Origin of the sequence: Specibacter sp. NPDC078709, assembly GCF_040686795.1 — a bacterium.
Lineage (GTDB): Bacteria > Actinomycetota > Actinomycetes > Actinomycetales > Micrococcaceae > Specibacter.
In genome coordinates this window covers 1-83,163 of record NZ_JBFBLU010000011.1, presented here as the reverse complement: position 1 = coordinate 83,163, position 83,163 = coordinate 1, and the positions used below count along the sequence as shown (strand labels likewise).

Annotated in this window: 88 protein-coding genes, 1 pseudogene and 2 riboswitches; of the genes and pseudogenes, 55 read left to right on the top strand and 34 right to left on the bottom strand. The window is 60.0% G+C overall.

Features of this window, described 5'->3' with window-relative positions:
- Window positions 1-114: 114 nt before the first annotated feature.
- On the bottom strand, window positions 115-1,338 hold the full coding sequence (locus tag AB0P14_RS16595; protein ID WP_363844775.1) for a DNA recombination protein RmuC: 1,224 nt from the start codon (window positions 1,336-1,338) through the stop codon (window positions 115-117).
- Between the two features lie 150 nt (window positions 1,339-1,488).
- Between AB0P14_RS16595 and ychF the strand changes: the two genes are divergently transcribed.
- The 13 genes from ychF to AB0P14_RS16530 all read left to right on the top strand — a co-directional run bounded on the left by ychF (window position 1,489) and on the right by AB0P14_RS16530 (window position 8,215).
- The gene (gene ychF, locus AB0P14_RS16590) at window positions 1,489-2,574 is read left to right on the top strand and encodes a redox-regulated ATPase YchF (protein ID WP_363844772.1); all 1,086 of its coding nucleotides are present in this window, start codon (window positions 1,489-1,491) and stop codon (window positions 2,572-2,574) included.
- Window positions 2,575-2,722: 148 nt separating this feature from the next.
- The gene (locus AB0P14_RS16585) at window positions 2,723-3,166 is read left to right on the top strand and encodes a helix-turn-helix domain-containing protein (RefSeq protein ID WP_363844770.1); all 444 of its coding nucleotides are present in this window, start codon (window positions 2,723-2,725) and stop codon (window positions 3,164-3,166) included.
- Window positions 3,163-3,501, top strand: coding sequence for a HepT-like ribonuclease domain-containing protein (locus tag AB0P14_RS16580; protein ID WP_363844767.1), 339 nt, complete (start codon window positions 3,163-3,165; stop codon window positions 3,499-3,501). The genes AB0P14_RS16585 and AB0P14_RS16580 overlap by 4 nt, the downstream gene beginning before the upstream one ends.
- A gap of 198 nt (window positions 3,502-3,699) precedes the next feature.
- Window positions 3,700-4,188 carry an HXXEE domain-containing protein gene (locus AB0P14_RS16575; RefSeq protein ID WP_363844764.1) on the top strand — a complete coding sequence of 163 codons (489 nt, stop codon included), beginning with the start codon at window positions 3,700-3,702 and terminating at the stop codon, window positions 4,186-4,188.
- Between the two features lie 307 nt (window positions 4,189-4,495).
- On the top strand, window positions 4,496-4,747 hold the full coding sequence (locus tag AB0P14_RS16570; RefSeq protein ID WP_363844761.1) for a type II toxin-antitoxin system prevent-host-death family antitoxin: 252 nt from the start codon (window positions 4,496-4,498) through the stop codon (window positions 4,745-4,747).
- Complete coding sequence (locus tag AB0P14_RS16565) at window positions 4,748-5,002, top strand: Txe/YoeB family addiction module toxin (RefSeq protein ID WP_363844758.1); 255 nt, start codon at window positions 4,748-4,750, stop codon at window positions 5,000-5,002.
- A 154-nt stretch (window positions 5,003-5,156) separates the two neighbouring features.
- A complete protein-coding gene (locus tag AB0P14_RS16560; RefSeq protein WP_363844755.1) occupies window positions 5,157-5,630 on the top strand; it encodes a hypothetical protein in 474 nt (157 codons plus the stop codon).
- Window positions 5,631-5,872: 242 nt separating this feature from the next.
- Window positions 5,873-6,106, top strand: a complete 234-nt coding sequence (locus AB0P14_RS16555; protein ID WP_363844796.1) for a helix-turn-helix domain-containing protein — start codon at window positions 5,873-5,875, stop codon at window positions 6,104-6,106.
- Window positions 6,081-6,389, top strand: coding sequence for a HigA family addiction module antitoxin (locus AB0P14_RS16550; RefSeq protein ID WP_363844752.1), 309 nt, complete (start codon window positions 6,081-6,083; stop codon window positions 6,387-6,389). The genes AB0P14_RS16555 and AB0P14_RS16550 overlap by 26 nt, the downstream gene beginning before the upstream one ends.
- On the top strand, window positions 6,386-6,886 hold the full coding sequence (locus AB0P14_RS16545; protein WP_363844749.1) for a GNAT family N-acetyltransferase: 501 nt from the start codon (window positions 6,386-6,388) through the stop codon (window positions 6,884-6,886). Before AB0P14_RS16550 ends, AB0P14_RS16545 begins: the two co-directional genes overlap by 4 nt.
- 252 nt (window positions 6,887-7,138) lie before the next feature.
- The gene (locus AB0P14_RS16540) at window positions 7,139-7,372 is read left to right on the top strand and encodes a type II toxin-antitoxin system ParD family antitoxin (protein ID WP_363844746.1); all 234 of its coding nucleotides are present in this window, start codon (window positions 7,139-7,141) and stop codon (window positions 7,370-7,372) included.
- Entirely contained in the window at window positions 7,369-7,659 is a 291-nt protein-coding gene (locus tag AB0P14_RS16535) for a type II toxin-antitoxin system RelE/ParE family toxin (protein ID WP_363844743.1), read from the top strand. Before AB0P14_RS16540 ends, AB0P14_RS16535 begins: the two co-directional genes overlap by 4 nt.
- Window positions 7,660-7,729: 70 nt before the next feature.
- A complete protein-coding gene (locus AB0P14_RS16530) occupies window positions 7,730-8,215 on the top strand; it encodes a peptide-methionine (S)-S-oxide reductase (RefSeq protein WP_363844740.1) in 486 nt (161 codons plus the stop codon).
- 120 nt (window positions 8,216-8,335) lie between these two features.
- Here the strand turns inward: AB0P14_RS16530 and AB0P14_RS16525 are convergent, their stop codons facing one another.
- The 4 genes from AB0P14_RS16525 to AB0P14_RS16510 all read right to left on the bottom strand — a co-directional run bounded on the left by AB0P14_RS16525 (window position 8,336) and on the right by AB0P14_RS16510 (window position 10,864).
- Complete coding sequence (locus tag AB0P14_RS16525) at window positions 8,336-9,106, bottom strand: SCO1664 family protein (protein WP_363844737.1); 771 nt, start codon at window positions 9,104-9,106, stop codon at window positions 8,336-8,338.
- Window positions 9,106-9,672, bottom strand: coding sequence for a DUF3090 domain-containing protein (locus AB0P14_RS16520; protein WP_363844734.1), 567 nt, complete (start codon window positions 9,670-9,672; stop codon window positions 9,106-9,108). Before AB0P14_RS16520 ends, AB0P14_RS16525 begins: the two co-directional genes overlap by 1 nt.
- A 24-nt stretch (window positions 9,673-9,696) precedes the next feature.
- Window positions 9,697-10,389 (bottom strand): histidine phosphatase family protein, encoded by a 693-nt coding sequence (locus tag AB0P14_RS16515; protein WP_363844731.1) that lies wholly within the window; start codon window positions 10,387-10,389, stop codon window positions 9,697-9,699.
- A gap of 85 nt (window positions 10,390-10,474) precedes the next feature.
- Window positions 10,475-10,864 (bottom strand): ribonuclease inhibitor, encoded by a 390-nt coding sequence (locus AB0P14_RS16510; RefSeq protein ID WP_363844728.1) that lies wholly within the window; start codon window positions 10,862-10,864, stop codon window positions 10,475-10,477.
- A gap of 540 nt (window positions 10,865-11,404) precedes the next feature.
- On the opposite strand from AB0P14_RS16510, the gene AB0P14_RS16505 reads away from it, so the two are divergent.
- On the top strand, window positions 11,405-12,100 hold the full coding sequence (locus AB0P14_RS16505) for an alpha/beta hydrolase fold domain-containing protein (protein ID WP_363844725.1): 696 nt from the start codon (window positions 11,405-11,407) through the stop codon (window positions 12,098-12,100).
- A 32-nt stretch (window positions 12,101-12,132) separates the two neighbouring features.
- On the opposite strand, the gene AB0P14_RS16500 is transcribed toward AB0P14_RS16505, so the two are convergent.
- The 6 genes from AB0P14_RS16500 to AB0P14_RS16475 all read right to left on the bottom strand — a co-directional run bounded on the left by AB0P14_RS16500 (window position 12,133) and on the right by AB0P14_RS16475 (window position 15,905).
- Complete coding sequence (locus AB0P14_RS16500) at window positions 12,133-13,182, bottom strand: LLM class flavin-dependent oxidoreductase (protein WP_363844722.1); 1,050 nt, start codon at window positions 13,180-13,182, stop codon at window positions 12,133-12,135.
- 131 nt (window positions 13,183-13,313) lie between these two features.
- Complete coding sequence (locus AB0P14_RS16495; protein WP_363844719.1) at window positions 13,314-13,898, bottom strand: DapH/DapD/GlmU-related protein; 585 nt, start codon at window positions 13,896-13,898, stop codon at window positions 13,314-13,316.
- A gap of 87 nt (window positions 13,899-13,985) precedes the next feature.
- Window positions 13,986-14,582 carry an NAD-binding protein gene (locus AB0P14_RS16490; protein ID WP_363844716.1) on the bottom strand — a complete coding sequence of 199 codons (597 nt, stop codon included), beginning with the start codon at window positions 14,580-14,582 and terminating at the stop codon, window positions 13,986-13,988.
- On the bottom strand, window positions 14,566-14,655 hold the full coding sequence (locus AB0P14_RS16485; RefSeq protein WP_363844713.1) for a hypothetical protein: 90 nt from the start codon (window positions 14,653-14,655) through the stop codon (window positions 14,566-14,568). Before AB0P14_RS16485 ends, AB0P14_RS16490 begins: the two co-directional genes overlap by 17 nt.
- A 146-nt stretch (window positions 14,656-14,801) precedes the next feature.
- Window positions 14,802-15,413, bottom strand: coding sequence for an NAD(P)H-binding protein (locus AB0P14_RS16480; protein ID WP_363844710.1), 612 nt, complete (start codon window positions 15,411-15,413; stop codon window positions 14,802-14,804).
- Between the two features lie 102 nt (window positions 15,414-15,515).
- Window positions 15,516-15,905: a VOC family protein gene (locus tag AB0P14_RS16475; protein ID WP_363844707.1), complete on the bottom strand. Its 390-nt coding sequence runs from the start codon at window positions 15,903-15,905 to the stop codon at window positions 15,516-15,518.
- A gap of 87 nt (window positions 15,906-15,992) precedes the next feature.
- On the opposite strand from AB0P14_RS16475, the gene AB0P14_RS16470 reads away from it, so the two are divergent.
- Window positions 15,993-16,538 carry a DinB family protein gene (locus tag AB0P14_RS16470; RefSeq protein ID WP_363844704.1) on the top strand — a complete coding sequence of 182 codons (546 nt, stop codon included), beginning with the start codon at window positions 15,993-15,995 and terminating at the stop codon, window positions 16,536-16,538.
- 204 nt (window positions 16,539-16,742) lie between these two features.
- Entirely contained in the window at window positions 16,743-18,581 is a 1,839-nt protein-coding gene (locus AB0P14_RS16465; RefSeq protein WP_363844701.1) for an ABC transporter family substrate-binding protein, read from the top strand.
- Here the strand turns inward: AB0P14_RS16465 and AB0P14_RS16460 are convergent.
- Window positions 18,574-18,963, bottom strand: a complete 390-nt coding sequence (locus tag AB0P14_RS16460) for a hypothetical protein (protein ID WP_363844698.1) — start codon at window positions 18,961-18,963, stop codon at window positions 18,574-18,576. The two genes, AB0P14_RS16465 and AB0P14_RS16460, sit on opposite strands and share 8 nt — an antisense overlap.
- 269 nt (window positions 18,964-19,232) lie before the next feature.
- Here AB0P14_RS16460 and AB0P14_RS16455 point away from each other — a divergent pair, with 269 nt between their 5' ends.
- The 11 genes from AB0P14_RS16455 (at window position 19,233) to AB0P14_RS16405 (ending at window position 32,304) form a co-directional block, all read left to right on the top strand.
- Window positions 19,233-20,186 carry an ABC transporter ATP-binding protein gene (locus AB0P14_RS16455; RefSeq protein WP_363844695.1) on the top strand — a complete coding sequence of 318 codons (954 nt, stop codon included), beginning with the start codon at window positions 19,233-19,235 and terminating at the stop codon, window positions 20,184-20,186.
- The gene (locus AB0P14_RS16450) at window positions 20,183-20,938 is read left to right on the top strand and encodes an ABC transporter permease (RefSeq protein WP_363844692.1); all 756 of its coding nucleotides are present in this window, start codon (window positions 20,183-20,185) and stop codon (window positions 20,936-20,938) included. Before AB0P14_RS16455 ends, AB0P14_RS16450 begins: the two co-directional genes overlap by 4 nt.
- Window positions 20,875-22,041: a histidine kinase gene (locus AB0P14_RS16445; protein WP_363844689.1), complete on the top strand. Its 1,167-nt coding sequence runs from the start codon at window positions 20,875-20,877 to the stop codon at window positions 22,039-22,041. The genes AB0P14_RS16450 and AB0P14_RS16445 overlap by 64 nt, the downstream gene beginning before the upstream one ends.
- A complete protein-coding gene (locus tag AB0P14_RS16440) occupies window positions 22,035-22,667 on the top strand; it encodes a response regulator transcription factor (protein WP_363844687.1) in 633 nt (210 codons plus the stop codon). The genes AB0P14_RS16445 and AB0P14_RS16440 overlap by 7 nt, the downstream gene beginning before the upstream one ends.
- 312 nt (window positions 22,668-22,979) lie before the next feature.
- Entirely contained in the window at window positions 22,980-24,896 is a 1,917-nt protein-coding gene (gene typA / locus AB0P14_RS16435; RefSeq protein ID WP_363844684.1) for a translational GTPase TypA, read from the top strand.
- 288 nt (window positions 24,897-25,184) lie between these two features.
- Window positions 25,185-26,825 carry an ABC transporter substrate-binding protein gene (locus tag AB0P14_RS16430; RefSeq protein ID WP_363844681.1) on the top strand — a complete coding sequence of 547 codons (1,641 nt, stop codon included), beginning with the start codon at window positions 25,185-25,187 and terminating at the stop codon, window positions 26,823-26,825.
- Between the two features lie 232 nt (window positions 26,826-27,057).
- Window positions 27,058-27,984 carry an ABC transporter permease gene (locus tag AB0P14_RS16425; protein WP_363844678.1) on the top strand — a complete coding sequence of 309 codons (927 nt, stop codon included), beginning with the start codon at window positions 27,058-27,060 and terminating at the stop codon, window positions 27,982-27,984.
- Window positions 27,977-28,984, top strand: a complete 1,008-nt coding sequence (locus AB0P14_RS16420; protein ID WP_363844675.1) for an ABC transporter permease — start codon at window positions 27,977-27,979, stop codon at window positions 28,982-28,984. Before AB0P14_RS16425 ends, AB0P14_RS16420 begins: the two co-directional genes overlap by 8 nt.
- Window positions 28,985-28,991: 7 nt before the next feature.
- The gene (locus tag AB0P14_RS16415) at window positions 28,992-30,806 is read left to right on the top strand and encodes an ABC transporter ATP-binding protein (protein ID WP_363844672.1); all 1,815 of its coding nucleotides are present in this window, start codon (window positions 28,992-28,994) and stop codon (window positions 30,804-30,806) included.
- Window positions 30,807-30,946: 140 nt separating this feature from the next.
- Window positions 30,947-31,876 (top strand): PIG-L family deacetylase, encoded by a 930-nt coding sequence (locus tag AB0P14_RS16410; protein WP_363844670.1) that lies wholly within the window; start codon window positions 30,947-30,949, stop codon window positions 31,874-31,876.
- Between the two features lie 77 nt (window positions 31,877-31,953).
- Entirely contained in the window at window positions 31,954-32,304 is a 351-nt protein-coding gene (locus AB0P14_RS16405; RefSeq protein ID WP_363844667.1) for a hypothetical protein, read from the top strand.
- Between the two features lie 151 nt (window positions 32,305-32,455).
- On the opposite strand, the gene AB0P14_RS16400 is transcribed toward AB0P14_RS16405, so the two are convergent.
- Window positions 32,456-32,689, bottom strand: coding sequence for a hypothetical protein (locus AB0P14_RS16400; protein WP_363844664.1), 234 nt, complete (start codon window positions 32,687-32,689; stop codon window positions 32,456-32,458).
- Window positions 32,690-32,798: 109 nt separating this feature from the next.
- Between AB0P14_RS16400 and fdxA the strand changes: the two genes are divergently transcribed.
- The 6 genes from fdxA (at window position 32,799) to AB0P14_RS16370 (ending at window position 37,637) form a co-directional block, all read left to right on the top strand.
- Window positions 32,799-33,122 carry a ferredoxin gene (gene fdxA / locus AB0P14_RS16395; RefSeq protein ID WP_203313656.1) on the top strand — a complete coding sequence of 108 codons (324 nt, stop codon included), beginning with the start codon at window positions 32,799-32,801 and terminating at the stop codon, window positions 33,120-33,122.
- 62 nt (window positions 33,123-33,184) lie between these two features.
- Window positions 33,185-34,324 carry a succinyldiaminopimelate transaminase gene (gene dapC / locus AB0P14_RS16390; protein ID WP_363844661.1) on the top strand — a complete coding sequence of 380 codons (1,140 nt, stop codon included), beginning with the start codon at window positions 33,185-33,187 and terminating at the stop codon, window positions 34,322-34,324.
- A gap of 219 nt (window positions 34,325-34,543) precedes the next feature.
- Window positions 34,544-35,827, top strand: a complete 1,284-nt coding sequence (locus AB0P14_RS16385) for a citrate synthase (RefSeq protein ID WP_363844658.1) — start codon at window positions 34,544-34,546, stop codon at window positions 35,825-35,827.
- Between the two features lie 192 nt (window positions 35,828-36,019).
- Complete coding sequence (locus AB0P14_RS16380; protein ID WP_363844655.1) at window positions 36,020-36,205, top strand: hypothetical protein; 186 nt, start codon at window positions 36,020-36,022, stop codon at window positions 36,203-36,205.
- A gap of 56 nt (window positions 36,206-36,261) precedes the next feature.
- On the top strand, window positions 36,262-36,885 hold the full coding sequence (locus tag AB0P14_RS16375; RefSeq protein ID WP_363844652.1) for a TetR family transcriptional regulator C-terminal domain-containing protein: 624 nt from the start codon (window positions 36,262-36,264) through the stop codon (window positions 36,883-36,885).
- A gap of 140 nt (window positions 36,886-37,025) precedes the next feature.
- A complete protein-coding gene (locus tag AB0P14_RS16370) occupies window positions 37,026-37,637 on the top strand; it encodes a hypothetical protein (RefSeq protein ID WP_363844793.1) in 612 nt (203 codons plus the stop codon).
- Window positions 37,638-37,659: 22 nt separating this feature from the next.
- On the opposite strand, the gene AB0P14_RS16365 is transcribed toward AB0P14_RS16370, so the two are convergent.
- The 6 genes from AB0P14_RS16365 to AB0P14_RS16340 form a co-directional block, all read right to left on the bottom strand.
- Complete coding sequence (locus tag AB0P14_RS16365) at window positions 37,660-38,529, bottom strand: hypothetical protein (protein WP_363844649.1); 870 nt, start codon at window positions 38,527-38,529, stop codon at window positions 37,660-37,662.
- Window positions 38,530-38,592: 63 nt separating this feature from the next.
- The gene (gene dapD / locus AB0P14_RS16360; RefSeq protein WP_363844647.1) at window positions 38,593-39,585 is read right to left on the bottom strand and encodes a 2,3,4,5-tetrahydropyridine-2,6-dicarboxylate N-succinyltransferase; all 993 of its coding nucleotides are present in this window, start codon (window positions 39,583-39,585) and stop codon (window positions 38,593-38,595) included.
- Window positions 39,586-39,659: 74 nt separating this feature from the next.
- Complete coding sequence (locus AB0P14_RS16355; protein ID WP_363844644.1) at window positions 39,660-41,243, bottom strand: molybdopterin-dependent oxidoreductase; 1,584 nt, start codon at window positions 41,241-41,243, stop codon at window positions 39,660-39,662.
- A gap of 107 nt (window positions 41,244-41,350) precedes the next feature.
- Complete coding sequence (locus AB0P14_RS16350) at window positions 41,351-42,133, bottom strand: anti-sigma factor (RefSeq protein ID WP_363844641.1); 783 nt, start codon at window positions 42,131-42,133, stop codon at window positions 41,351-41,353.
- Complete coding sequence (sigK, locus tag AB0P14_RS16345) at window positions 42,133-42,714, bottom strand: ECF RNA polymerase sigma factor SigK (RefSeq protein WP_363844790.1); 582 nt, start codon at window positions 42,712-42,714, stop codon at window positions 42,133-42,135. Before sigK ends, AB0P14_RS16350 begins: the two co-directional genes overlap by 1 nt.
- 76 nt (window positions 42,715-42,790) lie before the next feature.
- Window positions 42,791-43,477: a fasciclin domain-containing protein gene (locus tag AB0P14_RS16340; RefSeq protein WP_363844638.1), complete on the bottom strand. Its 687-nt coding sequence runs from the start codon at window positions 43,475-43,477 to the stop codon at window positions 42,791-42,793.
- A gap of 198 nt (window positions 43,478-43,675) precedes the next feature.
- Between AB0P14_RS16340 and dapE the strand changes: the two genes are divergently transcribed.
- Entirely contained in the window at window positions 43,676-44,860 is a 1,185-nt protein-coding gene (dapE, locus tag AB0P14_RS16335; protein ID WP_363844635.1) for a succinyl-diaminopimelate desuccinylase, read from the top strand.
- A 102-nt stretch (window positions 44,861-44,962) separates the two neighbouring features.
- Here the strand turns inward: dapE and AB0P14_RS16330 are convergent, their stop codons facing one another.
- From AB0P14_RS16330 to AB0P14_RS16315, 4 genes are all read right to left on the bottom strand, one after another.
- Window positions 44,963-45,805, bottom strand: a complete 843-nt coding sequence (locus tag AB0P14_RS16330) for an amino acid ABC transporter permease (RefSeq protein ID WP_363844632.1) — start codon at window positions 45,803-45,805, stop codon at window positions 44,963-44,965.
- The gene (locus AB0P14_RS16325) at window positions 45,802-46,452 is read right to left on the bottom strand and encodes an amino acid ABC transporter permease (protein WP_363844629.1); all 651 of its coding nucleotides are present in this window, start codon (window positions 46,450-46,452) and stop codon (window positions 45,802-45,804) included. The genes AB0P14_RS16330 and AB0P14_RS16325 overlap by 4 nt, the downstream gene beginning before the upstream one ends.
- Window positions 46,453-46,544: 92 nt before the next feature.
- Window positions 46,545-47,393 carry a glutamate ABC transporter substrate-binding protein gene (locus AB0P14_RS16320; RefSeq protein WP_363844787.1) on the bottom strand — a complete coding sequence of 283 codons (849 nt, stop codon included), beginning with the start codon at window positions 47,391-47,393 and terminating at the stop codon, window positions 46,545-46,547.
- A gap of 155 nt (window positions 47,394-47,548) precedes the next feature.
- The gene (locus AB0P14_RS16315) at window positions 47,549-48,307 is read right to left on the bottom strand and encodes an amino acid ABC transporter ATP-binding protein (protein ID WP_363844626.1); all 759 of its coding nucleotides are present in this window, start codon (window positions 48,305-48,307) and stop codon (window positions 47,549-47,551) included.
- A gap of 120 nt (window positions 48,308-48,427) precedes the next feature.
- Between AB0P14_RS16315 and AB0P14_RS16310 the strand changes: the two genes are divergently transcribed.
- From AB0P14_RS16310 to AB0P14_RS16290, 5 genes are all read left to right on the top strand, one after another.
- Window positions 48,428-49,201 carry a TIGR00730 family Rossman fold protein gene (locus tag AB0P14_RS16310; RefSeq protein ID WP_363844623.1) on the top strand — a complete coding sequence of 258 codons (774 nt, stop codon included), beginning with the start codon at window positions 48,428-48,430 and terminating at the stop codon, window positions 49,199-49,201.
- A gap of 57 nt (window positions 49,202-49,258) precedes the next feature.
- Window positions 49,259-49,768 (top strand): DivIVA domain-containing protein, encoded by a 510-nt coding sequence (locus tag AB0P14_RS16305; RefSeq protein ID WP_363844620.1) that lies wholly within the window; start codon window positions 49,259-49,261, stop codon window positions 49,766-49,768.
- The gene (locus AB0P14_RS16300) at window positions 49,768-50,379 is read left to right on the top strand and encodes a DNA-3-methyladenine glycosylase I (protein ID WP_363844617.1); all 612 of its coding nucleotides are present in this window, start codon (window positions 49,768-49,770) and stop codon (window positions 50,377-50,379) included. Before AB0P14_RS16305 ends, AB0P14_RS16300 begins: the two co-directional genes overlap by 1 nt.
- Window positions 50,380-50,421: 42 nt before the next feature.
- Window positions 50,422-51,666 carry a hypothetical protein gene (locus tag AB0P14_RS16295; protein WP_363844614.1) on the top strand — a complete coding sequence of 415 codons (1,245 nt, stop codon included), beginning with the start codon at window positions 50,422-50,424 and terminating at the stop codon, window positions 51,664-51,666.
- 152 nt (window positions 51,667-51,818) lie between these two features.
- Window positions 51,819-51,986, top strand: coding sequence for a DUF3117 domain-containing protein (locus tag AB0P14_RS16290; protein ID WP_082634113.1), 168 nt, complete (start codon window positions 51,819-51,821; stop codon window positions 51,984-51,986).
- Between the two features lie 71 nt (window positions 51,987-52,057).
- Here the strand turns inward: AB0P14_RS16290 and AB0P14_RS16285 are convergent, their stop codons facing one another.
- The gene (locus AB0P14_RS16285; protein WP_363844610.1) at window positions 52,058-52,690 is read right to left on the bottom strand and encodes an O-methyltransferase; all 633 of its coding nucleotides are present in this window, start codon (window positions 52,688-52,690) and stop codon (window positions 52,058-52,060) included.
- Window positions 52,691-52,888: 198 nt separating this feature from the next.
- Between AB0P14_RS16285 and sigE the strand changes: the two genes are divergently transcribed.
- Both sigE and AB0P14_RS16275 read left to right on the top strand, forming a co-directional pair.
- Window positions 52,889-53,536 carry an RNA polymerase sigma factor SigE gene (gene sigE, locus AB0P14_RS16280; protein ID WP_363844607.1) on the top strand — a complete coding sequence of 216 codons (648 nt, stop codon included), beginning with the start codon at window positions 52,889-52,891 and terminating at the stop codon, window positions 53,534-53,536.
- A 110-nt stretch (window positions 53,537-53,646) separates the two neighbouring features.
- The gene (locus AB0P14_RS16275) at window positions 53,647-54,078 is read left to right on the top strand and encodes a Sec-independent protein translocase TatB (RefSeq protein ID WP_363844604.1); all 432 of its coding nucleotides are present in this window, start codon (window positions 53,647-53,649) and stop codon (window positions 54,076-54,078) included.
- Window positions 54,079-54,202: 124 nt separating this feature from the next.
- Here AB0P14_RS16275 and AB0P14_RS16270 read toward each other — a convergent pair whose 3' ends face one another.
- The 3 genes from AB0P14_RS16270 to AB0P14_RS16260 are packed head-to-tail and all read right to left on the bottom strand — an operon-like array spanning window position 54,203 to window position 57,263.
- A complete protein-coding gene (locus AB0P14_RS16270; protein WP_363844601.1) occupies window positions 54,203-55,330 on the bottom strand; it encodes a P-loop NTPase in 1,128 nt (375 codons plus the stop codon).
- Between the two features lie 12 nt (window positions 55,331-55,342).
- Complete coding sequence (locus tag AB0P14_RS16265) at window positions 55,343-55,942, bottom strand: DUF1003 domain-containing protein (protein ID WP_363844784.1); 600 nt, start codon at window positions 55,940-55,942, stop codon at window positions 55,343-55,345.
- Window positions 55,943-55,979: 37 nt separating this feature from the next.
- Entirely contained in the window at window positions 55,980-57,263 is a 1,284-nt protein-coding gene (locus AB0P14_RS16260) for a CBS domain-containing protein (RefSeq protein WP_363844598.1), read from the bottom strand.
- Between the two features lie 255 nt (window positions 57,264-57,518).
- On the opposite strand from AB0P14_RS16260, the gene AB0P14_RS16255 reads away from it, so the two are divergent.
- From AB0P14_RS16255 to AB0P14_RS16245, 3 genes are all read left to right on the top strand, one after another.
- Window positions 57,519-58,442, top strand: coding sequence for a general stress protein (locus tag AB0P14_RS16255; protein ID WP_363844595.1), 924 nt, complete (start codon window positions 57,519-57,521; stop codon window positions 58,440-58,442).
- 210 nt (window positions 58,443-58,652) lie between these two features.
- A complete protein-coding gene (locus AB0P14_RS16250) occupies window positions 58,653-59,144 on the top strand; it encodes a hypothetical protein (protein WP_363844592.1) in 492 nt (163 codons plus the stop codon).
- Entirely contained in the window at window positions 59,141-59,428 is a 288-nt protein-coding gene (locus AB0P14_RS16245; RefSeq protein WP_363844590.1) for a transcriptional regulator, read from the top strand. The genes AB0P14_RS16250 and AB0P14_RS16245 overlap by 4 nt, the downstream gene beginning before the upstream one ends.
- A 114-nt stretch (window positions 59,429-59,542) precedes the next feature.
- Here the strand turns inward: AB0P14_RS16245 and AB0P14_RS16240 are convergent, their stop codons facing one another.
- Window positions 59,543-61,117: an aminopeptidase P family protein gene (locus tag AB0P14_RS16240; protein WP_363844587.1), complete on the bottom strand. Its 1,575-nt coding sequence runs from the start codon at window positions 61,115-61,117 to the stop codon at window positions 59,543-59,545.
- A 159-nt stretch (window positions 61,118-61,276) separates the two neighbouring features.
- Here AB0P14_RS16240 and AB0P14_RS16235 point away from each other — a divergent pair, with 159 nt between their 5' ends.
- From AB0P14_RS16235 to AB0P14_RS16225, 3 genes are all read left to right on the top strand, one after another.
- Window positions 61,277-62,125 carry a PHP domain-containing protein gene (locus AB0P14_RS16235; RefSeq protein WP_363844584.1) on the top strand — a complete coding sequence of 283 codons (849 nt, stop codon included), beginning with the start codon at window positions 61,277-61,279 and terminating at the stop codon, window positions 62,123-62,125.
- Between the two features lie 433 nt (window positions 62,126-62,558).
- Window positions 62,559-64,250, top strand: coding sequence for a sodium:solute symporter family protein (locus tag AB0P14_RS16230; RefSeq protein ID WP_363844581.1), 1,692 nt, complete (start codon window positions 62,559-62,561; stop codon window positions 64,248-64,250).
- A 9-nt stretch (window positions 64,251-64,259) separates the two neighbouring features.
- Window positions 64,260-64,391, top strand: coding sequence for a putative transporter small subunit (locus AB0P14_RS16225; RefSeq protein WP_363844578.1), 132 nt, complete (start codon window positions 64,260-64,262; stop codon window positions 64,389-64,391).
- A gap of 112 nt (window positions 64,392-64,503) precedes the next feature.
- Here AB0P14_RS16225 and AB0P14_RS16220 read toward each other — a convergent pair whose 3' ends face one another.
- Both AB0P14_RS16220 and AB0P14_RS16215 read right to left on the bottom strand, forming a co-directional pair.
- Entirely contained in the window at window positions 64,504-66,171 is a 1,668-nt protein-coding gene (locus AB0P14_RS16220; protein ID WP_363844781.1) for a DEAD/DEAH box helicase, read from the bottom strand.
- Window positions 66,172-66,601: 430 nt separating this feature from the next.
- Window positions 66,602-68,065, bottom strand: coding sequence for an RNB domain-containing ribonuclease (locus tag AB0P14_RS16215; RefSeq protein WP_363844575.1), 1,464 nt, complete (start codon window positions 68,063-68,065; stop codon window positions 66,602-66,604).
- Window positions 68,066-68,130: 65 nt separating this feature from the next.
- Here AB0P14_RS16215 and AB0P14_RS16210 point away from each other — a divergent pair, with 65 nt between their 5' ends.
- On the top strand, window positions 68,131-68,835 hold the full coding sequence (locus tag AB0P14_RS16210; protein WP_363844572.1) for a ferritin-like fold-containing protein: 705 nt from the start codon (window positions 68,131-68,133) through the stop codon (window positions 68,833-68,835).
- Window positions 68,836-68,901: 66 nt separating this feature from the next.
- On the opposite strand, the gene AB0P14_RS16205 is transcribed toward AB0P14_RS16210, so the two are convergent.
- Window positions 68,902-69,396 (bottom strand): AAA family ATPase, encoded by a 495-nt coding sequence (locus AB0P14_RS16205; protein WP_363844569.1) that lies wholly within the window; start codon window positions 69,394-69,396, stop codon window positions 68,902-68,904.
- A gap of 136 nt (window positions 69,397-69,532) precedes the next feature.
- Here AB0P14_RS16205 and AB0P14_RS16200 point away from each other — a divergent pair, with 136 nt between their 5' ends.
- Window positions 69,533-70,945 (top strand): MFS transporter, encoded by a 1,413-nt coding sequence (locus AB0P14_RS16200; RefSeq protein ID WP_363844566.1) that lies wholly within the window; start codon window positions 69,533-69,535, stop codon window positions 70,943-70,945.
- A 16-nt stretch (window positions 70,946-70,961) separates the two neighbouring features.
- Here AB0P14_RS16200 and AB0P14_RS16195 read toward each other — a convergent pair whose 3' ends face one another.
- The 3 genes from AB0P14_RS16195 to AB0P14_RS16185 all read right to left on the bottom strand — a co-directional run bounded on the left by AB0P14_RS16195 (window position 70,962) and on the right by AB0P14_RS16185 (window position 74,752).
- Window positions 70,962-72,221 carry an MFS transporter gene (locus AB0P14_RS16195; RefSeq protein WP_363844563.1) on the bottom strand — a complete coding sequence of 420 codons (1,260 nt, stop codon included), beginning with the start codon at window positions 72,219-72,221 and terminating at the stop codon, window positions 70,962-70,964.
- 147 nt (window positions 72,222-72,368) lie between these two features.
- Window positions 72,369-73,274: a formyltetrahydrofolate deformylase gene (gene purU / locus AB0P14_RS16190; RefSeq protein WP_363844560.1), complete on the bottom strand. Its 906-nt coding sequence runs from the start codon at window positions 73,272-73,274 to the stop codon at window positions 72,369-72,371.
- Window positions 73,271-74,752: an amino acid permease gene (locus tag AB0P14_RS16185; protein ID WP_363844557.1), complete on the bottom strand. Its 1,482-nt coding sequence runs from the start codon at window positions 74,750-74,752 to the stop codon at window positions 73,271-73,273. Before AB0P14_RS16185 ends, purU begins: the two co-directional genes overlap by 4 nt.
- Before the next feature lie 149 nt (window positions 74,753-74,901).
- Window positions 74,902-74,999: riboswitch (glycine riboswitch) on the bottom strand.
- A 278-nt stretch (window positions 75,000-75,277) separates the two neighbouring features.
- A riboswitch (glycine riboswitch) is annotated at window positions 75,278-75,374 on the top strand.
- A gap of 147 nt (window positions 75,375-75,521) precedes the next feature.
- Here AB0P14_RS16185 and gcvP point away from each other — a divergent pair.
- The 6 genes and pseudogenes from gcvP to AB0P14_RS16155 form a co-directional block, all read left to right on the top strand.
- On the top strand, window positions 75,522-78,392 hold the full coding sequence (gene gcvP / locus AB0P14_RS16180) for an aminomethyl-transferring glycine dehydrogenase (protein ID WP_363844778.1): 2,871 nt from the start codon (window positions 75,522-75,524) through the stop codon (window positions 78,390-78,392).
- A 22-nt stretch (window positions 78,393-78,414) separates the two neighbouring features.
- A complete protein-coding gene (gene gcvT, locus AB0P14_RS16175; protein WP_363844553.1) occupies window positions 78,415-79,536 on the top strand; it encodes a glycine cleavage system aminomethyltransferase GcvT in 1,122 nt (373 codons plus the stop codon).
- A 44-nt stretch (window positions 79,537-79,580) separates the two neighbouring features.
- Complete coding sequence (gene gcvH / locus AB0P14_RS16170; protein ID WP_363844550.1) at window positions 79,581-79,964, top strand: glycine cleavage system protein GcvH; 384 nt, start codon at window positions 79,581-79,583, stop codon at window positions 79,962-79,964.
- Window positions 79,961-81,283 carry a serine hydroxymethyltransferase gene (gene glyA, locus AB0P14_RS16165; RefSeq protein ID WP_363844547.1) on the top strand — a complete coding sequence of 441 codons (1,323 nt, stop codon included), beginning with the start codon at window positions 79,961-79,963 and terminating at the stop codon, window positions 81,281-81,283. The genes gcvH and glyA overlap by 4 nt, the downstream gene beginning before the upstream one ends.
- A 153-nt stretch (window positions 81,284-81,436) precedes the next feature.
- Window positions 81,437-82,834: an L-serine ammonia-lyase gene (locus AB0P14_RS16160; protein ID WP_363844544.1), complete on the top strand. Its 1,398-nt coding sequence runs from the start codon at window positions 81,437-81,439 to the stop codon at window positions 82,832-82,834.
- Window positions 82,835-83,044: 210 nt separating this feature from the next.
- Window positions 83,045-83,163 (top strand): annotated as a pseudogene (locus AB0P14_RS16155) (lipoyl synthase); the annotation flags it as partial.

Here is an 83,163-nt window from a genome sequence, read left to right as displayed (position 1 = left end):
GGCATCGCTTCCGGAGTGCAAAGAGCTGCTGACCAGCTAGGCGGTTCAACCGGGATAGCAATCTATCTCGGGATCGGCCAATTGGTTCGGGCCACGCCGCTTTGGCTTATGAACTCAGCTGGCTCTCTCGATGTCAGCTGCACGGATATCTGCGGGGTGACTTTCTGTGGTGTGGAACTCCGGCGCGGTCAGCATGCGCGGGGTGTTTTCCACCTGAGCAGGGGATTCCAAAGTCTTGGGATCCAGCGCATTGAGCTTTCGTGCTGTGGGCAGGACTCGGGCTTCCAGTGTGCCCACGAGTTTGTTGTACCGGTCAACGCTGGTCTTCAGAGAAACCCCGACAGCGGAAACGGCCTCACCCATGGTGCCCAGACGCGTGTAGAGCTGGGCCGAAAGCTCAAAGAGTTCCTTGGCACTTTCCGTCAGGACGTCTTGGCGCCAGCTAAAAGCTACGGCCTTCAGAATGGCCATGAGGGAAATGGGAGACGCCAAGACGACGTTCTTGCTCATGGCGTAATCAAGAAGTTCCGGATCTGCGTTCAAGGCTGCAGAGAGAATTGATTCCACGGGGACAAAGCAAATCACCAACTCGGGTGAGTTCAACGCAGAAGTCCAGTACTGCTTACCAGCGAGAGCATCGATATGAGCCTTCACCGCCTTCGCATGGCGAGCCAAATGTTGTGCAGATGCGGCGCTGTCTGTTGTGCCGGCGTCGTGCGCAGTGAGGAAGGCAGTCAACGGAACCTTGGCGTCCAAGACCAGTTCTTTGCCTCCGGGCAGACGCACCACCATGTCGGGACGGTGCACGCCGTCGTCAGTTGAAGTGTGAACCTGCTCCGAAAAATCGACATGGGCCAGCATGCCAGCGGACTCAACCACGCGTCTCAGCTGGACTTCGCCCCACTTGCCACGTGCACTGTTGGAGCGCAGGGCGGCTTCCAGCGAGGACGTGGTGGCCAGCAACTTGGCATCCGCATCGCGGGCATCACGGAGTTGCTCAGCGAGCTGGCCGTACTGCTCAACGCGGTCGCGCTCCAGCAAGGACACCTGTCGCTGGACCGCATTGAGCTTCTCCGAGACCGGGCCTAGGGCCTGCAAGACGTGCGAATCCGATCCCTGCTGGGCCGTTAATGCATGGTTCTGCGAGGCGAGCAGCCTGCGCTCGGCATCAGCTGCCGCGAAATTCGCTGTGAGTGCGGAGGCCCGGTCGTGGGCGGCATCGGCTTCCTCATTCGCAGCACGGAGGCGCGCCAGCAGCACCCACGCCACAGCCGCAGCACCAAGTACTGCACCAACAACCAACATTAAAACTGCTACAAGCCAGCCGAATCCATTCATGAATACACCTTCGCACGAGGCACTGACATTCAGAGATTGGCCGCTGACGGGCAAAGAAGCTTAAAACTCTGGCAACCGGTAGAACGCTTCCCGGCCACCCTGATTTCGCCGCAGGCGGCAAAATCGGGACCCTGCCGGTAAGCTTGTCCCGTGGCTCTTACTATTGGCATCGTCGGACTGCCCAACGTCGGCAAATCAACCCTTTTCAACGCACTGACACGCAACAACGTGCTCGCAGCGAACTACCCGTTCGCCACGATCGAGCCCAATGTTGGTGTTGTCAGCCTGCCCGATCCCCGCTTGGCAAAGCTCGCCGAAGTCTTCGGATCTCAACGACTGCTGCCTGCTGTGGTGTCCTTCGTGGACATTGCCGGCATCGTCAAGGGCGCCTCGGAAGGTGAAGGTCTGGGCAACAAGTTCCTGGCCAACATCCGCGAAGCTGAGGCGATCGCTCAGGTCATCCGCGTCTTTGATGACCCCGATGTGATCCACGTAGACGGCAAGGTTGATCCGAGCTCCGATATGGAGACCATTAACACTGAGCTGATTCTGGCTGACATGCAGACCATCGAGAAGGCCCTCCCGCGCATTGAGAAGGCTGTTAAGCTCAAGCAGCGCGAAGCCGCTGAGCTGAACGCCATCAAGGCCGCTCAGGTTGTTCTTGAACGCGGCGACACCATTTTCTCATCCATCAAGAGTGACAAGTTGGAGATGGAGCACCTGAAGGAACTGGGCTTGCTGACAGCTAAGCCGTTCATCTACGTTTTCAACGTCGATGACGCAGTCCTAGGTAACCCGGAGCGTCAGGCTGAGCTGAGCGCTCTTGTGGCTCCCGCTGAAGCGATCTTCTTGGATGCCAAGTTGGAATCTGACCTTGTCGAACTCGACGAAGAAGAAGCCCGCGAAATGCTGGAGATGAGCGGACAGGAAGAGTCCGGTCTGGATCAGCTGGCTCGCGTTGGCTTCCACACCCTCGGCCTGCAGACCTACCTTACGGCTGGCCCCAAGGAAACACGCGCCTGGACCATCCACCAGGGCGATACCGCTCCCATGGCCGCCGGCGTTATTCACACCGACTTCCAGCGTGGCTTCATCAAGGCCGAAGTGGTTCACTTCGATGACCTGATGGAAGCCGGTTCCATGGCCGAGGCGAAGGCCAAGGGCAAGGTCCGCATTGAAGGCAAGGAATACGTCATGCACGACGGCGACGTGGTGGAGTTCCGCTTCAACGTCTAAAACGCCTAGAAAACGCTCTTCGGATCTCTATCCGAGGAGCGTTTTCTCGTGTCCCTGGTGATGCTGCCGCCCTTGCTTGCGGTCGCCCCAGACACCCTGGAAATATGGTGACTGTCCCTAGGGTGATATCACGCGATATAATTAGGCCATGGTGAATCCAGTTCGAGCGCTTCGAGAGGAAGCCGGCTTGAGCCAAGCAGAGCTCGCCCGGCGGTCAGGGGTTGCTCAGCCGAATATTGCCGCCTATGAAGCTGGGCGGCGCAGCGTCTCAGCCGCGATGCTTGAGCGCCTGCGGATGGCCGCGCGGCCGCTGCCTCGTGATGCGCTCGCTGCGCGCCGTGCCGACCTTGTGAGTCTTGCTGGCCGGTATGGCTTCGACAACGTCCGGGTATTTGGCTCGGCGGCCCGCGGTACAGATGGCCCTGGTAGTGATCTGGACATCTTGGTCACCCGATCGCCCGGCACCGGGTTGCTAACGGTCGCGGCGTTCGCTGCTGACGCGAGCGTTTTACTCGGTGTCGAGGTTGATGTGGTGACCGACGGCGGCTTGAGTGCCGGTCATGAGATCTTGGCGACGGCGCTCGCGGTATGAACATGCGGGATGAGGCGGCTCTGACGGAGATCGTGCGGCTATGCGGCGTCGGCGCGAACCTCGTGGCACGAGGCGACGAGTGGTATCTGGGGGACCCTGACAACGTTCCGGGTCTCGCGGCAGAATCACTGATCGTCAAGATTGGCGAGAATGTGGCTCGATTGAGCGACGCCACGACCGACCGGCATCCCCAAGTGCCATGGTCATTGGTCAAACGGATGCGGGACCGAATGGCGCATCATTACGAGGGCACCGACTATGGTGCGGTCTGGGATACGCTGATCGTCGACCTGCCGGTGATCAGCGGATACATCCAGTCGCTCTCAGCAGAGTGAGACCGCTAGGCCATTCGAAGGAAAGGGTGCTACGTACCCGAACGTGGTGGAGTTTAGATTTAACGTCTAATCGAGTTCCGGTTCAACCTCTCGATCGCATGGCCTCAAACACTGTGTCGGCTGTGAAATGATGCTGGTAGGCGTGTGCGTCTGCCAGCAGATTCATCCGGATTGGATGCGTGAGGGGAAGGCTGAATTGTGAGTTGGAAGGGGCCGACTGCACTTTTTGCGGCGTGGATAGTCCACGACATCGAGGAGGCGTTCGCGTTTCCTGCATCCTGCGATCGGCTCGTGGATCGCACCGGTATAGAACAGCTCAGGATCACGCCGCAGCAATCGTGGACCGCAGTGGGTCTGATGGGAATTCTGGTGGCGGTCGCGTGTGGCCGCGGCGTGCGATCTTCCGGTAAGTCGGCGATCTATCGGGCAGTCGTTGCTGGGCTGGAAGCCCACGTCGTGACTCACCTCGGCGCTTCAGCCGCGCAGCGTGGTTACACCGCCGGTGTTGCGACGGCTTTGCCGATCATGCTTCCCGGGGCGCTCATAGCGCGTCGAGAACTCCAGCGGGACGGGTGCGAGCTGCGGTTTCGTGACACGGTCAACGGCGTCGCAATTCTCCTGCCCGCTGCCCTGGTATGCCAGATGGTCGCACGACTGATCCGTCGGGTGTCCGCGGCCAAGAACTGACCGGAAAACAAAAACGGCATGTCGCGTGAGGTTGGTATGTGCGGTGACGTCGTGGAGTTTAGATTCAATGTCTAGCATTCCCCGCTGAGCAGGGTTTATTCCGATTCAGGACAGAGGGTTTCGATCCAACTTCTGAACTCGGCTGATCGTTAGTTCTATGCCTAGTGGCATTCCAAACGCTCCACGGAACCCAGTTCTGTGGAGCGTTTGGCGTTGAGGGTTGGCAGGGATCGCAAGCACTGGGCAGTCCTACCGTCGAGTGGTACCTTTAAGTGGTACGAGTTGAGCGAGTAAGGGGAGCAGCCACATGTCCATCAGCGCCAGTGAAGCCCGAAAGACGTTGTTCCCACTCATCGAGCGGGTCAACGACGACCATATTGCCGTCGAGATTGTTTCCCGCAAGGGCAACGCCGTCCTGATGCCGGCCGACGAATATGCGGCATGGCAGGAGACTGCCTACCTGTTCCGCTCGCCCGCCAACGGCCGGCGGCTGCTCGATGCCTACGAGCGGGCCACTGCAGGTAGAACTGAGTCGCACGAACTTGATCGTGAGGAGTGAGTGCACCTGGTTTGGGATGAGTCTGCTTGGGAGGACTATAAATACTGGCAGACGGCTGATCGACGGATCCTTAAACGGATCAATACGCTCCTAGACGCGAGCCTTCGCGATCCTTTCGCTGGCATTGGTAAGCCTGAGCAGCTTAAGTACGGCGCTCAAGGATCGTGGTCCAGGCGGATCACCGAGGAACATCGGCTCGTCTACCTGATCGACGGTGATGATTTGGTAGTTCTTCAGGCGCGTTACCACTACTGAATTCACGCTCCCTTGGTGCCGCGCAGGGAATGGTTCATTGTATGGACGTAGTCGTAGCCGTAGCCGGTGTGAAGGAGATGAAATGCTGCTTGTCAGGCAAAACGCGGTGAAGGCGTTTGCGCAGGTCTGGCCTAGCTAAGACACAGGAAAGTGGGTGATCCGTCCCGGAACAGTTGGTCGCGCAGGGAAGCACACTGAGACCGGCCTTGACCCGGCGACGACTAACATCGGTAACGTCATCGGGCAACTACTGAACGACGGGTACGAGGAAGTCCTGGAGTATCAGTTCTGGGTGGTGATCCAGTTTCCTTCTAAAACCAAGGCTGCTGACTTCAGGCTAATTGAGCACGCCGAGGTGTGGCTGGCCGCGACTCTTGATGAGCGGGGCTTGGGCTACGTCGACGGTCACGATCGGGGCAAACACTCGGGCACCGGAAAGATCGTCGTCAACGTGTATCTGCGGGCCATCGACGCTGAGTTGGGGTGTCTGGCGGCCATGTCCGCGCTTCGTTCCGGTCGTGCAGATCCTCAGCGCGCCACCATTGCATACCGGGCTACCTTGTCTGAAATATGGACCGTGCGTTACGAGCGAACCTCGGGGAAGTTCCCTAGAGAGTTTGGCATTTAGTCGCGTCTGAGTGAACGCGAGCGATCAGCGCTGCGACTGCTTCCGCTGCGGGGCTTGGAAGCGCTAGTACACGGAGAATATCCTCTTGGCCGACGACGTGTTCGACTACCATCTGAGCAGACTGTGGGGAGAGTGACGGCAATGGCAAGGACACTGAAAGACTTCATCGCGGAGCACCCTGTCGACCGAGAGCGTGTCGAGGTGCACAAGGTGCGGATGCTCGCGGAGTTCGCACCTATCGCCTGCGTGAACTGCGTGAACTGCGGGAGCAGGCCGGACTCGCGCAAGCGCAACTGGCAGAGCGTATCGGTGTCGGGCAGCGACAGGTTTCGAAGATCGAACCCGGAGATCTCGACAGTGCGAAGGTCGGCGCCGTCCGCAACTACCTCGAGACCCGGGTGAATACGCGGTGGCGTATATGCTTCGTCTGGAGAGAAGGAGAAGCGGAGGATGTTGAACTCGTCGACTACCACTGAGACTGACCTGATTGAGCCGATCCATCCGGGAGAGAACCTCATGGAGGGCTTCGGGATCACGCAGAACAAGCTTGCGGTCTCGATCGGTGTGCCGCCGCGCCGGATCAACGAGATCGTGCATGGCAGGCGGGGAATTACGGATGGCACGGCCATCCGTCTGGCGCGGTACTTCGGGACGTCCGAGGAGTTCTGGATGAACTTGCAGTCCAACTACGAGTTGCGACTCGAGCGGCACGCGTTGAGGGACAAGGTTGCGGCCATCACCCCGCTGAAGATCGCATGAGAGTGCGAGGCGATACTGGGGCATTGTCGGTCCGTCCGGCGACCCTCGATGACGTTTCCGCTCTGGTCGCCCTGCGAGCAGAGATGTTTCGCGCGATGGGCGCAGGAGATGTGGACTCTCGTCCGTGGCAAGATTCCGCGTGCACCTGGTTCGCGGTGCGTGTTGAGGATCCTGACTACGGCATCTTCGTCGTCGACGTGGGTGGTGATGTCGTGGCGGCAGCGGTCGGAGCAATCCGAGATTCCGCTCCTTCGCCCACATGCCCCGCCGGTCGAGATGTGTTGATCAGCAACGTGTGCACTTTGCCCGAGCACCGAGGAGCGGGACATGGAAGTGCCGCTTTCGCCGCCGTCATGGCTTGGGCGCGCAAGGCGGGTGTCGGCAGGGCCGAACTGATGGCGACTGACGGCGGGCGGCGCATTTATGAGCGAGAAGGATTCGAGCTGAATCGATTCCCGGCCATGCGAGCGACGCTGAAGCGCACGCGGACCGTGTGAAAGGTTGCTCTGTGCTTGAATTCCGCTTCAACGTCTAATCACTGGCGTTTCTGATCCGGCCCCGCTTGCTTTGGCAACCGGGGCCGTAACAGCGCGACAGGGATAGAGCAGCGAACGGCATTAGTTGTCTATCTGGCTGCGACATACGTGTCTGCTAGCGGCAAACGCTACCGAGCGAACAACGCGTAGAAGTCTCGACGATTGCGACTACTACTCTCGCCTGCAGTTACCAATCTTTGGTAGCATGTAAGTATGGCTCAGAACACATCAATCAGTCTTGACGACCACTTCGTGGGCTTCCTGTCGCGTGAAGTCGAAGCCGGGCGGTACCGATCTGCCAGCGAAGTAGTCCGTGCTGGACTTCGACTCTTGGAAGACCAAGAGACGCATATGGCAGCGCTGAGGGCCGCGCTCATTGCGGGCGAAGAGAGCGGCCAGCCGGAGGACTTCGACTTCGAAACCTTCATCGAGTCGAAGAGGTCATGAAAAGCATTCGCCTCACACCGGCTGCGCAGCAAGACCTGTCATCGATCTGGGACTTCAGTCAGCAGCGATGGGATGAGAAGCAGGCTGAGATCTACATATCCGAGATGAGGGCGGCGATCGAGCGCATCGCTGCTGACCCTCATCGGGGACGGGCCTGCGACGAGATTCGTGAGGGATACCGTCGCTACGGCATCGGGAGCCATTTGATCTTCTATATCGAGAAGAACGACAGCGTGGATGTGATTCGCATCCTGCATCAACGTATGGATCTGACACGGCACTTGTAGGTGGTTCCGGTAGCTGGCTGAGAGGTTGCTATGTGCCGGAACGTCGCGCAGTCACCAGTAGGATCGGAATATGGATGCGGCGCGCGAGGTTGAGGAGCTTTATCTCGCGGGCGGCTGCCTCTGGGGTGTGCAGGCTTTCATCGCGACGCTGACCGGGGTGACGTTCACAGAGGCTGGAAGGGCCAACGGCTCCAGCCATCGTCTCGACAGCGACTACGACGGGTATTCGGAATGCGTGCGAACACGGTTCGATCCGACGGTTGTTAGTGTCGGGCAGCTGATGGAGTACTTCTTTGAAATCATCGATCCACACAGCGTGAACAAGCAGGGACCAGACCTCGGTCAGAAGTATCGCACTGGTGTGTACTCCAACAAGCTGAGCCACCTGGAAGATGCTCGGGCCTTCATCGCAGCGAGGGATGACGCTGACCGCATTGCCGTCGAGGTAGTGCCACTGGCCAACTATGTACGAAGCGCCGAAGAACATCAGCATCGGCTCGCACGTTTCCCTGAGGACTCCTGTCACCTTCCCGCGGAACTGCTGACTAAGTACTAGGGCGAGGTAGATTTTCGTGGCTGCCCGTGGCAATCATCTATAAGCTGTCCGGTGCCGGAGTTCGGTGGAGTTCAGGTTTAGTGTGTGGGTTCTGACCTCCTGAGATCTTCTGTAATCGCCTTAGAAAAGCGGCCAAGGCACCGCTGACATTTCACCGCTCGGAGCCGGAAACCGCCCTGCCAAGCGCAAGCGGTCGCAGCGATCAGCAAGGGATGCGATTTCTTCAGCGCTGAGCAATTCCGCCAGATTTTGGCCCAGCCCGCCTTGCAACCCTTCGCTGACCCGATCTATGCCGGCTTTTTCCTCCGCGTTTAGAGCGTCTCCCAACCACCCCCACAGCACCGTGCGCAGCTTGTTGTCACTGTGAAAGGTGAGTCCGTGGTCCACCCCATACCGGTGGCCGTTAGTCATGGCGAGGATGTGGTTGCCTTTGCGGTCGGCGTTGTTGACGATCATGTCGAACACCGCCATGCGCCGAAGCGCTGGCGAATCCTCGTGAACGAGGGCAACTATCTCCCCGTTCTCATCTTGTCCCTTGAGGACTTGTTTCCAACCCGTCTGCGGCACATGGTCCGCCGCGATCAAGTCCACGGCGTTTTGGGCGGGATCTTGCTCTTGCCAGAGCTGCACCATTCCTTCGCCCAATGGACCATCACGCAGCCAAGTTTGGGGCACCACGTCCCAGCCGATGGCCTGCGAGACCAGATAGGCGGCCACCTCCCGGTGGGCTAGCGTTCCGTGAGGAAAGTCCCACAGCGGACTTTCTCCTGCTATCGGCTTATAGACCACCTCCACGTCGCCGATGCTGCCAAGAAATGTAGCGTTTGATGCCGTCGTGATACGGCCGGTGAGTGTCAATTCGGCGGTCAGAAGGTCAGGCAGCACGAGCATCAGACCTCGGGAAGGGTACAGATGTGTCCGTCAGCGTCCATGGGATAACCGCAGAGCGGGCACGCCGGACGCCCAGCACCCACAATCTCGCGGGTTCGCTTGGCGAATGCGCGGGCAGTGCCGACCGGCATACGCACACGCAGCATTTCGGGCTCGTCAGCCTCGTCCTCATGAAGCAATCCGTCGTTGTCATCAGCATCAGCGTCAAAATCGTCTTCGGTGAGAGGATGAGCCTCAACGATGATCTGGGCTGTGGTTGGGTCCCACCCTAAGGTCATGGCCCCAGTGCGAAACTGCTCTTGGACGGCCTCGAGCGGGTCATTGTCCACAAGCTCAATGGGAGTGCCCGTGGGAACACTGAAGGGGTTGCCCTTGACGGTGATGAGTTGGTCGAGAGCTTCCTCGATCTTCTCCGCGAGCAGGGCTGACTGCTGCTTCTCCATGGCAACACTCACTATTTGCTTCCCTGAGCGCACCTGCAAATAGAACGTACGCGCACCCGGAATGCCAAGGGTGCCAATGACGACCCGATCAGGCCAAGAAAAATCGTGAACACGTGTAGACATGTCAGTATTCTAGGCCCATGAGGTTCACGGCGTCTGTTGCCCCGCACCGCCGCCCACCGGCGCATCGCCAGCGTGGATACCTTTCGAGAGCCACGACAGATCACCCCCATCGGTGTTCATCCCGTGGACGCTTGGCCGGCCAGCGCCGTAGCTTATGATCGAAATAGAGGCGGGTCCCACATTGATTCGCTGAAAAAGGTCAAGGTGCATGCCGAGGGCGTCAGCGAGGATTGACTTGATGATGTCACCGTGGCTCACTGCCGCCCACACAGCCTCTGGACCGTGTTCGGCTTCGAATGCTGCATCGTGGCGTCGAATTGCTGCCACTGACCTAGCCTGCATCGCAGCCATGGATTCACCACCAGGAAATACGACGGCGGACGGTTGGGACTGCACGACTGGCCACAAATCCTCGGTCGAGAGATCACTGAGCATGCGGCCTTGCCACTGGCCGTAATCGCACTCGGTGAGATCGGGCTCAACTGGCGCGTAGGGCGAGCCAGTTTGGCGAGCCAAGATGAACTGGGCGGTCTGCTGGCAACGCTCGAGAGGGCTCGACACCACCCCGACGAGGGGCACGGGCGCGAGTCGATCCCCGGTCAGGGCCGCCTGGTCCCGCCCAACCTGGTCCAAGCTGATGCCAGCAGCCCGGCCAGCCAGCAGACCAGTGACATTGGCTGTGGAGCGGCCGTGCCGCACGAGAATAACTGTTGCCATTGCGCCAGCCTAGCCACCCGCCGTCGACAATCCCAGCCCAGAGGCCGAATGTCACGAACGGGATTGCCAAGCACAGCCACTCGGTTCAGCGTAGTTGGAGCTCGATGAGCGGGTGATCCGCGAAGATCTCGAGTATGAGCTCGAAGTACGTCTTCCCGAGTCCGTTCCGCAGATCGTCAAGATCAGACTGGATACGTTGCTGGTTGAAGGAATCCGGTTTTGACAACTTGTTGTGCAGCCACCGCTGTGTTTCTTCAAACCCGAGCACTTCACGGCTATGGGCGTGGTCAATCCAGATGAATGTAGCAGGCTCGCCCTCGCGGATCTCGCCATCTACCCGGTAGAGAACGTCGTTGAAGCCGTCCAGGCTATCGCCGAGGCGCCAGTCTTGGTCATTCATCAGCTCGCGGTTGAATTGCTCATAGAGGTCCGAGATACCCTGCACCTCGGCGCCGTCGATTCGATACTGCTTCATTGATTGGAGTCCTTCCCCTTATCTGTTCACGAGAATAGACCACGATTTGTGCCGCAGCGACGTGGTTGAATCTAAGTCCAACGCTTGATTCCAGATCCCCATCACTCAAGGAGATGCCATGGCCCGGGCGAGAGTACACAATTTGTTGGTTTCTTCGGACGGGTTTGCCGCAGGAGATTAGGTGACTCTGGAAAAGCCCATCGGCATTTGGGGCGCTGTATCCTGACCACAATGCACTGCCGAACGACCGGAAGGAACCAGTTGCCCATTAGCCTGCCAGACTCCCTTATCCCGTTACTTCTTAAAGCCAGGCATGCGAATCGGCCATTCGTCACTGAAGCTGGGGCACACGATCGAATTCGCGAGCGCTTCTTGCGTCCCGTGTCCTATGGACCGCCAGCACGTTTGAAAGGTGTGCGGGTCGAGCGCAGATTGTCTGACCCGACCGGTTGGCCCGTCTATGACGTGGAGCCCGTCAGCGCAGCACGGAAGCATGGAGCAGTACGGAAGCATAGAGCAAAAGGGTCAGTTGTAATCTATGTGCATGGCGGCGGATGGGTCAACGAGATTACAGCTCATCATTGGCGCCTGATCGCCCGCATCGCCCGGGATACGGGCCAGCGCGTTTTAGTGCCCATCCATCCACTGCTTCCGCTGGGCGCCGCGCGGCAGGTGCGCGATGGCATTGTCGGACTGGTTCAAGCTGAACGGGAGGCTGGCCATGAGGTGCGGTTGGCCGGTGACTCTTCCGGCGGTCAGATTGCGCTCTCGGTCGCCTTGGAGCTACGCGACCTAGGGGTGGTGCTTCCTGCCACCACGCTGTTATCACCCGCCTTGGATCTGACCTGGAAGAACCCGAGGATCGACGCCGTGCAGCCTAGCGATCCGTGGCTGGGGCGTCCTGGAGGACGTGTTCTTGCCCAGGCTTGGCGGGGTGCGGACCCCATCGAGGACCCCGTGGTCAGTCCGTTGTTCGGTGACATGTCCGGGCTTGGGCCGCTAACAGTTCTCGTCGGAACGCGCGACGTCCTGAACCCCGACGCGCACCTGTTGCGGGACAAGGCGCAAGCAGCAGGGGTGTCGGTGGCATGGCACGAGGCAGCGGAACAGCTCCATGTTTACGCGCTCCTGCCCACCAAGGCTGGCGAAGACGGTACTCGGGTGATTGTGGATAGCCTGCGACCTGCCGCTGGTGTCGAAGTGACGTCGACACACGCTGCCACTGCTGCACAGTAGCCACAACTCCAGCGAGGTGGATCGATAGCTCTCTATTTTGCGTCTGCCGCCGGAGTCCAACCCAGTGCTGGGCCCAGTGTGGTGGCAATGTCCGTCAGGATCTGGACATAGTCTTCGTTTGCAAAGCTGAACGGCAAGGCAAACGCCGCTTCGTCGACCTCTTGGAACCCGGCGTGCGCATGCAGCTGCTCGGCAATCTGTTCGCTGCTGCCGATGAGATCCGGGGCAAACAGCATCCCTTTTGGCCCTTGCGGTGTCAGGGTTCGCGGCGTCCGTTCATCGACGTAGCGCTGATATTTTTCGCGCTGCTGCGCCGTAGCCGAATCGGTGGGAATCACCACCAGACCCTGTGAAACCCTGGCCGGGAGGCGCGTTCCCGTCGACGCCTCGGCAGCCTCGCGGAAGGCCCGGATCTGCGATCGCTGGACGTCGGCAAACGACGGCGCCTCATCAGATTCGGCGAACATCACGCTGCTAGTCAGCAGATTAAACCCATTTGCACCAGCCCACACGGCCGATTTCCTGCTCGCCGCCCCATACCAAAGACGATCCCTGAGCCCGGCAGAATGTGGCTCGACACGGTTGGAAAATTCTTCGACCACACCCTGCCTGCCGGAAAATTCACGGACAGGTTCCCCGGCGATCAAGCGGGCAAGCCGGTCAACCCGGGCATAGCTGAAGTCTTCCTGCTTGGCAGTATCCGGGTACAGCTCATGCTTAACGGTGTCGTAGTGCATTGGCTGGCCCACGCTCAGACCAGGGTTGATGCGGCCTGAAGAGAGTAGATCCACTGTGGCCAGATCCTCTGCCAGCCGCAACGGGTTTTCCCAGCCCATCGGGGTGACGGCCGTACCAAGTTGGATGCGCGAGGTGCGCTGGCTGGCTGCTGCCATGATCGCAATGGGGGAGGAGATTCCGAACTGCAGGTGGCGATGGCGAAGCCAGGCACTGTCGAATCCAAGGCGCTCGCCCAATTCGATAACCTGCAACGTGGATTCGTGCCCGGCAGCCGGATCCGCCGGATCGAACAGGCCAATGGTGAGGAATCCCAGCTTGCGCAAAGGACGTGATGAGTCAGGCATGGGCTTCCTTTGGTGAGCGGGTGCGGCCACTTCTCACACTATGTGCGAGGCAACCGGTGCTGCCACTGCTAACGGAGTGAGATTACTCTGCGAGTCGTCGCCGTCGAACGTCCTGCGAGCGCTCTTGGGAACTAGCCCTCCGGCACCGTGCCCACTTGTTTTGCCGGAACGCCGACGACGACGACTCCCGCCGGCACGTCCTTGGTCACCACCGCTCCCGCTCCGACCACAGCCCCATCGCCGATGCTCACTCCCGGCAACACCGTGACGTTGGCCCCGAACCATACGCCTTTGCCGATCACCACGCGGGCCGGGTGCATATCGGCTCGCCGGCTTGGGACCATGTCATGGTTCAACGTGGTGATGACGGCGTTGTGGCCTATCAGCGAACCAGCGCCAATGTCGATTCCGCCCTGGTCCTGGAACCGGCAGCCGCTATTGAGGAACACGTTTTCGCCGAAGCGAATGTTCTTGCCGAAGTCAGCGGAGAACGGCGGGAAGAGCATAAAGGACTCGGGAACCTGGCTCCCGGTCAGTTCACTCATCAAGGAGCGCACTTCATCTGGGGAGTGGTAACGCCCATTGAGTTCGGCCGTGATGCGCAGTGACTCCTGACTCGCTGCATGCATCGCTGCGTGATGCGGCGAACCGCCAGGAATGTTCTCCCCAGCGTTGAGTGCGGTCAGTAGTTCTTCGAGTCCCTGAATTTTGGCCATAGGCTCACGATAGCGTGGACAGCTGCTTCTGTGAGCTGAATCAACAACACCGCCCGTATCTCGTATCGACACGAGCGGCGCAGTTGTTCAGTCAGGAATCCGTTTAGAGTTTGGTGCTGACGTTCCACGAGGAGTGAATGGCGCCCTCTGCGTACACCACCATGTCGGCCGGGGCATAGAAGGTAGCTTCACTGCGGTCCAACGCCTATGCATGACCAGCAGCAACCCCAACGGCTGGCTATCGTGCAGCAGGGTGACTCGCCGGCTGCGCTCGGCCAAGAACTCCGCAAGTTCAAGTCCCACCAATGAGTCGCCAATGACCACAACGTCCTTGCCCATCGGCAGCCAGTACTTGGTGAACTGACGGACGAATTCCGGGCTCTTTGTTACCCCGGACAGGCGGCCGAGCTTGCCGAATGTACTCAACGCCGCTCCAGCCTCTTGTGCTGTCGCGGTTCCAAGCATCATGGCTCGCAGCGTGACGCCGGTCTGTACGTTGGGCAGGTCTCCGCCGGGGAAATCAGGCATGGGGCGCACGGCATAGGTAGCCACGATGACATGATCGGGATTCAGCGTGTGGATGGACTCCACCGTGGCCACGGTATTGAGCTTCACCGCAATGCGCAGGCGCTTGACCTCAGCCTTGAACCAGCGCAAGAGCCGCTCGTTATCCGGGGTGGTCATGGTGGAGAACCACATAGTGCCCGCGTTCGGTGAGGACTCGGGCGCTCTCTAGGCCGGCCGGTCCGGCGCCCACAATCACAATGTGTTTGGACGCGGAGGCGGGCTTCAGCGGCAGTAGCGTTTCATTGCCGAGTGGAGGTGGGGGACTGTCCTGTCGACACTATATTTTGACACCAACAAAGCGACAAGGCTGTGAAAGTATTTGGGAACCAGCCCTGATTAAGCGCTGACGCCTAGAGCCTTGCCGATGGTGGAGTCGTCTTCCAGGATTTCCAGCAGACAGGCTGCAAGATCGACGCGCGGAATTGATCCGCCCAGCCGCCCGGGGCTCGTTACCTCTAGGGCTTTCCATGTTCCGGTGGCCGGTTTGTTGCTCAAACCGGTGGGGCGGACCAAGGTCCAGTCCAGTCCGGCGCTGGTGACGGCCGATTCTTGTGCGTTGTGGTCTGCCAGCGGCTTGGCGAGTAGGACCGTCATGATTGGGCGGAGGAAAGCGGGTAACTGCTTTGCGGAATCGCCTGCTCCCAGTGAAGACTGCACCACAATTCTGCGGGCGCCTGTTTTCGCCATGGCTGTAACCACTGCCTGGGTGACCGCTGCGCGATGATTGCGGACCCCTTTTGCTGCGCCGACGGTGACGACAACGGCGTCGGCTCCGGCAACGGCTTCTGTAACTACAGCTGGATCCATCGCGTTACCCATGACCACACGCGTACCAGTCGGTGTGACGCCACTGCGTGAAACAGTTGTCACCTCATGACCGGCTCGTTGTGCCAGTGATGCCAGTTGAGCGCCTGTGCCTTGCGAGCCGCCAATGATAGCGATCTTCACGGAATTCCCCTTTTTCATCGAGTTCGTCATCGAGCACGGCTAACGGCCCAGTGCATCTTACATTGGCGAGCAGGAGTGGGAACCAGCTCAAAAGCTACAACACTACTGCGCCGAACGCTCTGCCTGCGGCAGGGTGCGCAGCACACAAAACTCGTTGCCCTCGGGATCACCCATAACCACCCATGTGTGGGAGGAGCCCTGCCCGATGTCCACGCGGGTAGCGCCCAGCGCTTCCAGCCGGGCGATCTCGGTGAGCTGATCATTGGGGCGCAGGTCAAGATGCAACCTGTTCTTCACAGACTTGCCCTCAGGCACTTTCAAAAACAACAGATCCGGCAGGATCCCGGCTTCAGGGCTGCCAACGGGTGGCTGAAGCGTAACTTCCTCGCCGTCGTCGTGCACGATATTCCAGCCCAACGCCGCAGCCCAGAAGCGGGCTGTTTTAGACGGCGAAGCGGAATCAATCGAAAAGTTCTCTATGCGTAAGGCCATGGCGCTATTCTGCCGTCCCGCACAGACCTTGACTAGACACAGGCCCTGACTAGACACAGGCCCTGACGAGTGTGGAACAGTAGTGTCATGGACCTGAAAAATGAGTTGCACGAGCGTACCCCTGTAATTCCGGATGCCAGGAGCCGCCCGCCGTTCATGGCGGGGGAGCGGGAGTCGCTCGAGGCGTGGCTGGAGTTCTACCGCACCACTTTGCCCATCAAGGTTGGCGGTCTGACTGCCGAGCAACTGTGCCGGGCTGCCGTTCCGCCGTCGAGCCTGAGCATAGCCGGGATCGTTCGCCATCTGTGCGACGTGGAGCGCTACTGGTTCGCAACTGCGGTGGCCGGCACCGATCAGCCCGCCCGCTACAAAGCGGACGATCCCGATGCTGACTTCAACGGTGCCACCGAAGCCACGGCTCTGGCCGACGTTGCCGCCTACAGCCAGGAGCTGATCCACGTCCGAGAGCTGGCCGCCAATGTCACCGATCTCGATGCCGCGTTGCCGGGGCTTCGGCACGGCCAGCAACTGAATCTGCGCTGGGTTTACACGCACATGATTGAGGAATATGCCCGTCATTTGGGCCATCTGGACCTGCTGCGTGAATGCGTCGACGGTGCCACTGGTTACTAGCACCTATCTATTAATGTTCGACGCCGGAGGTCACCTTGCGTGACCTGGCTGCGGTTCTGCGTGACCTGGCTGCGGTTCCGCGCGCCGAGGTACGGCTCGCGTCCATGCCGCTGCGGTACCCTAGCAAACAGGATTATTCCCGGGACCGGCTCGAAGCCATTGGAGTCCCGGAGGTCATGTTGAAGCGAAGAACCTGGAGGTGGAATGCGGCCCGGACGCATTTCCAAAGTATTGGCTGCCGCGGCAGCTTTAGCCCTTGCCCTGAGTGCTTGCACGGGAACGCCCCCTGCGCCCGAAGAATCTAGCGCCGCCCCAACAGCCACCGAGGGCGGCAATGTCACCGTGCTCGAAGCGGCGCCGTTCACCTCCTTCAACGCCGCCAGCGTCACCGGACAAACTGCTACCAACACCAGGATTGATGCGGCCACCCACTCTGGCTTCACTACCGTGGATAACGATCTGAAGATCGTCAAAAATGAGCAGTTCGGCACGTATGAAAAGGTCAAGGACAACCCCCTGACCGTCAAATACACCATCAACGACGGAGTTCAATGGTCCGACGGCGCACCCGTCACCGCCGATGACCTGATGCTCCAGTGGGCAGCTTTGTCCGGATGGTACAACGACGCCGTCTTGGATGAAAACTTTGCCGTCACCTCTGGCACGGCCTATTTTCATGCCGCTGGTGACCACTCTGGACTGGCGCAAACGGAACGGCCCGTCATCAGCGACGACGGAAAATCGCTGACACTGACGTACACCACCGCCTACTCCGACTGGGAGACCGCATTAGGTTCCACGGTGTCCATTCCCGCCCATATTGTTGCCGTCCGGGCAGGACTGGCCGATGCGCCGGCCCTGTCCAGTGTTCTACAAAGCGTGCAGCAGGGGGACCCGTCCAAGCAGGCGCCGCCGAACCCGACACTGCGCAAGGTGGCTGATTTTTGGAATACCGGCTTTGATAGCCGCAGCATGCCTAACCCCTCACTGGCCCTCTCTAATGGCCCCTATCTGGTCAAGGGCATCACCGCCGATCAGGAACTTGTGCTGACCCGCAACGCTGACTATGCGTGGGGTGAGATGCCCAAGCTGGATACACTCACGGTCAAGTACGAATCCGACACAGACAAGCAGATTGCAGCTCTCCAAGCTGGCGCAGCTGATGTCATTTCTCTGTCCACAACACAGAATTCGGCTGCGCGGATCAGCGCCCTCGACGCGCTTAATGACGACGGCGTGCAGATTCAGCAGGGACAGGGACTCGGCTTCGATCAGGTGGTGCTGAACTTTAAGGGTGTTCTGGCCCCGCCGGAACTGCGCCAAGCGTTCCTCCATACGGTGCCTCGTCAAGAAATCATAGACGAGGTGGCCAGGCCATTAATAGCCGATGCCGATGCCAACGCCGAAGCCGATGCCGAGGTGCTCAATTCCTTCGTCTTCCGCCCTGGGCAGGCCCCTTATAAGGAGTCCTCGGGCAGCAACGGCACCAAGGAATTTGCTGCCGACCTGGTGGAAACGGAGGGAATCGAGCAAGCCAAGGAACTGCTGGACGGCGCCAAGCCAACTGTCCGCATCCTCTACAACCAGGACGACCCTGAGCGGGTGGCCCAATACCAATTGATCGCCGCCTCCGCGGCCAAGGCTGGGTTTACCGTGGCCGATGCTGGTAAGAACTCCAAAGAGTGGGTTGCGGCATTGAAGGCAGGCGCCTTCGACGTGGCGCTCTACGGCTGGATTAGCAACCCCACCGGGTCCGTTCAGCTGCCACAGATTTTCAGGACCGGCGCTGTCTCCAACTTCAACAACTTCTCCAACACCGTGGTAGATCAGCTCACCGAACAACTGGCGCTGAACCCCGACGATGCCAAGCAGAATGCCTTGAAGATGCAGATTGACAAGCTCGTTGTCGAAGCCGGTTATGGGTTGCCGTTGTTCCAACGCACTACCTTGAGTGCTACCGGGAAACACGTCGCCGGGGTGAAGTATTCGCCACTGGATATCGGACCGTGGCAAAGCGTCGCCGCATGGGCTTACGTCAAATAGCTTGCTCCAGCCGTGCCCGGCGCAAGAATCGATGTGAGAGTTCCAAGACCGTGAACCACGGCCCGGTTCCCGAAAGCGTGCTCCACATGAACAGCCACGAAGGGCTGGCGCTGCTGTCCTTCAACCCGGTGCCCTGGCGGGCCAAGCACCACCCCGGTTGCAAAGAGATGAGGACGCCTTGTGAGACATGAAACCCGTAGCCGAAACCGCGAATTTTGACCAGCACGCGAGGGGTCATGCCATTCGCCGCAGTGTGGGCAACCTCGGGGCTGCGGTTCTCCAGCAAGCTCCCCGCACCGGTCACAAACCTCCAGCGTGCCAAGGACATGGATCGCAGCAATGTCTTGGCTGCATGGATCAGCATCATCTCCGCAGCCGCCATTTGTGCCGCGATCCTGCTGCGGGCCGCCGGGCGAGCTATACTGCGTGGCTGGCCAGACACCGTCCCCGGCCGGATCGTGGACAGATCATTTCAGTTGACGCACCCAGCACGACGGTGGCCGGTGGGCTGGGCGCCCGAACCGCCAGCCGTCGTCGTGCTTCGAGGGCAAAAGACAGCCCGGCAGCAGAGCCTGGCAGGGTGGTCCGCACCAGAGCCATCCATGACATTTTGCACTGTCGGAGCCGCGCAGGCTCGGGCAAACTGGAAGCATGCAAACCAAGACGCACAAACCATTGGCGGTAGTAGCGGCGCTGGCCCCGGCACTGAAACTTGAAGCGGTCCGCAAGAGCTTTCACACCGCCCAAGGGCCGCTGGAAGCCGTAGCAGGGATCGACCTCAACGTCGGCACTGGTGAGATTGTGGCGTTCCTCGGCCCCAACGGCGCCGGCAAAACCACCGCGATCGACATGATGCTGGGGCTGACCGCACCCACCTCCGGCACCGTTCACGTGTTCGGCAGGAGTCCGCGCGCAGCGGTTGAGGCAGGAGAAGTCTCTGCGGTGCTGCAAACCGGAGGCCTGCTGCGGGATCTCACGGTCCGTGAAACCGTGACTGCCATCGCTGCCTTGCACGGGGCTCGAGAGCGGATTGACCAGGTCATGGAGCGCACTGACATCACCTCGCTGGCCAAGCGCAAGGTCTCCAAATGCTCCGGCGGCGAACAGCAGCGGCTGAAGTTTGCCCTAGCGCTGCTGCCTGACCCGCGCCTGCTCATCATGGATGAACCCACGGCGGGCATGGATGTTGGTGCGCGCCACGCATTCTGGGACACCATGCGCGCTGACGCACTTCAGGGACGTACCGTGCTGTTCGCAACGCATTACTTGGAGGAAGCGCAGGACTTTGCCGAACGTACCGTCCTCATCGGGGCCGGAAAGGTGCTCGTTGACGGACCCACCACACAACTGCGGGATATGACCGGCGGCCGGGTTGTCAGCGCAACGCTCCCGTTAGACCGCCCCACGGAGGACGCCGTGCGCATACTCAGCACCCTAGACAGGGTCACCTCGGTGCGGCTTGCCGGGCAGCGGATCTTTGTGACCGGGCCCGGTTCCGATGCTGCCGCGCGGCTGCTGCTCGGCGAGCTGGCGGCGACCGATCTGGAAATCATGGCACCAACGCTGGATGCCGCCTTTATGGAATTGACCGGAGTGACTTCATGAACCCCACCTATGTACGCATTGAATTGTTCCGCCAAACCCGTGACATCGGCAACATCATGTTCACCATCGGCCTCCCTGCGGTGATGTACCTGCTGTTTGGGAACATGTTCGGAGGTGGGGACCAGCCCGCCGGAAACGGTAATGTGAAGTTTTACATCATGGCATCCATGGCCGCCTACGGGGCCGCCGTGGCCACCACGGCCATCGCCGGTACAGCGGCCACCGAATCCCTGCTGGGCTGGGGTCGGCAGATAGCGTTGACCCCAATGAAGCCCGGCGGATTCATCGCGGCCAAGGTCAGCGTTTCACTCATCGTTGCCGCCGCCGCTGCCGCGACAGTGTTCGTGCTCGGGGCAGCCACTGGTGCCCGGGCAGACAGCTGGCTGGTCTGGGCTCTGAGCTACCTCATTGCCGTTGCGGGCTCTGTCATCTTTGCGCTCTACGGCATGGGTGTGGGGATGGGATTTAAAACGGAAACGGCCATCAGCGTGGCCAGCGGCACCATGGTGTTCTTCGCATTCTTTGGCAATGTTTTCCTTCCCCTGAGCGGAACCTTGCTGGCGATTGCCCGATTCACGCCGATGTACGGGTTCGCCGGGCTGGTTCGCTGGCCGCTCTTGCAAGGGGAATCAGCCACGCTGGGGGACCCTGCGGATTCATTCTGGCTGCTGTTGGCTAACCTTGTTGCATGGGCACTTCTCTTCGCGGTACTGGCCCTCTGGGCACTGCGGCGCTCACGGGCACGCAGGTGACGGCCAAATCGCCGATGTTAGAGAGCCGGTCACCGCACACTTTTTGGGACGACTACGGATACCTGCTGGCAGCCTTCTGGATCATCTTCCTGATCATCCCAGTGCTTTCGATTGCTACCGCCACGCTGCCCTTGGGCCTATCAATCCTGGGATACGGGCTCATAGCCTCCTTTGCCGCAATCTATCTCCGAGCCTTCCACCAATTCCGTGACCGGTTGGGTGCGAAAGAGGCTGGGATCCCCGGCGCTTGGCTTTGGTTCCTGCTCCTGCTGGGCGTGGCTCTGGCCGGGATTCCGCTGCTGGGCGTCAACGCGGTCTCCTACGGGCCGTTCATCATCAGCTATGCGGCCTATCTCCTCTCGCGGCAGGCTATGTGGTGGATTACCTCGCTCACGCTGGTGATTTCGGTGTCTGTGGCTATAGTCAGTGGAGAGCTGGAGAGCTTTGTCTTCCTACTGGGGATGCTGCTGGTGCTGTCAATCGTCAACCCCTTGAACACCATGCTGATCAGGCGCGGCATGGCCGAGGGGAAACTGCGCGTGGAAAACCTCATGCTCATTGAACAGGAGCGCGTGGCCCGGGACGTCCATGACGCGCTGGGCCATTCGCTGACCGCTGTGGGTCTGAAGTCCCAACTGGCCGAACGTCTGCTGGACACTGACATTGAGTCTGCCAGGAAGGAGTTGCAGCAAATCAACGAGCTCACCATTGAGGCTATGGATTCGATCCGCACCACCGTAGGAGGGCTGCGCCGCACAACGCTAGGGGAGGAACTGTCACTGATGCGCGCCGCCCTCGACGACGCCGGCGTCCGCATCGTTGCCATTGGCGCGTTCGATGATTGCGATCCGGTGCGCTCCACTGCCCTGGCTTGGATCCTGCGCGAAGCCGTGACCAATGTGCTGCGTCACGCTCACGCCACCACCTGCTGGATCCGGATCGGGGAAGGTCGCCTCTGTATAGAGGACGACGGCGATACTCTCACCGGGTCCCGGGAAGGGCACGGCATCCGCGGGATGCGGGAGCGTTCCCGCCTGCACGGGGTCCGCTGCGAGCTGGGCGTTTCCGAACACGGCGGCACCAAGGTGGAGCTGTCATGGTGAACTTGCCGGATGGGACGGAACCGATCCGCGTGCTTCTCGCCGACGACCAGGCTCTGGTGCGGGGCGCGCTCGCGGCGCTGTTGAATCTTGAGCCAGACATCACGGTCGTTGCCCAAGCCGGGAACGGTGCCGAGGTGCTCGCCGTGGTTCAGGAATACCGGGTCCAGGTGGCATTGCTGGATATCCAGATGCCTGTCATGGACGGGCTGCGGACTGCCGCCCTGCTGCGGTCCCGGTTCCCGGAGTGCAAGGTGCTGATGGTAACCACCTTCGACCGGCCCGGATATTTTCGGGCCGCACTTGATGCCGGCGCCAGCGGCTTCCTGGTTAAGGACACTCCGTCCGCCGAATTGGCTGCGGCGGTGCGCCGCGTACAATCTGGCGGCAGGGTGGTGGACCCGAAGCTGGCAAAGAAATCTCTGGGCCAGGGGGCCAACCCGCTGACCGAACGCGAACGTGAGGTGTTGGCATGCGCGCAATCGGGCACCCCCGTGGCACAACTTGCCGCCGCGTTGTTCCTGAGCGTCGGCACCGTGCGCAACCACCTGTCCAGCGCCATAAGCAAGACCGGGGCTGCAAACCGAATTGAGGCTGCCTACGTGGCTCACGAACAGGGATGGCTCTGAGGGCGGGGTGACCCCGAGCCTGCCCCAACCCGGAGCCGTGCGCCCAAAAGTACGACGACGGGAGGTGACGTTAGTCACCAGACTCGCCTGTCGTCGTCGTACGTTTCCCGGGAGAACGAGCCGGATTGCACGGAAAGGTCCGTTGGGAGTGTTAGAAAACATGGCACAAATGGGATAAAGTGGGTAGGCCGCATTTGGCACTTCGTCTAGAATGGTGTTATCTGCCGATAATCGCGGCCAACCATCAATGTGACTTTCTGCTTTAGCCCTTCCGGGCCTGCAGCCGGGCCCAACTGAAACGAGTCTTCACGCATGAGCGATCTTTCCCTCAATACTGCCTCGCGCAATGACCTGCGCAATGTCGCCATTGTGGCGCACGTTGACCATGGCAAGACCACTCTGGTCGATGCCATGCTCAAGCAGACGCACGCTTTCGCCGCACACGGCGACGTTGCCGAGCGCGTCATGGACTCCGGTGACCTGGAGCGCGAAAAGGGCATCACCATCTTGGCGAAGAACACCACTGTCGCCTACAGCGGTCCTTCGGCCAACGGCTTGGAAATGACCATCAACGTCATTGACACCCCCGGCCACGCCGACTTCGGTGGCGAGGTTGAGCGCGGACTGTCCATGGTTGACGGCGTCGTCCTGCTGGTTGACTCCTCTGAAGGCCCGCTGCCGCAGACCCGCTTTGTGCTGCGTAAGGCACTGGCCGCCAAGCTCCCCGTAATCCTGTTGGTCAACAAGACCGACCGCCCCGATGCTCGCATCGATGAAGTTGTTGCCGAGTCCATGGACCTGCTGCTGGGCCTGGCCTCGGACATGGCTGACGAAGTTCCGGATCTGGACCTCGACGCCGTATTGAACGTTCCGGTTGTCTACGCATCCGGCAAGCTGGGCCGCGCCTCACTGACGCAGCCCGACAACGGTGCCGCCCCGGACAGCGAAGACCTGGAGCCGTTGTTCCAGACCATCATTGAGCACATCCCGGCTCCGAAGTACAACCCGGAAGGTGTCCTGCAGGCGCACGTCACCAACCTTGACGCTTCCCCGTTCCTGGGCCGTTTGGCTCTGCTGCGTATCTTCAACGGCACCCTGACCAAAGGCCAGACCGTTGCTTGGGCCCGTGCCGATGGCACCATGAAGTCCGTGAAGATCACCGAACTGCTGGCCACCAAGGCTCTGACCCGTGTTCCCGCAGAATCTGCCGGTCCCGGCGAAATCGTTGCTGTTGCCGGTATCGAAGACATCACCATTGGTGAAACTCTGACCGATCTTGAAAACCCGCAGCCCCTGCCGCTGATCACGGTTGATCCGCCCGCGATCTCCATGACCATTGGTATCAACACCTCCCCGCTTGCCGGCCGTGTCAAGGGCCACAAGGTCACCGCACGCCAGGTCAAGGATCGCTTGGACAAGGAACTGGTCGGTAACGTTTCCTTGAACGTTCTTCCCACCGAGCGTCCCGACGCTTGGGAAGTACAGGGCCGTGGCGAATTGGCTCTGTCCATCCTCGTTGAGCAGATGCGTCGCGAAGGCTTCGAGCTGACCGTGGGCAAGCCGCAGGTTGTCACCAAGCTGGTTGATGGCAAGGTTAATGAGCCGATGGAACACATGACCATCGACGTACCCGAAGAATACTTGGGTGGCGTCACCCAGCTGCTGGCCGCACGCAAGGGCCGCATGGTCAACATGGCCAACCACGGTACCGGCTGGTGCCGCATGGAATTCATCGTTCCGGCCCGTGGCCTGATCGGTTTCCGCACCCGTTTCATGACTGACACCCGCGGTGCAGGTATTGCCGCCTCGCTGGCCGAAGGCTACGAGCCGTGGCACGGTCCGATCGAATACCGCAACAACGGTTCCATCGTGGCTGACCGCTCAGGTGTTGTCACCCCGTTTGCGATGATCAAGCTCCAGGAGCGCATGAACTTCTTCGTGCAGCCCACGTCTGAGGTTTACGAGGGCATGATCGTCGGCGAGAACTCCCGCGCCGATGACATGGACGTAAACATCACGAAGGAAAAGCAGCTCACCAACATGCGTGCAGCTTCCTCGGACACCTTCGAGAACATGACCCCGCCGCGCAACCTGACCCTTGAAGAGTCCCTCGAATTCGCTCGTGAAGATGAGTGCGTTGAGGTTACCCCCGAGGCGATCCGCATCCGCAAGGTCATCTTGAACGCCGGAGACCGTGCCAAGCAGTACCGCGCCCGCGCCAAGGCCTAAGGTCTAGCCGAGAACTAGCCACAAGCTAGCTACTTCCAAGTAACCCGCCCCAGCATTTGCTGGGGCGGGTTTTTTGCCTTCACGGGCAGATTGCTCTGTATTTTAGTTGTCCTGTGTTCTAGGTCTCGATTTTATTACGATGTATCCAGAATGTGGGCTTGTTTACTTGTCGGTAATATATAGCGACTAGGCTCTAGAGGTATGAGTTGAGTCACTGCCCCCGGCCAGACAAGGATCCGGGCTTGCGGGCTCGTTGCTCGAATCCAAAACACACAATAGGAGGCGGAAATGCGTTTGTCGCGTACTTCCCAAGCACTTGGCCTGGCAGTAGTTGTTGCCATGTCCCTGACCGCATGTGGCGGTGGCGCCGGTGAAAACACCAGCTCCAACGGAGCCGGCGATACCACCAAGGTCATCACAGCCAATAACACCGAGCCGCAGAACGGCTTGCTGCCAGCCAACACCAATGAAGTTGGTGGCGGTAAGGTCATGGACCTCATCTTCACCGGCCTAGTGAGCTACGACGCCAAGGGTGCCACGGTCAACGAGATCGCGGATTCCATTGAGACCACGGATTCCCAGAGCTACACCATCAAGATCAAGACCGGCCAGACGTTTAGTGATGGCTCGCCAGTCACTGCGCAGTCGTTTGTTGACGCCTGGAACTTTGGTGCTGCTGCCAAGAACGCACAGCTGAACAGCTACTTCTTCGAGTCCATCAAGGGCTACGACAAGGTCTCCGCTGAGGGTGCCACCGAAGACAAGATGGAAGGCTTGAAGGTTGTTGATGACACCACCTTCACCGTCGAGCTGGCTCAGCCCGAATCTGACTTCCAGCTGCGCCTCGGTTACACGGCGTTCTACCCGCTGCCCGCATCGGCCTACGATGACCCCAAGGCATTCGGCCAGAACCCCATTGGTAACGGCCCGTACAAGTTGGCTGCCGACGGTTGGAAGCACGACGTTTCCATCGAACTCGTCCCCAACGAGAAGTACGAGGGACCCCGCAAGGCCAAGAACGGCGGCGTGACCTTCACGATCTTCAACAACCCGGATTCTGCTTACACGCAGGTTCAGTCGGACGACTTGGACATTCTGGATCAGGTACCGCCGAGCGGCCTGCAGAACTTCAAGACTGACTTTGAGGGCCGCAACGTCAACCAGCCTTACGCTGGTAACGCGACCATGGTGATCCCGTCCTACTTGCCTGAGTTCGAAGGCGAAGCAGGCACCTTGCGTCGCCAGGCTATCTCCATGGCCATTGACCGCCAGCAGATCATCGACAAGATCTTCTACGGCAACAAGAAGATCGCCACGGAATTCACCTCACCCGTCATTGACGGCTACGAGGCCGCTCTGCCCGGCTCTGAGGTTCTGAAGTTCGATGCCGCCAAGGCTAAGGAACTCTGGGCTCAGGCCGACGCCATCAAGCCGTGGCCGAAAGATCAGGTCTTCACCATCACCTCAAATACTGATGGTGCTGGCAACAAGGAATACATCACGGCCATGGCCAACCAGATTGCCACCAACCTGGGTATCAAGGCTGAGCTGAACCCGATCGCAAGCTTCAAGGAAATGCGTGCACTGGTCGGGAAGAAGGAGCTGACCGGTGCCTCACGCGCCGGCTGGCAGGCAGACTACCCGTCGCTGTACAACTTCCTCGGTCCGTTGTATGGCACCGGTGCAGGTTCCAATGATGGCGACTACTCCAACCCCGCTTTCGACGCAAAGTTGAAGGAAGGCTTGGCATCTACCACTGTTGAAGATGGCATCAAGAAGTTCAACGAAGCTCAGGAAATCCTGCTCAAGGACCTGCCGGTTGTACCCCTGTGGTACCAGGCAGTCCAGGGTGTATGGAGCAACAACGTCAACACGGTTGAATTCGGCTGGAACGGCGTACCGCTGTACTACGAAGTAACCGCCAAGTAGGGACATAAGTTCCGGCGTGGAATAACGTGAAGTAGGGGGACCTGGCCTCAAACCGGGTTCCCCTATTTTGGCGTTTCTAATGCTGCTTTCTTTGTTGCACAAATACAATGCGTCTAGGCGACGTCAATACCTCAGGTCCAGACGACCGCTATTGTTACCGCCAAGACAGCTAGTGAACAGGTAATTACATGAATGAGATGTACCTCCGGTTGCAGGGCGTGGTGACACCGTAATGGTCATGTTCACGCTCCGCCGATTTTTACAGTTGATCCCCGTATTCTTCGGGGCAACTCTTCTGGTCTACTTCCTGGTGTTTGCTACCCCAGGTGACCCCATCGCCGCACTTTCCGGCGGCAAGCCCATGGCACCAGCCGTTGAGGCTGCCTTGCGGGCCCAGTACAACCTGGACCAACCCTTCTGGGTTCAGTACGGTTTGTACTTGAAGAACCTAGTCACGATGAACTTGGGCCAGACTTTCTCGGGACAGGAAGTCGCGGCAGTCATTGGCCGTGCCTACCCCGTAACTGCACGCCTAGCCATCATGGCCTTGATCTTTGAAGCTGTGTTTGGTGTTTTGTTTGGTGTCATAGCTGGCCTACGCAAGGGCAAACTATTTGACAGCACCGTCTTGGTCGCTTCGCTCGTCGTGATTGCCATTCCCACCTTCGTTCTCGGCTTCGTGCTGCAGCTGGTGGTAGGTGTCCAGCTCGGTTGGGCCAAGCCCACCGTGAGCGGTGCGGCACCGTGGAATGAATTGGTTCTGCCCGCCATGGTGCTGGGACTTGTTTCCTTGGCCTATGTCATCAGGCTGACCCGTGCATCCATCAGCGAGAACATGAATGCGGATTACGTTCGCACGGCGACAGCCAAGGGCTTGAGCCGGCGACGCGTAGTGGTTGTGCATATTCTGCGTAACTCATTGATTCCCGTGGTGACGTTCCTCGGAGCTGACTTGGGCTCGCTTATGGGCGGAGCCATCGTCACGGAAGGTATTTTCAACGTGCCCGGTGTTGGCAACTTGCTTTACCAGGCCATTTTGAAGGGCGAGAGCGCCACGGTTGTTGCCGTGGTTGGCGTCCTCGTCATTGTGTTCGTTGTGGCCAACCTGGTGGTAGACCTGTTGTACGCCGTGCTTGATCCGAGGATTCGCTATGTCTGAGAACCTGACACCTGAAAATGAACCGAGGACGCCGGCAGCCCCGCGTCTCGGTAAGAAATCAACCCGCGTAATAGAACACTTTGTTGCCCCTTTGGAGGAGACCCCCTTGGCCGCCGTTGACTCGGTGTCTGAAGGCGGAACTCCGCTGAGTTTGTGGGCAGAGGCGTGGCGCAGCTTGCGTAAACAGCCTCTCTTTATAATTTCGGCATTGCTGATCCTGCTCGTCATTGTTGTGGCAATTTTCCCGCAGTGGTTTGCCAGCGTCGATCCCACCAGCTGTACCTTGGATGACTCTGCAGAGGGGGCCCGCGCGGGACATCCCTTGGGCTTCACGCTGCAGGGCTGTGACGTGTATGCGCGCATGATCCATGGCACGCGAGCCTCGCTGACAGTCGGCATTTTCTGCACCATCGGTGTGTTGATCATCGGTGGCATCATGGGTGCCCTTGCCGGTTACTACGGTGGCTGGCTGGATGCCATTTTGGCCCGACTTGGCGATGTGTTCTTTGCCTTGCCGCTGATCCTCGGCGCCATCATCATCAACCAGTTGCCTGCTTTCCGCGACAACAAGAGCGTCTGGACAGTGGTGGTGGCCCTTGTGGCCTTCGGCTGGCCGCAGATTGCCCGTATCACCCGTGGTGCTGTCATTGAGAACCGCAACTCTGACTATGTAACCGCATCAAAGGCTCTGGGCCTGTCCAGGTTTGGCGCACTCGTCAAGCATGTGATCCCCAATTCTCTGGCGCCGATTATTGTGGTTGCGAGTATTTCTCTCGGTACCTTCATCGTTGCCGAAGCAACCCTGTCCTTCTTGGGCTTGGGTCTGCCGCCGGGTGTTATGTCGTGGGGAAATGACATCTCGGCCGCTCAACCACAGGTTCGTAACAACCCTGGCGTATTGCTCTGGCCGGCTGTTGCTCTGTCGGTCACCGTCCTGAGCTTCATCATGCTCGGTGACGCACTGCGCGATGCCCTGGACCCCAAAGCAAGGAAGAGGTGAGAAGCGCATGTCCTTTCCTGACTTGAACAAGTCCGCAAAGCCGGCGGTTCCGGGCGTCAATGATGCTCCGCTACTGGAAATTAAGAACCTGGCCATCACCTTTGATACTCAGGGTGGCCCGGTCAACGCTGTGCGCAATGCGCATCTGACCGTCATGCCTGGCGAGACCGTAGCCATTGTTGGCGAGTCCGGATCGGGTAAGTCCACCACGGCGCTTGCCGCGATTGGCCTGTTGCCCTCCAATGGCCGGGTCAGCGGTGGCCAGATCATTTTCGATGGCGAGGATATTACTCACGCCAGCGAAAAGCGCATCATCGAGTTGCGTGGAAATTCCATTGGCATGGTTCCACAGGACCCCATGTCCAACTTGAACCCGGTGTGGAAAATTGGCTTCCAGGTCAAGGAAACCCTGAAGGCGAACGGTTTGGCAGGGTCCAACTCCAACGAACGCGTTGCCGAGGTGCTCTCCGAAGCCGGACTGCCGGATGCTGCAGCGCGGGCCAAGCAATTCCCGCACGAATTCTCCGGTGGCATGCGTCAGCGCGCGCTGATCGCCATTGGTTTGGCTTGCCGTCCGCGGCTGCTGATCGCCGATGAGCCCACCTCGGCTCTGGATGTCACCGTGCAGGGTCAGATCCTTGATCACCTTGACCGTATGACCACGGAACTGAACACGGCCGTTTTGCTGATCACTCACGATCTCGGCCTAGCTGCCGAGCGGGCTGAAAAGCTCGTGGTGATGTACAAGGGGCAGGTGGTTGAATCGGGTCCCGCACTGGAGATCCTGCGCAACCCTCAGCACCCGTACACGCAGCGTTTGGTGAACTCGGCGCCGTCGCTCGCTTCCAAGCGTTTGCAGTCTGGCAAGGCCAAAGAGGCTTTGGCAGCTGCTGCCGCTGCCGGGACTGTTGAGGTCACGGATCAGGCAGACGTGCTCAAGGTTGAGAAGGTGGAACAGGCAGAACACGTTGCTCAGGTCCAGAAGTCTGCTCACACGGGCGGGATCAAGGCTCAGACACCTGCGGGCCGTGGCGACACCATCCTGGAAATCAAGAACCTGACCAAGGTGTTCAAGCTTCGTGGCGCACTGGGCAAGTCCACTGATTTTAAGGCCGTGGACAATGTCTCCATCAACGTCAAGCGTGGTACCACCATGGCGATTGTGGGGGAGTCGGGTTCCGGCAAGTCCACCGTGGCACAGATGGCGCTGAGCTTGCTGACGCCCACCGAAGGCAGCATCAACTTCGACGGAGTGGATGTGACCAGCCTCAAGGGCAAGGCACTGTTCAACTTCCGCCGCCGCGTGCAGCCCATCTTCCAGGATCCGTACGGTTCCTTGGATCCGATGTTCAACATTTACCGCACCATTGAAGAGCCGCTGAAGATCCACAAGATCGGCGATGCCAAGTCGCGGGAAAAGAAGGTTCGTGAACTGTTGGATCAGGTTTCCATGCCTGCCTCCACCATGCAGCGCTTCCCGAACGAGCTCTCCGGCGGTCAGCGTCAGCGTATCGCTATTGCGCGTGCACTGGCACTGAACCCGGATGTGATCATCTGTGATGAGGCCGTCTCGGCTTTGGACGTTCTGGTGCAGGCACAGGTGCTGAACCTGCTCAACGAACTGCAGGAAGAACTAGGCCTGACCTACCTGTTCATCACCCACGATCTGGCCGTTGTGCGCCAGATCGCCGATGACGTGTCCGTCATGCAGAAGGGCCGTCTCGTGGAGCAAGCCACCACGGACGAGGTCTTTAACAACCCGCAAAAGCGTTACACGCAGGATCTGCTGAGCGCTATTCCGGGAGCCTCGCTCTTGGTGTAGTTTCTGCGTTTCCTTGCTTCTCGGCCGGCGCCTCTGGACCTTGCGTTCATAGGCGCCGGCCTTTTTTGTGGGTTTCGCCGTGGGCAGAGCTAGGTGCGGTCTCTAGGGGGTGCTCTCAGCAGGCAGGTAGATTAGGCACCATGGACTCAACTACTTTGTTGCCCGGCACCGGACCCAAGACCACCATGCTCTTTGTGCATGCCCACCCCGACGACGAAACCATTGTCACCGGGGCCACCATGTCCGCGTCGGCCGCCGCAGGTGCTCGAGTTGTCTTGGTGACCTGCACACGCGGAGAGCTGGGCGAGGTCATTCCGCCAGAGTTGGCCCATCTGGAGGTCAAAGCGGGAGACCTCGCCCTCCCGCGTGCCACTGACCCGGACGACGCCGGACACCTCCCTGAGCAGGAAGCGGCACTTGGCGCCGGGCTGGCTCTGGAACGAGAACGTGAGCTGGCGGCAGCCTTGGCCGCGCTGGGCGTCCATGAGCACATTTGGTTGGGCCAGGGAGTTACCGCGACGGATAGCGGAGACGTGACGTTCCGCGATTCCGGAATGCAGTGGGGTGCTGATGGCCGTGCTGAAGCAGCAGCTACTGTGCTGCCCGGCTCCTTCTCGAGGGCGCCCTTGGAGGGCACCGCAGAGTTGCTGGCACACGCCATCCGCGAGCTGCGCCCGGACATGGTGATCACTTACGCAGCCGACGGCGGCTATGGGCACCCTGACCATGTCCGCACTCACGAGCTCACCATGGCTGCGCTGCGGCTGGCGGCATCGGCAGGCTCAGCCAATGCCGGGCCAGCGCATGCTTCCGTTGTGGTGACTGGCTGGAAGGTCCCGGCTGTCTACACGATCGTCAGTGACCGGCCTGAACGCGCACTCGACGCTGACACCCCGCGGCTGCAAGTTGTGGGAGATTTGGCGGCAAAGAAGGCCGCCATGGAAGCCCACCGGACTCAGATCACCGTGGACGGCGGGCGCTTTGCTCTCTCCGATGACGTGTGGAGGGACATTTCCGCCGTGGAAGAATTCGTGGCGGTTCCTCCCTCCGCTATTTATCCAGCACAGTGACTGGGTCTCAGCCGCCGGAGCCGCAGCCAGCGGGCAAGCTTCGATTCAGCCTTCCCCCTCCACGACGTTGGGCCATCATGGCGGCAGCCGCCGGGGCTGGAATTGGCAGTGGATTGCTGGGGACCTCGCTGCATGGCCACGCGTGGTTCCTCAACAACGGGCAAACCGTCGTCCCCTTCGGCGCGGCCTTAGCGCTGCTGTTGCTGGTATCCGTGGCCTTGTTTGTGGGGCTGTGGAGTAGGAGCGCTTGGATCGTGGTGCTGTGCGGAGCCGCAGCCTACTTGACGGCAGGCGTGCTGTCCCTGCAGCTGGGATCAGTGGGCATCATTACCGGCAATATGCAGGGCAATGTCTGGCTGTACGGCATTGCCGTCGCCACACCGCTCACGGCCTGGCTGGTCAATGTGCTGCTGAAATCACGCAAGTAATATCCGGCCGACTTTGCGCCCGGGCACGGTTACGGCGTAACGATGCGCCACTGCTTGAGCTGCGTGCCATTCAGCCGCAACCGAACGCAGCTTCAGTGTCAGTTCCGGCAACGGCCAGTCAGCAGCCCGAAGCTGCCCTCAGTAGCCTCATCTATCCCTGCACACGCCGCGCTCGGGGTGCCGGCGGCGGGGGAACAGCCTTGGCGAGTTGGATGTCGTCGTACTTTATGGTGACGGGACCGGTGCGGGTGGTGATGGTGCAAGAACCAGAATCGCGGGCACTCAGATCACCAAGAGCGTCGGTGGATCCGCCGTCGATCCGGTAGCGGACCACCATCCGGGTGCCCAGTGGAAGCTGCGCGAGCCGTGTCAGTGCAGTGTTCATTACTTCATACTAGGTCGCGCTAAGGTGCGCAGCTCGCCGGCCTTGGGGGATAATGGGTGCACCGGTGTCGAATTGTGCCGGAGAAGACTTGTGAGGAAGGTTGGGGTTCGTGACGTACGTAATTGCGCAGCCGTGCGTGGATGTCAAGGACAAGGCATGTGTTGAGGAGTGCCCTGTTGACTGTATCTACGAGGGTGAACGCTCGCTCTACATCCACCCCGACGAATGTGTTGACTGTGGTGCCTGTGAACCTGTGTGCCCCGTCGAGGCCATCTACTACGAGGACGACACACCGGATGAGTGGGCCGAGTACTACAAGGCCAACGTTGAGTTCTTTGACGTTTTGGGCTCCCCTGGCGGTGCCGCAAAGATCGGGAACACGCACACGGATCACCCGCTGATTGCCGCACTGCCGCCGCAGAACCAAGACTGAACCAGCGCTCATATTCCCGTCCGCCTAATCCCGGCCCGCACCCTGTGAACAGCAAGGAACCTGTGAATCACAAGCCCTTTGGCCTGCAGCTCGCCGACTACCCGTGGGACGCGCTGGCGCCGTATCTTCAAACGGCCAGCCAGCACCCCGACGGGCTCGTCAACTTGTCCATCGGCACGCCCGTGGACCCCACGCCTGCCCTGATTCGGGAGGCCCTTGCGGCTGCGGCCGATGCGCCGGGATACCCCACAACGCACGGCACCCTGGCCCTGCGCCAGGCCATTGTGGAGTGGTTTGCCCGGCGCCGGAACGTGCCGGGGCTTGCCCCGGCGGACGTCATGCCGACCGTTGGATCGAAGGAATTGGTGGCTTGGCTGCCGTTGTTGCTGGGGCTTGGCGCTGGTGATGTGATTGTCCGGCCTACCGTTGCCTACCCCACCTATGACATGGGCGCCACCTTTGCCGGGGCTACCTCCGTCGCTGCGGATTCCCTTGACGAGCTCGACGCTGAGACCCTCGCCCGGGTGCGGCTGGTCTGGGTTAACTCCCCGGGCAACCCCACCGGAATTGTGCGCGACGCGGATGATCTTGCCGAGCTGGTCCGGGCGGCGCGGGAGATTGGCGCCGTCGTGGCTTCCGATGAATGCTATGGCGAGTTGGGCTGGGGACAATGGGACGTGGAAAACGGTGGAGAAGCCGTGCCGAGTGTCCTGGACCCGCGGGTCTCAGGTGGTTCGAATGAGAATTTGTTGGCCATTTACTCGTTGAGCAAACAGTCGAACGTTGCTGGTTACCGGGCTGCTTTCGTGGCTGGCGATGGCGCCATCATGGCCAATCTGATCAACAGCCGCAAACATGCGGGCATGATCGTGCCATACCCGGTCCAAGAAGCCATGCGGGTTGCCCTCGCGGATGAGACCCATGTGCAGGAGCAGAAAGCGCTCTACCGCCGCCGTCGTGAACAGCTCGTGGGGGCGCTGGAAGCCTTCGGGCTGACCATCCACCATTCAGAGGCCGGACTGTACCTGTGGTGCACTGCCGGTGAAGACACCTGGACCACCATTGGCAGGCTCGCCGAACGTGGCATTGTGGCTGGACCTGGCACCTTTTATGGGGAAGCCGGCCACGGTTTTATCCGGGTTGCACTGACAGGCAGCGATGAACGCATAGCGGCCGCCGTGCGTCGATTGAGCGCAAAATAGCCCAGTTTTCTCACATATTCCACACAAAATGCCCTCTGGATTAGTGTTGAAGGCACATGAAGCGGTAGTTTCGTAGGTAGCCGTCCAGGCCGCTGCATGCTTGTGTTGCCAAGACTTATTGGGGATTTTTGCGGTCCGGTATGCGAGTGCATCGCGGGCTGAGAAGTTTTTAGATCCATTGAAAGCCTTTTTTGAAGGCAACCTCATGAAGGGGACTCCATGTCTGATTCTACAGGCGCATCGCTGCGCTATGACGGCGGAGAGCTTGATCTTCCGCTCCTCGAAGCTGTTGAAGGCAACGACGGGTATGACGTTTCCAAGCTCCTGAAGACCACCGGCAACGTCGCTTACGACCCCGGCTTCGTCAACACCGCCGCCACCTCCTCGGCGATCACCTACATTGACGGTGAGGCAGGCATCCTGCGTTACCGCGGATACCCCATCGAAGAACTGGCCGAGCACTCCAGCTTCCTAGAAGTTTCATACTTGCTCATCTACGGCAACCTGCCCACCCCGGCAGAGCTGGACGCCTTCGATCAGCGCATCCGCCGCCACACCATGCTGCACGAAGACCTCAAGGGCTTCTTCGGCGGCTTCCCGCGCGATGCCCACCCCATGCCGGTGTTGTCCTCCGCTGTCTCGGCCCTGTCCACGTTCTACCAGGACTCCCTGGACCCGTTCGACGACGAGCAGGTTGAGATGGCCACCATCCGCCTGATGGCCAAGATGCCCGTCATCGCCGCCTACGCGTACAAGAAGTCGATCGGTCAGCCCATGCTGTACCCGGACAACTCCATGAACCTGGTGGAAAACTACCTGCGCCTGAGCTTCGGCCTGCCGGCCGAGCCCTACGAGATGGACCCGGTAGTGGTCAAGGCACTTGACTTGCTGCTGATACTGCACGCAGATCACGAGCAGAACTGCTCCACCTCCACGGTGCGCCTGGTTGGTAGCGCCAACGCCAACATGTTCGCATCGGTTTCTGCCGGCATCAATGCACTCTTCGGCCCGCTGCATGGCGGCGCCAACGAGGCAGTGCTGAACATGCTCCGCCAGATCCAGGACAGCGGCGAGCCGGTCGAGAAGTTCGTGGAGCGCGTCAAGAACAAGGAAGACGGCGTGAAGCTCATGGGCTTCGGGCACCGCGTCTACAAGAACTACGATCCGCGCGCCAAGATCGTCAAGGCCACCGCCCACGAAATCCTGGAAAAGCTGGGCGGCAACGACGAACTCCTCGACATCGCCATGCGTCTGGAAGAAGTTGCGTTGACGGATGAATACTTCATCTCCCGCAAGCTGTACCCGAACGTGGACTTCTACACCGGCCTGATCTACAAGGCCATGGGCTTCCCTGAAAAGATGTTCACGGTCCTGTTCGCCATCGGCCGCCTGCCGGGCTGGATTGCCCAGTGGCGCGAAATGATGAAGGACCCCGAAACCAAGATTGGCCGCCCGCGCCAGCTGTACACAGGCGAACCGGAGCGCATGTACCCCTCGCGCTAACAGCGCGCCCGGTGGTCGAGCCCCGGTGGTCAAGCTGGTCGAGACCCTCGCTGGTCGAAACCTGACTCCGCCCGGACCAAGTACGACGGCGGCGGGAGACTTTCCCTTGGGAGAGTCGCCCGCCGCTTTTCTTATGTGAGCCCCTTTTGCTAGCCCTTTCGATAGACCTAGGACGAGAATAAAATTATGAAAATGTCAACGCTGTTGCTGCACACCTTTTCCATGGCGTTCCCTATTGTTGTTGTGGTCCTTGGCATCTTGGTCCTAGTGGGCAAGACAGTTTTCCTGCCCTTCTTTATTGTTTCGCTGGTCATCATGATTGTGTTGCTGGTGCTGCTGTACATGGACAGGAAAAAGTCCACCGCAGCGGGCAAATAATCTCACGCTGCGCCGTGCCGCGGGCATTCGTGAGACATCTGTGCTAAAAAAGATGTGTGCCGAAAATTGTGAATGCGGATGACCGCCGAGAACTTGTTGCTGATGCCGTATTTCGGGTAATTCGGGAGCGTGGTTTGACACAAGCATCGCTACGTAACGTGGCGGCTGAGGCCGGTCTTGCCCTAGGTTCGGTGCGGCACTATTTTGACGATCAGGCCGAGCTGATGGAGTTCGCCTTCCGGGTCAACTCCGAGCGGATCCACCTGCGGGCACTGGACAAACTCGAAGTACTTGAAGATGAGGATCTGCCCACCGAGGCCGAGGCCTTGTTGGAGAAGTGCGCAGTGGTTCTGGAAGAGCTGCTGCCGCTCGATGGATCACGCAGCGCCGATGCCGTGGTGCACATGGAATTCATGCTTGACGCCCGCACCAATCAAACTCTGGTCGATGCCGCACAGGACGACTACCGGGCTACCGGAGCAGTAGTGGGCAGGGTGGTGCTGCAGTTGATGGAAAGCCCGCTGGCGGCGCCCGGGCTGGTTCCCGTGGATGAAGCAGAACGCCTCATCGGCTTACTGGACGGGCTGAGCCTGCGGATGGTGCTGCAGCCTGCCTGGGCCGCACCAGAGCAGGGTCAGGCCACACTGCGCCGCCACCTGCGGGCCCTCCTCGCCAGCTGAGGTCTCGAGCCGGCTAGGTGCTCGACCGGATTATTCTCGAGACAGTGCCGCGCTGGTGCGCTTGAGAGTAATCTTGGGAGTGGGAATGGTGGGCCATCAAAATGGCCGCACCATCAATGCGGCAGGTGGAGGAACAAACCATGCATCACACCGGTGGCCCAGGGTGGAGGATCACGATGGATACCTACACCCCCATGCTCATGGCACTGTATTTCCGCGATGTGGCGGGGTTATCGGGTGCCGGAAATCCCGCACTGTCCCAAGTAGCCCCGACTGTGAGGGCGGCCGACCATTCAATGCTGGTGGCTGGCGTGGGCGGAACAGGTGCATTGCGGGACCAATGGGAGTTTTGGTGGAGCCAGCTGCTACATTCTTACCCCAGCAATGAACCAAATCTCAGCCCTCCGGACTTCCCCGAGCTGGCTGGTATGCCAGCACTGCAACGGGTGGCACACGCCCACTTTGGTGCCGCCGTGAGCTGGTCCCATGAGCAGAAACAGGTGTATTCCAGCATGGCCGCGCAGCGCGAGACTATGGGTGGACACAAGATCCTGGCGGATCTGGTGCAGAACCGAGAAATGGAGCTGGGCCGCAGTGCCCGGGATTTCACCTTGACCATTGTGGAGGTTCCCCTTGCTGAGCCAAGGGCGTGGTTCATTGAACCCAACAGGTTGATCATGAGCTCCCATCTGCTCGATGATCAGGTAAACTTCCGCAGCTATGTTCAGCCTGTTGTGGAACTACTGGTCTAGCCAACTTCGCTAGGCGACTTTTCTAGGCAACAGCCGGCGGCGCCAGGGTGAGCGTGACGATTCCGGTTCCGGCAGCATCGGTGGGCTGCCAGCCCAGATTCTCGCCATCCTGAGTGGCCGCCCGGTCCCAGCGAAGCCCCTCGTAATCGATTAGCGCAATCCCCAAAGACTGGGCATTGGCCAAGGCCCAATGCGCTGCCATCCAGCCGAAGGCGTCACCGGCGTCGATCACCACTGTGTTGCTCTCGCCGGCGTGCATGGGTAGTTGGCCCAGAGCCACCTGGGCAGTGGCGATCACCGTTTCAGGGTTGGAGCCTGCAGCCGCTGGCGGCAGAGTACAGTTCAATCCCTGCGGGGTTTGCCCTGTTAATGCGGAGGCAAAAGCCCGCGATAGCGGCTCGTGCTGGGCATAGGCGTGTGGGAAACCGGAGCGCTGAACAATCTGGGCGGCGTCGTTGATGGGCAAATTAACGTAGTCAGGGACCTGAGCCAGGACGTCGTAGAACGCGTTGGCGGAGTACACAGGGTCCATGATCTGCGCAACGGTGCCCCAATCCTGAGAGGGCCGTTGCTGGAACAATCCCACAGAATCCAGATCACCGTAATCGATGTTGCGCAGCTTCGATTCCTGCAACGCCGTCGCCAAGGCAATGGAGGCGGCCCGCGCCGGCATGCCGCGCTGAATAGCCAATCCGGAAATCAATGCAGCATTTTCACTCTGGTCCACGGCGAGCCAGTAACTGCTCTCGCCAACCGTGGCCGTGCATCCCACGGCAAGGCTGGGGACGAAAGCACCACGCACTGAGTTCAGCAACCATGCGCCACCGCCAACGATCAGGCCAGCCACAACCACCACCACGGTAAGCCACGCGAACGTGGCTTTGCGTCTCATCGTGGACCGCCTGCCCGGATCAAGGCACGGGGCGATGCCGGGCTTAAGGCGCGGATCGAAAAGTTAGTTCGCATGCAGACTGTCATTGAGGGCCACGGCGGAGGCTCCCTTGCGGGGGAGTACTTCCACCTCGCCGGAGGTTGAATTGCGCCGGAACAACAAGTTGGCGACACCGGAGAGCTCGCTGGCCTTGACGATCACAGTGGTGTCCTCGCCGTCGTCGTTCTTGGGGCCCAGAACCCGGACCCGGGTGCCGGCGGTGACGTACAGGCCTGCCTCGACGATTGAGTCGTCGCCAATGCTGATGCCCACACCCGAGTTGGCGCCCAGGAGCACGCGTTTGCCCAAAGCAACCCGTTCCCGGCCACCGCCTGACAGTGTTCCCATGATCGAGGCGCCGCCGCCAACATCGGTGCCGTCGCCCACCACAACACCTGCAGAGATACGGCCTTCCACCATGGAGGTGCCAAGGGTTCCGGCATTGAAGTTGACGAATCCTTCGTGCATGACCGTGGTGCCTTCAGCCAGGTACGCGCCGAGCCGGACGCGGTCTGCATCGCCCACGCGGACGCCGGCAGGGATCACGTAGTCCACCATGCGCGGGAACTTATCCACCGAATACACCGTGACGGGTCCTCGGCGACGCAGTTTGGCCCGGGTCAATTCAAAACCTTCCACGGCGGCGGGGCCGAAGTTCGTCCACACCACGTTGTTCAACTTGCCGAAGATGCCATCGAGATTGATGCTGTTGGGCGTCACCAAACGATGCGAGAGCAAGTGCAGGCGAAGGTAGGCGTCGGCAGCATCGGCGGGTTCGCCGTCGAGGTTAATCTGGGCGAACACCACACTCTGGGTGACGCCGCGATCGGTGTCCGTTCCGTTCTGCGCCAGGGCGGTCAGTTCCTCGCCGGCCGTGGATACGTTGCCCAGGATGTCGGTTCCGGTGCCAAGTGCTGGCGTCGGGAACCAGACATCGAGCACTGCGCCTGAATCGGCAATTGTGGCGAGGCCGAAGCCATGGGCGGAACGGTCGGTCAACGGCGCAGTTTCAGTCATGAATCAAGTCTATAGACGGCGGTACGCGTCCCCAACATCTGACACATTCCGTGGACAGCTGATGTGAACGTAGCTCACGTCACGTTGAACGTGATGGAGTGCCAGCCGGTGGAACCATCTGGTTCCGGGGGAGCCTGGTCCTGAATTTGGAGGGTGCCGTCGGCATCGTAGGCACGCACCCGGACCTTGTGAGTTCCGGCCGGAGCGTTGTCCCACATGTACGACCACTGCCGCCAAGTGTCCACCGAGGCCTCGGCAGCCAGCGTGGCCTCCTGCCAAGCGCCGTCGTCAATCTGGACTTCAACTCTGGAGATACCCTTGGTTTGAGCCCACGCACTGCCGCCAACGGCCACTGTCCCGGCAGGAACCCGGCCCAGCGCCCGGGGAACCTCTACCCGTGAGGCGGTCTTGATGGGGCCGTGGGAGCTCCAACCTCTGGAGGTCCAATATCCGGAGGCCTGGGCAAAGGTTGTCACTTCCAGATCAACCACCCACTTGGTGGCCGAGACGAATCCGTACAGGCCTGGTACCACCATGCGTACAGGGAAGCCGTGCTCCAGCGGGAGTGGTTCGCCGTTCATGCCCACCGCGAGCATGGCATCGCGGTCATCCTGCAGCACAGGCAGGGGAGTGGAGGCACTAAAACCGTCAATGCTGGTGGAGAGAACCATGTCGGCCCCGGCCTTCGGCTTGGCTCGGGCCAGCACCTCCCGCAGGGGATAACCCAGCCACTTGGCATTGCCAGCCAGATTTCCACCGACCACATTAGAGACACAGGTCAAGGTCACATACGACTCAATGAGATCTTGGGCCAACAGCTCATCAAAGCCGATGGTGAATTCTTCCTCCACCATACCGTGCACGCGCAGCTGCCACTTGGCGGGATCAACGTCCGGCACAGCGAGGGCGGTATCGATGCGGTAGAAATCCTCATTGGGTGTCACAAAAGGCGTGACCCCGTCCACGGGCGCCTGCACCCCGGCGGGCAATGCGCTTGCTTTTGTTTTGGCGGCGGGGAGTTTCAGCGCCTCGCGGACAGCAATGGCGGTGTTTCGAGCACCGTTGATGACGGTGCCACCCAAACCAACTACGACGGCGGCCCCCGCCAACAGCGCCGACCTCACCAAGAAGGTGCGCCGGCTGGGAGCCAGCTCGTCTGCGGTAGAAAGGTTCGTCGTCGTACTTGTGGTGGTGCTGGCGCTCGTGTCCTGGCTGAGGAAGCGAAGGGCAAAGAGGCCGGCCAAGGTGCCCAACAGCAGAGGGAAGAGATCGGCGAGTCCGGCGCTGGCCCGGGTGATGATGCAGGCGCCCATCACGACGGCGAAGATGACAACCAAGGTGGCGCCGGCGGCGAGTTTCTTGCGGGCTACGACTCCGGCGACGGCCGACAACACGGTAGCCACGATGACCATGGAGAGGAGTAAAACAAATTTGTCGTTAGTACCAAAGGTGGCGATGGCGAAGTTCTTCATCCATGCAGGTGTGAAGTCGATGAAGGTGGATCCCATTGAGGTCATCGGGGAGGATGCGGGGCCAAAGAACGCCGAGACGAATTGGGCGACAGCAAAGAGAACTCCCGCCGCGATGACGCCGGCTAGGGCACCGAAGAGATTTCCGCGCAAGAAGTCTCGCTGTGTAGCTTTAGTGCGCTTGCCCATGGGAGGCTCCTTTTGGCTCTGAAATGACTACCTGAAGTAGCTGGTAGAAGTACATACTGGTACTTCGGAGCCAAAAGCCCTCCGGATTGCTCCGGAGGGCCATGGGTCTAGATTTCCTGTACCAGGATCGGCGTGGTGGTTGGCTGTTCAGAGCCACCCGCTGGTTCCACGGTGATGCCTATATGAGTAGCGGCACCGATTTCGCCATTGAGTATCTGCATGGCAGGCTCGCGGTTGCTGTCCATCAGTCCAGCGGAAACTGCGCCGCCTGCCGAGATGAACCAAAGTTCGTAGATTTTCCCTTGTGGTGCTGGTGGCATCCCATTGACCATGACGGCAGCCCTATTTGCTTGGTTTGACGATGCGACAGTGACGGTTGCGCCATCATCCATTTCCGCAGTGGCAATTTTGGAATCGGGTGAGTTCATGATGCTCAGCATGGTTTGTTGTTGAGCCTGGGCAGCAGCCAATTGTTGCTGTGCCTCTTGATCAGAGGAATTTTGACCAATGGCCCAGCCGCCTACTCCCACTCCGGCGAAGATTGCCAGTGCTGCGGCGGCGCTCAGAGCTGGTGCCCAACGGTTTCGCCGGGTACTGCTTCCGCGATGGGGCGCGGACAAACTGCGTGCTGAGGAAATATCGCGGACCACTGCCGTGGCTGGAAGTTGGGGAGTGTTGCGGATGGCAGCCATGACACTGTTTTTCAAAGCCGGCGGAGGTGTTTCTTCGGCGGTTCCGAATGCCAAGAGCGCGGCAGTCTCGCTGAGGCCACGAACCTCTTCCAACGTTTCAGCATTGTTCAGTGCATGCCGTTCGAAGGCAGTTCGCTCCCCGTCGGAGAGTGAATTCAAAGCGTAGGAGCCGGTCAGTAGATGCAGTTGCTCTTCCATCACGCCACCCCTAACTTTTCTCTTAGCCTGATCATGCCATCACGAATTCTTGTTTTTACTGTACCTATGGGGATTTTAAGTAACTCGGCCACTTCTTGATGTGTATACCCACCGTAGTACGCCAAACTGATTGCTTCTCGCTGTGACTCTGTGAGAGTCTCAAGTGCTTCGCGAACTCGAGCGGCTTCCATCTGGTTTTCCACAGTGTCTGCGACGTCGTCGTAGCTTTCTTGATACTCCTTGATTCCCTGACGAAGATCCCTATCGGAACTTGCCTGGCTGGCCCGGACTCTGTCTACGGCTCTGCGGTGGGCAATTACCAGAATCCAGGACATTGCTTTGCCTCGGTCGGCATCGAATCGAGACGCCTGCGCCCAGACATCCACAAAAACTTCTTGTGTGACTTCTTCGCTTTGTGCCTGATCTCGGACAATGCGTTTGACCAGTCCAAACACTCGTGGTGCAACGGCATCATAAAGTTCTTCGAAGGCCGCCTCGTCGCCCAAGGCGACGAGGCGGATCAAGTCCTCATGGGTCGGTGGAACCAGTGGTTCGACGGACCGTATCCAAGGTAAACGCATAGGGTCTACTTTGTCACGGTCTATACCAATGAGCACATTTCCTTCGTTGGGTGTTGCAATCTGTTGGCTAGAAGTACTACTTCTTGGCCGGCGGCATCAGAACGGTGTCGATCAGGTAGACCGTTGCATTGGCAGTCTTGACGCCGCCGCAGATGACCTTTGCATCGTTGACCATCAGGTTGTCACCGCTACCGGTGACCTTGACCGTGCCGCCTTCAGCAGTGGTCAGATCGCCGGGGAGATCGCTGGGTGAGATCTGGCCGGGAACCACGTGGTAGGTCAGGATGGAGGACAAGGTGGCGCTGTCCGTCTTCAGGCCTTCAATGGTGTCAGCCGGGATCTTGGCGAAAGCGTCATCGACCGGAGCAAAGACAGTGAATTCGCCGGAGTTGAGCGTGTCCACCAGGTTGACGTCCTTGTTCAACTGTCCGGAGACCGCGGCGGTGAGGGTCTTCAGCAACGGGTTGTTTGATGCTGCGGTCGTAACCGGGTCGGCAGCCATGCCAGCCACTGAGCCTGCACCGTCGGGAACAGCTGCAGCGTAGTCGGCACAGCCAGCGCCAACCAGTTCGGCGGCCGGGTCCATAGCCGCTGAGGAGCTGGGAGTCATGGATGCTTCAGCAGAAGTCATCGGGGCAGCTGAGCTGGGATCTGCTGCCGTGTCAGCTGAGCTGCAAGAGGTCATGCCCAATGCTGCAACCGCTAGGAGGCCAAGTCCCATAGTGAGGCTCTTACGGGTTCCAAACTTCAAGGTGGTGTTCATGATGATTCTCCGTAGTGTGAAATCGGAAGGATTCCGTTGTGCTTCTCCCGTGCCGCTTGTCAAAAGATCAGCTGATCTTTTGAGCTGCTGCTGTGGGCTGTCAGATAGTACTTCGGAGCCATCGGAGCATTGGATTGGATCGGATTGGAAAGAAATTAGAAAGTTTTTTGTACGTCATTACGCCGGTAAAATGGACCAATGACCACACCCAGCCACGCCACTGATTCTTCTGATCCCACTGATCCGCGCGTCTCGGGTGAGTCGCATGGGCCGGCTCGGACGGGTGGCCAAAAAGGTGAGGCGGGCGTTGCCGTGCTCGATCTGCATCAAGACGTGGCGCAGCTGACGGCGGCACTGATGGATATTGAAAGCGTCTCAGCTAATGAAGGTGCCATCGCCGATGCTGTGGAGGCGGCGCTTCGTGCGCTGGGGCATTTGTCCGTAACGCGCAATGGGGATGCAATCGTGGCTCGCACCGAATTGGGGTGCGCCGAGCGGGTGATCTTGGCGGGGCATCTAGATACCGTGCCGCTGCCCACCACCGAAGGTTCGCGTGGCACGGTTCCCAGCTCGTGGGACGGCGAGGTGCTGTATGGTCGCGGTGCCACCGACATGAAGGGCGGAGTCGCCGTGCAGTTGGCGCTGGCAGCAACGATGCCCAATCCGAGCAAGGACATCACCTTCATCTTCTACGATCACGAAGAAGTTGCGGCGTCCAAGAGCGGGCTGGGCCGGCTGGTGCGGGAAAATCGGGAACTACTCGACGCCGATTTCGGCATTCTGCTTGAGCCCACCAATGGGACGGTGGAAGGCGGCTGCAACGGCACGATTCGCTTCGAAGCAACCACCCGCGGCCTGGCAGCTCACTCGGCCAGGGCCTGGATGGGTGAGAACGCCATCCACGCAGCGGCCCCAATTCTCGCCCGGCTCGCGGACTACGAGCCCGCCACGATCAACGTTGACGGGCTGGAATACCGCGAGTCACTGAACGCTGTGAAGATTCATGGCGGTACCGCCGGCAATGTGATTCCCGATCAGTGCGTGGTCGAAATCAACTATCGTTTTGCCCCGGACAAAACGCCAGCACAGGCCGAAGAGCATGTTCGTGCGTTGCTGGACGGTTTTGATTTGGTCTGTACGGATTCTTCGGCTGGCGCGCGGCCTGGGCTGAATGCACCGGCTGCCGCCTCATTTGTGGCAGCCGTGGGACGCGAACCGCTGCCCAAGTACGGGTGGACTGATGTTGCCCGGCTGAGCGAAATGGGCATTCCGGCCGTCAACTTTGGCCCGGGTGATGCCTTGCTTGCACATTCTGACAACGAACATGTGGAGGCATCGGCCATTCGGGAGTGCCTCGCCGCCCTGACGCGGTGGTTGAGCTAAGTCGCTTGCAGCGCTGACGCGCTGGTTCTTGGAAACCAACGGGCCAGTGGTCACCATGAAAGGTGACCACCGGCCCGTTTGCTGAGGTAGTGGATGTTGCATTTAGCCAGCGATGCCAGCCTTAGCCTTGACCACCTTCACCCGCGAGGACATCTTGTACTCGGTGAATCTGGCAATACCGGAGAGAATCAAGCACAAACTGATGTAAATCCCCGCCGCAACCATGAGGCCAGGAACCACGGGAGAACCATACTGGCTCTGGGACCCGAGGAAGTTGGCGTATTTGAGGATTTCGTCGTACGTGATCAAGAAGCCCAACGCCGTATCCTTCATGATGACTACAAGCTGGGCAATAATCACCGGCAGCATGGCGCGGATTGCCTGCGGCAACAAAATGCCACGCAAAACCTGGCCGGTTGAGAGGCCGATAGCCAATCCAGCTTCGCCCTGGCCTTTCGGCAGCGACTCAATGCCAGCGCGAAATACTTCCGCTAAGACAGAACCGTTGTAGAGGATCAAACCAACCACCACGGCAATAAACGGCGTAATGCCCGCGACACCCACGGAGGGGAGCCCGTAGTACATGATCATCATGAGAATCAGCAGCGGCACAGCGCGGAACAGCTCGGTGAACCAGTAGCACGGCACGCTGAGCCACTTTGTATGTGCCAAGCGGCCAAAGGCCAAAATGATACCTAGTATCAAACTGCCGATGGCGGCAACTCCAAAGGCGCTCACCGTGGCCCAGATGGCCTTGAGGAACTCCTGCTGGACCTGCGAGTAGGTGAAGATCTCCCACTTCTTGGCTGTGAATTGTCCCGATTCGTAGAACCGATAAATGACAAATCCCAAGATCCCAGCCACCACAACGGCGGTGAGAACGTTCAAATATACGTTGCGTGTGCGGGCTTTGGGGCCCGGCACATCAAAAAGTACTGCACTCATCGCGCAACCCTCCACTTCTTCTCAAGGTAGCGTTGCAACGGGGTCATGATGCCTAGCACTAGCACAATGAAAATCAGGGCAACCCACAGCAGCCCCGGCAATAGGGCCTCACCACGTTCACTGAGATTGGCGCGGATGGCTCCCGCCTCAGCTACGGAGAAGCCCGCTGCAACGGTGGTGTTCTTGAGCAACGCGATAAAGACGCTAAATAGCGGAGGCACCACTGAGCGGAACGCCTGCGGCAAAACAATCAGAGTCAGGGTCTGCATGAAAGGCAAACCAATGGCGCGGGCAGCCTCGGACTGGCCCACTGAGACAGTGTTGATACCTGACCGGATGGCTTCAGAAACGTAGGTGGCTGTGTAGAGCGAGAGTCCAATAATGGCGGCCACCATGAAGTCGATATGCGGCAACCCCAGCCTGGGATATCCCAGCGCAAAGAAAGCCAAAATCAAGGTCAGGGGTGTATTGCGCACAGCGTTGACATACAGAGTCCCTGCAGCGCGCATGGCAGGTGCGGGAGAAACACGCATACCTGCAACGATGGTTCCAAGAATGAGTGCAAAGAACGCCGAGACTATGAACAAGATCCCGGTGTTCTTGAACCCCGTGAGGAACAGATCGCGATTGTCAATAATTACATTCACAGGGCAGTGTCGCTTTCAGTGAATTAAAGAGGACGAAGTGGGTGGTGCAGCACGAGAAACTGCCGTGCTGCACCACCCACTAGGGACGGTTGTTACTTTTCAACAGCGGGCTGTTCAACCTTTGTACCGGACTTACCCAAGGTGGCATCGAAGATCTTGGTCCAGGTGGCGTTACCGTCGGTGAGAGTCGTATTCAAGAAGTCCTGCAGGGCGGTGTCGCCCAGCGGCAAACCAATGCCGTAGTTCTCTACGGTGAAGGGTTCGCCTACAACTTTCAGCTCATCAGGCTGCTCTGACGCAAAACCAAGCAGGATAGCCTGATCGGTTGTAACTGCGTCGACGCTTCCGCTGATCAAGGCATCTACACACTTGGAGTAGACATCGAACTCGGTTGTCTTGACACCCGGGAAGTTCTCCTTGATGTTCTGGATGGGCGTGGATCCGGTGGCCGAGCAAACATTCTTGCCCGTGAGGTCCTTTTCACTGGTGATGTCAGAGTTGTCCTTGGCTACCAGAATGCCTTGACCGGTGACGAAGTACGGTCCGGCGAAGTTAACGAGCTTCTTACGCTTGTCGGTGATGGAGTAAGTGCCTACATAGAGGTCAACGTCGCCGTTGGCCAGTGCCGACTCGCGGTTCGCGGACGGAATTGCCTTGAATTCAATCTTGTCAGCTGCGACGCCCAAACTAGCAGCCATCCAGCGCGCGATCTCAATGTCGAAACCGCTGCGCTCATTAGTAACGGCGTCCAAGAAGCCTAGTCCAGGCTGGTCTTCCTTCACACCGATGCGGATAGCGCCGTCGGCCTTGATTTTGTCAAAGGTGGGGCTGCCGGTCAGGGCAACATCCTTGGCTACTTCAAAAGTGAGGCCGGTAGCACCAGCATCGCCACCGGCTGGAGTATCGCCGCCGGTGGAATCGCCACCGCCACAACCTGTCATAGCTAGCGTTGCGGCAGCCATAATGGCCACAACGCTGAGGCTCTTTCGGCTAAAGAAATTTTTCAAGGGGTTTCCTTTCATAGTCGGCCGTGTGGGCCGGAGTGATGATGACTTCAAGGGTCAAAAGTCGAGGTTCAGAAGAATAGGGGTGCAAGTTATCCGTTGGTGAGAATCTTGGAGAGGAAGTCCTTGGCGCGGTCAGTCTGTGGGTTCGTGAAGAAATCTTCCGGAGTAGCTTCTTCCACAATCTGTCCGTCAGCCATGAAGATGACACGGTCGCCAGCCTTACGGGCGAAGCCCATTTCGTGGGTTACTACCACCATGGTCATGCCTTCCTTGGCGAGCTCGACCATGACGTCCAAGACTTCATTGATCATTTCGGGGTCCAAAGCACTGGTGGGCTCATCGAAGAGCATGACCTTCGGCTTCATTGCCAAAGCTCGTGCAATAGCGACGCGCTGCTGCTGGCCACCAGAAAGCTGGGCAGGCAACTTTGCTGCCTGATGTCCCACGCCAACACGTTCCAACAAGCTCAAGGCCAGTTTGTCGGCGTCGGGCTTGGACATGCCCTTGACCTTGATGGGTCCGAGCGTGACATTTTCCAAGATGGTTTTGTGCGCAAACAAGTTGAACGACTGGAACACCATGCCAACGTCGGCACGCAGACTAGCAAGCTGCTTGCCTTCCTTGGGTAGCTCTTTGCCATCAATGGTGATGGAACCAGTGTCAATGGTTTCCAACCGGTTGATGGTGCGGCACAGTGTTGATTTACCGGACCCGGAAGGACCAATGACAACCAGAACTTCACCCTTGGGAACTTGCAAGTTAATGTTCTGAAGCACGTGGAGCGGGCCGTAATGTTTGTTAACGGCCTTGAGTTCCACGAGCGCAGGAGCAGGTACGGGATTTGTCATGCATTTAACCTATCCAAATTCCGGAGCTCAGTGCGCGAAATCACCAACATCCTCCCGGATCGTAACGGTAACGAGACAATGTGAGGCAGGCCACCGCCCCTTTTCACGTACCCTAGGGGCATGAGTGCACCCACAGGATCTAACCGCCCCATCCGCCCCGAACTACGACGATTCGGGATTTGGCGCAAAAACGGCTTCGGCACGGACACCGCAGACGCGAGACTTTTGGAAACACCGCGCAGCTCCGATTTCACGCACACCGACCCGTGGCGGGTCATGCGCATCCAAAGCGAGTTCGTTCAAGGTTTTGACGCGCTGGCCGAGATTGGCCCGGCCATCAGCGTGTTTGGTTCGGCACGCACCAAGCCGGATTCCCCGTACTACGCCACCGGCATGGAGGTTGGCAGGCTGCTGGTGGAAGCCGGTGTAGCTGTCATCACCGGCGGTGGCCCGGGCTCCATGGAGGCTGCGAACCGCGGCGCCACCGAGGCTGGCGGGCTCTCCATTGGTTTGGGAATTGAGCTCCCCTTCGAGCAGGGCATGAACGAATGGGTGGGGCTCGGTGTCGACTTCCGCTACTTCTTCGCCCGCAAGACTATGTTCGTCAAGTACGCCCAGGGTTTTGTGGTGTTGCCCGGCGGGCTCGGCACCCTTGATGAACTCTTCGAGGCCATGGTTTTGGTACAGACCAGCAAGGTCAGCCAATTCCCCATAGTGCTGGTGGATAAGGCGTTCTGGGCCCCGCTCATGGACTGGATCCGGGATGTCATGGTGGAACAGGGCCTGGTCTCAGCTGGCGACTTGGACATCGTGCAACTGGTCGACACCGCCGAAGAGGCCGTGCAGCTTGTCATGGAAGGAAAAGCTGGCGCCAGAGTTGCAGCCGGCGGCTAGGGGCTGACTCTAGGAGACTAACCCCCTTTCGCGCCGTGCATCTGGCACCATGGTGTAGTGACTTACTTCCTGATCTTTCTTGCCGTGATGGTGGCTGCTGCGGCTGCGCTTTATGTGGTGGGTCTGAACAAGCCCCAGGCCAATATCGAGGTGTACGATGACGTCCTTGGTGCGCCCGTGGCCAACCTGCCACCGGTGTTGCTGCCGGGCGCGCCTCAGCCGGCTGACGTAGACACACTGCGCTTCTCACTGGGACTGCGCGGCTATCGCATGGATCAGGTGGATGAGGTGTTAGACCGGCTGCGCGATGAATTGGCGGCCAAGGACTTGCGAATCGCTGCATTGGAGTCCGGCAACCCCGCCGTCCCCGCTGCGGACATGGCAACTGGCTCAGACGCGGACGACGCCGGTGCCGCACCCTTAGCTGCAACGGCGGCAAACGCTGGGCTCGAGTCGGGCAACGCCACGGAAACTGGCTCTAGCACCGGAGCCGGGTCTAGCTCGGGCTCGAACTCACGAGCAGGCTCGGGCTGCGGGCTCGTGGATGGAAATGACGGCTGGCTGTGATGGCGAGCAGTGATGGCAAGGTCCGCTGCGCATGGGGCGGGATGGAAGGCGATGCGCAGTACCAGCTCTATCACGACACGGAATGGGGCAAGCCTGTGTCCGGGGATCCGGAGACCGTGGAGCGCGAACTCTTTGAACGGCTGAGCCTAGAGGCATTCCAATCGGGTCTGAGCTGGCTGACGATCCTGCGAAAACGTGAAGCATTCAGGACCGCATTCAAAAACTTTGACCCGGGCGCTGTGGCCGCGTTCGACGAGGCCGATTTTGAACGGCTCATGAACGATTCCAGCATTGTGCGCAACCGGCTCAAAATCAGGGCCACCATGGCAAACGCGAAAGCCCTGCTGGCCCTGCCAGAGGGGATCACGCTAGCCTCCCTACTGGCCGACCATGCTCCGCAAGATTCTCGGCTTCCAGACGCACCGGTTGCGTCCCAGACACCGGAGTCTGCGCAATTAGCTAAGACGCTAAAGAAGCTCGGCTTTTCTTTTGTTGGCCCCACCACGGCGTACGCCATGATGCAGGCAGTCGGTGTAGTCAACGATCACCAACCCGGTTGCTGGCTTGCCGCTGGTGCGAATAACCTCGACCGTGAGTGCCCCGAACGTTGAGTGAGCAGTCAAAGAGTGACCAGTTCAAGAGTGACCCAACATATGAGTGAGCTCGATTCGGGCTCTGCAGCCAAGCCCTCCATCAACGAGGAAATCTACGCCGCACTTCGCCGCTGGTTAGCTCCGTTGCAGCGGGCACCGTGGTGGCTCCACGTCGGTCTGCTCTATGCCGCTACGCGTTTGTTCTCCTTCGCAGTCTTTCTCGGGGCGGCCTGGCATGCTGAAGAATCGCCGTGGGGTGGACGTCAGCCCGACTATCTGACGTTCATCAACCGCTGGGATGCCGGCTGGTACGAGCGGGTTTTCGACGCCGGATACCCCACCACCATTCCCCGCCACGACAACGGCGTTGCCTACCCCAATCAATGGGCGTTCTTCCCTCTCTTTCCAGTCCTGGCACGAGGTTTAAGCGCCGTAACAGGGTTGGAATGGGCGGCCTCGGGCGCCATCGTTGCCACGGTAGCCGGACTGGCGGCCGCGCTCATGGTGTATGTGCTGTTCCGGAATTTTGCTGCACCGGGGACCGCCCTGTGGGGTGTGGTCTTTTTTGCCAGCTTCCCCGTTTCCCCGGTCTTGCAGGTTCCCTACGCAGAGTCTCTGGGCATATTCTTCCTGGCGGCAGCCCTGCATCTACTTCTCAAACGGAACTATAGTGCCGCTGTGCCCATGGTGATCCTGCTGTGCCTGTCGAGGCCAACGGGGGTGCCCTTGGTCGCCGTCGTCGGTCTGCATCTGGTGCTGCGCTGGTGGCACCGGAAGCGCGATCCGTTCCCGGCCGCTGAGATGGTGTGGGGCGCGGTGCTGCTGGTGGTCAGCGCAGTGATGGCCTTTGCCTGGATGCTCATCGCCTGGTGGGTGACGGGGGAGCGCACCGCTTACACCGATACTGAGACGGCTTGGCGGGGCACTGAACTGGTGCTCTTCAAACCATGGTTCGACGCCGGTGTGGACCTGGTAGGTCCGTTGTGGGGGCCGTTGCTGCCGCTCATTTTCGTGGCACTTGTCCTGCTGTACCTCAATTCCAAAGCTGTGCGGCGTCTGGGCGTCGAGATGCAGATGTGGTGCGGCATGTACCTGCTGTACCTCATGGCTGTGTTGCATCCCCAATCGAGCACGTTCAGGATGCTGCTGCCATTGTTCCCGCTGGCCCTCGCGGCGGCGTTCATTTCCACCTCAAGGGCTTACCGTGTGAGCGTGCTGGTGATGTTTAATGTGCTGCAAATTGTTTGGGTGGTCTGGCTGTGGCAACTCACCGCCATCAGCACCGGACAGGCGTGGCCGCCGTAAGGATCGTCGAGACATTTGTCAATGGGTGTCTGTGGCGATTAGCACCCGGACGCTCACATACGGAATAATGGGTTGTGAGCGATACAACATCAACGCTTGGCAGGGGAAATCCCTGCAGATGCGGGTTTGTACTACGAAAAGGGGAACTCCTGATGGCGGCCATGAAACCTAGAACCGGAGACGGTCCAATGGAAGTGACTAAAGAAGGTCGGAGCTTGATCTTGCGCCTGCCATTGGAAGGCGGCGGACGTCTCGTCGTAGAGATGAATGCAGACGAGGCAGTTAGTCTCAAGGAATGTCTTGCAGGCGTGACCGAGTAGCTTTTTCACTAACTCTAAGTTTCAAACAGGCGGGGCGGCGAAAGCTGCCCCGCCTGTTTCATTAGCGCTTCTTAGCGCTTGACAGCCAGCAGCAGGCCGTCGCCGGTGGGCAGCATGGCAGAGATCAGTGAGTCGTGCTCGCGGATCAGCTTGCCTACTTGGCGCAACACAACGGTGCTGGTTTCGCGGATGGCCGGGTCAGAGACGCGGTCCTTATCCAGGGCATCGTTGATGATGAGAAGGCCGCCGGTCTTCAATAGTCTGATGGCCTGCTGGACATACTCGGGGAAGCTGGGCTTGTCGGCGTCAATGAAGACCAGATCGTAGGCGCCGTCGGTCAGGCGGGGTAGTACGTCCTGGCCGCGGCCGGAAATGGTCCGGGTGCGGTTGGCAGGGGAACCGGACTCAACGAAGGCCTCACGAGCAGCCTTGAGATGGTCCACATCGGGATCGATCGTGGTCAGCACGGCCTTGGGTCCCAGACCGCGCAAAAGCGCCACACCAGAAACGCCGGCGCCGGTACCGATTTCAACAGCTGTCTGCGCCTTGGAGGTTGCCGCCAAGACGGTCAGGGCAGCAGCCACGCCGGGGCTCACAGGGAACAAGCCCAGCTCATGCGAACGCTCGCGGGCGCGTCGCAGAACAACGTCTTCCACGGGAAGGCCCTCCGTGTAGGACCAGCTGGTGGATTTATCGGCACTCATGGGTGTTGTTTCCTAAACTGTTGCGTTGACTGGTATATAGCCTACTGCCTGCACCCCCTGTCGGCCGGGCGCCATCAGTGTCATCATTCAGCAAAATGTCAGCTTTGTTTGGCAGACTATTGAGACTAAAAGGAAACCTTCCTTTGCGCCGTTCCCTTGAACAGGGAAGCGAAACAGCCATTGAAGTGAGATGCAGCGATGAGTTCAGCCACTACCCCGGCAGCCCGTCCTGCAGAAGTAGCCCCGGGCCAGCTTGCCGCCACCGCCGACTGGGTGACGCCGTCGTGGGATGAAGTGGTGGCCAACCACTCCGCCAAGGTCTTCCGGCTCGCCTACCGTCTGACAGGGAACAAGTTCGACGCCGAGGACCTCACCCAAGAGGTCTTTGTCCGCGTGTTCAAGTCCCTGGCCAACTTCAAACCAGGCACGCTAGATGGCTGGCTACACCGCATCACTACCAACTTGTTCCTGGACCAGGCCCGTAGGAAGCAGCGCATCCGCTTCGATGCCCTCTCCGAAGATGCCACGGCACGCTTGGCGGGCAACGATCCCGGACCTGAGCGAACTTTTGAGTTCAACAACCTGGACCTGGACATCGCTGCCGCCCTGGAGGCGCTACCGCCTGACTTCCGTGCCGCCGTCGTACTGTGTGACATGGAGGGCCTGTCCTACGATGAGGTGGCGCACGCACTGGGCATCAAGCTCGGAACAGTGCGTTCGCGGATCCATCGCGGCCGGGCCATGTTGCGCGAATCTCTCGCAGATCGGGCACCGCGCCAGCCTCAGGAGCTCCGCCCAGCGCGTAAGCCGTTGCTCTCGCTGCCACGCATAGCTGGCGCACGCTAGACTCTTTGGGATGCTGATGTGCTGTCGGACACACAGTGGAAGTTCGTAAAATTTCAAGCGTGATCGCTAGGAATCGTTGCTTTGAGTACTGAGAGGGTAATCTTCCTAACGTGTTTGGTATCAATACCCCTGAGCTCCTCCTGATACTTCTGTTGGCAGTATTGGTGATTGGGCCTACCCGGCTTCCCGGCTATGTGGACAAGCTGAAGAACCTCATCCGTGAGGTGCGCAAGATGGCTTCTGGCGCGCGCGAAACCATTAAGGAAGAGGCCGGGGTTGATATCGATGATATTGACTGGAAGAAGCTCGATCCTCGCCAGTACGATCCCCGCCGCATCATCCGCGAAGCGCTGATTGACGACGAGGAACTTGAGTCCCTCAAGTCCCTCAAGACCGCGCCCGGTGCGGCCATCGCCAGCATGATGGGCAAAGATTCCAAGGAAGAGAAAGCAGCTCAGCCTGCCGCTGATCTCCCAACAGCGCCGGTCATAGAACGCCTCGCCGAAGGCCAGCTGGCCCCGTTCGACATCGAAGCAACCTAGCCCCACAGAAGACGCTATCGCAGCAATGGTTGGATTTTTCGGAATGCTATCCCACCTGGCTGCGATAGCGTTTGAGTTTTTGGCACCATTGCTGCGATAGCGTTGTGATTGCCCCGCGCTGTGGTTAGCGGGGGGTGACGCCTAGCTTTAGGCCGGACAAGCCTCGCGGGCGCACTGCCAGCTTATCGGCGATACCCAGCAAGGCTTGTGCCGCTGCGGACTGCGGAGCTGAGAGCACAATGGGCAGCCCGGAATCTCCACCTTCACGCAAGGCCACATCAAGCGGGATCTGGCCCAATAGTTCCACAGGCGAGTTCACTGTTTGGCTCAGCCGTTTGGCGAGGATTTCGCCGCCACCGGAACCAAAGAGCTCCATGGTGCTGCCGTCGGGCAGCGTCAAAAATGACATGTTTTCAATGACGCCGGCAACCTTCTGCCCGGTCTGCACCGCAATGGCGCCGGCACGTTCGGCCACATCGGCCGCGGCCGCCTGCGGGGTGGTGACCACCAAGATTTCAGCCTTGGGCAGCAATTGCCCCACCGAAATAGCAATGTCACCGGTGCCAGGTGGCAGATCAAGCAGCAGGATGTCCAGATCTCCGAAGTAGACATCGCCCAAGAATTGTTCAAGGGCCCGGTGCAGCATGGGGCCACGCCACGCCACCGGCTGGTTGCCGGCCACAAACATGCCAATCGAAATGACCTTGACGTCGTGCGCCACCGGCGGAAGGATCATCTCGTCCACACGCGTGGGTGCTTGCGTAATGCCCATGAGGCCGGGCACGGAGAAACCGTAGATGTCAGCATCCACAATGCCCACACGCAGCCCCTTGGCCGCTAAAGCACACGCCAGATTGACGGTGACGGAGGACTTGCCCACACCACCCTTGCCGCTAGCGACTGCATAGACGCGGGTCAGGGAGTTCTCATCATTGAACGGGATGCCGCGCTCAGCGGCGCCTCCCTTGAGACGTTCCTTCAACTCGGCCCGTTGCTCCGCTGTCATGACGGTGAGGTCCACGATTACATCCGTGACGCCGTCGAGCTTTGATAGTGCAGCGCTAACATCCCGGGTGATGGTTTCACGCAGGGGGCAGCCAGCAATGGTGAGCCGGATGAGCGCCTGGACCCGTCCGTCGTCGAACGCTGCTACCGAGGCGACCATCCCCAACTCGGTGATGGGGCGGCGCAGCTCGGGGTCGATGACAGTGGCCAGCGCGGCGAGTAGGGCGGAATCGGACGGGGTGGTCATGGAATGCGGGCCTTAGAAGTCGGTGGAACGTTTGGCGGAGGCGCCTTTGGAAGATTTTTTGGGGGAGACGGTCTTCAACGAGCTGGTGGCGGGCCGCCGTTTTGAGGCGCTTGGCTCCTTCTGATGATCGGCACCGTCGGGCAGATCGCCGTCGGACTCGTCATCATCTTGGATTGCGATAAGTTCCTCGAGCAGGCTGCGCAATTCTGAGCGCACAAAGTCACGGGTGGCCACTTCACGTAACGAAATCCGCAAGGCGGCCACTTCGCGCGTCAGGTACTCGGTATCGGCCAGGTTGCGTTCATTGCGGGAGCGGTCCTGCTCGATCTGGACGCGGTCCCTATCATCCTGACGGTTCTGGGCCAGCAGAATTAGCGGGGCAGCGTAGGAGGCTTGGGTGGAGAAGAACAGGTTCAACAAGATGAACGGATAGGGATCCCACTTGAGCCCAAAGAGACCAATGACGTTCAGGGCGATCCAGACGATCACAAAAATTGTCATGTACAACAGGAAGTTGGCGGTTCCCATGTAACGGGCGAACCGTTCGGCGAAGCGGCCAAAAAGGTCCGGATCTCCTGCGAGGTTGGGCAGGAGCCGCGACTTCAGCTCCATAGGTGTGTCGAGACCGCCGTCCTTGGCGTGGTGCCGCTCAGCCAATGCGTCCTCCTAATTTTCTGATGGGTGCGCCGTCCTCATGGGTACGCCAATCCTCGGGCAAAAGATGATCCAACAAGTCATCAACCGTGACGGCGCCGACCAGGCGGCCCTCCTTGTTGACAACAGGAAGCGAGTTCAGGTTATAGGAGGCCATGGTGTGGCTGACCACGGAGATGTCATCCTGATCGGACACGGGCTCCAGATTCTTATCCACAATGGTGCCCAGTTGTTCCGGCGGAGCGCTGCGCAATAGCTGTTGGATATGCACGACGCCGAGGAAGCGGCCGGTGGGTGTTTCCAGAGGTGGTCGGCAAATGAAAATGGAGGAGGCCAATGCGGGGGAGAGGTCCTCACTGCGTACATGGGCCAGGGCCTCGGCGACCGTGGCTTCCGGTGGCAGGATGACCGGAACCGGTGTCATCAGGGCGCCGGCGGTTCCTTCCTCGTACTGGAGCAGGCGGCGGACGTCTTTGGCTTCCTCCGGCTCCATGAGCAGCAGCAATTCCTCGGCCTTGGCTTGGGGGAGATCGGCCAGGAGATCGGCGGCGTCGTCGGGGTCCATCTCTTCGAGCACATCGGCTGCACGTTCATTGTCCAACGCCGACAACAAGGTGACCTGATCATCTTCCGGGAGCTCGGACATAATGTCAGCCAGACGCTCATCCTGGAGTTCGCTGGCTACCTCCACGCGGCGTTTATCGCTCATCTCTTGGAGGGCATCAGCAAAGTCGGCGGGCTTGAGGTCCTCATGGGTGGCCACGAAAACGGAAGCGCTTTGCGGTGCTGCAACATCTTCGGCGCGGGCCTCAGACCAGTCGATGAGTATGGTGTGGCCGCGGCGCAGCCCACGTAGACGGGAGGTGGAGGAACCGCGGCGGACGAACAGCTTGGTCACGAGCCAGTCACCGTTGCGCTGCTTGTCCATGGCAATGTCTTCAATGACAGCAAAGCCGCTGCCGTCAACCAGAGTGACCTTGCGGTCAAAAATGCCACCCAACACCAACTGTTCAGCGCCGCGTTGTTCAAAGCGTCGCAAATTCACCAGGCCGGTGCAGATGATCTGAGACTGGTCCATGGAGGTCAGCCGGGTCATGGGCACGAAGACTCGCTTCTTGCCAGGGACTTCCACCACAATGCCCACGGCGTGCGGTGCTGTTTGTGGGCCACGGCCCAAGACCACCACATCTCGCAGTTTGCCGAGCCTATCGCCCAAGGGGTCGAAGACGTCAAGGCCCAGAAGGCGGGCGACAAAGATGCGCGTTGGTTGAGTGCTCACGTATATAGGCTACTTGGCCTGCCGGACAATGACGCAACGTTGAAGTGAACGTTATGTGGGGCGTTGCAGAACCATTGCGGAGCAGCGCAGGGGTGCGTTGCAGAGCAGCGCACCCCTGCACGGAATATTGTCAGGAACGGAGGGGTGATATTGAGCAGTTGTACTAGGTCGCTGAGTGGGGTCGCGGAGGCTTTGTTCATTTCACTGCCAGCGATACTCCAGCCAATGTGCAGGAACATGCGAGAGAATGAAGCTATGGCAAACCTCTTTGGACGGACCCGACCCTTGGATGAGGCCCGCATTGTTCCCGTTGGGGAAACAATCGGCTCTTATACTTCCTACTTGGATGCCCAGAAGGCGGTTGATTACCTGGCAGATGAGAAGTTCCCTGTCCGGCACGTTTCCATTGTGGGCAATGACCTGAAGATGGTGGAGCGCGTCACCGGCAAGCTCAGCTACCCTCGAGTAGCCCTGACGGGGGCTATGACAGGTGCGTGGTTCGGCTTGTTCATTGGCGTGATGCTCAGCTTCTTCGACTCGGCAACCAACGCCGGCGCGCCGTACATCAATGTCATCACCGCCGTATTCTTGGGTGCTGCGCTGTGGATGTTGTTTGCGATCATCGGCTATGCGGCCCAGCGGGGCAAGCGTGATTTCACTTCCACGAATCAGGTGCTGGCTTCTAGCTACGACGTCATTGTCACCCCCGATGTGGCTATGGAAGCTCGGCGCCTCCTGGCGCAACTGCCCATGAATTCCAATGCTGTGCGCCCCCAGAACTACCAAGGCCAAGGCTCGCAAGGTCAGGGCTTCCAGGGCCAGGGCCAAGGATCGCAGGGATACCGACCACCGGTTCAGCCGCCTGCTGCCGGGCCGGCACCGACCCGCCCCGAGGGCTGGCACGATCCTTACGCCCCAGCCGATCCGGCCGCGGCAGAAGCTGCCGGCAACGAGCCATCGATTCATGCACCAACCGAGAATGACCGCCCAGGTCAGGCCCCTCTGGATGGTCCGCGCCGCGGTCAGTTCCCTGACCTGCCCGATGGCCGGCCACAGTATGGTATTCGTGTGGAGTCCCCGCAGCCTGCCCCGTCAGCCACACCAGCACCCGCCCCTGTAGACCCAGATGCGCCCGCAGCCCCAGCCAAGCCGCCTCATGCAGCTGACCCGGAGCAGTAACTCTCCGTAGGATTCTCAGTAGCAGCTGAAAATGCCGCCGCTCCCTTGCACAGTGCCGCCAGTAACCCCACGGCAATAGACGGGAGAGGTGGCATTTTGCGTCTGCTGCTTATCGTCGGCGGGCATGGTCACAGGCCGTGGGCGGGACATCAGAGGTGGCAGCAAGTCAACTATTGACTTTCCCGCTTGGAAAGTGATTAGCTTTCCGTTATGGAAAGTAATTCAGCTCAGGACGCACAGCACGCACATGAAACTCAGGAAGCTCAGGAAGCTCAAATTGCGGTGGCTGCTATTGAAGGGGCTAGGGCCAATGCGGCCGACCGTCTCGTCACGCCGTGGTGGTACCACCCGATCTTGGGGCTGCTGGCGGGCGCCTTTGTGGTTGCCTACACAATCGGCGGCATAGTGGTGATGGTTGTTGCTTTCCTGGTATTTTTCGTTGGCATCGGCATCTTGGTGGGAACCTACAAGAAGAAGACGGGGATGTGGATCAACGGACTGACAGCGGGTAAGGCCAGCTGGTGGACGCTTCCCCTGGCCTTGATCATGGTTGCCGGCATGGGCGGGGCCTATTATTTGCACGCAGAACGTGGGCTCGACTGGCCGGCATGGGTGGTTGGCGTCGTTGTTTTTGTTGCCGTGAATGTTTTTGGCCGGCGTTTTGACGTGGCTCTGCGCAGCCAATTACGGCACAAGCTATGAGCGCAGGGCTAAACGAGGTCATCCACGCCAGCAACCGGCTGCAGATCTGCGCATTTCTCAGCGGTGTTACGCAGGCAGAGTTTGGTTCCATCAGGGACATGCTGGGTGTGGCAGACTCCGTGACCAGCAAGCATTTGAAAGTTCTTGAAGAAGCCGGATACGTGGTGCTGACTAAACCAACGGGGAAGGGCCGGGTCAAGACCTGGGCCGCGTTGACGCCGGAAGGTAGCCGTGCCTACGCGGAGCACGTGGCGGTGCTGAAGGCCTTGATCGCCGGAGTTTGAGCCTGGACCTCAGCAGGGGCCGGCGCTGGAAACAACGACGACGGGAGGTCACCTTTGCGCAAAAGGTGATCTCCCGTCGTCGTGCTTCATAGCCGAAAGCCGGCTACGGACAGATCAGTTGGACAGGCTCGCCATCCAGGCCTCGACGTCCTCGGGCGTGCGGGGGAGCGCAGCGCTCAAGTTGACGGGGCCGTTGGCGGTGATGAGGATGTCGTCCTCGATGCGCACGCCGTTGCCGCGGAACTCGGCCGGGATGGCCAGGTCCTCGTCCTTGAAGTACAGGCCGGGCTCGATCGTGAAGACCATGCCCTCGGTGATGATGCCATCGAGGTATAGCTCGGCGCGGGCCTGAGCGCAATCGTGCACGTCCATGCCCAGGTGGTGGCTGGTGCCGTGCGGCATCCAGCGGCGGTGCTGCTGGCCATCAACGGACAGGGCCACCTCGGGCGTGACGGGCAGCAGACCCCACGCTGCGAGGCGGTCTGCCAGAACCTCCATGGCTGCCGTGTGGACGTCGCGGAACTTGCGGCCGGGAACGGCTACGGCGAAGGCGGCGTCGGCGGCATCAAGGACTGCTTGGTAGATCTTGCGCTGAACTGGCGAGTACTTGCCGTTGACTGGCAGTGTGCGGGTGATGTCAGCGGTGTAGAGGGAATCAGCTTCAACACCGGCGTCCACGAGCAGCATCTGCCCCTCGTTGACGGTGCCTGTGTTGCGATTCCAATGCAGCACTGTGGCGTTGTTGCCTGCGGCGGCAATGGTGTCGTAGCCCAGCTCATTGCCTTCTTCGCGGGCACGGGCAAAGAACGCGCCTTCGACAACGCGTTCGCCGCGCTGGTGGGAAACTGCACGCGGCAAGGCGCGGACAATGTCCTCGAAACCGTTGATGGTCGCTGCGACAGCAATCTTCATCTGCTCGATTTCCCAAGCGTCCTTGATCAGGCGCAGCTCGGAGAGGGCCTCGGCCAGCTTGGCGTCCAAGCCATCCAAGGCACTGAAGTCCAAAGCGTCGGGGTTCGCTGCCGTGTTGTACCGGGCGGTGTCCACGAGAGCGTCAATGTTCTCGTCAACCTTGCGCACCAAACGGATGGAGGTGCCGCCCACGGACGTCTCGCCAACATTCTTGGTGATGGCAACTTCAAGGTCGGTGACATCTGCGGTGGGCAGTCCCAGCTGAGACTGGAACTCGGGCAGGGTGGGGCGGCGGCCAATCCAGAACTCGCCGCTGCGGGAATCGGCATAGAACTCCTTCGTGTCCCGGCCCGACATGGGGCGGAAGTACAGGGTGGCGAGGTGATGGCCGCCGTCGTCCCCTTCACCCTCTGTAACCGGATCCAAGACCAGCACGGCGTCGGGCTCATGGTCCACGCCTAAACCTGTCAGGTGCGCGAAGGCGGAGTGCGGGCGGAAACGGTAATCGCAGTCATTGGAGCGAACCTTCAGAGGGCCGGAAGGAATCACCAAGCGCTCGCCGGGGAACTGCACAGAAATGGCACGACGGCGGCGCGCGGCATGGTCTGCCACCTCGTCACGGGCCGGCAGCTGCGCTGATGAGGGCGCCCAATTGGAGGCCATAAAGGTACGGAAAGCATCCGAGTCGGGGCGATGCGAACGGTTGTTCACACGCTCCTCAAGGGGCAGTTCGCTGGTGTGGTCGGGGTTCGCGGAGGATTGCTCAGTCTGATTCACCCCTTAAGTCTCCCACCGCTTGCGCAAAGGGACAAAGGTGGTGGCGTGCCGTTCGCTCCCGGCAGGCGCTGCGGCACGGCCGTAGACGCCGCAGTGGCTGCCGCCGCACTTGTGTGCGCCGTGGCGCCGGTTGCTGGGGAACGGACGTAGGCTGGGGGCGTGAGGATCGATTTGCACACGCATTCAAATGTTTCCGACGGTACACAGGCTCCGGCCGAACTCGTGGCCGCAGCCGCCGCCGCGCGCCTTGATGTCATGGCGCTGACCGACCACGATTCCACGGATGGCTGGGATCGCGCGCTCGAGGCCGCCAGGCGCCACGGTGTGGGGCTGGTGCCCGGCATGGAAATTTCGTGCAAAACCTCGCGCGGCGTCAGCGTCCACCTGCTGAGTTATCTGCACGACCCGCTCAATGCGGACCTCCTCGAGGAAATCACCAAGGCCAAGGACGCTCGACTGACCCGCGCCGAACGCATGGTGGAGCGCCTGGCCGAGGACTATCCGCTGAACTGGGACGACGTCAGCGCCCATGTTGCCCCCGGCGCCACTGTGGGCCGCCCGCACATTGCCGACGCCTTGGTTGCCGCCGGCATCGTGGCTGACCGCAATGAGGCGTTCGCCAGCATCCTGACTTCCCATTCGCGTTACTTTGTCAGCCACTACGCGGTGGAGCCGGCGCTGGCCGTGGAACTGGTTCGCGCAGCCGGGGGAGTGCCCGTCTTTGCCCACCCCGTGGCATCGAGCCGGGGGAGGGTGGTGGCCCCGGAAATCTTCCATGACATGATCGACGCCGGACTCCTCGGTTTGGAGGTCGACCACCGGGACAATCCTCCCGAAGGACGCGCCTGGCTACGGCAATTGGCTCATGAGCGGGGACTATTCATCACCGGTTCTTCTGACTATCACGGAGCCGGAAAGCCCAACTTGCTAGGCGAAAACACTACCTCTCCCGAGGCTCTGGAACGGTTGTTGGCGTTGGGAACAGGAAGCACGCCCTACCTGCCATAACTCGTGCTGGAACTCTTGCAATAGCGCTCGCAGTCGCTCCTTCTACGGCCCGCCTATGCCCTACAAAGGGCCGATGGTTGCGCCATTGTTATCTCTTGAAGCACGTAACAGCCATGTTGAATCATCCGGAGCCTGTTATTGTAGGCAGAGTTGATTGGTTCGAATGGGCAACTAAATCTTGTCTAGAACCTGTTGTAGTCCCGTTGCCGGCTGAACGTCAGCCGTTGAACTTCCGGTAGTGAATAGTCGCCTTGTACGCGATTCACTTTGGGCCGCCTGCGCAGAAACATCTGCTTGCCGTGGTGGCTGGTCCCGGGCGGGAAAGTGCGCCGCGAAGTCCTTCACCGGATTACTTTGAGCACCTCTTTTTTGGGCGGCGCACGCTGTTTTTTGGCGGAATGCCGGTGAATTCCGTCCTAGCGAGAGGACAGATATGGTGCCGGATGGCGCAGGGCTGAACCAACTGGGAAGTTGGACAGTCATTGGACTATTAGTGCTGTTTTACGGTGGCACGTTGCTGATGACCTTCTTTATTGGTCGCAAGAATGAAAACGCTGACGGATATATGACAGCGGGCAACAAGGTTGGTTTTGGTATCTCGGCCGGAAGCATGACGGCCACATGGATCTGGGCATCCTCGATGTATGCCTCGGCCACCTCCGGCTACACGTACGGGATTTCCGGGCCCATCCACTACGGCTTGTGGGGCGCGTTGATGATCTTGTTCATCTACCCGTTCGGCAAACGAATCAGAGCCGTGGCGCCCAAGGCCCACACGCTCGCCGAGATCATGTACGCCCGGCACGGAAAATCCAGCCAGTTGATGCTGGCAGGTTCCAACATTGTTGGCTCGCTCATCAGCATCACCTCCAACTTCATTGCCGGTGGCGCGCTCATTGCGTTGTTGTCGCCCTTCAACTTCACCCAGGGCATCTTGTTCATGGGTGGCGGAATTTTGCTGTACTCACTGTGGTCTGGTTTTAGGGCATCGGTCATGACAGACGCCGTGCAGGTATTCGCTCTGCTCGGTGCCGTCGTCATCATCGTTCCCGTGGTGTTCTTTACTGCCGGCGGCCCAGATATGTTTGCCACAGGTGCTAGCAATCTGACCCCGCAGCAGTCCAACTTCTTCTCCTCCGAGGCCTTCCTGAATCAAGGTGCCCCGTACATTGCCGCAGTCCTGGCCTATGCCATTGGTAACCAGACCATTGCCCAGCGCCTCTTTGCTGTACGCGAGGACTTGATCAAGAAGACGTTCGTCACGGCCACAGTGGGCTACGGCGCCACCATCATCGGTGTTGGCATGCTCGGTGTCATGGCTCTATACGCCGGAATTGCGCCGATGGATGGGGACTCGAACAACTTGATCCCGCAGATGGCTGCAACGTATTTGGGCCCGATCCTACTGGGCGTCTTTCTGATCATGATTGTCAGCGCACTGTCCTCCACCGCGGACTCGGACCTCTCCGCCATGTCCTCGATCATGATGGCCGACGTCTATGGCCAAAACATTGCCAAAAAGGATAAAGCGAACCCCAAGACCATGCTGCTCATTGGCCGCATCACCATGGTTGTTGCCACTGGAGCAGGGCTGTACTTTGCCAGCGGAAAGCTGAACATCCTTGACCTCTTGGTCTTTGTTGGAGCACTCTGGGGTGCCTTGGTGTTCCCTGTCATTGCCAGCTTCTACTGGGAAAAGGTCACGAACAAGGCGTTCACCGTCTCCGTATTGGCCGCACTTGCCTGCTTCCTGCCTGTCCGTTTCGGATGGATTGCCATGGATGGAGCTACCGGCATCGTCGTCGACATGCTCGCCGTGATTGGCATAGGTGTTGTACTCGGCTTGATGGCTTTCGGCTTCTTCGGTCTGAAGATCGCCAAGATCGTGGCAGCTGTTGCCATCTTGGCTGCGGCCCCATTCGCCATCGGATTCTTACATGACTACGCCGTACTTTCAGGCTCGCTGGTGGCCTACGCCGTCAGCACCCTGGTGTGTTATTTCATGTGCTTCCGGAACAAGGCAACCTTTGATTTTGACAGCATCCAGGAGCGCATTGGCGACTTCGACAACCGAGCGGAAGCCAGCCATGACGGCACCGGTGCACTTCTTGAAGAGAAAGCGTAGGACCCAGCCGTGAGCGTATTTTTTCTGACCCTGTATGTCCTCATCTGTCCCGTGATCGTCACCGGCGTGATCTACGTGTTGGGACGGGCCCTCTGGCTGGAGATCCGTGAAGCCAAACGTGAAGGCCGCCCGCTGATTTAGTGCGATCGATGAACGGCTCAACAAAAATGCCGCCGTTTGACGGAAATGCCATAGTTCAAACCCTGGCATTTCCGTCAAACGGCGGCATTTTCACAAGTGGGCAGTGCTGTCCCTAGTCCTGCTTGTTAGTGACCTCGCCGTTGCGGCGGCGGGTACGTGTGCGGCGTGCCCGCGGCGCCCCAGCCTCGGCGGGAGCGGCAGCGGACTCGCCCTGCGTGGCAGCTGCGGAAGACGGACGACGGCGGCTGCGGCCGGCGTCGTTCTTCTCACCTGCGGGGGCGTCATCACGGCGGCGCTCACCATGGCGGGCACCTGAACGATTCCCTCCACGGTTTCCGCCACGCTCACCTTCGCGGGCTCCACCTTCGCGGGGGCCACGGCCGGATTCCTGCTTGGGGGAGTTGCGCTTGCCAGTCTCGCCCAGATCTTCCAGGACTTCGGCGTTGATGCCAGCGTGCGTACGCTTATCGCGCGGCAGGCGGCCCTTGGTGCCAACCGGAATATCCAGATCAGAGTAGAGGTGCGGGGAGGAGGAGTACGTCTCGATGGGTTCGGGAACGCTCAGACCCAGCGCCTTGTTAATCAGGCCCCAGCGAGGCATGTCATCCCAGTCAACGAACGTGACGGCCGTGCCCTTGTTGCCGGCGCGGCCCGTGCGGCCCACGCGGTGCAGGTAAATCTTTTCGTCTTCCACGCACTGGTAGTTGACCACGTGCGTGACGTCATCAACGTCAATACCGCGGGCGGCGACGTCGGTGGCGACCAGGACGTCAACCTTGTTGTTGCGGAAGGCGCGCAGGGCCTGCTCGCGGGCACCCTGGCCCAGATCGCCGTGGATGGCGGCTGCGGCGAAACCGCGGTCAACCAATTCCTCGGCAACCTTGGCAGCGGTGCGCTTGGTCTTGGTGAAGATGATGGAACGGCCGCGGCCGTTGGCCTGCAGGATCCGTGCCAAAACCTCGATCTTGTCCAGGTTGTGGGCCCGGTAGATCAGCTGGCGGATATCGCGTTTGGTCAGGCCTTCGTCGTCGGGATCGGCGGCGCGAATGTGCGTGGGCTGAGTCATGTAACGGCGGGCCATGGCAACAACCGGGCCCGGCATGGTGGCCGAGAACAGCATGGTCTGGCGCACCGGCGGGGTGCCGGCAATCAAGGTTTCAACATCGGGCAGGAAGCCCAGATCCAGCATTTCGTCGGCCTCGTCGAGGATGACCATGCGGACGTGCTTGACGTTCAGGTGGCGCTGTTTGAGTAAGTCGATCAGACGGCCGGGGGTTCCAACAATCAGTTCAACGCCCTTTTGCAGGGCCTCGACCTGAGGCTCGTACGCGCGGCCACCGTAGATGGTGGCGATGCGGATGCCGCGGTGCTTGGAGGCAGTGGTGAGGTCGTTGGCAACCTGAACGGCGAGCTCACGCGTGGGCACGATGATCATGGCCTGGGGTGCGCCCGGGGCTGCGAGCTTCTCAAAGCCCTCATCCTTGGGAGCAACAATGCGGTTCAACGCGGGGATACCGAAGCCTAGGGTCTTACCGGTTCCGGTCTTGGCCTGGCCAATGATGTCGTGACCGGTCAGTGCGATGGGCAGCGTCATGGCCTGGATGGGGAAGGGGTGCGTGATCCCGGCTTCGGTCAGCGAGGAAACAATCTCGTGGTGAACGCCAAAGCTGGCGAACGTTTCCTTCTCCTCCTGACGCGGCGGTTCGTTGCTGCTCAGCGTTCCGTCAATCTCAACGTTTTCGTTGCCGTCTTCTGCTTGCAGCAGGGAATCTGTTTCAATGCTCAAATGCTTACCATTCAATTCGTCTATACAAGGTGCCGCCAACCGGGCTCAACGCTGGCACAAGAGGCCTCACGGAACAGCAGAATAGCGGCACTATCTTAGGGAAGCCGATCGCGGGCTTGCAATTTCTTGCCATCCCGGAGCCACAAACGGCAGGTGCGGGAAGAGCTGATAAGACGCGCGTAGGGGCGGGCTTGTTGAATCAAAAACTAATAATCAACGACCGGGCATCCATGTCTACATGCTCAGTCTAGCGGCACAGCTGCAAATACCGCGGCGAACATAGCGCAGATGACAATGTTGCGCGCTAACAGTGGCGCCGGAGCTGCTCAACTGCCATACCAACAGCGCCATGTTCGACGGCGGGAAGCGAGTGCAGCGGGTGGCTTCAGGCAGGTGAAGGCTAGACGGTTCAGGTCGGTGGGGCCTAGGCGGGGATGAACTTAATGCTTCGCCCAGCAATGTCCACGGAGGCTAGCTTGACCCGCACTGCGGTGCCCGGTTCTAGGTCACCGTCGCAATACGCCGTCACGGCAGGCTCCTGAATCTGGATGGAGCTGCGTGCCGCGGCTGCTTTGGTGTTGTGCCCGTTCTTCTTCGGCCCGGCAAGCACCACGGCGTCAAATTCGCTTCCCACCCGGTGACTGAGCAGCGCCGCCTCCACCGTGTCAACGGCGGCCCGATCCACCTTGTTGGCCAGCTGGTTTGAGGCAGCCATAATCTCTGGCAACTCATCCAGAGCGGCAACGGCCCAGTCCGGAACCTCCTCGTTGGCGCAGAGCGAGGCACAAATAGCCAGCACAAATCGATCCACTAGACGGCGCAACGGTGCAGTGGTGTGGGCGTACGGCGCGGCTACGGCCGCCTGCAGCACGTGCTCCGGCACCTCACCATTAAAGGGTGTGTAGCCGGCACCGCGGAACAGTGTTGTGGCGGCATGCATGAGCGCTAGATGTTTGGGGTTGGAAGTGTTCAAGGTTCGCAGATAGGCCCCATAGGCCAGATCCTCACCCCACGGTTCACCCAACGCCACAGTCTGCAATCGGTAGGCGGCAATGGCTTCCTCATCAGGTGCCGGCATGGTGCGCAAGATGCCCACTTTGCCCTCAAGCATTACCTGGGCCGCAGCCATCCCGGTGAGCAGTGAAATCTGGGCGTTCCAGTCTTCGATGGGCAGATTGGGACGGAACTCCAACACGTACTTGCCGTCAACGAATTCAACTTCCTGAGCAGGCACATTCAAGCTAGCGCCGCCCCGGACCCGTTCCAGCTCGATGCGTTTTGTCCCAATCTCAGCCAACAGCGCCAAGATGCCGGCGACGGCGGCCGGTGCGTTCCCGGCGTCGTGCATCTCTTGAGCTTCTTCGTAACCCAGCTTCGCGATGCTTTGCACGGTGGCGCGCCGGACGGAGGCCGAGGTTTGGGCGCCGTCGGCGTCGAGGTGGATTTCCCAGACGTAGGCGGAGCGCGGATCGTTGGCGAAGAGGCTCGCCGCACCCTCGCTCAGGGGCAACGGATGCAGAGGAATGCGCTGGCCAGGGGTGTAAATGGTTTGGCCGCGGCGGCGCGTCTCGGCATCCAGCGGGCCACCGGCGGGGACAAAGGCGGGGACATCGGCAATGGCATAGTGGACCACGTAGCCGTCGTCGCTACGCTGCAGGTACATGGCCTGATCCAGATCCTGAGAAGTGGGCGGGTCAATGGTGATGAAGGGCAGCGCGGTGAGATCCGGTGCAGGCAATTGATGGCCTGCGATCACCGCATCCACCTCAGCCAAAACATCCGGGGCAAAGCCGTCTGGCAGCTTAAACTCATCGCTCAAGGCGGCGAGGGCCTGGGCTAGGGACTGTTGCGCGGCGCTACTACTGACGCCAATATGTGAGTACGGCACGATTTCAGCGTAAACGATTCGTGTGCGCGAACATGGGCGGCGCGGCACAGACTACGCTGGTACTTATGAGTATTTCAGCTTCCGAGGCCGATGATTCCGTCTCTGCAGGCGAACTGAGCGCCCGTTATGACAACTTCGTGGTGGACCTGTTGGGCAGCATCGCATACGGCGAGCTCTCCGCGTTTGAACGGCTAGCCAACGACGCCCGGCATTCGCCCTCGCTGTCCGACAGAGCCGTGCTGGGCAAAATGGCGGTCTCCGAGTTTGGCCATTACGAAGCCATGTGTGCCCGGTTGCTGGAGATGGGCATGGATCCGGAACTCGCCATGGCCCCATACCAGCGCATGGTTGATGCCTTCCATGAACGCACCCGCCCCGCCGATTGGCACGAGTCCTTGATGAAGGCCTACGTGGTGGAAGCCATCACAGAAGAGTTCTACGCCGCGATTGCCGAACATCTGGACGAGTCCACGCGTGCCGCCATTGCAGCGGTGCGCACCAGTGATGAGCAGAACGCTCTGCTCGCCAAACTGTTGAAGAGCATGCTGGCGCAGGACCCCCGGCTCTCGTCCAGGTTGGCGTTGTGGGGGCGTCGTTTGGTGGGGGAGGCGCTGACACAGGTGGAGCGCATCGGCGCCAAGCACAGCTTCTTGGTGGGGTTGCGACCCGACGGAACTCAGGAGGCGGCCGCAGCCGAGGTTTCGAAAATTCTTAGCACTCTGACCCGCAACCATTCCAAACGAATGAGCCAGCTGGGACTGACAGCCTAAGTTTTTTACTTTTCGGGGAGGAGCGGACAGCGGTGGCGAGTGCAGTCGCAGGTGGTGGTGGTGGACTTAGCCGCCGCGGACGTCGGCCAGGATGCGTTCAAGCGTCTCGGCAGCGCTCTCTTGTTCGGTGATTCTTAGCTCCGCAATGCCGGCCAGCGGATTCCAGCCTCGGTACCAGCCGCGCATAGCGTCTTCGCCAAAGTCGGCCCGCTTGTCAGGACGGGTTGCATGTCGGCGTAACGTCTCCTCAAAGCTGAGGTCGTAGGCGTAAAAAAGGCTCCGCCCCTGATGCCCGTCCCGCAGCGTGAGGAACACTTCGCTATAAGTATTGGCGTTGAACATGCCTTCCATAATGACGGTGCGGCCGTGTTGCAGCGCCAAGGCAGCCGACTGCTGAATGAGCGCGATACTCAGCGCGGAGTAATTTCCGGCCTCGCCCAAAATAGTCCGGCGAAAATTGTCTTGCTCGATCCACACTCCGTCCAGTTCCTGCTGCAAAGCGCAGGCCACCGTGCTCTTGCCGGAGCCAGAGTTGCCACGCAGCACGATCAGGAGGGACATCTCTCCATCAAAGCACGTTCGACGGCGGATGGCTCCTGCCGCTGTCGACTCACCGGAACGACGCGTTCGCTACGCGTAGCTCTCTCCCCGTGACTCGCTGCGCTCGTACGGGCCCCGCGTTCGCTACGCTTAGCCCGTGGGAAAACGACGCGGGACCTCGGTTGGCAGTAGTTCCTTTAGCCGTGTCTTGGCGCTCTTGGTCGCCGGAACGTTCTTTATGGAGATTTTGGACGGCACCATTATTGCCACGGCTGCTGCCGCAATAGCCGCAGATCTGAACGTTCGTCCAGTGGACATCAACTTGGCCATGACCTCGTACCTGATCACCCTGGCTGTGGGTATTCCGATCAGCGGCTGGTTGGCTGAACGCTTTGGGGCTCGGCGTGTGTTCACGTCCGCCATCGCCATCTTCACTATTGCCTCCCTATTGTGCGCACTGAGCCCGAATCTGATGTTCCTTTGCGGAGCGCGGATGCTCCAAGGCATGGGCGGGGCGATGATGGTTCCAGTAGGTCGGTTGGTGGTGCTGCGTGAGGCAGATAGGAAAGAATTCCTAGAAGCCATCGCCTACCTGACCTGGCCCGCGCTCATAGCACCGGTGATTGCCCCGGTGTTGGGTGGCCTGCTGGTCACGTATTCCAGCTGGCACTGGATCTTCCTCATCAACGTCCCCTTGGGGATAGTTGCCTTCATTGTGGCCACCAGAGTTGTTCCGGACATCAGAGCCAGGAAGCTGCCACCGCCGGACTGGGTAGGTTTCCTGCTGTGCGGCACAGCCTTGGCCGCGCTGGTGATAGGTATGGAACTGGTGGGTGCGGCACCCACGCCGTGGGCCGGCGTCGTACTTTGGTTTGTGCTGGCAGCAGCCGGGACCGTGGCAGCGCTCTGGTGGTTTAGACGCTCACAGCACCCGCTACTGGATCTGCGTGCTCTGCGGATCCCCACATTTTTGGTGGGCAACCGCGGCGGTGCGCTTTACCGGCTGGTGATTAATGCGGTGCCGTTTTTACTACCGCTGATGTTCATGATCGGATTCGGCTGGAGTGCGCTTGAGGCGGGCCTGATGACCATGGCCGTGTTCGCCGGGAACGTGCTGATCAAGCCAGTCACCTCGCCCATGATCCGGCGTTTCGGGTATCGCCGTGTGCTGCTGCTCAGCAATATAGGCGGCACCCTGACACTGGTGGCCTGCGCCTTCCTGAACCCCGAAACGCCACTGGCGCTCATCGCCGTCGTACTATTTGCCAGCGGGGTGCTGCGCTCGATCGGCTTCAGTGCCTACAACACCTTGCAGTTCATGGACGTACCCAAGGCGCGGATGGCCGGAGCCAACACACTCTCCTCCACGATCGCTCAGGTCGCAACAGGCCTAGGCATTGCCGTGGGTGCTCTGATTTTGCGGGGGGCCGAAGCCATCCTGGCCCGAATCCCGGAGACTGCGCCAGTGACGGGCTACCAGTGGACATTCGCTGTGCTCGGGGTGATCATGCTGTACCCGGTGGTCGAAGCGCTGCGCATGCACCGGAGCGCGGGGGAATTGCTCAGCTAGCGGTGAGGTGAACTGCTCAGCTAGAACCTGGGTGGCCGGACGCTTTGCGGTTGGGCAGAAACAGCGCCGCAATCGCGGCCGCACCGCCGGCGAGAACGGCCAAAGCGGCGGCCATGGCACTCCACCCAAACTGTTGGAACACCAAGCCTGCGCTCCAGCCGATCACGCTGGAACCGGAGTAGTAACTGAGGTTATAGAGGGAAGACGCCTGGGCTCGGCCAGTGGTGGCTAACGCTCCAGTCCACCCCGACGCGATACTGTGCGCGCCAAAAAAACCTGCCGTAAATAACACCAGCCCCATCAAAATCAGGACGATCGGGCTTGCCAGCGTCATGGCCAGCCCGCCCACCATGACGCCGATCGACGCCAACAACACTGCACGGCGACCCCAGCGACCAGCCATTCCGGCTACCATCCGTGAGGAGAATGTCCCTGCCAAATACGCCAGAAAGAGCAGCGCCACTGCCGACGCGGGAAAGAGGTAGGGTGGTGCTTCCAAACGGAACCCCAGATAGTTGTACACACTGACAAAGGCGCCCATCAACAAGAAAGCTTGGGCGTACAAAGCCAGCAAGGAACTGCTGCGTAGTTGGGGGATTAGCCTGCCTAACACTGCGCCAAAGCCCACCCGGGGCGAGGGAATGAAACCCCTCGGGCGGGGCGCCAGACCAAGGAAAGCCACGGCCGCCACCGCCGCGCAGAGTGAGACGGCGAGCGTGCCCATACGCCAACCGGCCACATCCGCGACAGGTCCGGCCAGCAGCCGACCAAATAGTCCACCCAGTGTGGTCCCAGCAACGTAGGCGCCAGCTGCGGCCGCCGCATGGGATGCCCTGACTTCTTCGCTGAGGTAGGCGATCGCCAAGGCGGGGATACCGCCCAGCGCTGCACCCTCCAGCGCTCGCAGAACCAACAGAATTTCAAAATTTGGGGCCGCCGGAACCAATAAACCCATGATGGTTGCCAGAATGACGGCCAGCCCCATGGTGCGGACCCGGCCCCAGCGGTCGGCAACAAAAGACCAAGGCAAAACTGCTGCGGCAAGCCCGATCGTTGCCACTGACACCGTCAACGAGGCCTGCGCCGCAGAGACATTCAAGTCCCGCGAAACCAGAGGCAATAGTCCCTGCAGCGAATACAACTGGGCGAACGTTGCCACCCCGGCACAAGCCAGCGCAGCCAAGATCCGACGATATCCAGAACTGCCACGCTGGTGCCCGTCCCAGTGAGCTGCCGTACCCGCCACAGGATGAATCGGGCCGTTAGAGTCAGCCACTAATCACCACTTATACGGTTCCTTGTCCATGGCCACTGCCCATACCAGCTATGCGTCACTGGATGATTTTCTCTGGCGAAAGCATGCACCAGCCCGAGTTACAGCCTAGCCTCAACCACTCCCAATATGAGGTTGGGACAAAGGCTGTTAGCGCAGAACGACTGTACGGTTCCCGGAGAGAATGATCCGGCCCTCGGCATGCCATCTCACGGCGTTGGTTAGCGCCTTGCATTCGGCGTCTTTACCGACCGCGACCAGATCCGCAGGACTGTAGGTGTGGTCCACCTCGATGACTTGTTGGGCGATGATCGGCCCCTCATCCAGTTCAGCGTTGACGTAGTGAGCCGTGGCGCCGACCGTTTTGACTCCGCGTTCGTATGCCTGGTGGTATGGCTTGGCGCCCTTGAAACTGGGCAGGAAGGAGTGATGAATATTGATTGCACGCCCCGATAGCACCTTGGTCAAATCATCACTGAGAACCTGCATGTACCGCGCCAGCACCACCAGCTCAGCCGTGTATTGATCCACCAACTCCAGCAACTGGGCTTCGGCGGCCGGCTTCGTATCAGGGGTCACCGGGATGTGGTGGAACGGAATTCCATGCCAGTCCACCAAATCCTTGTGCGTCTCATGGTTAGAGACAACAGCCACGATCTCCACCGGAAGTTCGCCGGTACGGGCCCGGAAGAGCAGATCATTGAGGCAGTGGCCAAACTTGGAAACCATGACCAGGATGCGTTCTTTACGGGCCTGCGGTTCCAGCCGCCACCGCATGCCCCACTGCTCGGCGAGGGGCGCAAAATCGCTCCGCAGCTGATCCGCAGATGGCCCATCTGCGGTGGCCAGGAAGTGTACCCGCATGAAGAACTGCCGCACCTGCTGGTCACCGAACTGCTTGATATCCACGATGTAGCAGCCATGCTCGAGCAGATAGTGCGCTACTGCGTGCACAATTCCGGGGTTCTCGACGCAGTTAAGAGTCAGGATGAACCCTTCCCCAGTTGCAGGAATTTCACTGTGAACGTTCGACGGCGTCAACGGCTCCGTGGTCATCGTCCAGCCTCTTCTTCGTGTGCCAGGCTACGGGCTGTGCTGGCCTCCGCCTCTGTTACGAGATCTGCCTTGAAATTGCGGTAGCGGGCCAAGTGGCCGGGGGTCTTGCCAATGAAGTACCAGACCACCGCAAGTGCAATGAACCAGATGGGCGTAACCAACAGGGCGATCAACGTATCGACCTGAGTTGTCAGGGCCCATAGGACAAAGGCGAAGAAAGCGAAGACAACGTAGACCATGGGGATACCGCCAGGCATCTTGAATTTGGAGGCCTCGTGCAATTCAGGGCGACGGCGACGGAAGGCAAGGTAGCTGGCCAGAATGATGGACCAGACAAAGACGAAGCAGACAGCAGCCACGGTGGTGACCATTTCAAAGGCTTTGCTGATGTCTTCGCCGACGTATAGCAACACGATGCTGGACAAGAGCAGGACACAGGAAAGGAACAACGCGTTGTTGGGGACCTTGCGGTTAGACAACTTGGCGAATCTGGCAGGGGCATCGCCTTCCATGGCCAGGCCATAAACCATGCGGGAGGTGGAATAGATCCCGGAGTTCGCTGAGGACATCGCTGACGTCAGCACCACAAGGTTGATGATGGTGGCTGCCGCTCCGAGTCCGGCCAAGGAGAACATGGCGATAAACGGGCTGCTTCCGGCCGAGAACTGGGTCCAGGGAATGACTGCCATCAGGATGATCAAGGCGCCTACATAGAACAGCAGCACGCGGATCGGGATGGAGTTGATGGCTTTTGGAAGGTTCTTCTCCGGATCTTTGGCCTCAGCAGCGGTGGTACCGACCAGTTCAATGCCGACGAAGGCAAACACAGCGATCTGGAATCCGGCAACAAAGCCCATGAACTCATTCGGGAAGAAGCCGCCGTGGCTCCACAGGTTCGTGAAGCTTGCTGTTCCAAAATCAGACTGGAAACGGCTAAAGATCATGAATAGGCCCACAGCGATCAGAGCCACAATGGCAATGATCTTGATGAGGGCAAACCAGAACTCTGTCTCACCGAAGGCCTTCACCGTGGTCAGGTTTAGGATCAGCAAGATTCCTACTGTGACCACACCCGGGATCCACAAGGGAATGCCCGGCAAAAGGACATCTGAGTAGGCGGCGATCGCGATGACGTCAGCGATGCCTGTGATAACCCAGCAGAACCAGTACGTCCAGCCGGTGAAGAAGCCTGCCCAGGGGCCCAGCAAATCTGCGGCAAAGTCGCTAAAAGACTTGTAATGGAGGTTGCTGAGCAACAGTTCACCCATGGCTCGCATGACAAAGAACAGCATGAATCCGATGATCATGTACACAAAGATCACCGACGGTCCGGCGGCGGAAATGGTTTTGCCGGAACCCATAAACAAGCCGGTTCCAATGGCACCGCCAATGGCAATGAGCTGGATATGGCGGTTGCTGAGTTGGCGCTCGAGCTGGGGTGGCTCGTCCGAGAGGGGCGCGGTATGGCGAGTAGTCAAAGGAATTCCTTCGTTCAGGTGGCATGGAGCACCACGAAGATTTTTTCCTCCCCACTCTGTATGGGACCTGAGAGTTTTCGCGTTTCTAAAAAATAGTGAACGCTTGCACCGTCGGTGAGTCCGTTTCCCGGACTGCTTTCCAGAGTTGCCTAGCCGTGGCGGTACAGGGGCCTGAGAGATTCCCGGGGAGGGTTTGCTCCTTCGGCGCCTACCGATATCGCTGGGAGGACTCTCCCGCCGCGGATCATAGGCACTGCAAAACTTAAAATAAAGAAGGGTGACGCGAGTCACAGATTAGCCTGAACTTTGGGCCATGTGCAAGACGTATCCAGAAAGTCGTCCGGAACGGCAGGAAATGGGGCCGCCGCGGCCATCAAGGAGGCCTCCTTGATGGGGCGACTTGGTGGAACCGCTGAAGTGCCTGACTCGGACACGAAGCGGCGACGGCTCGGACGGAGGAGTTGCACTAAGTGCGAGCCATCGGGTAGTGTGTGCCGAGAATCACCTACATTTGAATATGCCTTTTGAACCGTGGCGGGAGAGTCCTCCCAGCAATGTGTGAGGCGCCGTAGGAGCAAATCCTCCCCAGGAATCTCTCAGGCCCCCGTACCGTCATGGCGAGGCAACTCTGGAAAGCAGCCGGATTAATCCGGTTCACCGACGGTGCAAAGCGGATCACAAATCTGCGGAATCTCTCAGGTCCAAGACAGAGCGGGGAGGAACCCCACTCATGCCGAAGCTTTCGCCCGGCCGTACCTTGGAGTTCCCCTTGACGATTCAGTCCCTTCCTAGCGTGTTCGCCGATCGCCATATTGGTGCCCGTGAACAATCGCATGTCGATTCCATGCTCAAAGCCATTGGCTATGACAGCGTCGATTCACTCGTTGATATGGCCGTTCCCGATTCCATTCGCCAGAGCACGCCGCTGGCGTTGCAGGCCGCGTTGAGTGAGGTTGAAGTCCTGACCCAGCTGCGTGGGCTCGCAGCAAAGAACACCATGGCCGTGCAGATGATCGGCCAGGGCTACTACAACACCGTGACGCCGCCGGTGATCATGCGCAACATCCTCGAAGCTCCGGCCTGGTACACGGCGTACACGCCGTACCAGCCGGAGATTTCCCAAGGCCGCCTTGAGGCACTCTTGAACTTCCAGACCATGGTCAGCGACTTGACCGGTCTGCCCGTCGCCAACGCCTCCCTGCTCGATGAAGCAACGGCCGTGGCCGAGGCTGTGCTGCTCATGCGCCGCTCCAACAAGACCAAGGGAGCCGGCGAGGCCAAGACCGTTTTGGACTCGGATCTGCTGCCGCAGACCATCGCCATCGTCAAGGGCCGCGCCGAAGCCCTCGGTTTTGAGGTTGAGGTTGCCGATCTTTCCCTGGGTCTGCCCGAAGGTGCCATCAACGGCGTCGTTTTGCAGCAGCCCGGCGTCTCCGGCCGTGTCTTCAACCACGCACCGGTCATCGCCGCCGCCAAGGAACAGGGCGCACTGGTCACCGTTGCCGCCGATCTGCTCGCGCTGACGCTTATCACCCCTCCCGGTGAGCAGGGCGCCGACATCGCCGTAGGAACTGCCCAGCGCTTCGGTGTTCCGCTGTTCTTCGGTGGACCGCACGCCGCTTACATGGCTGTCCGCAACGGCATGGAGCGTTCACTGCCCGGCCGCATCGTTGGCGTCTCCAAGGACAACACCGGCTTGTCGGCCTACCGCCTGGCCCTGCAGACCCGCGAGCAGCACATCCGCCGCGAGAAGGCCACCTCCAACATCTGTACTGCGCAGGCATTGCTGGCTATCGTGGCTTCCATGTACGCCGTCTACCACGGCCCCTCCGGTCTGAAGGCCATTGCCGAAACCGTCCACGGGCACGCCCGCACCTTGGCAGCGGCACTGCAGGGATCCGGCGTCGAGCTTGTCAATGACTCCTTCTTCGACACCCTCACGGTGCGCGCACCGGGCCGCGCCAACGCACTGGTCGCCATCGCCGAGCGCGACGGTATCAACTTGCGTCCCATCGACGCCGATCACGTCGGTATTTCCGTCGATGAAACCACGACGTCGGACATTGTGGCCCGCGTGGCCGCCGTGTTTGGTGCCGCACCGGCAGGAGACGGCACGGATGCGGGCAGCAGCTCAGATTTCGCATTGCCCGCTGAGACTGTGCGCGTCTCGGATTTCCTGACTCACCCGGTCTTCAACACGCACCGCTCCGAAACCCAGATGCTGCGTTACATCCGCCGCCTCAGCGACCGCGACCTGGCGCTTGACCGCACCATGATCCCCTTGGGCTCTTGCACCATGAAGCTCAATGCAACGGCTGAGATGGAAGCCATGTCATGGCCCGGATTTGCTTCCATCCACCCCTTCGCTCCGGATTCACAGACTGTTGGTTGGCGTGAACTGATCGGTGGCTTGGAAGCCGATCTGGCCGAAATCACCGGCTACGATCAGGTCTCCATCCAGCCCAACGCTGGTTCGCAGGGTGAGCTCGCTGGCCTGCTGGCGATCCGCGGCTACCACCTCTCCCGTGGCGACGCCCAGCGCACCATCTGCCTCATTCCGCAATCGGCTCACGGCACCAACGCAGCCTCAGCTGTGCTGGCTGGCATGAAGGTTGTTGTTGTCGCTACCGCAACGGACGGCACCATTGACCACGCTGACCTGACGGCCAAGATTGAGAAGCACAAGGATCAGCTCTCGGCCATCATGATCACCTACCCGTCCACGCACGGCGTGTACGACGCCGATGTGACCGATGTGTGCGACGCCGTCCACGCAGCTGGTGGCCAGGTCTACGTTGACGGTGCCAACCTCAACGCTCTGGTTGGTTTGGCTCAGCCCGGTAAGTTCGGCGGCGACGTCAGTCACCTGAACCTGCACAAGACCTTCTGCATCCCGCACGGCGGTGGCGGCCCCGGCGTTGGTCCGGTTGCAGCCAAGGCGCACCTGGCTCCGTTCATGCCCGGCGATGCCAACGCGTCCGGCACGATCGAGGGGACCGGTGTGCCGATCTCGGCTACCCGCTTCGGTTCCGCCGGCGTACTGCCCATCTCCTACGCTTACGTGAAGCTCATGGGCGCCAAGGGTCTCACCGAAGCCACCAAGTCTGCGCTGTTGGCTGCCAACTACATTGCCTCGCAGCTCAACGAGCACTACCCGGTGCTGTACACCGGCGCCGGTGACCTGGTGGCCCACGAGTGCATCCTGGATCTGCGGGATCTGACGGCCAAGACCGGTGTGAGCGCCGAAGACGTGGCCAAGCGCCTCATCGACTACGGCTTCCACGCACCCACGCTGTCCTTCCCCGTATCCGGCACCCTTATGGTGGAGCCCACCGAGTCCGAAGACTTGGCTGAGATCAACCGCTTCATCACCGCCATGATCAGCATCCGCCAGGAAATCGATCAGGTAGCCGAGGGTACGTTCACACTCGTTGACAGCCCGCTGCGCAATGCACCTCACACGGCTGCTGCCGTCGTGAACTCAGATTGGGACCGCGGCTACTCCCGCGAACAGGCTGTGTTCCCTGTGGCTGCGCTGCGCCAGGACAAGTACTTCCCGCCGGTCGGCCGCATTGACGGCGCAGCCGGTGACCGCAACTTGGTCTGCTCCTGCCCGCCCATCGAAGATTTCGAAGACTAACCACCACCGCAAAGGAATTCCCATGACTGAGAACCACACTTCCCTTTACGGCGAGCACCAGAAGGCCGGGGCCTCGTTCACCGACTTTGGTGGCTGGCAGATGCCGTTGAAGTACTCTTCCGAACTCGCAGAACACCACGCCGTACGCAAGGCTGCCGGCCTCTTTGACCTCTCCCACATGGGCGAAGTCTGGGTCACCGGTGCCGATGCTGCCGCGTTCTTGGACTACGCCCTGGCCGGCAAGCTTTCCGCTGTGGCCGTGGGTAAGGCCAAGTATTCGCTAATCTGCAACGTCGACGGCGGCATTGTGGACGACCTGATTTCTTACCGCCTCGGCGATGAGAAGTTCCTCGTGGTACCCAACGCAGGCAACGCAGCCACCGTTGCAAAACTGTTGGTTGAACGCGCCGCCGGCTTCGATGTCGTGGTCGAAGACGTCACCATGGAAACCTCTTTGGTTGCCGTGCAGGGACCTAACGCAGCAGCCATTTTGCTGACGCTGGTACCGGAAGACCAGCACGCTCTCGTGACCGAGATGAAGTACTACGCAGCTGCCTACGTGAGCATCAACGGTCAGGAGCTGCTGCTGGCCCGCACCGGCTACACGGGTGAAGACGGCTTTGAAATCTATGTCCCCAACGCTGATGCTGTAGCCCTGTGGCAGGTACTGATGGAGAACGGCGCAGATCAGGGCCTGGTCCCTGCCGGTCTGGCAAGCCGGGACTCCCTGCGTCTGGAAGCTGGCATGCCCCTCTACGGCAACGAGCTCTCCGTATCGGGTCACGCCTACTCAGCCGGTATGGGTCCGGTGGTTTCGCTGGCCAAGGAAAGCGACTTCGTCGGCAAGGCCGCACTGGCCGCCATCAAGGAATCGGGCGACGGCGTCACGTCTGGCCGTAAGCTCGTGGGCTTGAAGGGTCTGGGGCGTCGCGCAGCCCGCGGTCACTACTCCGTCATGAAGGACGGCGCTGTCATTGGCGAAGTCACCTCAGGCCAGCCCAGCCCCACCCTTGGTTACCCCGTAGCCCTGGCCTACGTTGATGTGGCACATGCCGAAGTTGGCACGCAGCTCGATGTTGACCTCCGCGGCAAGGCTGAGCCCTTTGAAGTAGTCGCACTGCCTTTCTACAAGCGTCAAAAGTAATTTCCCGCATTTAGAGATATTCCCTAAGACACCTAAGGACCATCATGAGCAAGGTAGCAGCAGAACTAAAGTACTCCGCCGAACACGAGTGGATTGCGCGCGACGGCGCGGGTCCAGCCACCATCGGCGTCTCAGCCGTGGCCGCAGACGCCCTCGGCGACATTGTGTACGTTGACCTGCCCGAGGTGGGCGCCACCGTGACCGCCGGTGATGTATGTGGCGAGATCGAGTCAACGAAGTCCGTCTCCGATTTGTACTCACCCGTGACCGGTGTGGTGACCGAGACCAACTCCGGAGCCATTGAGGATCCGGCCATCATCAACTCCGATCCTTATGGGGCCGGCTGGTTGTTCAAGGTTGACGTTGAGTCCGATGGTCCCTTGCTCACCGCAGAAGAGTACGCGGCTGCAAACGGTGGCGAGCTGTGAGCGGGGCAGTTTCCGCCGTGGACTTCGTGCAGGTAGTTTCACCGAGCCTGGACGCCACGCTGGCAGACCTTGACCCCGAAGTTGCGGTTCAGATTGACGCCGAGCTGGCACGCCAGCGCAGCGGTCTGGAAATGATCGCTTCGGAGAACCACACCGCGGCAGCAGTCATGGCGGCTCAGGGCTCGGTCCTGACCAACAAGTACGCCGAAGGTTACCCGGGCCGCCGCTACTACGGTGGCTGCGAGCACGTGGATGTCATTGAGCAGCTGGCTATTGACCGTGTCAAGGATTTGTTCGGTGCCGGATTCGCAAACGTTCAGCCGCACTCCGGCGCCCAGGCCAACGCCTCGGTCATGCATGCACTGATCAAGCCCGGCGACACCATCATGGGCCTGAACTTGGCCCACGGCGGGCACCTCACGCACGGCATGAAGATTAACTTCTCCGGCCGCCTGTACAACGTGGTTCCGTACCAGGTTCGCGAAGACACACATCAGGTGGACATGGCCGAGGTCGAGCGCCTGGCGCTCGAGCACAAGCCGGCCCTCATTGTTGCTGGCTGGTCCGCTTACGCCCGCCAGCTGGACTTCGCCGAATTCCGCCGTATCGCGGATCTGGTGGGGGCCTACCTCATGGTGGACATGGCGCACTTTGCCGGTCTGGTGGCTGCCGGGCTGCACCCCTCACCGGTGCCGCACGCACACGTGGTCACTTCCACCACTCACAAGACGTTGGCCGGCCCGCGCGGCGGCATCATCTTGAGCAACGACGCCGACATCGCCAAGAAGATCAACTCTGCGGTGTTCCCCGGACAGCAGGGCGGCCCTTTGGAGCACGTCATCGCTGGCAAGGCAGTGGCGTTCAAGATTGCTGGCACGCCGGAGTTCAAGGAACGTCAGGAACGTGTCTTGGCTGGTTCGGCCATCTTGGCCAAGCGCCTCATGGAGGACGATGTTTCGGCTAAGGGAATCTCCGTGATTTCCGGTGGTACCGATGTGCACCTGGTACTGGTTGATCTGCGCAACTGCGAGCTCAATGGGCAGGAGGCCGAGGACCGTTTGGCCGCGATCGACATCACCGTCAACCGCAACGCCGTGCCGTTCGATCCGCGTCCGCCCATGGTCACCTCGGGTCTGCGTATTGGCACCCCGGCATTGGCTACTCGCGGATTTGGCGAGGCGGCCTTTGTGGAAGTAGCTGACATCATTGCCGAGGCGCTCATTGCTGACGCCTCAGCTGACCTGTCAGGTTTGCGTGCCCGCGTTGAGGCTCTGGCCGCAGCGCACCCGTTGTACCCGTCAGTGGCAAATCTGTCCTAACGGGACCCTCCCTGTGGTGGCCGTCTTGGACGGCGGCCACCACAGGGACTGGCTGGGCATGCACCGTCACGGTGCGCCCGGCCCTCCGGCGGGATTCGCTTCTGAGCTATCTGAGTTGTCGGAGTAGTATTTGCACTTGAGTGAGGTACTCACATGTCTGTTGGCGTTTTTGACTTGTTTACGGTGGGAATCGGTCCATCCAGTTCCCACACAGTGGGTCCCATGCGGGCTGCTGCGGCTTTTGCCAAGGAGCTGAACGAGCAGCACATTTTGGAGCGCGTTGCCGCTGTCCGCGTGGACCTCTATGGCTCGTTAGCGGCCACGGGCCGCGGACACGGCACCATGACAGCTGTTCTGCTAGGCCTGGAAGGCCGCGAACCTGAGCTGATTCTGCCTGAGGAAGTCGAAGCTCGTCTGGCTGCCTTTGCTGCCGGAGAGCCACTCTTGGTCGGTGGAACTGTGCCGCTGGCCTACGGTGCCGATGACATCATCTTGCATCCACTGACCATTTTGCCCCGTCATACGAACGGCATGAAGCTCAACGTCAGCGACGCCGCAGGTGAAGTGATCCATGAGGCCACGTACTTCTCCGTTGGCGGTGGGTTCATCATTCGTGAAGACGCGGTGGAAGAAGCCGTCGCTGAGCTGGAATCATCCAAAGCCCTTTTACCTTATCCTTTCCGCACGGCGGCAGAACTGCTCAGGCATTGTGCCACCGCAGGCGGCAACTTCAGCGACGTCATGCTCGCCAACGAGCTCGTGGAACGCAGTGAAGATCAGGTCCGTGCCGGACTGTTGCACATTCGCGACGTCATGGACCAGTGCAAGGACGCCTCCCTTGCCCGTGAGGGCATACTCCCCGGCGGCCTGAATGTTCGACGCCGGGCTCCAGCCTGGCACGAACGCCTCCGTGCCGAGGATCCTGACCGTGACCCGAAGTTCTGGCAGGAGTGGGTCAACCTGGTGGCCCTTGCTGTCAACGAGGAGAATGCTTCCGGCGGGCGCGTAGTCACTGCGCCAACTAACGGTGCTGCCGGCATCATTCCTGCTGTCATGTTCTATGCAACCCACTACATCGACGGGATGCACAACGCATCACAAGAGGCGATTGACGCCGTCGTGGTTAAATTCCTGCTCGCAGCCGGTGCCGTGGGTGTCCTGTATAAGGAACAGGCCTCCATTTCCGGCGCGGAGGTGGGCTGTCAGGGCGAGGTGGGTTCGGCGTCGTCCATGGCGGCTGCGGGACTGGCTGAAGTCATGGGTGGCACCCCGGAACAGGTGGAGAATGCCGCCGAAATTGCCATGGAACACAACCTCGGGCTGACCTGCGATCCCATTGGTGGGCTCGTGCAGATTCCGTGCATCGAACGCAACGCGATTGCTGCGGCCAAGGCCATCAACGCGGCGAAAATGGCGTTGTGGGGCGATGGTCAACACCGCGTCTCCCTCGACGAGGTCATCATCACCATGCGTGAAACTGGACGCGATATGTCCTCCAAATACAAGGAAACAGCCATGGGCGGCCTCGCCGTCAACGTGGTGGAATGCTAAAACAGCCAAACCCCACGTATGCGGGGCCAGCACTTTTCTTATGCGCCCCACTCGCCACAAGTTGAGCGCGTGTTGTCCACTGGCGCACAACTCAGCACGAGCTGAACGCATAAAAGAACAACCCGAACAACCATGCGCACACCCCACAACCAGTCCAACGCATAGAAGAAGTTCCCAGCCGCTGCGCCAACAAGTATTGCAAGGAGAGTCATGTCATTGAACCCTGAGGGACGTAAGTTGTTGCGGATTGAGCAGCGTAATGCTGCGGTTCCGGTTGAGCGTAAGCCGGAGTGGATGAAGACGAAGGTCGAGATGGGCCCGGAGTTCAT

What these genes read in the sequence shown, in the direction of transcription:
- AB0P14_RS16585 (WP_363844770.1), top strand. Translation starts at nt 2,723, where the DNA reads ATGGTGAATCCAGTTCGAGCGCTTCGAGAGGAAGCCGGCTTGAGCCAA.
- AB0P14_RS16300 (WP_363844617.1), top strand. Translation starts at nt 49,768, where the DNA reads ATGGCGAGCAGTGATGGCAAGGTCCGCTGCGCATGGGGCGGGATGGAA.
- AB0P14_RS16535 (WP_363844743.1), top strand. Translation starts at nt 7,369, where the DNA reads ATGAAAAGCATTCGCCTCACACCGGCTGCGCAGCAAGACCTGTCATCG.
- AB0P14_RS16285 (WP_363844610.1), bottom strand. Translation starts at nt 52,690, where the DNA reads ATGAGTGCCGATAAATCCACCAGCTGGTCCTACACGGAGGGCCTTCCC.
- AB0P14_RS16365 (WP_363844649.1), bottom strand. Translation starts at nt 38,529, where the DNA reads ATGAGACGCAAAGCCACGTTCGCGTGGCTTACCGTGGTGGTGGTTGTG.
- AB0P14_RS16255 (WP_363844595.1), top strand. Translation starts at nt 57,519, where the DNA reads ATGGCAAACCTCTTTGGACGGACCCGACCCTTGGATGAGGCCCGCATT.
- AB0P14_RS16415 (WP_363844672.1), top strand. Translation starts at nt 28,992, where the DNA reads ATGTCCTTTCCTGACTTGAACAAGTCCGCAAAGCCGGCGGTTCCGGGC.
- gcvH (WP_363844550.1), top strand. Translation starts at nt 79,581, where the DNA reads ATGAGCAAGGTAGCAGCAGAACTAAAGTACTCCGCCGAACACGAGTGG.
- AB0P14_RS16595 (WP_363844775.1), bottom strand. Translation starts at nt 1,338, where the DNA reads ATGAATGGATTCGGCTGGCTTGTAGCAGTTTTAATGTTGGTTGTTGGT.
- purU (WP_363844560.1), bottom strand. Translation starts at nt 73,274, where the DNA reads ATGACCACGGAGCCGTTGACGCCGTCGAACGTTCACAGTGAAATTCCT.
- AB0P14_RS16320 (WP_363844787.1), bottom strand. Translation starts at nt 47,393, where the DNA reads ATGACAGGTTGTGGCGGTGGCGATTCCACCGGCGGCGATACTCCAGCC.
- AB0P14_RS16410 (WP_363844670.1), top strand. Translation starts at nt 30,947, where the DNA reads ATGGACTCAACTACTTTGTTGCCCGGCACCGGACCCAAGACCACCATG.
- AB0P14_RS16550 (WP_363844752.1), top strand. Translation starts at nt 6,081, where the DNA reads ATGTTGAACTCGTCGACTACCACTGAGACTGACCTGATTGAGCCGATC.
- AB0P14_RS16460 (WP_363844698.1), bottom strand. Translation starts at nt 18,963, where the DNA reads ATGGCGGCTGCGGAGATGATGCTGATCCATGCAGCCAAGACATTGCTG.
- AB0P14_RS16475 (WP_363844707.1), bottom strand. Translation starts at nt 15,905, where the DNA reads ATGGCCTTACGCATAGAGAACTTTTCGATTGATTCCGCTTCGCCGTCT.
- AB0P14_RS16570 (WP_363844761.1), top strand. Translation starts at nt 4,496, where the DNA reads ATGTCCATCAGCGCCAGTGAAGCCCGAAAGACGTTGTTCCCACTCATC.
- AB0P14_RS16385 (WP_363844658.1), top strand. Translation starts at nt 34,544, where the DNA reads ATGTCTGATTCTACAGGCGCATCGCTGCGCTATGACGGCGGAGAGCTT.
- AB0P14_RS16430 (WP_363844681.1), top strand. Translation starts at nt 25,185, where the DNA reads ATGCGTTTGTCGCGTACTTCCCAAGCACTTGGCCTGGCAGTAGTTGTT.
- AB0P14_RS16160 (WP_363844544.1), top strand. Translation starts at nt 81,437, where the DNA reads ATGTCTGTTGGCGTTTTTGACTTGTTTACGGTGGGAATCGGTCCATCC.
- AB0P14_RS16355 (WP_363844644.1), bottom strand. Translation starts at nt 41,243, where the DNA reads ATGGGCAAGCGCACTAAAGCTACACAGCGAGACTTCTTGCGCGGAAAT.
- AB0P14_RS16405 (WP_363844667.1), top strand. Translation starts at nt 31,954, where the DNA reads ATGGCGGCAGCCGCCGGGGCTGGAATTGGCAGTGGATTGCTGGGGACC.
- AB0P14_RS16205 (WP_363844569.1), bottom strand. Translation starts at nt 69,396, where the DNA reads ATGTCCCTCCTGATCGTGCTGCGTGGCAACTCTGGCTCCGGCAAGAGC.
- AB0P14_RS16490 (WP_363844716.1), bottom strand. Translation starts at nt 14,582, where the DNA reads ATGACCACCCCGGATAACGAGCGGCTCTTGCGCTGGTTCAAGGCTGAG.
- typA (WP_363844684.1), top strand. Translation starts at nt 22,980, where the DNA reads ATGAGCGATCTTTCCCTCAATACTGCCTCGCGCAATGACCTGCGCAAT.
- AB0P14_RS16510 (WP_363844728.1), bottom strand. Translation starts at nt 10,864, where the DNA reads ATGAAGCAGTATCGAATCGACGGCGCCGAGGTGCAGGGTATCTCGGAC.
- AB0P14_RS16470 (WP_363844704.1), top strand. Translation starts at nt 15,993, where the DNA reads ATGGACCTGAAAAATGAGTTGCACGAGCGTACCCCTGTAATTCCGGAT.
- AB0P14_RS16425 (WP_363844678.1), top strand. Translation starts at nt 27,058, where the DNA reads ATGGTCATGTTCACGCTCCGCCGATTTTTACAGTTGATCCCCGTATTC.
- AB0P14_RS16330 (WP_363844632.1), bottom strand. Translation starts at nt 45,805, where the DNA reads ATGAGTGCAGTACTTTTTGATGTGCCGGGCCCCAAAGCCCGCACACGC.
- AB0P14_RS16530 (WP_363844740.1), top strand. Translation starts at nt 7,730, where the DNA reads ATGGATGCGGCGCGCGAGGTTGAGGAGCTTTATCTCGCGGGCGGCTGC.
- sigE (WP_363844607.1), top strand. Translation starts at nt 52,889, where the DNA reads ATGAGTTCAGCCACTACCCCGGCAGCCCGTCCTGCAGAAGTAGCCCCG.
- AB0P14_RS16400 (WP_363844664.1), bottom strand. Translation starts at nt 32,689, where the DNA reads ATGAACACTGCACTGACACGGCTCGCGCAGCTTCCACTGGGCACCCGG.
- AB0P14_RS16520 (WP_363844734.1), bottom strand. Translation starts at nt 9,672, where the DNA reads ATGTCTACACGTGTTCACGATTTTTCTTGGCCTGATCGGGTCGTCATT.
- sigK (WP_363844790.1), bottom strand. Translation starts at nt 42,714, where the DNA reads ATGCGTTTACCTTGGATACGGTCCGTCGAACCACTGGTTCCACCGACC.
- AB0P14_RS16265 (WP_363844784.1), bottom strand. Translation starts at nt 55,942, where the DNA reads ATGGAGCTGAAGTCGCGGCTCCTGCCCAACCTCGCAGGAGATCCGGAC.
- AB0P14_RS16495 (WP_363844719.1), bottom strand. Translation starts at nt 13,898, where the DNA reads ATGGCCAAAATTCAGGGACTCGAAGAACTACTGACCGCACTCAACGCT.
- AB0P14_RS16545 (WP_363844749.1), top strand. Translation starts at nt 6,386, where the DNA reads ATGAGAGTGCGAGGCGATACTGGGGCATTGTCGGTCCGTCCGGCGACC.
- AB0P14_RS16580 (WP_363844767.1), top strand. Translation starts at nt 3,163, where the DNA reads ATGAACATGCGGGATGAGGCGGCTCTGACGGAGATCGTGCGGCTATGC.
- AB0P14_RS16270 (WP_363844601.1), bottom strand. Translation starts at nt 55,330, where the DNA reads ATGACCACCCCGTCCGATTCCGCCCTACTCGCCGCGCTGGCCACTGTC.
- AB0P14_RS16290 (WP_082634113.1), top strand. Translation starts at nt 51,819, where the DNA reads ATGGCGGCCATGAAACCTAGAACCGGAGACGGTCCAATGGAAGTGACT.
- AB0P14_RS16210 (WP_363844572.1), top strand. Translation starts at nt 68,131, where the DNA reads ATGAGTATTTCAGCTTCCGAGGCCGATGATTCCGTCTCTGCAGGCGAA.
- AB0P14_RS16440 (WP_363844687.1), top strand. Translation starts at nt 22,035, where the DNA reads ATGGTGAACTTGCCGGATGGGACGGAACCGATCCGCGTGCTTCTCGCC.
- AB0P14_RS16515 (WP_363844731.1), bottom strand. Translation starts at nt 10,389, where the DNA reads ATGGCAACAGTTATTCTCGTGCGGCACGGCCGCTCCACAGCCAATGTC.
- AB0P14_RS16370 (WP_363844793.1), top strand. Translation starts at nt 37,026, where the DNA reads ATGCATCACACCGGTGGCCCAGGGTGGAGGATCACGATGGATACCTAC.
- AB0P14_RS16380 (WP_363844655.1), top strand. Translation starts at nt 36,020, where the DNA reads ATGTCAACGCTGTTGCTGCACACCTTTTCCATGGCGTTCCCTATTGTT.
- AB0P14_RS16450 (WP_363844692.1), top strand. Translation starts at nt 20,183, where the DNA reads ATGAACCCCACCTATGTACGCATTGAATTGTTCCGCCAAACCCGTGAC.
- AB0P14_RS16540 (WP_363844746.1), top strand. Translation starts at nt 7,139, where the DNA reads ATGGCTCAGAACACATCAATCAGTCTTGACGACCACTTCGTGGGCTTC.
- AB0P14_RS16525 (WP_363844737.1), bottom strand. Translation starts at nt 9,106, where the DNA reads ATGCTCGTGCTGCCTGACCTTCTGACCGCCGAATTGACACTCACCGGC.
- AB0P14_RS16245 (WP_363844590.1), top strand. Translation starts at nt 59,141, where the DNA reads ATGAGCGCAGGGCTAAACGAGGTCATCCACGCCAGCAACCGGCTGCAG.
- AB0P14_RS16420 (WP_363844675.1), top strand. Translation starts at nt 27,977, where the DNA reads ATGTCTGAGAACCTGACACCTGAAAATGAACCGAGGACGCCGGCAGCC.
- dapE (WP_363844635.1), top strand. Translation starts at nt 43,676, where the DNA reads ATGACCACACCCAGCCACGCCACTGATTCTTCTGATCCCACTGATCCG.
- AB0P14_RS16230 (WP_363844581.1), top strand. Translation starts at nt 62,559, where the DNA reads ATGGTGCCGGATGGCGCAGGGCTGAACCAACTGGGAAGTTGGACAGTC.
- AB0P14_RS16310 (WP_363844623.1), top strand. Translation starts at nt 48,428, where the DNA reads ATGAGTGCACCCACAGGATCTAACCGCCCCATCCGCCCCGAACTACGA.
- AB0P14_RS16350 (WP_363844641.1), bottom strand. Translation starts at nt 42,133, where the DNA reads ATGGAAGAGCAACTGCATCTACTGACCGGCTCCTACGCTTTGAATTCA.
- AB0P14_RS16500 (WP_363844722.1), bottom strand. Translation starts at nt 13,182, where the DNA reads ATGCCTGACTCATCACGTCCTTTGCGCAAGCTGGGATTCCTCACCATT.
- AB0P14_RS16250 (WP_363844592.1), top strand. Translation starts at nt 58,653, where the DNA reads ATGGAAAGTAATTCAGCTCAGGACGCACAGCACGCACATGAAACTCAG.
- AB0P14_RS16295 (WP_363844614.1), top strand. Translation starts at nt 50,422, where the DNA reads ATGAGTGAGCTCGATTCGGGCTCTGCAGCCAAGCCCTCCATCAACGAG.
- gcvT (WP_363844553.1), top strand. Translation starts at nt 78,415, where the DNA reads ATGACTGAGAACCACACTTCCCTTTACGGCGAGCACCAGAAGGCCGGG.
- AB0P14_RS16455 (WP_363844695.1), top strand. Translation starts at nt 19,233, where the DNA reads ATGCAAACCAAGACGCACAAACCATTGGCGGTAGTAGCGGCGCTGGCC.
- AB0P14_RS16315 (WP_363844626.1), bottom strand. Translation starts at nt 48,307, where the DNA reads ATGACAAATCCCGTACCTGCTCCTGCGCTCGTGGAACTCAAGGCCGTT.
- AB0P14_RS16465 (WP_363844701.1), top strand. Translation starts at nt 16,743, where the DNA reads ATGCGGCCCGGACGCATTTCCAAAGTATTGGCTGCCGCGGCAGCTTTA.
- AB0P14_RS16445 (WP_363844689.1), top strand. Translation starts at nt 20,875, where the DNA reads ATGGGCACTTCTCTTCGCGGTACTGGCCCTCTGGGCACTGCGGCGCTC.
- dapD (WP_363844647.1), bottom strand. Translation starts at nt 39,585, where the DNA reads ATGACTGAAACTGCGCCGTTGACCGACCGTTCCGCCCATGGCTTCGGC.
- AB0P14_RS16340 (WP_363844638.1), bottom strand. Translation starts at nt 43,477, where the DNA reads ATGAACACCACCTTGAAGTTTGGAACCCGTAAGAGCCTCACTATGGGA.